A 115,343-nucleotide genomic window follows, 5' to 3' on the forward strand; every position below is an offset into this window, starting at 1 on the left:
AGCAGCATGAGTCTCTTTACCATACAAATAGCGAAGAACTGCTGATAATTTATCTTTTGCAGTAAACTTAGACAAAAAAACTGCACCTCCAACTGTTAGGTGTGTCTAACAATTGGGGTGCAATTCATGTCAGGCTGCTTGTATTATTGGATCGGCATCCAGCTTACTTTCCATATGCGCTTTTTGTTATGGATCATGCGGTATCCTAATTTTTTTCGGTTATCTTTGAACTTTATCCAGACGATACCTTCCGTTTTATCGGTCCACTGGTACTCCAGGGTATCCGTTTGCTCCCGAAGCATTTGCACATGTCTCATGGTGTTTTCTGCACCGATCGGATCATTTTTCACGTCGCTTAAAAATTGTTCCAGAGTCGGCTTCTCGTATTCCTCATCCTGGATGTGCAAGGCGTATTGCATCTCGAGGTCTCCGTCTTGCTGCGCTCTTATATACATTTTCAGGATTTGTTCTATCGTCATATCGCGTAAAATCTCGTCATTTTTCTTATCCATGTAGCTGAAATATATCTGTTCCTCTTCGGGAGTCAGGTCCAGTATCGATGGGGTCGGTTGCGATTCGAATATTCTGCTTTCCGAGACAGTTCCGTTGCTGTTCATTTTGTATAAAAAAAGATCTTTCCCCTGTGGATAAATCAAAGAATACCAAAGGAGCTTTTTGTCCACCCAGCCAATATTTACGGAAATGCCTGTGTCCCTATTTAGCAATCCTTCCTCGTCAATCATAATCATAGATTTCGGTGATGGCACATAGCCCATTTTGCTGAAAAGAGAGTACTCCCAATATTCATCTGCTCCATCATCCCCGCTCCCACCGTTTTCACTTGCTACATGGTCTGGTGTCGAGAGCAGCTCTGTTACTCGGTCCTGCGGCAGATCAATGTGCAGCACGCTTTTCAATTCCTGTACTTTTTGCATAATCGCTTGGTCAGATGGAATAGCAACAGGTGGGACGGAGGTTGCCTGACCACCACCACCGACTGCTTCGTTTTGTTTGAAAAAAGGAGCAGCCCCGACAAAGAGCATGACAATGGCAACAGCCGCGCATACCGTGTAAGCGAGATAGGGACGTTTCTTGTTGCGACTGGCATTCATTTTCTGGCGAATTCGCTGCTCCAGCTTCGTCGTATCTTGTATGTCACGCAGCAGCGTTTGGTCCGCTGTTTCTTTAAATTCCTCCAGCATTTTCTCCAGCTTCACCATGCTCCCTCCTTCTCCAGCCGTTCCTTCAGTTTTTGACGAGCGCGATGCAGCTTGGTGTATACCGCACCTGTCGAAATGCCCAGAATGTCTGCTACTTCTTCTGCGGACAGCTCTTCGTAGTAGTGAAGAATAATGAGCTGCCGATAACTGCTCGGCAATTCCATCACAATTCGCGCGAAACGAATACGATGATCTGACTGAATCACAGCCGACTCGGTGCCCTCTACGATTCCTGCATCCACTTCCGGTTTATAAAACAAATTGCGAAAAGACCACGAGCGCACATGCTTCTTCGCTTCATTCACAGCAATTCGGTAGATCCAGGTCTGCATCGAGCTCTCCTCACGAAAGCTGCCCAAGTTTTTGTATGCTTTCAGGAAAACTTCCTGCGTGATATCTTCAGCGCTGCTCCGGTCTTTGACGATCAGATAGACGAGCCGAAAAACCTTTTTCAGATAGGCCTGCATCACTTCTTCAAATAGCGCTTCCTTCGTTTTGTCCAACTGATTTTGTGCCAGTTCCAGCCCTCTCACTCCCCTCCAATCTTTTTGATCCAGCAGCGCAGCATTTCTTACACTTTTTAAGCAAAGAAAAGAAAAATCCCTACCTTTGCGAAAACGGTAGGGATCGAGCATACATACACAGTTAAATCGCGTCAGCCAAAATTTCCGCCACGTCGCGTGTTTTTACGTGATCTTCCTGCTCTTTGGTTTTGATTCCATCGTTCATCATCGTCAAGCAGTATGGGCACGCACTCGCGATCGCTGTCGGGTTGACCTCCAGAGCCTGCTCGGTGCGCGTCACGTTGACACGAGAGCCCTCATGCTCCTCCATCCACATAAGTCCGCCACCGGCACCACAGCACATGCTGTCACAGCCGCTGCGCTTCATTTCCACGACCTCTACCCCAGGAATGGCTTCCAGAATTACGCGTGGCTTGTCGTAGATTTCGTTGTAGCGTCCGAGATAGCAGGAGTCATGGTACGTAATGCGCTCCTTCACTTCCTTGTTCGGCTTCAGACGGCCTTCCTTTACCCACTGTGCCAGCAGCTCAGAGTGATGATATACCTCAGCTGTTAGCCCGAATTCCGGATACTCGTTTTTGAACGTATTGTACGCATGCGGGTCACACGTCACAATCTTCTTAACCTCGTAGCCTTCGAACAGAGCGATGTTCTCTTGCGCCAGCTGCTGGAACAAGAATTCGTTTCCGATGCGTCGTGCTGTATCGCCGGAGTTCTTTTCTTCGTTGCCGAGAATGGCAAATTTGACACCTGCTTCGTGCATCAATTTGACGAAGGCTTGGGAGATTTTTTGACTACGCAGGTCAAAAGAGCCCATGGAGCCGACCCAGAACAAATACTCGAATTCTTCTGCTTGCTTGACCGTCGGCACTTCATATTGTCCGTTCAAGCCTTCAATCCATTTCGTACGGTCTTTGCGGTTAATTCCCCATGGATTGCCTTGGCGCTCGATATTGTTCAAGGCACGCTGTGCTTCTTGCGGCATGCTGCCTTCTGTCATGACCAGATAACGGCGCATGTCGATAATTTTGTCTACGTGCTCATTCATAACCGGGCATTGGTCTTCACAGTTGCGACAGGTCGTACAAGCCCATAGCTCCTGCTCAGTGATGACATCCCCGATCAGGTTTTTATCATAAATCGTTGCAGTCGCACCCTCGGCAGTCGCAGCTACCTCAGAGGATTGGAAAGCGATCTGGTTTGCTGTTGTTTGTGCAAAAGCAAAGCTCGGCATCCACGGTGTACGCGAAGTAACTGCAGCGCCTTTTTCGGTCAGGTGATCGCGCATTTTCGTGATCAAATCCATCGGGGAAAGCATCTTTCCTGTTCCAGAAGCCGGGCACATATTCGTGCAACGACCGCACTCCACACAAGCGTACAGGTCAATCAGCTGTGTTTGCGTAAAGTCCTCGATCTTGCCAACGCCAAACACCTCTTGCGTCTCATCCTCAAAATTAATGCTGGAGAGCTTGCCTGGCGGGTCGAGCTTTTTAAACCAGACGTTGACCGGGGCAAACAGCAAGTGAGCGTGCTTGGACTGCGGAACGTAAACAGCGAAGCCCAACAAAATAATCAGATGCAGCCACCAAAAAACGTAAAAGAGAGCAGCAGCGGCTGTCGTGCCTACGCCGAGCACTGCGAACAACATCGCAAATAAAGACGAAATCGGTGCAAAGCCAGAAGCTTCATGACCGAGCCAGATTTGCTCAAAAGCGAGAGAGAGAAGAACAGTCGCCATCAGAGAGGAGATGAGTAAAAGGACAATTCCTGATTTGAATCCCCGCTTCAGACGCCCCAGCTTTTCAATATAGCGGCGGTAAAACGCATAGCCAACTGCGGCAAGAATTAAAAATGTCGTGATTTCCTGCATGACACTGAAGTATTTGTGAGCGCTCCCAAATGGAAGCTCAAAGCCTTTTGAGAGTCCTTTGATGATCAGCTCGATTGCACCAAACTGTAAAAGGATAAAGCCATAAAACATGACGACGTGCATGACGCCGCTCTTTTTGTCTTTTAACAGCTTTTTGTGGAAAATGACGTTGTCCAGCATCAAATTGATACGTGCGCCAAAGTCATCCTTCACATCCGGCTTTTTCCCCAGCTTGATGAACAAGTACCGGCTGTACACAACATGTCCTGCCAAATACAGCCCGTAAGCCAGAACCAGGAAAAAAGCAATGAGATTAATTAGTGCCAGCATCTTTCTTCTCCCCCTCATTGCGAGTTGTCTTTAGTAGTTATCTTATCAGAATCGAGGATGAAAATGAATGACTATTCAGTCTGTAAAACTTATTTATTTGAAAAATGAAACAAAACTGAACGATCGCTCACTTTTACCGTAACTTGATATTATCACACAAAACTCTGATCAACCATCCTCAATCAAGAGTTGGAAAAATTCAGACAAGAATACCCAGGTCGCAGCCAGGCTACGTCATGACTTTTCATGGTGCAAAAAAGCAGCCACCACATGCGTGGCAGCTGCTTCATCGTATTATTTTCCAGATGCTTCTTTTGAAGCGGCATCTGTCTCTTCCTTTTTCGTTTTTTGCTCCAGACGAACGTCTGCCAAGGATTTAACCTTGGTTGCCTTGATCCGTTTGTTGCGTGGCAGATCAGTAGGCTCCAGATTGTCTGCTTCGTCCTGCATGAGAGCTGCGATACCGACTGCTTTTCCTTTTGCTGCTTTGCAGTATTCGCAGTTTTCCTCATCATGCTCATGATATTGCTTCGGCTCTGGATACGAGGTGATAACACCCTCGAAGTTGCGCAGAACCACTTTATCCGACGCTTGGGAAATGATGTAGTTCGGGCTGACCGGAATTTTTCCGCCGCCGTGTGGAGCATCGACAACGAAAGTCGGTACTGCATAGCCAGAAGTATGGCCGCGCAGGTGTTCCATGATTTCGATCCCTTTGCTGACTGGAGCGCGGAAGTGACCGATACCCTCAGACAGGTCGCATTGGTAAATGTAGTATGGACGCACGCGGATTTTCACCAAATCCTGCACGAGCTTTTTCATCGTATTCGCGCAATCGTTGATACCAGCCAAAATAACAGCCTGGTTTCCGAGCGGCACGCCAGCGTTTGCCAGCATTTCGCAAGCTTGCTTCGCTTCTGGTGTAATTTCTTTTGGATGGTTGAAGTGTGTATTGAGCCACACTGGATGATACTTTTTCAAGATGTTGCACAGATTTTCTGTAATGCGCTGCGGGAATACAACCGGTGCACGCGTACCGATACGGATAATTTCTACGTGCGGGATGTCACGCAGGCTGCTGATGATGTATTCCAGGATGCGGTCGTTGATCAGCAGACCGTCGCCACCAGAGAGCAAAACGTCGCGCACTTCTGGTCTGCTGCGGATGTAATCGATACAGGCATCGAGCTGTTTCTTTGGCACACCCATGCCGATCTGACCGGAGAAGCGGCGGCGCGTGCAGTAGCGGCAATACATGGAGCATTGGTTTGTCACCAGGAACAGGACACGGTCTGGATAGCGATGAGTCAGTCCAGGTACCGGTGAATCGGTATCTTCATGCAGCGGATCTTCCATGTCGTATTTCGTACGAACCATTTCGGAGGACAAAGGTACAGACTGCATACGAACTGGATCAGTCGGATCGTCTGGGTCCATCAGGTTAGCGTAGTAAGGCGTAATATTCAAAGGAATGGTTTGCGTGGAAATGCGCACGCCCTCTTCCTCTTCCGGAGTCAGGTTAATTACCTGCTTCAGGTCATCAACCGTTTTGATGGTGTGGGTCAATTGCCACATCCAGTCATTCCATTGTTCATCCGTTACATCCTTCCAAAGCTCAACCGAGCGCCAATCACGTTTTGTTGCTACCGTCATCTGCGTCACATCTCCTCTCATCAGTAGTGAAGCTCATGCGTTTCACTCGCCAAGAAAGAGATGCAAGGGTCGTGCCAACCAAATCTAAAGATTTAGAAAATAAGGAATAGAGCGTTTTGTAAGCGTATCTTCCTCTTAGTCATCGATTTGTTCTGCCGAATTTTCGGCATTCAACAGGGTGGAATCATCCGCTGTGACAGCTTGTATTGCAGTGTCTGCCTCGGGATGCCGAGCAGCTTTGCGGCGCGGAGCACATTGCCATCAGTCGCTTTCATGGCGCTGTTGATCATTCGTTCCTCTAGTTCCCGCATGATATCGGGCAAGGTTCGTCCATCGCTAGCCTCAAGCAAGGCAGATAAGTCCGTCATTGGTTGATCTTCAGACTCGCCTGTCATATTGCGGTCTAATACATGTGGCGGTAGATGCTCAAGCTCGATGGTATCTGCCTCTACCATATTCATCGCGGCTTCCACGACATGCTCCAGCTCGCGGACATTACCCGGCCAGTCGTAGCTTGCGAACAAGCGCGCTACCTCCTTGCTGGTCCCACACACATTCATACCGAATTGCCCGTTAAACTTCTCCAAAAAATGCCTCACTAACAGGTCGATATCTTCTTTGCGCTCTCGCAAAGGCGGCAATTCAAAGGATACGACGTTAATCCGATAATACAGGTCAGTCCGCATCAAGCCTCGCTGAACAAGCATTTGCGGGGCTTCATTGACCGCAGCGATCACACGCACATCCACCCTCGTCGATTTACTGCCGCCGATCCGCCTGATTTGTCCATCCTGCAATACACGCAGCAGCTTTGCCTGCAAATCCAGCGGCATACTGTTTAGCTCATCTAAAAACAAGGTGCCGCCATCCGCCAATTCAAACAAACCCGGACGATCATCCGCTCCTGTAAAGCTCCCCTTGGTCGTACCGAACAGCAAGCTCTCCAAAAGTGAGGCAGGCAGCGCCGCACAGTTTTGTGCAATAAATGGCATCGTGCTGCGTGCAGAAGCATGGTGAATTGATTGAACGAATAGCTCTTTACCTGTTCCCGTTTCCCCGTAAATGAGGACAGGGGAGGTCGTACGTGCTGCGCGGCGTGCCCGTTCTTTCAAGTGCTTCATTTTTTCACTACTCGTTAAAATATCTTCAAAATGGAACGATACCTCATCCACCGTACGCTTCGTTCGCTTTGGTTTGCTGATTTTTGCCTGCAAATCCACCAATCGCTCCGACAGCGCTTTTAGCTTACCGATATCCTTGGCTACCTCGACCGCACCGACCAGTCTCTTTCCTACGCGCACCGGGAGTGTTGTATTGATCGTCTCTACACGCATGCCCTTCCAGTTTTTGTATACCTGTGTCTGGTTGTAAATGGATTCTCCGCTTTCAATCACTCGAAGTAAGGTGCTAGATTCACGATCCAAGGAAGGAAAAACCTCCAGAAGAGGCTTTCCCAACACTTCGTCTGACGTTAATCCGTCCAGCTTGGCTGCGACATGATTGTAAAAAATCGTTATCCCGTCAGCGTCGACCACATGAATTCCTTCGTCAATAGCCCCCAGTATCGCCTGTAACATTTCAACCGTATCTGACAACGGCATCCCGGCATTCTCTCCTCTCATCCATGCTGCCAAAAAACCATCACTATGCCGAATATTCGGCAAACTCCACATTTTTATCAAAACATCCGCTATCTATATCGCCCAACCTGGATCGCTAGCATAACGGTATACATTAGATGCCCCAATACCCATATCAAAAAGGCAAGCCATGTCATCGGCGTATTGCTCAGCAAACTGAACGGCAAGAAGGCAACGGCAAAGCCAAGCATCCAAAAGCCAAGATATTTGAATGAACCTGCCCCCCGATCCCGCGGATAAAAGTGCATCAGAAAAAAGGCAATGATGACACTAATCAGGAGATGAATCAACAGCTCTACAATAGATGGCAGGTTTTCCATGCCAGGTACATAGCTGACGTCGATTAGCACGGGAAACGTTTGTGTATCAAACAATCCGTCACCCAGCGCCAAGAACGCTGCCAATCCCAGACCCGCGATAAGTCCGTTTACGAGTATAAACATCCGACAAAATCCCCCTTCCACATCCAGCCGCGAGTACTCCTATTGTACGTGTAAAAAACCGCCCTTGCCAAGGGCGGCTTATTTTCCTAGCTCTATGCGCAGCTCATGCTCACCGGTGTATTGCTCGTTCATCCATAGCTGATACGCGATTTCTATCAACACAGGCAATTCATTTTCATACTGGACGCGCAGCTTGTTCGTATGCGTCTCCATGGTAAAAGGGCCATAGGGACTTTGATACAAGGACTGCGTACTTGCCCCTTTTTCAAACTGCTGTCTGGTAGAAACTCCGCCTTGGCGAATCAATGTTATTGTTTTATTCGACAACTTTATCGTAGTACTGACCTCGCCCGCACCTTCCATTTGCTCCTTGTATGTGATGTACCAGGACGCTGCCTTTTGTACACGTTTGCCCTCGTAATGATGGGTGAACTCGTCCCAGCTTCCGTCCACGAGGTGTTTGGCTGTCAGTTTGATTTGTACATCTTGCATTTCCGTCTCCACACTCCACTTTCTGTAATACCGTAAGCAGCAATATATCCGTTCATTGTACGATCATCGCTGTTCACTTGCAACCGCAGCCTGCGCTTCTGCATCCGAGAGCAAATATTTCATCGTTGCGGCTACGCCCAATGCAGCAAGTAGAAGCAAGCCGGCCAAAACTAGATATCCTGTACCTGCACCCGTGTAGTCGATCATAACAGTAAACAATCCGATTAAAATCAAGCGCATCATCATCCCGATCGAATTGAAAAAGCTCATAACCCGTCCCATAAACTGCTTGGGCACGACCGTCATATAAAGGGATTGGCGAATCAGTCTGACCGACGCATTACACCAGCCGTAGACCATGTAAGCCGCAATCAGTGCCCATCCATATGGCAAGGCAACCATCGCGATCATGATGATGGCAAACAGCAATGTATTGCCGATCATTGCTGACAATTGTCCCATTTTTCGCACGACGAGTGAGACCAAAATGCCCGCTCCTACAGCTCCCAGCGCATACGCCATTTCCCCAAGAGAAAAGGTTGATACATCCGCCTTGAGAGTCTGGCTGACGTATACCGGCTTAAGCAAATTGCTGGCCATAACCGCGATAAACGGCATCAAGGCTGAAATCCCAAAAATGAGGAAGCCTTTCTTTTCCTGAATGTACCGCCAGCTTTGTACGAGTTGTCCCACCCAGGATACGCCTTGATTCAGCTTAGCTTCCCGCTCCAGTGTAAATGTGTATTTCATCGTAGACAAAAGACAGAAGGCAAACAGGTACGTGAGCGCATTAAACAAGATGACCACATGAAGTCCGTAGGTGCTGAGCAAAATCCCGGAACCGGCCCCTGCCAGTACCGTAGCAGTCTGTCCCTCAATCTCTAACAGGCTGTTGATGTCGTTGTAATGCTTTGGCGCAAAGGTCTCCTGCACCAGAGCCGACTGGGCCGGGTAGTGAATTTGATACATAAAGGTCGTGACGAGATAAATCACGATCAGCATCCACTCCGCGTAATCTCCGAAAAATCCCCAGATGGCGAGTGAACACAGCACACTAAATCCGATCAGATTTTCGACTAGCAGCATTTTTTTACGGGAAAAACGATCAATTAGGGTGCCAATATAAGGTCCAATAAAAAACATTAAAACCGCTGAAGTAAACATGGTGGAGCCAAGAAGCTGTGCTGAACCTGTTGTTTCGACGAGATACCAGGCAATACCAATCATCGTCATACCTTGACCAAAACCTGAAAAGAGATTCGAGAAGAACAGCTTTCGAAATTGGACGTGAGCAAAAACCTCTCTCATAATCAAACAACTCCCCCGGATACCTGAAAAACATTTGGAAACATTTTCTTATATAAGATTCTACCCTCTTTTATATACTTTGTAAACAAAAATGTTTATTTAATTATTTAAAAAACCCCCGGTTTCTATACAAAAACCGGAGGATCTATTCACATCACAATTATTTTACAAAGCTGAGGAGCAGCTCGCGCACGATTTTGGATGCAACGATCTGTGTCATTTCACTGTGATCGTAAACCGGCGCAACCTCCACCAAATCACAGCCAATGACATTTGCACCATTGTTAGCCATGAAATGAATGGTATCGAGCAGCTCACGAGAGGTGATGCCGCCCGCTTCCGTTGTTCCTGTACCTGGTGCATGTGCAGGGTCCAATACATCGATGTCGATCGACAAGTAAATTGGGCGATTGCCGATTGTCGGCAGCACCTGCTTCACTGGCTCCAGCACATCGTATTTGTACAGGTGCATGTTTTCTTTAGCCCACTCGAATTCTTCTCTCATTCCGCTGCGAATCCCGAACGAGTAGACATTCTTTCCACCAATCAGGTTGCACACCTTTTTGATTGGCGTGGAGTGGGAATATTGGTATCCCTCGTAGTTGTCACGCAGGTCAGTATGCGCGTCAAAGTGGAATACAACCATATCCTTGTATTTTTCATAAACCGCTTGGAATACAGGCCAGGAAACGAGATGCTCCCCGCCAAGACCCAGTGGAAATTTACCGTCCTCAAGAACCTTTGCCACGAATGTACGGATCGCATCCAGGCTGCCTTCGACGTTTCCAAAAGGAAGTGGAATATCACCAGCATCAAAATACTTGATGTCTTCCAAGAGCCTGTCCAAATACGGGCTGTATTCTTCCAGTCCAATAGATACTTCACGGATACGAGTCGGGCCAAAACGGGACCCTGGACGAAAGCTTACTGTCCAGTCCATAGGCATGCCATAAATAACAGCCTGGCTTTCTTCGTAGTTCCCGTGACTACGGATGAAGACATTACCGGAATATGCTTCGTCAAAACGCATGTTCACTCGTCCTCCTCCAACTAGTCGCGAGTCAGCTCAGCCACAAAGTTTGGCAGCTTGAATGCTGCGTGGTGAACTTCCGCATTGTAGTATTTTGTGTTCAAATTTTTGATTTTGGTTGCATCTACTTCCAATGGATCGTACTGTTTGGAAGCAATTGTGAAGCTCCACAGTCCGGATGGATAAGTAGGGATGCTGCAAGTGTACAGACGAGTAACCGGGAAAATCGATTTCAAGTCTTTGAATACGCGCTTGATCAGCTCACGATTGAACCAAGGAGATTCTGTTTGTGCTACCATGATTCCGTCTGGTTTCAGGGCGTCATGGATGCCTTGATAGAATCCTTTTTCGAACAGACCTACTGCTGGTCCTACTGGCTCAGTAGAGTCAACCATGATTACATCATATTCACCTTTGTGATCATGGATATGTTTAATACCATCAATTACCTGTACATCGACACGCGGGTTGCCAGTCAATGCACTTGCAATCTCAGGGAAATATTTTTTGCAGGATTCAATTACGCCACCGTCGATTTCAGCCAAAACCGCTTTTTCCACGGATGCATGCTTCACGATTTCACGGATCGCACCGCCATCGCCGCCACCTACTACCAGAACCTTTTTCGGATTCGGGTGAGTATTGAGCGCAATGTGAGAAATCATCTCGTGGTAAACAAACTCGTCGACATCAGTGGTCATAACCATGCCATCGAGTACTAACATGCGACCAAACTGCTTGGTAGTAATGACATCGATTTGTTGAAACTCGGATTTTTCACTGTATAGGGTATCCGTAATTTTCGTTGTAATGCCGTGATTTTCCGTTTGTTTTTCGGTGTACCACAATTCCATATTCATGGTTATGTAACCTCCTTCAAGTAACCGCATGAAAATACCATATAACAAGAAAATTATAGATGCTGTCTAACAAAAAGCAAGGGTTTTTTTATTCACTCATCTTCTTTGCAGCGGCAAGTTTATCCAGCCAGCAAGTGACCCATACTAAAGTTAACCTGTGTCTTAGTATGTCCCGATTTGGAGATTCAATCGGTTGAAAGGAGGGGTAGGCACATATGGAAGTAATTCGGGAGGCTCCGTTGCTCCGTTATCTACGCTGGGCCAAGAAATTTGTAAAATTTTTCATACTCAGCCTATTATGCTTATCATTTGCTATTTTGCTGTTAATTTTGTACCTGCGTTCACAGCCGCTACCAGAAACATTTGTCAAACAGACGACGACCATCTACGCCTCCAACGGCGATGTTCTGGACACCATGCACCGTGGTGAAAATCGCATATTGGTCCCGATTCAAGAAATCTCACCTGCGCTCATTGACGCAACGATTGCCATCGAGGATCGTTCTTTTAGGGAGCATTACGGCTTTGACTGGAAGCGTTTAGCTATGGCTGCCTACGTCGATGTCATCAATATGGACATGCGCCAAGGCGCGAGTACCATTACGCAGCAGCTCGCCCGCAACCTCTATTTGAGCCTAGACAAAACATGGGAGCGAAAAATCAAAGAAGCGCTTCTGTCCATTCAGCTTGAGCTCAATTACAGCAAAGATGAAATTCTTGAGATGTATATGAACCAGATTTATTACGGGCATTCCGCTTATGGTGCTCAGGCAGCCGCACAAACGTATTTTGGCAAAAACGCCAAGGACTTGTCGATTGCTGAAAGCGCGATGTTAGCTGGCATCCCTAAGGGACCGACCTACTATTCACCCTTTAACGATTTTGAACGGGCAAAATCACGTCAAAAGCTTATTCTTGATGCTATGGAGAGAGACGGGATGATCTCTTCCAAGCAGGCTGATCAGGCTTTTGCTGAGCCCATCAAGCTCAAAACGAGAACGAATGAAAATATGGCAGAGCAAGCGCCTTATTTCCGTGATTACATAGCCAGCCTCGTGAAAAATAAATACGGCATCGACGAGGAGCTGTTTATTCACGGCGGGCTCAAAATCCGTACGACGCTAGACCCTGTCATGCAAAAGAAGGCAGAAGAAATCGTTACCTCCGTTTTGCCTAAGGATTCGCCGAATCTGCAAGCTGCCTTAATTGCGATGGACCCCGCTACGGGCTACATCAAAGCCATGGTCGGCGGACGAGATTATAAAACGAGTCAGTATAATCGCGTACTGGGCAAAAGACAGCCAGGCTCGTCATTTAAGCCCATCATGTATTTAGCTGCCTTGCAAAACGGCTATACACCTTTGACTTTGATGAAAAGTGAACCGACAGTGTTTACCTACGATAACAATAAGCAGTACATTCCGAGCAATTTTGGCGGTAGATATGCTCACGACATGATCAACATGCGTGAAGCCATCAAAACATCGGACAATATTTACGCTGTCAAAACGATCGATTTTTTGGGGCCGCAAAAGGTCGTGGATGAAGCAAAAAATCTGGGGATTACAAGCAATTTGCAAGCCGTCCCCTCGCTTGCTCTGGGAACGTCTCCGGTCTCTCCTTTGGAGCTGAATGCAGCTTATGCCGCTATCGTCAACAAGGGTGAAGCCGTCAAGCCCATTGCCATTACCTCCATCGAGGACAATCAAGGTAATATTTTGATTGAGGAAAAGCCGGAAAAAACCCAGGTAGCTGATCCTGTCGCCTCTGCCCTTTTGGTAAACATGATGCAAAGCGTATTTGAAAGAGGCGGCACCGGTTTTCGTGTTGCCAATGAAATCAATCGTCCGGTCGCAGGAAAAACAGGGTCTACAGATTATGACGCCTGGCTTAGTGGCTTCACCCCACAGCTCGTTTCCACGGTATGGGTTGGCTACGACAAAAACCAAAAAGTGGATGACGTAAAAGAAGGCTATCTATCCAAGAAAATCTGGGCACAGTTCATGGAGGGCGCTTTAAAGGGACAGCCACCCGCACTCTTTGACATGCCTGCTGGAGTCGTTTCTGTGTACATCGATGCTCATTCAGGAAAGCTGGCAACAGAGCATTGTCCGACACCTCAATTGTTCTATTTCGCAAGCGGTACTGAACCCCAGGAATACTGCACGGATCACTTGCCAGCGAATGAAGCCCCCACCCCTTTAAAGCCACCGGATTCTTCTACCTTCTGGCAAAGAATGGGCAGTTGGTGGAAACCATCAGATTAAAAAAGGAAAGGGACATGCGCAGCAGGCACGTCCCTTTTCCATGATGAAGTAAAGCTTATACGATTTTATTGTAACGACTGCGTCTCTCCACCGCCAATGACGCCATCGCCATCAGCAAAAACATGATCGTTGACGATACTGATCAGCCCTGCTTTGTCCAATTGCTCCAGCACTTCAAACAAGCTTTCCCTTTTTCCGGCAGGAAGCTTGCGAATAAAGTTGTTGATTTCGACAGGTGTTACGTGCGAGCGGAAATGGACGCCGCCGTACTTGGCAAAATGATCGTTATCGGCTTCCTGTGCACGGGGATCTTCGTTCAATGGGTACCGCCCCTTCCGTCAAACAGTTTGGTTATAGCCCCATTAGTTTTTACGGTGAGCACAGAAAGCATGACCTGAAAAAATAGCCTAAGTAACCGTTTACATTTAAAGGGTCCAATGAACGCAAACAGGGAAAGAGTGACGGCTCTTTCCCTGTTTGTTGACCCAGTGTACATGTACACAGATATGAAAACAAGTTTACCTGACTTCAATACTGGTAACAATTGATTTCACCATTTGTTCACATACCGTTCACTATTTCCAAGTTTAGGACAGAATTTGCTTTAATTCCTCACTTGAATTCTCATACATAGCAGCATTATTTTCGATCAAAAGCTTTTTAAGAGCAGCCTTTTCTTTTTCGCCGAGATCAGACAGCATGATGCGGCGTTTCATGGAATAATCCATACGATTCACATGGTCAGCCAAAATTTTGTAGCCTCGACGCGCTTCGCGATCAACCTCCATATAGCATGCTGTTGCCCCAGCGTAATAAGGACCTGCTTCATTACGGTCAACAGTAACCCAAACGAGCCAGTACGGCTTTCCATTTGGTACTTCTTCCTTGTTCATCGTCCATTTGATGCCTTTTTCTACTGTACTTTTGGCATGCAGAGCACCCATGTCAATATAAGCTTCATCACCGTCGATAATGACGGAAGAAACTGCATTCAGGTCCAAAACCCCTTGACCAAATCCGCCATGTACATCAGTCTTGCCGCTCATGATCGTAAAGCCGCCTTTTTTATTATCAAAAATATCCATGTTATACACCCTCCAGACAAAAATTCTCCTTTCTATATTCTACTCGCAATCCTACAGCGACGCAATTTTCCCATGTGCCCAGTTATTCTTCTGTGGGCTGCTGGTCGCCTTTTTTCCGGTAATGAACCCAGATTTTATCGAAAATCCATAAGAGAAACGTCAACAGCAAGGCCGAATGGATTGCCATCAGTGCTTTCACAAGTAATAAAGCCCCAAACATCGTATTGGACGGAACGACAATCATGTAATAGAGAAAGCTGATCGCAAAAGTGACTCCTAGCGTAATCCAAAATCGAAATCCTAAAACAGCCCGTAAATAACCGCCAACCAATAAACCGATAATCGGTCCTCCTAGCTCGATTGAATATACAAACGGCCCCAAAAACAGCCAAACAAACAGATTGTCCATGGTTCATTTTCCCCTCTTGATCACGTCGCTTCTTCAGGTACTACTTCTTCCAGGCCATGCTCGTCCAGCATATATTGTCTGCCTGTGTCTTGATAGGCTCTGGAATCTTCTGACGAAAAACGGTTGATGAGATAACGCGGCGCTGGCTTGTCCGCTTGTGGTACAGGTAATTCAAACTCCACCTCTTCCTCATCCAGAACGCGGATCACCACAATATGATTGTGATATTCGATTGACAGGTCCTCCCATATTTCTTTTTCCTTTGGATCAAGCGTCATCGTCCGCCCCGATTTCGAGAATGTTATTTGTGGGAATTCCCGATTCTCCCGAGAAATCACGTAATATAGATATTTTGCTCTCTTGGCAGCAGTATTTCTGAGACCTGGCTGCACCTTTTCCTCCCCTTTCAAAAGCTGTGTGACTTGCTCAATCACTTCAGGGATAGTCGGCAGCTTGGCATGCTCTCCTGCCACGTAATATCGTTTTTTGATATCCTTTTGCGCATAGTTGGCACTAATGTAAGGTACGGTCCCGTCTCCCAGTCCTGTATCGTAATAAGGAGCCCACTCGTTGTGATAGGCGTCGAACCAATAGCCTAAAAAAGTCGGTTGACCTGTTCCGATAATGGAGTACTGCGGAACATTGATTGTTTTGTTCTCCCATTTTTCATGCAGCGCACCTCCCTGCTTAACAAGAGGGGCATAGCTTAGCTGAACCTTTTTGTCCTGCAAAAATTCATCATACGTATAAAGGTCATTTCGATTCTTTTTCAAGAAGCTCACCGTCTCAAAATACCTTTTGGAGGGCAGTAGCTCATATACGGCTGGCGCATACTCGGAAATGATTTTTCCTGTTTCCTCATCCATCCACGGAATCGAAAAATTATACCCGAAGCGAATAGCTTGGTAAGCCCTCGGTGAGCCTAAAAATGGAGTTCCCATGTAGACGATTCGGTTTACCTTGGACTGATACGAGATATTGGACAACAAAGTCTCCCGAACCAATAATCCGCCCATGCTGTGTACGACCAAATGCACCTGGCGTGCTCCAGACCTTTGCAGAGCCAGATCGATTTTTTCCTTTAAATAAGTAGAATTTTTTGTGCTGCTATACCGCCAATCATATGGCATGGCAAATAGTGAACGATGCTTTTTATATCCTGTTTTTTCTAGCTTCTTTACCATGCTGTAGTATTGCTCGGTCATATTTCGTACAGGATCAAGCGGGGAATATGACAAATATTCGATAGCACTAAACCCTTCATCGGCACGCTCTGGATAAATGGTTACTCCCGGCTCTCTCGGTTTCACATCTACACTGTTTGGCCTGATTGGCTCAAGCGATAGTAAGCGGCGATGCTTTGGATCTTTGATTCCTACCAAGCTGTCTCCCAGTCCCAGCCAAATTTCTGTTGTTTTTCCCCCTTCTTCTGCTTCCAGACGTGAGCCTCCAATTCCCGGAATCAAGATGACTGGTATCGTCTTGGCTATTGCGGTGAGCTTGTACGAATTGGGTGTAAAACCGGAGCGTTTGCTCGCCATCACTTTTATAAAGTACGTACCCGGATTCGTATTGAAAATGATCTGCTCATTTGCGTTCTTTGGCTTTTCTGACTTGGCTACTTCTTTTCCAGACTCATCCAGCAGGTACAGATCAATATCCATCCCCTCTGGCATATCCTTGAGGTCGATAAAAACGGTCGATGCCAAGCTAAATGAAAAGCGATAAAAATCAACATCCGTCCGGTTATGAAGATTGCCTATCAGTGAAGCACTGTAATCTGCCGGCAATTCATAGGCTGTTTTGATGGTGTTGTTTGGTTCGTATTCGTCTACCTTTCCATCTTGCTGATCAGCTAGTACATCCGCACGTATGACATAGTAAAAGTCTTTGTGAAACGAATCACCGTTTCCACTTACCTTCACGTAGTACCATTTGTTTTTTTCTATCGCAATCGCTTCTACACTTTCATCACTGTTTCCGTTCTTTTCCGATCGGCCAAGTTCTTCCTGAACTTCGTTATATACATACAAATTGTAATCCTGGCCAAGCGGAATTTCCCGGAGTGATACATTCATCTGGCCGTCTTTTGTTGCTTTGATCTTCCACATGTCTACATCGGCGGGCTTTGCGATCTTGCCACGGCCGTCCTTTCCATCAAACAGCCAGTCTGCTTTTCCAAACGTATCGTTTGGCTCCAATTCAAAGATCACAGCCCTGCTCCGCAAAGCAGCTTCATTGGACTTATCCTCAACCGTAAAGTCATCGTAGAAGTCATCCGCCCATTCCTGTATGGAATCTTGTTGTTCGGTTTCCGCTGACTCCTCAACGTTTTCATCAGAATCGGGCTCTGTCTCTGCTTCTGCGTCCTCGTTTGCAAACAGTTCTATTTTTTTCGCTTTTTTCGCCGCTTTTTTATCCCACGATTCTTCCCTGATTTCCAAGCCCTCGTCGCTTAGATTCACGGTATCAGGTACGTGTAGCTGCCAATCATTAATTGGCTTCTTTTTGGAAGGAAGACGTAATTGAACGGTCATGGAACCTGAAGCAGATGGACTGACTGCGACAGACAGCTGTGACTCCTCTCGAAACGTCTGAGATTTTTCCTCACCGTTCTGAATCACCGTAAGCATGATTTTCGGCTCTGTGCTAGTAAGCGCAGCCTGTATTCGCAGCTCGCCATCCTCCAGCCATGCCCAAGCTTCTTCAATAATTGGATGATTATTTTTGGCCCAAGCAAATGGAGTCGTACTTCCCCAGCATAAAACGAGCATGAGTACAAGCAGCACCGCCCGCTTGATTGTGTATCCCACAAAAAAACCCCCTCTTCCTTTTACTCCCTTCACAGTAGGAAAAGACAGATAGGGGGTGCAAACATATTTACTGGGTCGTATGATTCCGTATTCCTTGGCGCTCCCAAGCGTTTGCAATGATGCGGAAAGGTATGCGGTAATCGCTTAGCTCGTGACCTTTTCCAGCACTTTTATTGGTATAGGGAAAGCCTTTATTCACGTCAAAACGAAAATGCACCTGGTAGTAGACTGCATAGCTTGCATCCTTTTTAAAACCGTGCTGCTTGTCACCCATCAGTGGAATATCTACTCCCTGTTCTCTTGTCCCCAGCTTTGATGCTGTGTAGGTTGGCCCCTTCCACAGCTGCGGTGACATCGCACGCAGAGACAGCAAGGATTGCAGCGAGGTTTGTCTCAAGCCCGACTCCGATATCCATGCCTGTGCAGATGTAATAACCGGATATTGGTTACTCACTGGATGACGATGACGTGACTGCAGTTCGATTTGCGCTAAAATTCTTTCCCCGGCGTAGAAATCATTGGGCTGACTATTTGGATAGCGATCCCTGGAGTGGTACTCCTTCCATTCTTCTGTATGAAGAATCGTGCCTGTCGCATTTGGCTCAAATACTTCGAATGGCCGCTCTCCCCCTTTTACCGTGATCGTGTAGCGACCTGCCATCGTCTTAGAGACTTGATTTGGCTCGCACGTCTTATTCTCTTCTTCATCTGTTGTACACATCTCATACGACAGATCGAAGCGAATGCTGTAGTTCATTGTGATAACAAATCCGTTGATCTCTGCTTTATATTTTTCAGATTGCAAGACTTGCCGCCAGGTCGTTTGCGTCGGCACAATCGTTCCTGTGTACAAGTAGTCACCGCCTGTAGATGTACTGCTGACCTGCCATTGCTGTGGGGTACCTGGTCCACTCACACGCAAATCAAGGGACGTCGGAGCATACACAGCCATGCTTTTTGCATCTGCAATCCAGCCAGGCGTTGCTGTGACTGAAACATTTTCGATATTCTCTCCGCTTGCGGACTGTTCCAATAGCGCCTTGTAGTCTGTGATGCTCTTGTTGATTTCCTGTTGCGCTCTTTGAAAGCCCTCGTTAATTTTCGTCTGGTCAATCGCCACACGAATTTTGGCTGGTTCTCTTTCCCATACTCCATCTACATTGACCTGCAGCTTTTGGAGCTGCCTGTTATCGGAATCGTAAATTTCTAATCCGATTTCTCCGCCATCCATATCACCGCCAGGGCCTTCAGGATTGGGAGTTATGGGTGGCTTTGGATCTGGCGGCTTGGGATCTCCCCCTCCAATAACCTTAACAGGCCAAAGCGCGCGGTTATCTGGCCAAATGGTTTCGTTGTCCGGCAAATTCTTGGAAGGATTAATATTCGCAATGAAGTGCTCAGATTTTTGCGGGTAACGGGTCGGAACGGTAATCTTTCGCACTTCTCCAGGCTTAAAATCATTTACATCCAGTACGGTTTCTTTGTCAGAGCTTTCCCAACGTACCGCCAGCTTCGTACTATGGCTGAGCTTGCCGTCATTTTTCACATCGAATGTGATCGTAGCCTCGGTTCCTGGCTCTTGTGGATCATTTGGAGTAATCGTAAAGCTCTGTTTTAGGATTAGTAGATTTTCTCCTTCAAGCGGGGACTTTCCGATTTTGACAAAGAAAAATCCAGAGCACTCCTCTTGATCAGATATCTCTACCATATACAAGCCTTCTAGCAAGCGGTCACTATCCTTATCCTTTGGAAAGGTAACCCAGTGGCTGTTCTGTCTATTTCTACTCGCAGCGAGATTTTCCCCATTTCGCTTCCACGACCACTTCTGCGTATCGGGATCGAACCAATTTACGATAAAATGTGAGTCCGCAGACGTGAACACTTTAAACCTGTACCCACCTTGGTAGTCAGCGTCTGAAAGCTCGATTGTTTCCCCTCGTTTGATCTCCTTGGACCACTTTTGGTCGGTCGTGGAGATTTCCATGCCAACGAGCAGATTGTAGCACTTGCGGTCTGACTTGACGGTAAAAGCGATTCGCTCGATACAGCCTTTATCAGACTCAAACTCTAGCAAGACCTCACCAAAGCCCTCTGCTATATCTGCTGGCAGGATTAAATCAAACTGTTCATTCGCTGCCAGTTTGCTAGTTAGCGCTGTTCTTTTGCTGCCATCGATCAAATACCACGTCCCAGGGGCATTGGCAGAAAAGCGCATGTTCGTATCATAGCTGTCCGCATTTAGCATCGAGAAAAATGAAAAGTAGACATCCCAGTACAAGGTTGACGGCTTGCCCCCAGGATGTTGAAAAACCTCGTCGCCTGTTGGCGAAAATGGATTCGGAGGGGTGCCGTAAACTTTGGCTTTTAGTTGGTTTTGATCAGAGATTTCGCAGACAGCATTTTTGACCTTTATCGTGATCTCCCAATTACATTCTGGTCGATCAGCCCAATCCGTCGCTGAAAGGTTCAGCTTGAGCTTGTAGGTTTTCCCCCGCTCAAAAATGACATCTTCTGAGCTTCTGCCGTCCCCCCAGGGCAGGGTAAGCTTTTCTGAGTTATAGGGTCGCCACCTATTTCTGTCATCGTACTCTCCGGGTAGCGTGACCACCTTGCCGTTTGGTTTGGTCACATCCCATCGCAGCAGCGCAGGCCCACTTTCACCGTATTTGTCTGTATATTTGGCGCGAAAATACAGCTGGTCCGTTGCAAAGATTTCTATCGTTTCTCCATTGCGGACGGATGAATTTGAGAGAGTAATGATTGGACATTTATCTTCACCACCCTTGTTACTAACGGTGAAGAATTTTTCCCAGCATTCTGTTCCATCGTCTGATGTATACACCACTTTGTATGTCCCAGAAGCACCGACACTGCTAGTCCCGATTTTTCTATCGCCTTTGCTGCTGGACATGACCACGCCATCCATTTTGAACGTTCCAGGCTTTTTGGCAAAAATCGTGATCGTTGCGTTTTTTTCGACGGAGATGCTGCTTCCGCTTGCGATGGCAGTGTAGTTTTTAACGTCTTTGTCACCGTCTACGTTGATGTCCATTTTTGTTTTGGAGCTGTCTATTGTGCATGATGGACCCGGTTCAGGCTCAGGATCGGGATCAGGTGGAGGCACATCGCCAACTTTAAAGGGTACCTTATAAGGTACCCCTGTTCCGCCCGGTGAAGGGGCGTTCTGGCTATTTCGATCGTGGAGATCTGTTATTAGGAGACGTGCTTCGTAGTTGCCGGGTTTGGTAGGTACATATTGTTGGCCAGACACTTCAATATGAAAAGGATTACCTGTACCACCTTTTGAGTAATCCCCTTTGGCAATTGCTGAATGTGATTTAATTTCTTCGGTAAATGCAAATTCTGATTTGCCAGTATCCACATTGTAAATGTAATAGTTAAGAATTTTCAGTCCTCTGTTGTAAATGCTGTAGTCTTCTGCCCAAAAGTTGATAGATACAGTATCGCCTACTTGATATTGAGTCTTGCTTCCAATGCCTATTCCCCCTTTGGGTTGGGGAGTTGTTTCGAAGTTGACTATAACTTTAAATTTCTCATTAGGTTCACTCGTTGAAATGGGGACCATAGAATGAGGCAGTCCACTACCTCCAGACATTTCAGCTACTTGAGCCAAGAGATAGCCCATATAGACAAAGCTGTCATTCCTATCCACTACTGAAAACCCATTTAAACCGTTTGTATAAGTGATAAATGCGGGGTTTCCGTTAAACGTCGATGCCCATGAACGAGCTTCATTAAGATCTACAACGGCATATCCATTGTTTGCAGATGTTGAATTTATAGAGTAATTTAGTACTTCACCGAATGCTTTTCCATTCACTTGTACATTAGCTACAGAAACATTCAACTCTTTTGACTCATCCACTTCTCCTAAGCCAACAAATTTATGTCTTGTACTATTTACGACCCTCTGATCCCTATCTAAATAACCTGGTTTAACATTATCAGGAATAGTTACAGCTTGAGCTGAGAAATTAGAAAGCAATCCTTCTAAAAAGAGGATTGCTACCAATATCAAGGGTATTATTTTTTTTACCAACTTCACTCTTCACCACCGTATACTTTTATATTTTAGGTCTTCTGGAAGATTGGCATACTGGTTATATACTAGTGGCACCGCTTCGCCTTTTCTAACAATCCTAATGATCATCTCACTGTAATTACTAATATTTAATGAGAATTTACCAACCTTCTCATAATCCTGTACCTTTTGGCCATAAAAGTTTATGTTCAAAGAATACTTTCCGTTATTTGGAATAAACCCAGTTAGTACACCTTTAGATAAAGTAAGGCTTTGATGGAATTGATTAAATATTATTTCAGCATCTTGAATTCCGATATAATCCTCATGCAGCTTTCTTAAACTTGATGCGGCATCACCACGGGTTACTAGAGTTTTACTATCAAATTTATTGGTAAGCACACCATTTGGAAAGTGGCCTGTCTTTGGTACAATCCACCCTGAACTCACCGTATATTGGATGTAAGAGTGATTTTTGAACAGCTCAGAGTCTTTCCTAGTCCGTGATTTCCGCACACTCTCCCATGCATTAATAACCAAAAACGCAGCTTCCTCCCGCGTCAAAACCTTATTCGGCTCTACCGCAACATCCTTTAATATCCCATCCTTCACCGCTCGCTCATAGTACGTCTTCGCCCAATGACCAGCAGGAAAATCCTTGATCGCTACGCCTTCTTTTAATCCCTTTACTTGCACTAACCCCACAACCAAATCAGCCTGCGTAATCGTTTGATCCGGTCGAAAATTCCCATCAGGGAACAACCACATCAATTGGTTTTTCACTGCATATTCAATATCCGCCTTGTGCACATGGTTTTGATAGTCCTTAACCGCTTGATTCGCCTGTGCTGCAAAAACGAAAGCTGATTCTCCCACACCGCCAATAGCTACTGTAGCCGTCGCCAATAATAGAGCCAGAAAAAACGATTTCCTTTTCACAATGAAACACCTTCCTACTCAGGTTCTATCATTTCGAAATGAACGGTGTCATCTGGTTCATCACTCGTCCAACGTTCCTTTTCAAATATTTTACCTATATTACCCATTTTTAGAAAGAGATTCATTTGTGTTTCTTTGTAAAAAATCCCGCAGCGTCTTTTCAGGCACATCGCCTTCCAGCTTGTCTTTGACTTGCCCTTTTTCCACGATAAAAATAGTGGGCGTAGCCTCCGCTCCCAAATTCATTGCCTCATCCAGCTCCTGCTTTTTGTTAATATCTAATCGATCAATCATTTCCTCTGGGTACTCCTGCATGACCTTCTCAAAAGTCGGTCCAAAGCTCGTGCAATATCCACAACTATCGCTATATACATAAACAATTTTTAATTCAGGTGTACTCGATGCACTCCAAGCCGTTACCGCTGTAAGCAGCAACACGCCGACAAGTGTCAGCCACAGCCATACTTGCTTGATTCCCACGACTTCTTCCTCCTGTCGCTTGTAGTTTCTCACCCATATAGTCCGCTTCAGTTTCTTCTATGTAATTGTCAAGGAGCAATGCTCGTATTATGCCTGCTCTACCTGAGACAAAAAAAGTCAGCCTATTCAAATGGCTGACATGTCTACATTATTGCTTTTTACGATCACTTGATTCTTCATCATTTGTTTTTTCTTTTTGGATCAAACCTTCTGCTGTAGCTTGAAAAAATTCATCTTCTTCCTCTTCTATCGCAATCGCATTGCTCTGATCAACGTCTTTGATGGCATAAAGCTTGATACCTTCCTCCAAATAATTGGAGACAATGACTGTTCCCGACGCTGTACCTTCTTCTCCTTCAAACTCATACTTCTTTTCTACTGCCCCTATTTGTTTTCCAATAAGATGCTTCGCTACTTTATCTTCATCACTATTTTGGATGATATAAACACGGTTCTCGATTTTGACATAACGATAGGGCCAGCTAGCCGTTTCATTTGTGTTCTCGTGCCTGCTAGTAGTAGCACTATTGACTGTAGTGCAGCCTGAGAGCAGAAGCAAAGCAGTGAAAAAAGTTCCTGTTCCTGCCAACCACGCCATTTTTCCTTTGCCCCAAATATGTCGCATCCCACATCACCCCCACTTTGTAAACAAAAAAAAGACGTACCCCAACTCTTACAAGTTCGTACGCCGTGCTGGTTATCCTATGCAGTTCAATGGATGGTTACATCAGGTTCGTGCCGTCTTCCTTCATCAATGCACGCAATTCCTCAACAAATGCCTGACCCTTCTGGATTTCTTCCTCGGTATAACGCTGTTTGCTTTTGAAGGTGAAGATCTTGCCCTTCATCTCTTCATACGGCAAATGGTTAAAATACAGGATGGTTGAGACAAGCTCCAGAAAACGGGAATTTTCCTCGTTCATTCGCAAAATGGCACGCTCGCCGAGGCCAAAGTCCACTTCATGGAAGCGGAGAAAATCACGTCCGGTTTCGTTCAGCTTGTAACGATACATATGAATCGCGCCCTTGCTCTCCATCTGCTCATCCAGAAGCCCCATGTTGCACAGCTCGTCCACGCGGAGTGTCAGTTCCTCCGAGTATGGTCCATACATATGAAACTCGTAGCGCTCATCGAAATCCATCTCCAGATGTTTCCCTATGTACACCATTTTCTGCAGTTTTTTCCGCCCGCTCACTTCGCCGACAATCTCAATCAGGCGAATAATTTTGGCGTGACGATTAAGCATCTTCCATCACTCCCAGACGTTCTCGAATCTTCCGGGAGAGTTCCCCCGGCAAAGCCATGACTTTATCCAATGGAAAGTACAATTTGTAGTCAAATCGCCGCTTTCCGCTAATGGCCTGTACAATCTCAGACTTCTGTGAAAGCTCAACAAGCTCGCCAGACGGCATTTGGAGCATAATCGGAATCCGCTCCTCTTCTTCGCCGGCACGGTAAAAATCATACGGAAGATCGGAGGTTGTGTCTACCTCCAAATAATACATAGGGTCAATTCCCGCAGCTTGGAATTCTTTTTTCAGCTCTGCCAGCAAGCGGAAATCCCTTGGATTATATTCGACGTATTTGAAGAGATTCCTGTCCAGAAAACGCGAGCACAAATCTTTCAATATCGGATCATTTTCTTTGCGCCACATCTGCATGTAAAAGAGAATAATCGATTCATCGAGCGCCAAATAGTCCGCCAGCTCTACCTTGTCCTGCAAAAAGGGCAGAAGCATGATCGGCTGCTGAATGAAAGGGTAGCCTTGCGAGAATAGCAGCTTTGCTCGTTGAAAAATTTTGCAAAGCACGACCTCTGCACTGCGCGTCACTGGATGGAAATAAACCTGCCAATACATTTGGTAGCGAGACATGATGTAGTCCTCAACCGCATGCATGCCGCTGAATTTAAAGACAATCCCGTCCTCTTGCGGGCGCATGACACGCAAGATCCGCTCAATCTCGAAATTTCCGTAGTTGACTCCGGTATAGTAGGCATCGCGCAGCAAGTAATCCATCCGATCTGCATCCAGCTGGCTAGATATTAAGCTGACGATCAGCTTGTTGTCGTAGGTTTTATTAATCACTTCGGCAAGCTTCTTCGGGAAGTCATCATCAAAACGGCGCAGAATCCGATTGATGTGAGTATCACCAAGCAAAATAGCTCGCGTCCAGTCCTCATGATGGTACTTGAACACCTTTTCAAATGAATGGGAAAACGGCCCATGCCCCACATCATGAAGCAAGGCTGCACATAAGCATAAGAGCTTTTCCTCATATGTCAATTGAATTCTACCTTCAAATGTATCCAAAATTCTGCGCATCAGCTCATATACGCCGAGTGAATGGTTAAAACGGCTATGCTCGCCACCGTGAAAGGTAAAAAAACTGGTGCCCAGTTGCTTGATTCGGCGCAGCCTTTGAAATTCTGCTGAATTGATCAAATCCCAAATAAACTTATCGCGTACATGAACATAACGGTGAACTGGGTCTTTGAATACTTTTTCTTCATGAAGCAGTTGTGGCTGTTGCATCCTGGACACTCCCTTCCTATGTTCCGTTCTCTCTCTATTTTTCAATCTGGTAATTTGCCTATATCATACCATACGTTCAGAAAATCTTCAGACTCTGAAATAAATCTGAAGAAACCGAAAACACCATAGACCATTATCTGGATTAATAGGAGTATATAGGAAAATACACATAAAACGCGAGGTCATTTTGCATGTGGAAACATATCCTTCGTTACGTGTCTGTGAATCCTATTCTGTTCACCGTGCTATCTGTACTTCTATTGCTGCCCCTCATCGCTACCTGGGGGCAATTTATCACCAGTGGTTTTTTGTCTGAATCCATCAAGGTCTCTCTTTTATTTTGGCCACAATCGACTTGGAGCTTTTTTGTGCAAACACCCGGTTGGCTGATATTTGGGGCATTCACTTTGCTGTTTTGGCAGGGATATACTCACTCATCCGTCGCAAAAAGCTAGGAGTGGCATTCCTCTTCGTTTTGGTTGGATTTTTGCTGGCAAAAACCTGTGGCTTCGTTTTCCAAACAATAACTGGATGGATTCCCACGAATCAAATGGACCCAAACGCATTAGTAGGCAAAGCCAATTTGCTCATTTTTGCTACGTGGCACAATCCAGTTTGGGAGGAGCTTGTCTTTCGCGGAATCCCTCTTGCTTTTCTGCTGCTTGTCTATCGCAAGACACCTTTTCCTACAGGAGCTATTTGGTTCTATTTGCTCATACCTTCGATTGTTTTTGCCATTTATCATGTTCCCGGGCATGGGATGGGAACACTACTTGAGTCGTTCCTCATTGGTATTCTATGGGCTTTGGCGGCATTGCGATGGGGATTGATAGCTCCGATCATTCTGCACATTTTTGCAGATGCCATGCAGGTTCCGACGTTAGCCAAAATGAAAAATATGCCCTTAGCCGAAATCCCCTGGCTTGTGAATCATAGCGGAGTGTTGAATACAGTCTGGTCGCTGTCTATTCTGCTCCTGCTGTTGCTGCTCCCGATCCTTTTTCTCTTGGGCTGGCGCAAATCCAAACGCCTCTAAAAAGAAAAAACAACCGTCCAAGGCGCATAATCCTCGGACGTTTGTCGCTATTTTTTTGCTGAATCTAGTGCATCTCCGCCTCCGGACCATACAAATCCGGCCGCTTTGCTGCCTTTTTCGCCAGCTTCTTGATTTTGCGCTGGGTCAATACCGTATAGAAAGCCGGTACAACAATCAAAGTCAACAGCGTGGAGAACAAGAGGCCAGAAATAATCGTGACAGCCAGCGGCTTGAACAGGACATCCCCTGAGATCGCAAGTGGCATCAAGCCAGCCACCGCCGTCATTGAGGTCAAAAGAATCGGCCGCAGCCGCGCCTCCCCTGCTTGTATCACCGCTTGCTTCAGTTCAACTCCTGCGTGACGCGCCTCTTCGATAAACTCGATAAAGACGATTCCGTTTCGCACGACAATTCCAGATAGCGAGATGACTCCCATCATCGTCATAAACCCGAGTGGTGTTTGGGTGACAAACAAGCCAATCAAGCTACCCGCTACAGCAAGATAAACGGTACTCATGACAAGCACAGGAATCGATAGAGAATAAAACTGCATTGCGATCAAAATCAATATCAGGAACACAACGAGAATCGACAGTTTCCCCATATCGATGAAAATATCGGTCTGCTCGGAGGTTTCCCCGCCGATTTCAAAGCGATATCCTTCTGGCAGAGACATGCCAGACAGCATCGGCGTTATTTCTGCCATCACTTCCGTAGCCGTCCGTCCTTTTACATCACTTGTGATCGTCACTGTACGAGACAGATTGCGATGCGGAATCGATTGCGTGCTAAAGGTCGGCTTTACTTCTGCCAGCTGAGAAAGCGGGATCAGCTCTCCCCGGGCATTGGCAATACTGAGTCTTTGGAACAAAAGTGACGGTTCTTCATCGCCTTTTTGCAAAAACAGCTTCATGTCTACCAAGTCACTGCCCGTGTCAAATTCACTGACGGTAAGTCCTTCGCTAACCAGACGAATTGTCTGGGACAAATCCGTATAGTTCAAGAGCTTTTGCTCCATCAGCCCTTTGTTTACAACAAACTCCAGTGTATGACGCTCTACACCAAAATCATCCTGGACGTCGGAGGTACCCGCTAAATTGGCGACCTTGTCTTTGACTTGTGCCGACAGGGAGCGTAGTGTCTCGATATCATCCCCATAGAGACGAATGACCACCGGCTTGCCGACAGGAGGACCCGCCTCCAATTGCTTTGGTATAATCGTTGCCTCTGGATACATTTTTTTAAATTCTTCTGCCCATGGCTCGATGATGTTTTCGATTGTCGTTTCCTTTTTGTTATAGCGGATGACAAGCTGCCCTGCAGTAATGCCGCTGCCAGCTGCCGTATCTCCGCCAAACATCTTTGGAGCACTACCGCCACTGTAGGCTGCTACAGTTTCAATAGCTGGCTGCTTCAAAATCCAATCCGAGACACCCGTCACGACTCGATCTGTTTCCTCCAGGCTGCTGCCAACCGGAACCCGTACATCGACGAGAAATTGCGGACGATCATCGACCGGGAACAGCTCGACGGGGGTAAGTGGAATCAAGCCGTATGCCGCGGTTCCGATCATAACACCAACCATCCCTGCCAGAAGCGGACGTTTTAAAATACGCGGCATCAAGCGTCCTGCATACCACGTCGTCAGCTGCGTCAATTGTTTCCCGAGCAAACCAGCTGGCTTGCGATACCCTTCTACTCCTGCCTTGCGCCTCTGCTCATACCATTGGCGGAAAATCGGAATAATCGTCAAGGACATGATCATGGACGCCAGCATTGTCAGGGAGATAATCGCAGGAACAGGGCGAATAAACTGACCTACGTTTCCATTCAGAAACATGAGCGGAGCGAACGAAGCAATCGTTGCCAAAGTCGCCGTAATAATTGAAATCGAAACTTCTTTGGCACCGTTCACAGCTGCTTTTAAAGGCTTCTCCCCGAGAACGGACAGGCGGCGCTCGATATTGTCATTGACTACTACCGCGTCATCTACCAAAATCCCTAGAACAATGATCAGCGAGACGATCGAAATCATATTCAAGGAAATGCCCAAGGATGGCAGGAACAAAAGACCAACCGCAAGCGAAATCGGAATCGCGAGTGCTACGACAAACGACGTGATCAGGTTCAACCCTAAAGTACAAACCAGTAAAACGGCAAAGACCGCTACAATCATTTCCCGGGTAAGATCGCTAAACAGATCATCGACCCGTTCATTTTGACTGTAAATCGAATGTCTTTCTGCCCAAACTGGCAATGATTTATCCAGTGTGAGCATCATTTCGTCCAGTCGTTTTTGCAGAGAGGGCACGTCACTTCCTGTCTCTGCATTCACACTGAGAGTAATGGCCGGTTTTCCGTTAAAGTAGGAATTGAATTTTACGGTTTCTGTCGTCATCTCAACCGATCCGATGTCCTTTAAATAAATCGGGAAGCCCTCTTTGGAACGAGAGATAATGACCTGATTCAATTCTTCTACGTTTTCGTTTTCTGCCAGCTTCAACTGATAGGTGCGCTTATCGGTAGTCAAATCTCCGAGTGGGATTTTTTCATTTTCTTTTTTGACAGCCATCATTACCTGGCCCCAAGTAATCCCATACTGACTCAGCTTTTGCGTGTCTACCTCGATCCGCACTTCTTGCTCTGGCAAGCCTTCAACCAGGACGTCCGCCACATTTGGCAAGGTACGCAGCTGGTCTTTCCACGATTTGATCATCGTCCGCATACTGTACAGCTCTTCCCTCGTGTCTGCTGTGACAGCAAAGCTTTGAACAAAGGTACGATTCAAATCGTCATTAATAATCGGCTGTTTGGCGTCTGCTGGCAGGTCCGCCTCTGCATCCTTTACCTTTTTACGCAGCTCATCCCATTTTTGCTTCGGGTCCACATCGCCTTTGGTCTCCACCATTATCGAGGACACCCCGAGAGATGAGGTGGACGCAATGTAATTCAAGCCTTGCAGCTCGTTTATTTTTTCTTCCAGCTTTTTCGTTACCGTCTGCTCTACCTTTTCCGGAGAAGCCCCAGGGTAGATGGTCGTCACGATCGCCATATTGACAATGATATCGGGTGACTCTTGCTTCGGCAGCTGGAAAAAGCTCATAAAACCGACAAGCACAACCATCGTAAAGAACAGCAAAGTAATTTTGCGCTTGCGGACGATGTACTCGATCACGGTTGTGTACCTCCTGCCGTCTCGATTGGGTCACCGTCAAACAGACGGTCAACACCTTTGACGATCAGTTGGTCTCCCTCTTTCAAGCCGTTTTTGATCTCCAGCATGTCATTTGTAATCTGACCGATCTCAACTTTCGTTTTGACTGCCTTGCCATCTAGATTGATAAAAACATGTGCATCATCCTTGCCTCTGCTGATAACAGCCTCAACCGGAACGTAAATGCCGACTTGCCCCTGAACCGTCTTGGTTGCTTTTACTACCTGACCTGCAAACCAATCGTGCTTGGGATTCGCAATCTGCACCTCAACACCGATTGTTCCCGTGCTTTGGTTTGTCGCCGGGAAGATTTTCATTACCTTTCCTTCGCGCTTTTGTCCATACAGATCTAGAGAGACGACCTCTCCTTCTTTCCACATGGAAATTTCGCGGTCAGGTACTGGCAGAACGACCTTTAACGTGTCAATATTGCCTACCTGGTAAACAGGCGTTCCCGAGCCGACGAGCGAGCCTGTAGAGGAAAGCTTGGAAATGATCGTACCGTTAATCGGAGAGCGCAGCTGTGTCTTGGCCAAGGAGCTGGCTGCCACTTCTTGTGCAATCACCGCCTGATTGTAAGTCGCACGGCTCAAATCCTTGTCTTCGGTACGTGCTCCCTGCGTCACAAGCGAGTACGCCTGCTGGGCATTTTCCAAGTCCTTTTGCGATAAGGTCAAGCCATTCTGAGCACTTTCGAAATCGCTTTTGGAAATCGCCTTTTCCTGATAAAGCTGTTCGATGCGCTTAAAATCATCCTGCATTTTCTGATACGCAATCGTCGCTTTTTCCACCAGTAATCGAGCCTGTGTAATTTCCTGCTCCCGCGCTCCGTTGTTTACCTTGCTAAGATTGGCTGCGCTCTGCTGTACAGCGGCACTGCTCGAGGCAACCTGAAGGGAATAATCCTGCGCATTGACTCTGGCGAGTACATCTCCTGCTTTAACCGTATCCCCTTCATTTCGGCTCAGCTCCACGATCCGCCCGCCAACTTCAAAAGAGACCATAGCCTCCTCTAAAGGTGCAAGCGTCCCGGACAGCTCTGAAATAGCCGTAGCTTGCTGCTTTTTCACGGAGTCCAACACCACGTGCTTAACTTCCTTGACCGGCTGCGCTGCTGGTTGTTGTCCACTACATGCTGTAGTCGTTACGATCCCAAGCATCATTACAGAAACAAGCCATTTCCTCTTCATGACTTCCCCCGCTCCTATGTATCACTGTTTTGTTATTTCTGGCAGTTAATGCCTTGCAATAAAATGTCTGAAGCGTTTTCGAACAGCTTTTCCTCTTCGATGTCCAAATCAACATTTACCCGGTATTTGGCCATAAAGGCGTAGAAGAAGGTGGAGATAAACATCAGGGCAGCTGTACAAGGATCACCCTTTGGCAAATGCCCTTGTTCCTCGAATTCCTTTAGCTTGTTGCACAAAACCTCGACTGCCGTTACTGGAAGACTGCTAAACAGCTTGATGACCTCTGGTTGATTATCCGCTTCAATCATGCAAATCATCAAAATTTCCTTTCGATCCACCAACAAATTGAAATAGGTTCTCGCATAATTTACTAGCAATTGCTTGATATCGGCATACTCGCCCTTAATTCCTTGCTCCAGCTGTTGCCGTACATCCAGGATATCTTTTAAGAGCTCTTCCAGAATCGCAACCTTGGTTTTAAAATGGCGAAAAATCGTAACTTCATTGACCCCTGCGAGCTCCGAAATTTTGCGTGTAGCCGCTCCTTTGTAGCCTTTTTGGGCCATTAATTGCCGTGCAGCTGACAATATTTTCTCTCGCGTCTCCTGTTCCTCTGCCTTTCCCCCCAGTGACGGATCGATCGGTGGGTGTTCCATGACGCACCTCCTATGCATGCAAGTAGTTACTGTCATTTCAATATTTTCCAACGCCATTATATATCGCTCATGCATGCATGTAAATACTTGCATGCGCTTCCAATCCAAATATTTTTTTAGGCTCATTTTACCCAAAAGAAAAAAGCCTGAACTTAAACTCTCAGGCTCTTTCAACTCAGCGTCACTATCTGCGCATTTGTTCTTTAATCTGGGAGGTCGGATCGTAACGGAGGTCTGTTGCGTATTCAACCAGATCAATCTCACAGCCAGGACCGATGACGACGTTGTTTCCGCGAACAACCTTTGCTCGTGTATATTCCAAATAGATTTCATCACCTTCGACCGTATCTACCGAGAGCGTATTGTTAAAAATGTGCTTCAGCAGTTTATTGAGCGTACTGCTCCCAGCCTTGCGTACCTCGATATGCTCCCCACCGATTTCTCTTGCCTCACACCCCCCGTGCAGATGCACTTCAATGCGTCCTGCATTCAAAAGCCCGCCGATAGAAAAAGCACCTTTACCGTGAAACACTTCTGCCTCACAATCTCCAGTCGTTTTTAAAAACCCGCGCACCTTGATTTCTTCACCAGTCAAGCTTCCGTTTACTTTGGCACTGCCATCCACTCGCAGCTTCGTAAAATCGACATCGCCATTGATATCTACCTGACCGTAGACTTCGAGCGTGTCCATCTCTACCTTGCCGCTAATCGAAGCATTGCCTTCCACTTTCCCAAATGAGGAGAGCACATCGCCAGAAATCGTGACATGTCCTGCGCAGCGCAACTCATTACATTCCACATTGCCCGTGATCTTGCCGAAGCCTTGCACATTGACCAGATTGTATACTCCTCCCGAAGTGTTTGTGGAGCCTTGTATGATCAGATCAGGTCGATTTTCCTGTTGCATAAATCATGCCTCCTATTATCTACGAAATTTTTGCTTTCAGCTCTTCTATGCATAAGGCGAGATTCAGTCGCTTCACTACTTTTACACCGCTGTCGAAATACAGGTCTGTTGAGCTGGATACGAGTACAAAAGTAGAGATCCCCATTTTTCTCACAAAAATGAGCTCGCATGGTTTTCCCTCTAGCTTGGGATAATGGCTGACCAAAGCTTGCAGCAATCCTGCGCCCTCGTCCAAGCTTATCTCCCCGGTCACCAGCAAACGCTCAAGAACATAAGCGTACAAGATTTGCTGAAAAGTGTATGTCTCTGACTCTCCTTGCTGACGAACGAAAAGCTCTAGCGAGGTCTTTGAAACAATGTTACGTTCTAATAATTCTACAGAAGTAAGCTTGGCGCCAGCCAGATTCGGAGAAAACATGTCTGCTAGCTCATCTAGGGATAAGCCATCTTTCATGTTGATGATCTTGTCGATCCGGTCGAGGATTTGCTCCCGGGGGAAAAAGGTTTCTTGACCAGTGAAGGTTGCCCGGCGAATAAACCAGTCCTCTGGAATCAGATTTTTCCTTTTCCAACGATACAATTGACCGTAAGAGATCCCGGTAAGCTCCAGCAGCTCCTTTTTCGAAATGACATTCGGGTCCATGTAAAGCACCTCCAAAAACAATGTAACATAACACTGTTACGTTATCAAGAGCACTCATGGAATGAAAAACAAAAAAGGACTCCCGCGGAAGTCCTTTCTTGATCTGACTTATTGAAATTCAGCCTGTATCAATCGTTTCATATCCACTGGCAAAGGGGCATGAACTGCAATCTCTTCTTTGAGGATAGGATGCTCGAAGCGAAGTGACGACGCATGCAATGCCTGCCTGCGCATGAGTCCCCGAGCCGCGCCATACATCGTATCACCAGCGAGTGGATGGCCCAAATCTGCAAAATGCACCCGGATTTGATGAGTACGTCCCGTCTCTAACCACACACGAACGAGGCTCATCTGCGAGGAACGTTTGGTTACCTCGTAATGCGTAACAGCGTGATCGCCCGTATCTGCGACCCTACGCTTTGTCGGGTGTCTTGGGTCTCTGCCAATCGGAGCATCGATTGTACCCGCTTCATCTTTCACAGCTCCATTGACGATAGCGAGATATTCCCGGTGAATACCGCCCTCGCGGAGCAAACGGTCTGCTAGTTGATGCCCATAGCTGCTCTTTGCTAGCAGGATCGCACCCGACGTTTCTTTGTCCAGGCGATGAACGGGGTGAGGATTCAGCTGCACTCCTTTTGCCAAGAAAAGGTCTGCCAGCACATGAACTAGCGTACCGCTTTGTTCTTGCTTGATCGGATGTACCATCATGCCTGCCGGTTTGTTTACGATCAGCAGATGGTCGTCTTCGTACAGAATTTCGATAGGGGGAATGTTCTCTGGTGTAGCGCTTCTTTCTGCTGCGACTGGCCCCTTCTCTTGCAGAGGCTGTCTATCCACTACCCGTACAGCTATTTGATCACCTGTTTTGACCTGTCGCTGCAGGAATGGCTGCTTTCGATTAAGCAGAATCCCTTTGCTTCTCGTCAGGCGCTGCATCATGCGGCCGGAAACATTCAGCTTTTGCCGGACGATTTGCTCGACCTTCATCCCTGCGTCTTCTTCTGTGACGGTATATTCCATCCAATTTTTGCTGCTCACGTATGATCCCTCTGTTCCATGCTTTTTTCCTATTGTAGCAAAAGCAGCCGGTCATGTCTTTTTTAGAGCTCGTGCTTAGAGTGTCGCTTCCCAACGTGCAATTTCCTCACGAACCCGTGGTGCTACCTCTGTTCCGAGGAGTCGAATCGCGTTCATGACGTCATCATGTGGCATCGTGCCTACTGGTACATGCAGCATAAAGCGTGTAATTCCTACCTGCTTGCGTAGGTGGATGATCTTCTGGGCAACCGTTTCCGGGTCACCTACGTACAGAGCGCCCTCAAAGCTGCGAGCCGCATCAAAGGTGGAGCGGTCATAATGACCCCAGCCGCGTTCTTTCCCAAGAACGTTCATGACCTGCTGCGTGGAAGGGAAAAATTTATCTGCTGCTGTCTGCGTATCCTCTGCCACAAAGCCGTGAGAGTGAGACGCTACAGTCAGCTTAGACACATCATGACCAGCCTGGGCTGCTGCCCGCTTATACAGCTCGACAAGCGGCGCAAACTGGACCGGACGCCCCCCGATAATGGCAAGAACGAGCGGCAGTCCCAAAAGCCCTGCACGAATGGCCGATTGTGTATTCCCTCCACTGCCGATCCATACTGGCAACGGATCTTGCACCGGACGCGGATAGACACCCAGATTTTGAATAGCAGGTCGATGTCCGCCTCTCCATGTCACTTTTTCGGAAGCGCGTATTTTGAGCAGCAGCTCCAGCTTCTCGTCGAACAGCTCATCGTAATCCTGCAAATCGTACCCAAACAGCGGGAACGATTCAATAAAAGAGCCTCTGCCCGCCATAATTTCAGCCCGACCATTTGAAATGGCATCAAGCGTTGCAAAGTCTTGGAATACACGCACAGGATCAGCTGAGGAAAGCACGGTAACTGCACTTGTCAGCCGTATCCGTTTTGTCTGTGATGCAGCTGCAGCCAGTACGATCGCTGGAGATGATGCCGCATAATCCTTGCGATGGTGTTCACCGACCCCAAATACATCCAGTCCGACCTGGTCAGCCAGTACAATCTCCTCTACCACCTCACGCAAGCGCTGTGCATGACTTATGACCTCGCCGGTATGAACGTCCGGTGTCGTTTCTACAAATGTGCTCAAACCAATTTCCACTGGCACTTCCTCCTCTTTGTTGTCTTATTCTCTTAACGAGAGCGGACAGTTATTCTAGATCGCAAAGTAATTATCTCTATTTTAAGACTCTCAATTTCAAATTTCAAGCTCTAGGCTGCTTTACCTGACAGTTGTTCTTGTGGAGGGTACAAAAAAGGGGCATTTCCTTCGTCTTCTACCGACGATAGGACTGCCCCGATTCGTTTTTCTTTTTTGACTCTTAGCCCTTCAGGTTTTCCGGGTTCAAGCCTTGCAGCTCTGGCAAAACGAACAGACCGTCTTTGCGGATCAGTACATCATCAAACCAGATTTCGCCGCCACCGTACTCTGGACGCTGAATGTTAACCATATCCCAGTGGATTTGGCTACGGTTTGTGTTATCCGCATTTTCATAAGCGCGGCCAGGTGTGAAGTGGAAGCTTCCTGCGATTTTTTCGTCAAATAAAATGTCATTCATCGGATGTAGGATGTATGGATGTACGCCAATGGCAAACTCCCCGATATAGCGCGCTCCCTCATCCGTATCAAAGATTTGATTCAGCTTTTCTGTATTATTGGACGTCGCTTCGATAATTTTACCGTTTTCAAATGTCAGGCTGACGTTTTCAAATTTGGTACCCATGTAGCTTGTCGCTGTATTATACGTAATTTTGCCGTTAACCGAGTCGCGTACAGGTGCCGTAAAAATTTCCCCGTCCGGAATGTTGCGCAGCCCAGAGCAGATGACATTGGGAATATCTTTGATCGAGAAGGTCAGGTCTGTGCCCGGTCCAACCAATCGAACCTTATCCGTACGGTCCATCAGCTCTTTCAATGGCAAAAAGGCTTCATGCATTTTTTTGTAATCAAGGGAGCAGACATCAAAGTAAAAATCTTCAAATGCTTCAGAGGACATGTTCGCGCTTTGTGCCATCGCTGCGGTTGGATAGTTGAGCAGTGTCCAGCGAACATTGGAAATCAAATAATCATTTAGCTCCTGCACCACGCTTTGATGGGCGCGGCGACGCTCTACTGGAACATCCGACATCTCACTGTCATTGGCAGGCCCGTTGATAACGATAAGCGTATCCAAGTCCTTGTACATCGGCTCTTCCCATTTCACCAGATGCTCTGCACGCGCCTCGCTTGCTCCAAGCATCAGCTCACGGTTGATTGCTGGGTCGATAATTCGGACGAACGGATAAGCTCCCAGTGCATATGCCTGCTTCACAAGTTCCTTTGCCAACGCGTGACCTTCTCCGCGAACCTCGATCAACAGCGTTTCTTTTTCCTTCAAGCGAACCGAGTGGCTGAGCAGGTTTTCTGCCAGCTTGATGATTCGTGTATCCAACATACAATCTCCCCCGTCCCCAAATTGTTCAATATGTAAGCAAAGCTCCATCATGGTCAGTTCATGCAGTTTATAAAAAATATTTTACCGAATAGACTGACCTTTTTCAATTAGCGATTGAATTTGCATTGCCGTATCATTCAAGTCGGTTGCATCCAATTGATATTGAATTTCTTTGACATAATCATTCTGTTTATTTCCATAACGAGGATCGTAGTAATAGACCAGAAGCGAGGCAATCGCAGAGCGATAATCCTTTGCCCGTAGTGCCTCTCGCAGTAAGGCTGCCTGTTCTGTAGGCATTCGTCTCGCAATCGATGCATACGCGAGCTCTACCTTTTCTGCAAAATCGGATCGCCAGGAATAAGGAGTGACGTACTCGTCATAAATTCGTTGTACGCGCACCTCGAGAGGGGCTGTCAGTTGGATATGCACGGCTTGCTCCTTTGCCTGCATTAAAAAAGACGGCAAAATGGCATTTCCGATTCGTTTGCTCTCCGCTTCCATAACAAAAAAAGGAGCATCCTTGTATTTGCGCAGCGTTTCAAACAAGCGGGCATCAAACATCTTCTGATTAGCCGGCTTGCCTTTGCCGATATGCCCAAACACCGAGCCGCGATGACCTGCCATCCGCTCCAGATCAATGACTGGCACACCTTTGTTCTCCAGCCTTGCGAGTAGTTCTGTTTTTCCTACCCCCGTCATCCCATGCAATAAATAGACGGGTACTTGCAGCTCGTATGGCTCAATCGTTTCCAGCACATGCTGACGATAAGCCCGATAACCTCCCTGAAGACGTCTTACCCGCAAGCCGGAAAACGTTGCAAAGGTCGCCATCGCTCTGCTCCGCATTCCCCCGCGCCAGCAAAAAATCGTTGGCGGCTCTCCCTGCTCTTCTCCTCGCTGACGGATGGCCTGCATCAACGCATCCATTTTCGGGGAAACGATTTGCATGCCTAACCATTGGGCTGCAGCTTGTCCCTCCTGTTTGTACATCGTACCTACCTGGGCACGCTCCGAATCGCTAAACAGAGGGATATTGACGGCTCCGGGAATCGACTCCCGAGCAAATTCGCCAGGCGACCGGACATCTATTACATTCCCGTATCCTTTTACCAGCAGCTCTTCCACTGTTATCTCTTGCAATGTTTTGTCACCCTAACTTCTGTTATGCTAGATTTATTAATTTTACCATTATTCCTCAAACGGTAGGAGGTCATAACATGTCAGAGTCGATCAAGCTTACATCACTTACCACCAAAGGAGGCTGCGGCTGCAAGATTAGCCCAGAGGCCTTGTCCGCTGTCTTGAAAAAGCTTCCCGCTCCATCGGTACGCGATCCGCGCCTGCTAGTAGGAGTAGAGACCTCTGATGACGCTGGCGTCTTTCAATTGACGGAGGATCTGGCGATTGTGCAGACACTCGACTTTTTTACCCCGATTGTGGATGACCCTTATTGGTTTGGCCAGATCGCAGCTGCAAATGCAATCAGTGATGTTTTTGCAATGGGCGGCAAGCCAGTCACCGTGCTCAATATCGTCGGCTTTCCTATCTCCAAGCTGGACCCCTCTATCCTGACAGAAATCTTGCGAGGAGCAGCTGATAAAGTTGCAGAGGCTGGCGCCGTACTAGTTGGCGGTCACTCGATTGACGATCCTGAGCCAAAATTCGGGCTCTCTGTCACGGGCACCATCCACCCTTCCCGCGTTCTTACTAATGCGACAGCTAAGCCAGGAGATGTGCTCATTTTAACCAAGCCCATTGGCGTAGGCATTCAAACGACCGCGATCAAGCGCGATGCTTTGTCTGCTGAGCAAACGGAGCGAGTCATGACTGTGATGGCAACATTAAACAAGTATGCAGCAGAATGCATGGAGGCTTACCCGGTCAATGCATGTACGGATGTGACCGGCTTTGGGCTAATGGGTCATTCTCTCGAAATGGCAGAAGGCAGCAAGGTAGGTATCCGGATTTATGCGGATCAGATTCCGATCTTGCCTGGTACACGTGAGCTGGCAGAGCAAGGCATCATTCCCGGAGGAAGCAAGTCCAATTATCGCTGGGTCGCCGATCGCGTACGTTTTCCTGAGGAAATGGAGGAGCTTGATCGCATGATTTTATGCGACGCCATTACTTCGGGGGGACTTTTGATCAGCTTGCCTGCTGAAGAAGGCTATCGTCTGCTTGAGGAGCTTCATACACGCGGCATTAGCTGGGCAAAAGTCATTGGGGAAGTGGTAGCAGAGCACCCAGGAACGATTTCCGTCGTTTCCAAAAAACGGTGAAAATTTTTCTTGCAATTATTCTGTCATCTAGAGTATCCTAGTCAACAAGAGTTTATCTGTGAAAAAATTTTGAAGGACGGGAGTGTTGGTTCATGGTAATTGCTGTAGTTCTCTGCGCTTAGGTAGGGCCTTTTGTGAGGGGCTCTGCCTCTTACAACCCTATCGAAAGCTAGAAGCTGCAGGTTGCCTGAACCGCTTCCGTCTTTTCCCGATATGATGTGGGCGCCAGTTTTACGGGGTGTTGTCGGTTTTTTGTACCAAGAATCGCTTGGACATAGACCGTTTCTTTCGTTCTCCCGTTTTCCCGGCTATTTTCCCACCCTTTTCTATCGTTAGGTAAAGCGCAAGCGGAAGAGCATCGTCTCTCTCCCGTTTGCGCTTTTTTTATAGAGCATGAGCACGGCACCTGTCGGCGAAGAACCAAAATACGAATGGAGGAATACTTGTCATGCATTGGCGTTCATGGGATCTCAATTTAAAAGTACGTCTTTTCGGCGAATTGATCACCCATACTTTCTTTTGGATGTACTTTCCCTTTATGGCGCTCTACTTCAGCGATACATTCGGCAAAGACGTTGCTGGTCTCCTCCTGATGGTGCCACCGCTGCTCGGAATGCTTTCCAACCTGTTTGGCGGCTATCTCTCGGATAAAGTCGGGCGCAGATTCACGATGCTCCTGTCCTTATCGATGTCGACTGTGATGTTTGCCATATTTGCATTTTCCACCTCACCTTTGATGGACTATTTTGCTTTCATTGGAATCGGTATCGCGGGTGCCTTATACTGGCCTGCCAGCTCTGCGATGGTGGCGGATTTGACGACAGAAGAAGACCGCCGCATGGTTTTTGCTACGTTTTACACGGCGATGAACATCGGGGTAGTAGCAGGGCCTGTCCTGGGATCGTTTTTCTTTGTTCATTATCGCTTTGAATTATTGCTCGTCTGTACCATCATTGAATTCCTGTATTTATTCGCCATCTTCTTTTTAATCAAGGAAACCTTGCCTGAAGAAGTACGCCGTGAAAAAGCCAAGGAACGTTTTTCCCTGACTCAGCAATTCAAAAGCTATTCTGTCATTTTCCGCGATAAGGTTTTTGCCCTCTACATTCTCGCGGGAATATTGGTCGCGATCGGCTTTATGCAGCTTGATATATACATGGCCTTATACGTAAAAGAGCACGTCATGTCTCAGCCGTTGTTTTCCTGGGGCGATTGGAGCTTCTCTATCGGGGGAACGAGTGCGTTTGGCTGGCTCATGGGACTGAATGGTCTCTTGGTTGTCCTGTTTACATTGCCTGTTACGCAGTGGTTCCAGCATTGGAGCGACCGCAATAGCCTGGTGGTTTCATCTGTTCTGTACGGCTTCGGGATGTTCCTGATGGCCTTTACGACAAACATCTGGTTTTTGTTCGGCTGTATGGCAATTTTAACGCTTGGCGAGCTGATTCGTACCCCGGTTGCTCAAAGCTTTATTAGCAAATACTCGCCTGAAGATGCGCGCGGGCAATACATGGGAGCCTCGTCCCTGCAATTTTCGATTGGACGGTTCATTGCTCCGATGACAATCGGCTTATCGCAATGGCTATCTCCTCTTGGTGTGTTCGGGATCATTCTGGGCATCTCCCTACTCAGTGCGTATTTGTACATCATTTTGTTCCGCATGATACCCGCTCAGCAAGAAGGTTAATCTCTGACCTAGCAGGCCGGCCCTATAATAGGGGTCGGCTTTTTGGTACTAGAAAACTAAACCTAGCATAAAGTGAATACTAGCAGGCTGAATGATTTGCTAGGAGGTTTTCTCATGAACCAGCTACAGGCGTTTGCTACTTTCAGTCAATCAGGAGAGCACGTATACCGTACATCCACCTATATCCAATGGGGCACCAGCCCGCGTTCACTAGGCAGCTGCCTCTTGTTAAACCCCGGCTCGGCAACCCTTTTCCGGGAAAGACCAGCGCCTAATCACTCTATCATGGGCCAGATTACGCTCGATCCTACTATGCAGCAGCTGGTCAAGCTGGTCACAGAAATCTATCAAACTCACTCGCTGGATGGCAGGTTCACGATCTACAATTTGTTTGCGCTGCAAAACCCTCGATCCTCTGAGGCGATACCCGCTTTTGAAAGGCTCGTTGCGAGCGGAGTGGTCACTATCGAAGAACAGCTGATACCGACCCAAGAGCTACAGCAGCATCCGTGGATTTTACTCGGGTGGGGCTGCCTCACAAAAGCATCGTGGAAATCCCTCCCCCTGCTCAAACAAGCGTGGCTGCAACAAATTGCTGCGTCCGGCATCCCCTTTTTCGGAAAAAAATGCTCCAATGGCACAGACTACTATCATCCTTGCCCACAGCTGTACGCTACCCGCGATGCAATTTTACGGTATTTGGTCAATGAACATGCACTTTCTGTATTAAAGCAAGACAATGCTTCTTTTCGTTGATAAAAGAACACGGCTTGCCCGAGGCTACTCGGGTTTTCTTTTATTTGGAAAAACAAACCTTGAACAGGAACGTATGTTCTGATAAGATGGAATCATTAGATAGAGATTCCTTCATTACGGATAGAGAGAAACCTCGAACGGATGTGAGCGAAATGTCTGAGCAAATAAAAGCACCTCTGGTCAAGATTCAACCCTGGTCAGAAACAGATCTTCCCTTGCTGCAGCTTTTGAATGCCCCGGAGATGACAGAGCACTTGGGAGGACCTGAGACGGAGGAACAGATTGTCGCCCGGCACAGACGATATGTCGACACCTCTGGAAAAGAGACCGGTTGTATGTTCAGTGTCATCCTGCTGCCAGAGGCAATCTCCGTTGGCAGTGTCGGTTATTGGGACCGCATCTGGCAAGGCGAAACCGTATACGAGATTGGCTGGAGCATCCTGCCCGCCTTTCAGGGAAAAGGTATTGCTTCGGTAGCTGTAACAGAAATCATCACCCGTTGCCGTGCTGAGCAAAAACACAAATCCATCCATGCCTTTCCATCTGTTAACAATCCTGCCTCGAACGCGATTTGCCTCAAGCTGAGCTTTACGCTTGTCAACGAATGCGACTTTGAATATCCACCAGGAAGCATCATGAGATGCAACGATTGGCGCCTGGAGCTTGCCCCAGAGAGGTAGCCATGCAATCGATCGGGTAGGCTCTGCACAAAAAAAAGAGCCTGCTTCCCAATTAGGGAAAACAAGCTCTGCTCCACGCTTTTCAAAACGAGCTAAGGCATCTCATTGGCTTCAAAATAGTCATCCCGGTCAAAACGACCGCGCATCCATTTATACGTATCGTCATAAATAGCGCGCATGACCGAGTCTTTGCTATTCGCTGCCTCAATCAACGTCTTGGAGCCGTAATAGTATGCATGCACATTATTTTTATCCATTCCCAGCTTACGGGCTGCCACCAGCTGGTTGTAGTAAATCTGATAAAACTTCGGATCTTTGTACATCCGCTCGTCCCCTTCAATCTCTACACCCATGCCGTACTTGCTGACAACCTCAAGCACACCCTCGATACGATCGAGGCCAACTGGCTTGTCATTATAATAATTCGGCTGCAGGAAGGCATAGTCGAAATACAGGGACTTCCACTCTTCAACACCTGGCGCACCGAAATACGGAATCCAGTAAAAACGGAGCGCGTTGTCATGCACCATGCTAGCGGTACTGCGGATCAGCTCGCGTTCCTTCGGTGCACTATCATCGATAAGCTCGTGGAACCAGTAAATGCCCTCCAGCTTGAGGTACGCATAGCCTTCTTTGTTCCAACGCTTTTGCAGCTCCTGGAAGTACCATTCCAGAGCCTGCTTGCGATTCAAGTATGCCTGCTCCTCGCCAATCGTCGCAGCGTTGAACGAGAGCGACGGTTTATCCGGCGCCATTTTACCAAAATTAGTTTGATTGGCATTCGGATATGGCAGAGCGAGAACGACATTTTCCTGTGTTGGCGTCGTATACAGGGTTCCACGCAAACGATTGTACTCGCGCATCGCCTTGTTCAAGGCATCCAGCTGCTTGCCTGATCCAAACAGATCGTTCATGTAGCTTTGCCAGCCGTCCTTGGTGACAGGCATGTTTTGATAAGGTAAAAAGAGGATCGTGTCGAACATCTGATCACGCATGTAGCCATCCGCTGTTCGGTAGCCTACCATCGGCAAAAAGTCTTCCTTGGACCAGGTGCCGCGATCTCCGTATGACCCCGAATAAGCCAGAAGCATATTTTCTACGCGATTGCCTGCCTTTTTATCTTCCATCATCTGTGTTGGGCTTGGCGGTGGCAGTAAAACCGGTCCGCCTTCCCAATGATTGCTTGATTTTGCCCATACCTCAAGTTGACGGGCGAAAGTAAATACTTTTACCGGGAACGATACGCGTACATAACGGGTTTCTACATCAGGTAGCATTACGGTTAGCGTACGTTCTACAATCTTGGTTTCTGACTGAGCTACATCATGCAGAGATCTCCCAGCATAAGACCACGCCTTACCATCACGTGATACTTCTACATCCATGTACTCAGGCATTGTAATCCCTGATGATTTCTGATGCTTGAACGTCAGCGTGACCTTCTCCAACGGTTTTGCCTCAGCCAAAGCAACTGTCACCTTGCGTCCAAACTGACGGTTATACCCGGTCCAATCCTGAGAAGGGGTAACCAAACCACCTACAGGGCCAGGATATTGCTTTTCAATTTCACGGAAATAGGAGTCCGGCTGTCCAAATGTGTCCACTGACGTAAAGCTGCCAGGCGCCACGTTGATTAGCTCTTCCTGCTCTGCTGGCTCTGACGGCTCTCCTGGTTCTGACGGTTCAACAGGCTCAGATGGGTCCTTTGTCTCTTTGTCAGCTGCTGGGGTACTCTTCGTCTCGCTGCCCTCAGCTGTAGGCTTGCCAGCCTCGGTTGCTGGAGTAGGCGTTGTTGTAGCGGAGTCAGCTTTGACCTCGCCAACACCCGCTACTGGAGCAAGTGGCTTGTCCGCGGTTTTGATTTCTACAGGAACCGTCACGGTTTTGTAGCCCATGGTGACGGTGATGTTTCCTTTTCCTGGTGTAGGGCCGGCAACGAACGTACCATCCGCCAAAATTGTTCCGAGCTCTGGACGATCAAAAGCAAAAATCGGTGTAAAAGGAAGCTTGTCTCCCTGAACGCCTGTGACCTTTACCTGCTCGCTCGTTCCGGCAAAGACGCTCAAAGCCTGCGTATTCAAAGCAAAATTTGCCTGCTCTGCCTGCTGGTATCGCGCGTCCAATATACGTTCCGCGATGACCGCTGCATCGGCGCGTGTCACGATACCATTCGGATTAAACTTTCCACCGTTTCCCTGCATCCAGCGTTGATTGCTGACATCGCTGATTGCCTCTTTGGCGTAAGACGCGATCTCGTCCTCATCACTGTAGGAAACGTCACTTGTTGCCGGTGCTTTTTTTACGGCCCCCGCTTTCATCAAGCGAGAAAGCATGACAGCCAGCTCTTGCCGGGTTAATGGATCGGTAGAACCGAGTGTTTGATCGCTTCGACCATTCATTACCTTCATCTCACTGAGACCATATACATAAGTCGCATAAGGGCTTTCCAAAGGCACGTCATCAAATCGGGCTTCCTGCACACTATGCGGCTGCAGACCCATTACCTTTGTTAACAATACCGCGATATCTTGACGAGAGATGCTATTCTGCGGGTTAAATCGGTCATTACCCTGACCACTGATCAGATGAAGCGAAACCAGTCTGTTCACTGCATTGCGGGCGTAGCTGTTCTCGATATCGGAAAAAGCTAATGCCTCATTCACTGGCTTCGCCGTTTCTTCCACCTGCTTTTCTTGCCCGTCTGTGGCAGATACAAGCGGTGCGGTCTGGACAAGCAAAGTAGATAATGCCAAACAAGCTGCCAGCACCCTACTTCCAAATCGTTTCTTACTCATTGCTAATTTCTCCTCCAAAATGCCCTGCTTTCTCTTACTCGTTTACTTCGTTTGGGGAAGCCAATGGCTGGCGCGGCGGTTTTGGTCCAAAAAACTGATAGTAATCTACTTTCATGTTCCCGTTGTAAAGCTTGCGTTTTTTGCTTGCCGTACGCCCAAAGTGCTCTTCAAACAGCTCGTCTGAGGTAATGATGTAAAACGACCACGTATCCATCGCAGCAAACGTCTTACCCATTTCACCATACATGCGGCTTACCTGCTTCCACTCACCCAGTCGCTCACCATATGGAGGGTTACAGATTAAGTAGCCGTACTTTCGCTTCGTCCTCACATCGCGAACGTCCATGCGCTGGAAGTGAATCAAATCCTCGACGCCTGCTTCAGTGGCATTCAGACGTGCGATTTTTAAGATTTCATCGTCCATATCCGTACCGATTATCTCCAGCTTTTGATCGTAGCGGGCAAGATCGTGTGTTTCCGCGCGCGCTTCACGCCATGCTGTTTTCGGGATGACCGGCCAGCTCTCAGACACAAACTCCCTGTTCATCCCCGGTGCAATGTTTTGTCCGATGAGTGCTGCCTCGATCGGGATTGTCCCGGAACCACAGAATGGGTCCATGAATACCCGATCCGGTTTCCAGCGAGACAGCATGATCAGCGCTGCTGCCATCGTTTCCTTTAGCGGAGCGGTACCAATCAGCTCGCGGTACCCCCGTTTGTGCAAGCCAGGTCCGGACGTATCAATCGTCAAGGTTGCTACATCCTTGAGAAGAGCCACCTCGATTTTGTACAAAGGTCCCTGCTCCTCGAACCAATCCGTTTTGTACGTCTTTTTCAAGCTTTCTACTACTGCTTTTTTCACGATGGCTTGGCAATCAGATATGCTGTACAACGTGGACTTTACCGATTTGCCTTCCACGGGAAATGCTGCGTCTTCGGTAATCCAATCCGCCCAAGGCAGAGCCTTTGTCTTTTCAAACAGCTCGTCAAAGGTGGTCGCTTTGAACTCCCCAATCTTTAGACGCACGCGATCGGCAGTTCGTAACCATAAATTTGTACGCGGTATAGCAGAAATATCTGCAGTGAATGTAACCTTTCCATTTTCCACCTGAACAGGTCCATAGCCAAGAGCTTTTACTTCTTCAGCTACAACCGATTCCAATCCAAAAGTCGCCGTAGCGATCAATTCCACTTTTTGCATTATACGATCTCCTGTCCGTACCAAAATGCTTTGGGTCATACCCTTATACTATATTACCCGATTTGGGCGTGGGGTTGGTAATCTTGTCTATTTTAGAAACCTAAGAGAGCGAATCGATAGGCGACATCGGAGCCTAGCTGCACAACCAGGTAAAATGGAAAGGCCCTGTCCCCCTAACATGGAGAGCAGAGCCGGATGGCGTTTAAACGAACTGGAAACCCTATGTAAAAACACTACTGGGGAGGAAAACCATGCCCGAATTACCTGAAATGGAGACATACCGCCGCTTGCTGCAGGAACGCGTCGTTGGACGCACGATAACAGCCACCCTCGTACAACGAGAAAAGACGATTAATCTTGACCCGGCACAATTTGACCAGATCTTAGTTGGGAATCGGATCACACTCGTAGATCGCTGTGCGAAGCACTTGTTGTTCCATTTGGAAAGCGGACATATATTGCTGCTCCATCTGATGCTAGGCGGGTTTCTTTATTATGGTACGGTAGACGACAAGCTGGGACGAACTGCGCAAGTGACGCTGTCGTTTGGCCAGCCCATCCTATATTTCCACGGACTGCGCCTCGGCTATCTTCACTTGCTCACAGCCGGGCAGCTGGATGAGCGTCTTGACTCACTTGGTCCTGAGCCGTTGGATGCGGCCTTTACGCTTTCACGCTTCACCGAGCTACTCGAAGACAAAAGAGGCATCCTCAAAACGACGCTCGTTGACCAGCATTGGCTCTCGGGCATTGGAAATTGCTATTCCGACGAAATTTGCTTTGACGCCCAAATCCTGCCGACCAGACGCATCCCAGAGCTTACCCAAGAGGAGATCAAGCGTCTCTATTTCTCCATGCAAAAGGTTCTAAAAGAAGCAATTCAATACGGCGGCTATATGGAGCCACCTCTTTATCGTGACGATCACTTGACTGGTGGCTTCAATGACCGCTGCCGAGTGTACGACCGCGGGGGTGAGCCTTGCCTGCGTTGTGGACAGCCTATCATCCAAAGCAAGCTATCCTCGCGAAAGGTTTTCGCCTGTATCAACTGCCAGCACTAGATGACTGCCTCTTTTTCCATCTGTTTGCTCATGTATACCTGCTCCGTGCCGGACGAGGCAAAGCCCGCTTCTGCCAATAGCTCGAACAGCATTTCGTCAGAGGCTCGCAAATTGAACGTAGTCCGGCGACACGCCACTTCATTTGGGGCGTACAAGTAAGCCAGTGCAGTACGCAATATGTCTTTGGCATCGGCATGCGCTGGCTGCGCTGCACATTGTCGCAGGACAATCGCATTCAGCTTGCCCTCTTCGCTTAGCACGATTTTATACATCGCGTAGCCAACCGCCTGCCCCTCTTGATCCTCTACAATCAGAGCCTGGGCATCCCGTAAGCTTTGCCACTGATTTTGCCACGGCACATCTGAACGATAAAACGGCAATCCCGCTACCTCCTGCACGAGTGCTGCTCTCACCTGATAACGTCCATCTGCCTCTGTACCAAAAGCATGCTCATGAAGTGCATCTAACCGTTCCCAAAAGAGCAGACGATCCTCGAGCTTATATCCGAGCTGATCATACAGTGCGATGGCTTTTTCATTTTGACTGAGCGCCTCCAGAGTCGCTACATCTACTCCTGCTTCCCGGTAACGGTCGAGCGTCGCCTGAATCAGCAATCGTCCAACTCCCTTTCGTCGGTATTCAGTCGCCACGCCTGTCCCGCCGTTCCACGCCACTTTTTGGTTCCCGATCGTTCTCAGGCCACTAGCCACTAAACCTACTGGCTCTGCCCCATCAAAAGCGACTACTGACAAAGAAAGAACATAGCCCTCTGCCCCCAGGCGTTGGACGAGGCTCTCCTCCGTCATGGTAACGGGTAGAAAATAGCCCTCAAACCCTCTGTTCCACGCCTTCGTTACTTCTGCAAAGGTACATTCGCTCATCGACTTGATGGTAATCATAGTATCACCTTCCAATCTTTTGATAAAAATATTTTAATCGTTAAAAACTAAAAATTCAATCTTCCAAGAAGATTCCTTCGTGAACTTCTCAGTTGTGAGCAACTTCCGCTCCCCAACTGTCCCTTGTACGCCCTACATGATAAGATAGAAAAAATGATTACCCGGGAGGTACTATGCGCAAACAGCTTACGGTCGGTTCGCTCCTGCCTACTCGTCCATCCGTTCAAACAGCGAGTCCTGTTCCCGCATCCAAGGAGCCGGTACCCCAAACCCAAACCGCTTTTACCCGGTCAACTCCTCCTGTACGCCCTGGTAAAACGGATCTTAATCAGGTACAGGTCAAACAAAAAGGGCAGTCGTTCTCTGTTCGGTACGCTCCCTGTCAAACCCTTCTAGCCGCAGCCCTCGCGCAAGGCCAGAATATCGCCTACAAATGTCAGCAAGGCTCTTGCGGTAAATGCAGCGTGCAGGTGCTCCACGGAGACTTTTTGCTTGATGCTCCAGGAGTTCAGGAAAAAACAACGCTTGATAAAAAACTGGCTTCTGGCTATCGTCTCGCGTGCCAGAGCACATTTCGATCTACGAGAAGAATGTAAAAGGTGGCAGCAGCAATGAAACCTACACGAATCCTCTTGTTCGCTGGAGGCAATCTGGGAAGCTGGGCGCTTCGTGATATACAAAAAGATGACTGGTTAGTTGGTGTAGACCGGGGCTCCCTGTTTCTCGTCCGCAACGGTTTGACCCCGCATCTCTCCATCGGTGATTTTGATTCTGTCTCCGCTGAAGAAATGTCGGAAATCGAACGCCACAGTGAAGCTGTATCCTCCTGTGATCCCGTAATGAAGGATTTAACTGATACGGAAATGGCACTCACTTGGGCGATCGAGCAGCATCCTGAAGAAATTGTTCTCATCGGAGTTCTTGGCACTCGATTTGACCACACGCTAGCAAACGTTCATCTATTACAAAAAGGACTACAAGCACAAATCGACTGCCGCATAGTCGATGAGAAGAACGAAATCCGGCTGATTGACCGTGAGTGCACTATCGTTTCCGATCATTTTGCCAATGTCTCACTTCTGCCGCTCACTCCAGAGGTGACAGGCATTACCTTGACCGGTTTTTTATACCCGTTGGATAACGCCACCCTGCGTATTGGCGATACACTCGGCATCAGCAATGTCCTCTCTGCGGAAAAGGGCACGATCCAGATCAAATCCGGCAAGCTGCTCGTTATGAAAAGCAAAGACTAAGAAAAGATGGCTAAAAAGGATCTCTACGAACGACGAGAGATCCTTTTCCTATGTGTAAGTCTATATCCGTGCTTGTCAGCTTACTCCTCGACCTGAAGCGGCAGCTGCCAGTCAATTTCTGTGATGCCTTTGGAGCGCAAAAACTCGTTCGTCCGCGAAAATGGACGACTGCCAAAAAAGCCGCGGTTTGCCGAAAATGGACTTGGATGTGGTGACGCAATAATAAAATGCTTTGTCGTATCAATGAACGAAGCCTTTTCCTGGGCGTGCTTGCCCCACAGGATAAAAACGAGTGGCGTCTCACGTTCGTTCAATAGTGTAATTACCCGATCGGTAAACGTCTCCCATCCTAGACCCTTATGCGAGTTAGGATTGCCGCTCCGTACCGTCAATACAGTGTTTAGCATCATGACACCTTGCTCTGCCCAATGCGTCAAATAGCCATGCTCAGGAATCGTGCAGTTCAAATCACTCTGCAGCTCCTTGTAAATGTTTTGCAAAGAAGGTGGTGGCTTGATTCCCGGTTTGACCGAAAAGCTGAGACCATGTGCTTGCCCTGGCCCGTGGTAAGGATCTTGTCCCAAAATAACAACCTTGGCCTGCTCATAGCCTGTCAAATGCAATGCGGTAAAAATGTGATACATATCTGGATAGATCGTATGGGTTTGATACTCCTCTTTTAACGCTTGGCGCAGCTCTAAATAATATGGTTTTTCAAATTCCTCTGCCAATACAGGCGCCCAATCATTTTCCAATATGGCCATATTCCCTCACCTTGTCCATTTTGTCTTATCTCCTACCTTATCACAAAGCCGCACATCCCTAAACCAGGATTGTGTCCTGCAAGAAGTAGGACTTTCTGCTGTTGGATCCTAGCTTTTCTCCAAAGAATAGTCATAGCTTCCTAGTACCCTTGGTTGATAGCCCCCTTTGTCGATTTTTGACATAATATTTTCTGGGAAGATATAGAATAAGAAACGGGAGAGAGGTTTTTCTTTCAACGTGAAATGGGACCTGAAATCATTTATGGGGGGCATCATAGTAGGTTCGGTGCTATTTTCTGGTATCGCTATCGCTGCTCCAGCTTATCCAGATGTAACCGAAGGAATCAAGACGCCATTTACCTACTACTTTGATGGTGTACCGAAATCGCCATCTACCGAAGTAAAAGGCATTATGTACAAAAATTCTGTCTATGTACCTATTCGTTTCGTGGCAGAAAATTTGAACAAGCCTGTGATTTACGATCAAAAAACGAAGTCGATTTATATTGGAAAGCTGCCAGTCGCGAAGATGTATTCCAAGATGGAAGCGGTTGAGCTGGTCAAAAAGAAATTGGCAGGCAGCCTCACACCTGCACATGTTGTTGAGTACGATCATGATGACGAAAAAGGTCACTATGTCATTCAGGTGTACCAAACGATCGTGAACAATTTTCAATCTGGTGACAGCTACACTAGTACGTATGGCTGGTTTGTTGTAAATCCGAATACAGGTGAGATTAAGTCTTTACTCTAATCACGCACTTATTCTTCTTTGATTCATGAGCAGCGGCTGCTAGGGGCCGCTGCTTTTTATATTCCAATATACAGGCGAATTCAGTTGACAATGATAATCCATCTCACTACTATGAATAGGATGGTATCCACTAGAAAAAGAGGTGTATCGTTCATGCTGATGGAAATGAAAACGATCGTTGTTCAGGAAGGGTTTGCCGACAACATCATTAAAAAATTCAGTGATCCAGGCGTAGTCGAGGAAGCTCCCGGATTTGTAGATTTGAGCATCATGGTACAAAAAGCACGTAAAGGCGAAGAAGAAGTCGTGGTTATGATTCGTTGGGAATCCAAAGAAATGTGGAAGCAGTGGGAGCTTAGCGATCCGCACCTGGAGGGACACAGACAGTCACGGGGAAAACCGCGTCCTGATTACATCATCAGCTCCAAAAGCGGTCATTACGAGCTGAAAGCTGTTAAAGAGCCTCGTCCCATTTAAGCCCTCTGCCGAGATCTCTTTCGTTCAAAGAAAATAGCTGCAGGATAGGATGCGTAAAAAGCTCCTAGACTGCAGCTGTTGTTTGTTCATGATTCTACATTCTTGTTCTTCACCCTGTTATGAACAGTAAAAGATACCTTCGTCCCCGAGCCTGGCGTACTTGTAATATGCAGCCCTGTTCCAAAGTGTCGTTTTAATCGTTGATCCGTATTCCTTAATCCTACTCCTGATCTGCTATCAGCATTTCTTTCCCCTGTTCGCTGCAGCTGGTCTTCGTCCATTCCTACCCCGTCGTCTTCCACTGATATCTCTGCATGTTTTTCATAGACTGAAACCCTGATATGAATCTTTCCCCCACTTGTACGCTTCATTATGCCGTGTCTGATCGCATTTTCAACCAAAGGCTGGATCGTAAGAAATGGGATTTTTAATTCCTTGTAGTCGTCATCTATCTCCCAAACTACCTGGAGTCTTTCTTCGAATCGGACCTTTTCAATATACAGATACGAACGCACCAAGCTTAGCTCGTCTTCAATCGGAACAAACGCATCCATATTTTGAAACTCGAATTTATTCCTCAAATAATTACTGAATTCATCAAGTAAATTACGCATCTTATCCAAATCGATTTCACTTAAAGCGACGACAGCTTGTAAGGCGTTGAATAAAAAATGAGGCTGAATTTGCGCTTGTAGCCAAGCGGCTTCTAATCGTAATTGCTTGCGAACAACTTGTTTGATCGTAGTGAGCACATCAATCCGCGACCTTATTTCGATTGCTTCCACTGGCTTGGTCACATAATCGTTTGCTCCAGCTAAAAAGCCGCTTTGAATATCCTTTGGTTGGCTTCTCGCGGTAAGGAGCAGAATCGGTAGCTCTGTAAGTGTAAACCGTGTACGAATGATACGTGTCAGCTCATAGCCAGACATCTGTGGCATCATAATATCAGAGATGACGAGATCCCATTCCTTCGTATCCAGTATAGCCAGTGCTTCTTTGCCGCTCGTGACCATTGTTAGGTCAAATTCGTCTGATGGCAGTATGGCTTCGAGCACTTGCAGGTTGACAGGATCATCATCTACTATTAAAATCCGCGGGCGATCGCGATTTTCTATTAACGTTTTTTGTTCCACTGCTGATGTGATTGCTACTTCTTTCAAACCGCTCTGCACTGGCATCGGTTGCAAGGCTATCCTTTCAAATTGGGTAGAAGCATCTTGTTCTTCTTCCTCTGCTTTCCTATCTGCTAGTGCTAACGAAAATTGAAATTCTGAGCCTTTCCCCAAAACCGAGGATACCTCTAAGCTACCTCCATGAAGCTCAACAAGTTGTTTGCTAATACTTAAACCTAGCCCAAATCCACCTTCTATCATGGTCTCACTAGAGCTGGCTTGCTCATAGGGACGGAACAGGCGCTTCAGCATGTCCTCGTCTATTCCAACTCCGGTGTCTGCAATCACAATAAAAGCTCTTCCATCTGTTGCAAAAGCTCGAATCGTAATTTTCCCTTCATTTGTGAATTTCACAGCATTATGAACGAGATTGAAAACGATCTGTATGACCCTATTCTCATCCGCAAGCACTGGAGGAAAATCCTCAGAAATCTCATTTACAATCTCAACAGGCTTCACATCCGTGTAAAATCGCAGCAAATCAAGTACTCCGGTCACGATCGGCTGAATCAAAGTGACTTTTTTCTGTAAACGCGGATTGCCTTCCTGTAAGCTCATTACATCGATCAAATCATTTAAAATCAATGTTAGCCGGCGTCCGACAGATAAAACCGTTTCCAGCTCCTTGATACTCCGATCCTGTAGCAAGTGCCGTTCCCTTTTTAAAACAGACTGTGACATGTTCAGAATGCCGTGGAGCGGATTTTTGAATTCATGGGAAGTATTCGCCAAAAATTGATCCTTATGGTCATTCATCCTTTGCAAGGTAGCAGCAAGTGTCTTTGTGTTCGCATGCATTTTAAAATAATCATGAAACCATACAGACGCAAAACTCCCCATCGCAATAATCAGATCAAAAGGATAGTGGACAAAACTCAAACCACTTTCTCTCCAGATGATGGACCAAAGTAAATGGTGACTTATCGCAACAATAGAAAAAAGCAGTAAAAGATGGCTCTTTAGATCCTTCATTACTTTTTTTAAGATGGTAATAATCGTAATCACTACGGAGATACTCACCAGCAGGAAATACACGGGAAAGAGCATAATCACCTGATAGGGAGCTAAAAACAGCGTAATGCCGGCCGTTCCTAAATTCATTGCAGCATAATAGGTATGTATCCTTCTCCAATAAGGTAGTTCACGATGCTCCGTACATTCCAGCAAAGCATAGGCTCCGATAATGAGAGCAGCATTTGCTAACCGAAAATCCCAATTATAGCCGATGTAAAATAGCTGATGGAACAGCTTCTCATCATTACTTAATACATTCGTAAGTGTTACGCAGAGTGTCAGCAAAGAAAAATAGAGCAGCTTCTTTTCCCTATTTCCTAGTAAATACAAAATAAGCGCATAGACAGAATGCATGAGAAAGATGACAGCTGCCAGAAGCTGCATAGAAACAGAGACCTTCATTTCCTTTGCAATCGCTTCCTCTGAGCCAAATTTAATCGAGCGAACGATGCCGCTGCCTCGACTATCTATATAATTGGCCGCCTGAATCACCAGCTCAATTACGCCGTTTTCGTCTGCTGTAAAGGTTGTCGAATAAGGCAGGTTCTTTGCCAAATATTCATCCTGCGTTGTTCCTACCCGCCCTGATTTAGCAAGCAAACGACCATTTACATATAATTCTGATGCTGTGCGCACGCTCGGTACACGAATACTATAATTGAGGTCATTTTCTGGATTTACATAGAGTCGCAAGCGATAGGAACCAAACCCGTATGGAGTTGGCTTTTCAAGAGACAACGCTTCATTCCATCCTCCGGGTACTTGGATCAGCTTTGGAGCATTCTCGCTTGATTCCTTTTGCCGCCTGCCACCATCCATCAGCCATTGCGAGGGATAAAACTCCCATTCTCCATCGAGCAGAAAGATGTCTCCCTCACCTGCATTCCAATCACGCAAATCGAGTTGCCCATTCTTAATAACCGCCTGTTTTTGATCACGAAATAATTCCATCCACAACATGCGCGAGCTAGATAAAATGACTACGAGTAACCCCAGCAATAATAGAATATGGCTCTTTTTCATTTGGAATTTTGGCGAATTATTGGCCAAAAAGTTCTCCTCTCAAATTCTAATTCCCTAAAATATACAACAGTTACAGTTGCAAGGGAACGTAAAAACGGACTACTAGGGATAATTTACTGCATGATTTTGGAAGATTACCCTGTCATATGGTCAAAAGCAAACAAGCCACACCTCGGCTTAGACCGAAGTATGGCTTGCGTTTTACACCAATCCGTATTTTTCCATCTTCCTGTAAAGCGTCGAAAGACTGATTTGCAGCTTCTCTGCAATCGCTGCCTTGTCCTGACCCAAGTATGGATCAGCAAAGCACTGCTCCAAAATCGATTTTTCGTACGCATACATCCGCTGCTCTAGCCCTTGGACCTGTGCCTCTTCGCACCCCTCATCTATTCCAGGCCGACAGTCCAGATGAAGATATTCTGGCAAATCCTCACTCGTAATCGTCGCTTCATCAGACATATTGACCATATATTCCACTGCATTTTCCAATTGGCGAATGTTTCCCGGCCATGCGTACGCACAAAGCCGCTTGGACAGTAGTGCATCCAGCTCCAGCCCGCCCTTTTGCAGCAAAGTGCGATACCGATATAGAAAATGATGCAAATATAGCGGGATATCCTCCCTGCGCTCACGCAACGGCTTCAACCGAAGCGGGATGACATTCAGGCGGTAATACAAATCCTCGCGAAATGTGCCTTCTCGTACCATGCTCTCCAAATCGCGATGAGTAGCAGCAATCACGCGTACATCAATATCCAGCGTTTTGATGCCCCCTACCCGGTCGACGGTCTTTTCCTGGAGAACACGCAGCAGCTTAGGCTGTAGGGACAGCGGAATATCCCCTACTTCATCCAAAAAAATCGTTCCTTTGTGTGCGAGCTCAAACTTTCCCGGCTTTCCTTCACGCCTGGAGCCCGTAAAAGCCCCGCCCTCATACCCAAACAATTCGCTTTCCAGCAGTGTTTCAGGGATCGCCGCACAGTTGATGGCAACAAACGGATACCGGCTGCGCTGACCTTCACTGTGAATCGCCTTTGCCAACAGCTCCTTGCCCGTTCCGCTTTCACCGCGAATGAGGACGGTCGATATGCTGTTGGTGATCTTTTTGGCCTTGGCAATCACATCGCGCAGTCCTGTCTCCGCTCCGATTAGCTGAGCAAAATAAACCGGATTCGCAGTTGCGGGAGGCATCTCTTCCTGTATATTACAGCCTTTTTCGAGCTCTGCATCCAGCTCCAGCAGCTTGTGCTCAATAAGTGAGCTCGTATGCTGCAAAAAAGGCATCCATTTTTCCGAGTTATGAAGCATGCTTTCTTTTTGCTCAGGAGAAAAAGCAATAATCCCGATCACTCCGACCGTTTTCTCGCGCTTGTGTACGGGAAAGCCGATCGTCGCCAGTTCCCGGCATTGCTGCAAAAACTTGCAGTTCATGCATTGAGACTCATCCTTTTTCATATCGAAAATCATACCCGGCTGCCCGGTTTGCAAAATCATGCGAAAGAACGAGCCCTCCGGAGCAGGCAAGCCAATCAAATCCTGATAGTAGCCGGTTCCACTGACGCGAATCCCCTGCTCATCGAGGATGGTGACGTCCAATCCCAGCACTTTGGAAATATTGTCTGCGTACGATTGAATGAATCCCTCAATCCGGGAAAATTGTGTCATGACATATCCTCCTGCGCCACGTTCCTTACTCCCTGTTCGCTGTTGCCATCATCGGGATAACAGCAAGCGCCTGCCCTAAATCCGCGATAATGTCTTGTGCATCCTCCAAGCCTGTTGAAAAACGAATCAAGCCATCCGTAATGTTAAACTTCAATCTCTCCTCTGTCGGGATCGAAGCATGTGTCATAGAGGCTGGATGCTGCACAAGCGTTTCGGGGTCTCCTAAACTAAACGATATCATAGCCAGACGTAGGGCGTTAATGAAAGATTTGGCTGCCTCATAACCACCCTTCACCTCAAAGGAGACAATTCCTCCCATTCCCCCCATTTGCCGCTTGGCCAGCTCGTGCTGCGGATGGGATGCAAGTCCAGGGTAGTACACATGAGAAATCGCTGGATGACTTTCTAAAAAGCGCGCCACTGCCTCGGCATTTTGACAATGCTGTCTGACACGGAGCCCCAGAGTCTTTAGTCCGCGCAGGATTAAAAAAGCATCCCAAGCGTTGAGATTCTGCCCTAAATCTCCCATGATGTGCTTGCGCATGAACTGGATGTGCTCGTTCTTTCCTACAATAAATCCCGCAATTACGTCACCATGCCCATTAATGTATTTGGTGGCGCTGTGTACCACTACGTCAGCTCCAAGCTCCAGTGGACGCTGCAAATATGGCGTCATAAAGGTATTGTCTACGATGACCCGGATGTCATGTTTATGTGCGAGCTTGGACAGAGCTGCAATATCAAGCACAGTCAAGCAAGGGTTGGAAGGCGTCTCGATATAGAGCACCTTGGTATTCGGCAGAAAAGCGCGTTCGACCGCTTGTAAGTCCGTACAATCCACGAAATCGGCAGAAATGCCGTAGCGCGGGGCAAGCGAGGTCAAAAACTTGTAGCTGCCTCCGTATACATCACGCGTGCATACGACATGATCGCCGTTCTGCAAAAAGGCAAGCATCGCTCCCGAAATAGCTGCCATACCGCTGCTCACGCCAAGCGCGGCCTCCCCGTTTTCCAAAGCTGCTATCTTTTCTTCCAATGTCGCGATGGTTGGATTCCCGTATCTTCCGTAGTACGTGCCTTCCCTCTCTCCCGCTACGCAAGCAGCTGCTGAATCGGCATCAGGAAAAGCATAGGCAACTGCTGGGACAACTGCTGATACGACTGCCCCCGTTTTTGGACATGGAGTCTGTGCAGTATGAATAATGGCGGTATCTATTCTCCAAGCTTCGTTTCTCATCGTCGTCTCTCCCTTGCTCTCGGCTCTTTGTTTATTGCTCTAGCAAGGAGCGTGCCAGCTCAAAAAGCCAGTCGCACCGCGAAAATGTCCCCTGCTTTTCAGAAGCTTTTCGCAAGGATGCGAATTTTTTACATGTAAACACCGAAAAAAGCCGTCGGATTGCCCTACGACTTTTTTCATTCTTGCGAGAGATTTTTGCAGCTTGGCGAAACGTTACACGAGCATTCCGCCACCGCTTTGTCTGTACTTCAAAATACCTTCTGCAGCGCGGTAAGAGAGCGCACCCATTGTTCCGGTTGGATTGTATCCGCTATTGTGCGGGAAAGCAGATGCCCCTACTACGAATACATTTTCCGCATCCCACATTTGCAAGTAGTTATTGACCGCAGAGGTATCCGGTGACGTGCCCATGATGACGCCGCCAGTATTATGTGTCGACTGGTACGGCGTAATATCATAGGGTCCGAGCTTGCGATTGATTTCAAGCTTTTCGGCTGCACCCATCTCCTTGACGATCTCCCCACACCTGTCTGCACAATAAGCAGCCAGCTGTCTGTCTTGCTCCTCAAAGTCAAATGTAATCCGCATCAATGGATCTCCAAACGCATCCTTGTAGGTTGGGTCGAGATCGAGGAAGTGATGGCGATAAGGCATGCAAGCGCCTTGTGCCCCTACGGACAAAATCCGGTTTGCGTACTTGATCGAGGCAGCTTTAAACTCTTTTCCCCAGCTTGGCGTACCCTCTGGAACCTTATTGTTGGCAATCGGGCGCTGGCCAGTTTGGGATAAGCTAATGTTTGCCCCGTGAATAAAATTCAAGTCCTTGTGATCAAAGTTGTCTCCGTTGAAATCATCCAGGCAAATTCCGAGTGCGCCTGCCCCTGCATAGTTATTAAACTCCTTGTTGTCAAAAAAACCGACTGCGCCGCCTCGGATGACCTGATAGGCGTAGTTTTTGCCGATAACACCTTTACCTGTAGCCGGATCATACGGCTTACCCAAGTTGGACATGAGCAAAAGACGTGTGTTGTTGAATACGTAGCTGGTCATTACGACGATATCAGCAGGCTGCTCGATTTCTTCACCCGTAGTGACATCTGTGTACAGCACACCTGTCGCCTTTTTCCCAGTATGTAAGATGCGCCGAACATGTGAATGCGTGCGAATTTCAAATTTCCCTGTCTTTTTGGCTACGGGTATGACGGTTACGACAGGATCTGCCTTTGCTCCGTATTCACAGCCAAACCGTTCACAATAGCCGCAATACTGGCAAGCCGCCCGCGCTACGCCATCTGGATTGGTATAGGCCTGCGACAGATTGGCAGATGGCATCATGTACGGATGCAGACTCTTCTTTTTGGTTGCTTCGGCAAACATTTTCATGCTCGGTGTGCTTTTCATCGGCGGAGTCGGGTATGGACTAGAGCGTTTGCCACCCAATGGGTTCTCCTCGCCAGCAATCCCTGCCATTTTTTCAAATTTGTCAAAGTACGGCTCCAGTTGATCGTACGTAATACCCCAGTCCTGAATTGTCATGCCGTCAGGAATTTTCTTTTCCCCGTAGCGCTCCACCGTTTTGCTGCGAATCTCGAAGTCGTAGGGCAAAAAACGGAAGGTCTGACCGTTCCAGTGCACGCCTGATCCGCCTAGCCCCGTTCCAAACAGGAAGGAACCATACGAGCGCATCGGGAGTGCGCGGACGCTTGTCTTACTGCGAAACGTAATGGTTTCCTTAGACAAATCCTGCATCATTTCATAGCGCAGTGCGTAGCGTAGCTCATCATGCACCATAAAGTAGTCCTCGGTTTTACGCTCCTTGCCACGCTCCAATCCAACGACCGTCAATCCCTGTTTTGTTAGCTCGGAGGCAATAATACCGCCTCCCCAGCCAACACCTACTATCACTACGTCCACTTTGGGCAATTTTTTCGCCATGACTATCGTATCCCCTTATTAATGTTGATGATCTCGCAAACTCAAAGGTGCCATTTTGACGAACTCGTCCTTTTCGATCACCTGTGTATAGGCCATCTGGTTGCCGGGGTAATTTTTCATTTTCCAACCATCCATATTCTTGTTTCCACCGTACAGCGGGTCGGAGTAAACTCCTTCCAGCGTGCTGGCACGAAGCATTTTAAAAAATGCACTCGCGGAGATCGTGGTCAGCTTCACTTCATCGGTTTCAAATGCTTTTAATACCGCATCTTGCTGTTCTGCCGCCAGCTCATGGAACCGTTTTTGCTGTGTACTGTTGCTGTAGTTGTTCAATTCCTGAATGCCAATATCAAAGATTTCTCTTCGTTTTAAGCGCCCCTGATACCCTTGTGTTGCCTCTCCGGGAAAAAAGGGTCCTTGCATGTAGTCACGAGCGTTGAAGCCCCAATCACCTGCTAGCTGGTGATCAATGAAATAGGCAGCCCCAAGTGTTTTTGCTCCCGGTCCGATTTCATCCTCAGGAAAAATTCGTTCGCAGGCAGCCTCAACCACCTTGAACTGTTCTGGAGAAAAGTACATCAGTGCCTGATTGTAATCAGCAGTTGGAGCCGGTGTCGCCCCTGGCTGTTGTGGTGCTGCCGGTTTACGAAGCAGACTACCAGCCACACCTCCCACGACCAGACCGCCCAACACCATTCCGGTGTTTTTCAAGAAGTTTCTCCGTGATACTGGTTGCTCATGTCTTTCGTTAGATTGTGCCAACACTACCACCTCCAGTTTTCATCTATCCTTTGTTTTGCGCTTTTTTTCGACAGACTAACCGCATTTTCTAGAAATTTTCCCAACAAGCTCCAAGCATACGGTTCTGACGTTCGACAAAGGATAGTTCTAGGTGGAAAGAAAATCTTGGAGGGATACCATGAAACTCGGAAAATGGATGGGTACTACAGGACTCGGTCTCGCTCTTCTCGTAACAGCCTGCACGAACCAGGCAGCGCCAGCGCCCCAGCACCCTGCACGTACACAGACAATGCACCCTGCTGCACATGGAGATACCGTCATTCCTAGTGTGGATCGCGACAAGAAGCTGACAACCAATTCACATGGCACCACTTACAGTGGCATGGGACACGGTTTATACAGCTCGATGGGCAGCTCGCATTTGCATACTGGTGGTCCATCGACCAAGCTCGAGGCTCAGTTGAACGCAGCAGGCGTACACGGTGTACAAGCTCTGATCGTCAATGATGTCATTTTCCTCACGCCATCGACAGCTAAAAGTCAATCCATCAACCAAATGGACCCGATGCAAGCCCATCTCATCAGTAACTTTGCAGGCAGCTCAAATCGAGGCCACGAGCCTTCGGATGGAACTCCTGGAGCCCCCGGGGCAGGTCATGGTACAGCTGGCACACTCGGAACAAGTGACCAGGGCGCTACCTTTACTCAAGCAAAGGCACAGGTAGAGCGTATGTATGGCACGGATGCCGAAGTACATGTGGTTACCTCCAAAAGAGGAATAGACGCTTTGGAAAAGGTTAAGAAGGACATGCGAGCAAAGAAGCATGACAAGACGACTGCTGCCGAATTGGACAAGCTATTCCGTGAAGCCAAGCGCTAATCGTTCCATGCCTTCTGTACAAAAAAAGGGACAAGCATCGAAGCTTGTCCCTCATTTGTTTAGAAATCGAATTATTTCTTCCAGCGTCTCGTGTGGATTTGTCATCATGAGCAAATGCTGCGAACCGGAGATGGTTTTTACTTTTGCCTGTGGAACTGCTGCTCGATACCTAGCAGCTGCATCTTGGTAAAACCTCCGCTCCTCCTCGTCTGGCAAAAGCATTTCGTCAGCAAGCAGCAATAACACAGGGCAAGTCAATTGCCTGAAAAGCTGCTCTGTGCTATGTGCCGTATATTCGTGAAAATAGGCCGCAAACGCCGCTTTCGGCAGTCGATACCGATAGCTGTCTTCCTCTGTTTGCACTAACTCTTCTTTCATCCAGCCAGCCGGCATCCAGTGTGCGCTGTATCGGTCAGCAAATTGATGCTCCGCATTCTCGACAGAAGCAAACCGGGTTGCATCCAATCTGGAAACCACACTGTCCAAATCAAACCCTGGTACCTCTCCCAAGGAATAATAGCCCCCGTCCAGCAAAATCAGACTGGAAACGCGGTGCGGCTCACGAACAGCCAGCATCTGTGCCGGAACCGCTGCAAACGAGGCAGCGACTACCGTAGCCTGTTCCAGCTTTTCTGCATCCAGTAAGCAAACGAGATCGTTTACGATTTGCTCGAACGTAAACGGCTCCACCGCAACAGAACCACCATGCCCGCGCAGATCCACAGCAATTACCCGGTATTTCGTTGAGAGCTCAGGAATGATCCCGGCAAAAAGCTGTTTCGTATTGCGAATCGCGTGTAGCAGTAAAAGGGCCGGAGCATCAGGCGCCCCGACCACTCCGTATTCGAGAATACCCGATCCTATTTGTAACCGTTTGATACGTTCAAACATGTTTTGATTCATCCTTCTCTCTCCTTTTAGATGCGTCCGGGGATCAATACTCCGAGATGATCAGGGTGAATGCGCGCAAAATAGAAGAGAGCCGCAAACAAGGCAAATCCTATAAGCAACGTCATGACTTCTGAGGCACGCCAGCGTTTGCTCCGATAGAAGCGATGCTGGGGATTCCGCATGCGAAAGCCTTTGGCATCCAGCGCATTGGCGATCAAAGGCACTCTTTTGAGCGAGCTGAAGATGAGTGGAACCATGAGAAAGCTATACTTCTTGATGCGTTCTGGAACACTCCCCTCATTCGGTGTCATTCCCCGCACCATTTGCGCTTCCCGAATGGTTGCCAGATCATTTTTTACGAGCGGAATAAAACGAAAAATGAGTGAGAGTAAAAAACTCACGGAAAAAGGAACGCCAATCCCCCGAAGCCCCATCGCAATATCTCGCGGAGAAGTTGTGAATAGGTAGTACATCGAGAGCAGCGCCACATTTGCAAGACGAAGCCCCATCCCCATCGCCCAAAGCACGCCGACATCCGTAATTTGCAGCGGATAGTGAATGACAGGGATTTCACTGCTCCAATAAGGCGTTCCTATATTGGTAAATGGCATCCAGGTAATCGTCGCAAAAAGAGCTCCAATCCCTCCAACAAGCATGTATGCCTTGACCAGAGATCGTTTCCAGCCTAGCTTGGCGATCAGCGCCAGGTTGAACACCCAAACCACGACGAGTGCCCGAGGGTCTTGGAACAAAAACGGGAGCAAGCCCAGTAACAGAAATACAAGCAAAGCAAAGCTGGGATGGGCATTTTTCATGTTAGTCTCCCGCCCCTGTCAGCATTCTTTTCATCGCGGCATATGTCAGCGGGATCGGATCAGCCAAGCCGGACGTTTTCCCAAACCGATAGATGGCAGGCGGTTCCACCTGTGCAGAAGCCAGTATTTGCGGCTCTGCAAATACCTGTGCCGGGCTGCCATCGCAGACGGCCTTTCCGTGCTGCATGACAATGACGCGCTGTGCGTACTCTGCAACAAGACGCATATCATGGGTAATGACGAGTATCGTATGACCCGATTCATGCAATCGTCGAACGAGCTCCATCATCTCCTGCATCCCCCGGTAATCAAGCCCGGTAGTCGGCTCATCCAATACGATGACATCAGGGCGCATGGCAAGAATCGACGCTACCGCAATTTTTTGACGAGTGCCCTTGCTGGTGAAATACGGCTCCGCATCTCCCATGTGAGCCAGACCGACAGCCGACAGCGCCTCATTTACTACCTGTTCGATTTCTGCAGCGGACAGTCCCATGTTTTTTGGCCCGAATGATACCTCGGCCTTTACCGTCTGGTGGAATATTTGATGGTCCGGGTTTTGATAGCAATAGGCGACCGTTTTTGATAATTGGGCGACTGATCGATCCTTTGTGTCTTCCCCATTAACCGTTACCACACCTTTTGTCGGCTTGTACAAGCCGTTGCAATGCTTGGCCAAGGTCGTTTTCCCCGAACCGTTCCCGCCAATGATCACGATAAATTCGCCTCGCCCAATCGTCAGTGAGACTCCTTTTAGGACTGGCGTTTCCTTTTCATATCCGTACCACACATCTTCAAAAGCAATGACGGTACTCACCAGCTTCCCTCCCTAACCAATTGCGCTTCCCGATAGAGTCGTGACAGCTCCTCTATATCCAGCGGCAAAACGTCGGGCACCTCTGGCAGAACGCCTGCCTCACGCAGCATGAAATAGAGACGAATAACCTCTGGCACAAAAATACCGTGGGTATCCAGTATGTCGACCTGTGAAAAGAACTCCCTTACAGGCAAATCCAGTACGATTCTACCTTCCGCCACCAAAATCATTCTGTCGCAAAAGGAAGCCAGCTCCTCTGTGGCATGCGAAGACACAACAATGGCCATCTCGTTTTCCTGCTTCAAGCGCTGGACGAGGGAAAATACTTCCCGTGCACCCAATGGGTCGAGCTCAGAGGTCGGCTCGTCCAGTAGCAAGACCTGTGGCGCATGAGACAATGCGGACGCGATGGCAACACGCTGCTTTTCCCCGCCAGACAGCTCAAATGGAGAGCGTTCAGCAAAGCCCTGCAAGCCTACCAGCTCCAGGACCTCACCAATGCGATGCTCGATTTGTGCATCTGTATATCCGACATTCTCTAGCGAAAAAGCCAGTTCTTCTTCTACAGTAAGACCGATAAACTGTGTTTCCGGGTCCTGAAAGACAATGCCGAGCTCCGCATGCGTCTTTCTTTCCCCGACAAAATGACCTGCGTAGTTGGCCGGGATCAAGCCGGATAAAGTCAACAAAAGTGTCGTTTTCCCCGCCGCAGCAGGTCCAACAACGCCCACTACCTCTCCTGGATACAGGTCGAGATTCACATTTGCCAAAGAAGGAGCTGCGGTGTCTTCATATTGCCAATGTACCTCCCTGGCTTGCAGCAGCGGTTCTTTTTTCACTAGAGCACCCTGCTTTCATTTCCCAGATAGCTATATTCCTGAAGTGGACGTCCACGGTATAGACCCGAACGCTTTACAAAAGGATAGAGCAGCTTCAACAGGATCGGACCGAGAATGGCAGTAGAAATCGCCTGGTTTAAAAATACCGTCGGAATGAACATCGCAGCAATAGCCATCGGTGTTAGACCAAGCGCAACGTTAATGAGAATCGCGCATGCAACAACCGCGGAGCTGATAATCACTACGAATAAATAGTATTGAATCAGACTGCGTTTCGTTTTCAAAGCAGGGTGACTGACTGCTAAAAAGCCGATAAATCCACCTATAAAGTTAGAGATAAATCCGACAATAACCGCATGTGGCGGGGCACTTCCCGTCAACAGATCGCTCACCATATTCCCAAAGGCGAGTCCAATGCATCCTGGCAGACCAAAGAGCATGCCAAACACCGGCTGCAGAGCGTTAGCCGGCCGGATCGGAACGGATGGAATCAGCTTGATATTCGCAAGCATAATGATCGCAACCGCATATAAAGCTGCTGTGACGACGATCAGTACATAATCAACCGTCGTCCATTTGCGACGGAAGAGTGAAGTAACCATGAGAAAAGTCCTCCTTTAATGGAATCTAGTAAAGTTTGGAATATTCCTGTAGCCAGTTTACCTTCTCTTCTGGGGGACGTCTAGCCGGGACTCGCTCGGGCGGGGCTTTTTGAGGAGAGGAAAAGGGAGAAAATGCTGTGGCTCGTAGAGACACCTGCATGGGGGCATCTCTGGACGGCTCCATTGCAAAAGCGAGACCCGCGCCCAAAGCAGTGCGTCGCTCTGGCGGGGCCTTTAGAGGAGAGGAAAAGGGAGAAAATGCCTGTGGCTCGTAGAGACACCTGCATGGGGGCATCTCTGGACGGCTCCATTGCAAAAGCGAGACCCGCGCCCAAAGCAGTATGTTCACGGAGGCTGGTTCAAGGTGGGCGCTAAAGGCAGGTCTCGCTTTTTCCATTGCGCCTTGGTAGGTGTCTCTAAGGCCTTCGCATTTTCTCCCTTTTCCTCTCACGAGCTGCTCCCGTTTTTCGCTCCTTTGTCAGGTGTGGGTAGCTCAGGATGTATACTACGTAAAAAAGAGACAAAACATTACCTAATATATTGGTAATCGTTCTGTCTCTTTGATTGCTATTTTTCAGGAGCTATTTATTAAATAACTTTACTCATCAAACCTCATCAGGTCTAATCTCGCACCTCTGATTTTCACCAAATAAAGTAAATAGATGAGTCCGACGAAGCTCCACAGGATTCCTAGAATCATAGATTTGATATCCAGACTGATCCACATAAAGCTGATGAAGGCTACACCAATGAGCGGAGACAATACGTAGCTCCACCACTCTGTCATCCGCAGTCGTTTTTGTTTGCGTATATAGTAGGCGATGACGCTGAGGTTTACGAAGCTAAAGGCGATCAGGGCTCCGAAGTTGATAAAGGAGGTCGCTGTCAGTAAATCCAGGAACAGAGCAGCAAACATCAAAGCACCGACGAGAAGAACGTTGAGCAGTGGTGTCTTTAGCTTTGGATGTACGTATCCGAACCATTTTCTTGGCAAAAAGCCGTCGCGCCCCATGGCGAAAAGCAGTCGTGTGACGCTCGTTACCGATACCAGCCCGGAAGCCAGGGTGGACGATAAAGCAGCAGCCAGAAACACTAATTGAAAAATGGAGCCGCCGATGTGAAGGGCAATTTCTGCAGAGGCAGCTTCTGGGTCAGATAGGACGGATACATCCGGGAACAACGCCTGCATGAAATACGAAGCCGTAATAAACAGCGCTCCCCCTGCCATCGCTACCAACAAAATTCCCCGGGGAATCGTCTTTTTGGCATCAACTGTCTCCTCTGTCAAAGTAGTAACAGCATCAAAGCCGAGGAACGAGAAGCACAGAATCGATGCACCGGAAAACAAGGCCGCAACAGTCAGTTCAGGTGAAAAGAACGGGCGGATGGCAAAGACTTGTCCGATTCCGTCTCCAGTGGCTAGCCCACGAATTGCCAATCCTGCAAAGAGTACGACAACTGCTATTTGAAAAAGCACGAGAAACGAGTTGATCGATGCTGTAACCGTTACACGAAAAACGTTAAGAGTAGTAATCAGAACAATAAATCCAATAATCCACCATGTTGTCGGTACCTCTGGAAAAACAGACGACAGGTAAACACCCGTCAATAACGCATTAATCATGGGTAAAAACAAATAATCGAGCAGCGAAGCCCACCCTACCATAAAGCCAGCGTAAGGATGAATCGTCTGCTGTGTGTACGTGTATGCGGTCCCAGCAGAAGGAAATATGCGGACCATTTTCCCGTAGCTAGACGCTGTAAACAAAATCGCCAGAAGCGTCACTGCGTAGGCAGCCGGAACAAATCCACCCGTTTCTTCGGATACAATACCAAACGTATCAAAAACGGCCATTGGCGCCATATAGCCCAAGCCGATTACAACAATATGCCACAGCTTCAAGCTGCGTGTAAGCTCTGCTCTCCCGTTCACTACCTGTCCTCCTTCTATTTATGACATGAATAATTATACACGCCCCCGAAAAAAGTTACATCACGAAAAAACGCTGCTGAGCACAGTCTCCTGTGCATGGGCAGCGTTCGTTGCTTCTCTCTTCATTTAAGCTTTTGGCAGTTCAAACGAGCTTTTCAGTGAAACGATCCGGTTAAAGACAAGCTTGTCTTTTGTTGTATCCTTAGGATCGACGTTGAAGTAGCCGTGACGGAAAAATTGATACTTGTCTTGCGGCTGGGTACTTTTCATGTTTTGTTCCACAAAGCCTTGCAGCACTTCCAAGGAATTCGGGTTGATATTGTCCAGGAATGTACCTTCTGTTTCCTCACCATCCATAATCAATGGCTCGTACAGACGGAATTCAGCCGGAACGGCATCGGACGCATTTACCCAGTGAATCGTACCTTTTACTTTACGACCAGTAAATCCGCTTCCGCTCTTTGTTTCAGGGTCGTACGTGCAGTGAATCTCGATAACGTTGCCGTCAGCGTCCTTCACTACATCATTGCATTTGATGAAGTACGCATTTTTCAGGCGCACTTCATTTCCCGGAAAGAGGCGGAAATATTTGTTTGGCGGATTCTCCATAAAGTCATCCTGCTCGATGTAAATTTCACGGGAAAACGGAATTTCGCGGTTACCCATTTCAGGATTTTCCGGGTTGATTTCCGCATCCAGCATCTCCACTTGTCCTTCTGGATAGTTGGTAATGACGACTTTTAGCGGGTTTAAGACGGCCATCGTACGCGGCGCCTTTAGCTTCAAGTCTTCACGAATAAAATGCTCCAGCATCTTTTCATCGACGATGCTGTTGCTGCGTGCTACCCCTACCTCACGGGCAAACGTACGAATTGCTTCCGGTGTGAAGCCACGACGGCGGAAGCCTGCAATGGTCGGCATACGTGGGTCATCCCAGCCATCTACTACATTCTCGTCTACAAGCAGCTTGAGCTTGCGTTTGCTCATTACTGTATTGGTCAGGTTCAGACGAGCGAATTCGTACTGACGCGGCACATGCTCCATCTCACACTCGCTCACTACCCAGTCATACAATGGACGGTGATCTTCAAACTCCAGTGAGCAAAGCGAGTGAGTGACTCCCTCGATCGCATCCTCCAGCGGATGAGCAAAATCGTACATCGGGTAGATACACCATTTGTCACCCGTATTATGATGATGCGCATGTGAAATTCGGTACAATACCGGATCACGCATGTTGAAGTTCGGAGAGGTCATGTCGATTTTCGCACGCAACACTTTTTCCCCGTCCTTGAATTCCCCTTGACGCATCCGAGCAAACAAATCCAGGTTTTCCTCTACTGAGCGGTTTCGGAATGGACTGTCAACGCCAGGCTCTGTCAACGTTCCGCGCAATTTGCGCATCTCTTCTGCAGGAAGATCGTCAACATACGCTTTTCCCTTTTTAATCAGCAGCACGGCACGGTTGTACATCTCTTCGAAGTAGTCCGATGCAAAAAATAGTCCGTCCCATTCAAACCCAAGCCATTGCACGTCGCGCTTGATCGCTTCTACGTACTCTGTGTCTTCTTTTACCGGGTTGGTATCGTCAAAACGCAGATTGGCTTTACCAGAAAACTCATGTGCGAGCTCAAAATTGAGAATGATCGCTTTGGCATGTCCAATATGAAGATACCCGTTCGGCTCTGGGGGAAAGCGGGTAATGATTTCCTTTACTTTTCCCTCTTGCAAGTCATCGACCACAATATTGCGGATAAAATTGGATGACGCTACCTTGTTTTCCAATGAAATCAACCTTTCACTTCACCTTTACATTCCATAATACTGATTCTACTCTCAGAGTTCAACAAAATCGGGCCGTCATCCGGCCCGTAGGTTCCTGCAATCCTGTTATTTTCGCCAATGCGGATCGCAATAAAGATGGACAAGAGAATCGAGAGAGCGTCCCTTCTCGGTAATTTCCCGAATGGCTGCCTGATGCTCAGGGAGAATCAAATGCTTTAACGGCTGTTCAACCTGGTTAAATCGCTGGAAGGCTGCTGCCGCAATTTCATCCCACTGCGGATAATAACGGAGCAAATCATCCGGCATGACACGCGAACGACTCGTGCCCTCTTCTGGCAAGCAGTCGAATGGTTCATCGAGATTCAGCGTTCCATAATCATCCGTCAGCTCTTCCCCTGGATAAATATCACGTGCTGCCAGCTCCAGATCGTACATGGTCGCCACACATGTGGCATAAAAGCTGTGGTTCACGTACCGAGATTTATCCCAGCACAGAATGTACTTCCCGTACTGGTTTCTGAACGAATATTTTTGCACATCCTGCTTTCGTAATGGGTCCAGTTTTTCCACAAAGGAAGGGTCTAATACCTGATCCAAATCATCCATGGCCCATACGATCGTTCCTTTGGGAATAAATTTTGTCGCGAACACACCGTACCCGATCTCGTCGTTGATATAGCGCAGTTCTGTATCGGGATGCATCATGGTTTTGTTTCACTCCTTGGCACTGTCGCCTTTTTATTATCATAAGCAGTTCGGCCAAAAGTGGTGTGCGTTTGTAACCGTTATCCGTCTTCCTTTTTAGACTGGTGTCATCAATTTAGGCTGTTGTAAAATATATCCATATCACTCATTCAGCAAAGGAGGTCCCATTGCCATGATGTCTCCTACCACTCCTATTCAAAGCCCGTATTTCACCCTGGAACAGGTGGCTGACGGTGTCTATGCTGCCATTGCTAAAAATGGTGCTGGGGCGATGAGCAACGCCGGAATCATTGATCTTGGCGAACAGACACTCGTTTTCGATACCATGTACACACTTCAGGCGGGACAAGCCTTGCTCGATGCAGCCCATCAGCTATTTGGCCGCCCCGTTTCGATGGTTGCTAACTCTCACTTTCATATGGATCATGTTGGCGCCAACCAATTGTTCAAAGACGCTGCGATCCTCTCTACCAAAACAACTCGCACCCTCATGATTGAGCGTAGCAAGCAGTTCCTCGAATTCGCCCGCTCCAATCCCGGATATCCTGAATCAGTGAAGCAAAGACTCGAGCAGGAAACGGACGAACAGAAGCAGCAAGAGCTATCCGATCAACTAGGCGATCTCCTCACCATGGATGCTTCTCTATCTTCTGTCGTTCCTACTCCTCCTACGATTACGTTTGACGGCTCTCTCACTCTGCATGGCAGTAAACGAACCGCTATATTCATAGCAATGGGAAATGGGCACAGTGCCTGTGATTCTGTCCTCTATTTGCCAGACGATGAAGTGATGTTTGCAGCCGACCTTTTATTTGTAAAAAGCCACCCCAGTGTCCAGAGCGGCAATGTAGTGGAATGGATTGAGATTTTGGAGAACTTGTGTGAGCAGTCCTTTCATACCGTAGTGCCTGGACATGGCCCTGTAGGAGAAAAGAAGGATATTGCTCTCTTCCGGCAATACTTACTAGACTTATCAGAACGTACAAAAACATTTGCATCGCTGGAGCAAATTCTAGGAGCTTCGATTCCCGAGCTGTACCGGAAGTGGACTGTTCCAAGCCTTTACGAACGCAACCTTCAGCACTTGTTCCATCAGCTATCCACTACATTATGACCTAGGTAATTAACTAAACATTCCATTTTTTCCACATTAAAAATTTTTTTCTTATTTACCCCAACGGATAAATGGTCTATATTTATTGCTAATAGGAGTTGTAGGAACTTTTTCCCACAACAAACGAATCAGAATTTTGATAATCAACCATTGATATCGAATCGGCAAACCCGGGGAAATCCGGTGACGCAAAGCTACAGGGGCTACCCTCGCAACAGCGAGCATGCTTGCCAGCTACCGAAATATTGATGTAGGACAAGACCAATGATCCTATATCATTGGTCTTTTTTTGCGCCCAAATTGTCTAAAATTGTCCATATTTGTCTTTTTATTACATCACAATCAAAGGAGGTGAGGCTAGACAAACGCAGACGAGTTTTTTGGGAATTACCATTTTACGAATCAGAAGGGGGTTTCATCGGAATGTCTCTCTGGAAAAAACTATCAGCCATAGCCTTGACTGGTGTAATTGGACTCTCGACACTCTCGCCAGTACAAGCAGCTAACCGCCCAACATCCATGTCACCAAATGCAATGGTAACTACACCACACTATCTTGCTACTGCTGCCGCACTCAAAACATTAGAAGATGGCGGAAACGCAGTGGATGCAGCGATTACTGCCGCTTCTACGCTGGCTGTTGTCTATCCTCATTACACCACTATCGGTGGAGATAACTTCTGGCTCATTTACAATGCCAAAACAAAAGAACTGAAAGCATTGAACGGTAGCGGTCGCGCGGGTGAAAAGGCGACGATCGAATATTACACGGGCAAAGGCTATGAAAAAATTCCTTCTCGTGGCTACGAATCAGCAAACACCGTGCCTGGCGTAGTTTCAGGCTGGTGGGAAGCTTACAACTACGCTCATAAAAACATGGGCAACAACAAGCTCTCTTGGAGCAGGCTGCTTGAGCCAGCCATTGGCTACGCAGAAAACGGATACCCTGTTTCTCCAAACCAGGTGTACTGGACCAAGCAAGCTACTGATCCAACAGACAATGATCTGAAAAATCTTCAACGCTTTGATGAATTCCGCAAAATCTTCCTGAAGCCAAACGGTGATTCGTACCAGCCAGGCGAACTTCTCAAGCAAAAGGATCTAGCCAAAACCTTGCAAATCATCGCGAAAAAAGGGGCTGACGGATTCTATAAAGGAGAGGTCGCTCAAAAGATCGTGGCAGATATGCAGAAAAATGGTGGCCTGCTCACGTTGAAAGATTTTGAAAAGCACACCTCCACTTGGGCAGATCCGATTACTGTCGACTACCGTGGTTACAAAGCGTACAATGTGCCGCCTAACTCCCAAGGTATGGCATCGCTCTCTATCTTGAACGTATTGAACAATTTTGACCTGAAGAGCATGGGTGAAGGAACACCTGATTACTACCACACCATTGTTGAAGCGACCAAGCAAGCCTTTGCTGACCGTGACAAATGGTTGACAGACCCTGCATTTGTAGATATTCCTGTAAACGATCTGTTGTCCAAGCAACACGGAAAAGACATGGCTGCACTTATCGATATGAAGCAAGCTGCCAAAGCTGTTGAGCCACTCGATCCAAAAGGTGACACAACATGGTTTGGTATCGTAGACAAGGATGGCAATGCAGTATCTATCATTCAAAGCCATTATTTTGACTGGGGCTCTGGTATCGTAGCAAAAGATACAGGCGTTCTTCTGCAAAACCGCGGCAGCTATTTCTCTTTGGACAAAAATCACATCAACCATCTGGAACCAGGCAAGCGCACGTTCCACACAATCAACCCTGCCATGCTGTTTAAAGGGGACAAGCCGTATCTTCTCTATGGAACACAAGGTGGCGAAGGTCAGCCGCAAACACAAGCAGCCCTTGTAACGCGGATCATTGACTTCGGCTTTAGTGTACAAGACGCGATTGAAGCACCTAGATGGCTTCATGGACGCAACTGGGGATCATCCTCCAACAATTTGAAAGTAGAAAGCCGTATTCCTCAAGAAGTTCTCGACGAGCTGGTAAAGCGCGGTCATCCAGTCGAAAAATTGGAGGCAGCGTACACCGATGCGATGGGACAATCCGGCGCTATTCTCATCGACCCACAAACCAACGTGAAGTTTGGCGGTGCCGACCCACGCGGTGAAGGCGCAGCGATGGGCTATTAATTGCTAGTCAGACTGCTGAGCTGTCCTCAGCAGTCTACCTTTGTATCTTTCATACTGTTAGCAACACATACCAACTGGGGATAGAAGAGAGGAAAACCGATGTTTTTGTTCAACAAACTCAAACGAAAAATGATCTTTTGGTTTCTCCTGGTATCCATCATTCCACTCGTCGGCACGACATTTTTTATCAGCAGCAGCTTTTCGACGATCCTAATTGAAAAACAAAAAAATTCCTTTGTAGATCTGACCAATAGTACAGCCATCGCCATGAATCAATACCTGGACCGCCGCATGACGGAGATGCAAATTCTTGCACGCACTTCAGACATTGGCTCCGATGATGCAGAAGCGAAAAACAGTTTCATTCGCAAATTCACCGAGGATATGAAGCTATACGACGGAAATACGTTTATATCCAAGGATGGAAAAGTAACAGCCGACACCTTTCCCAACAGCATCGGAATCGATCTTAGTGAGCGCCAGTTTTTCAAAGACGGCATGCAGGACAAGTCCAGCTTCTCTGATGTTTTAATCGCCAAAACAACTGGAAACCGCTCGATCATCGTCGCTTCACCCGTTACAGGGCCAAATAAAGAAAAGCTTGGTGTATTGACCGGCCTCGTCAACGTCGATGAGTTTACCTCTACCTTTTTGCAAAGCCTGAGTGTGGGCGATGGTGGATACCCCATTCTTGTCGACAACAAAAATCAAATCCAGTACCACCCCAATCAGGAGCTGATCGGAAAGCCGCTTGCAGAATCCGCACTTCCCCAAGGCTTAACCGATATTTTGGCAGCAGAAAAAACAGAAAAGGCTTCCTACCATTACACGGATGCAGGGATGGAATACGTAGTAACCTACTCCCCGATTCCAGCTACAAACTTTGGCTTGTATTTGCACATCCCGATCGCCTCCATCACAGAAGCGGTTTCAGGAGTCGAAACGCTGGCAATGGTCATCGTACTCGCGGTCGTTGTCGCCGTGAGCGCTATCGCTTACATCATCGCACAGCAAATCACACGTCCGATTGTAGAAGTGGCCAATGTCGCTAACCGTATTTCAGAGGGAGAATTGACTGTTCAGCCGCTGCAAATCCGGACCAAGGATGAAGTCGGCGCCCTTTCTCAGTCGGTCAATACGATGGTCGAAAACCTCCGAACGATTATTCAACAAGTAAATGCTACAGCTTCGGATCTCGCCTCCTCTGCTGAACAACTGTCTGTAAATGCAGAGCATACGAGCAAGGCTACGGAGCAAATCGCCACAACCATTCAGGAAGTGGCTTATGGTGCCGAAAAACAAGTGCAAAGCGTGGAAAATAGCGTAGCTGCCATGCAGGAAGTGTCCGGTGGTGCCAAGCAGGTATCAACGAATGCCCAGTACGCTGCTGATTCTGCCGTTGAGGCATCACAAATTGCCATCGAAGGCAACCAGGCACTTCAGGTCGTTGTCAGGCAAATGCATTCCATCGATGATACGGTTACCAATATTGCGGAAATCGTCAAGCGCTTGGGTAACAGCTCGCAAGAAATCGGACAAATTGTCCAAGTCATTACAGCGATCGCCGAACAAACGAATCTGTTAGCATTAAACGCTGCGATCGAGGCGGCAAGAGCTGGAGAACAAGGGCGCGGGTTTGCCGTTGTCGCAGATGAAGTGCGTAAATTGGCTGAGCAATCAGCACAATCCGCTCAGCAAATTGAAAAGCTCATCAGTGCCATTCAGCTCGAATCGAATCAAGCTGTCCTGTCCATGGAAAAAGGCACAAAAGAAGTGGCTTTGGGCTTGGAGGTTGTAAACAACGCTGGCAAATCGTTCGAGCAAATTCAGGATGCCGTTTCACAGGTAGCCAGCCAGATTCAAGAAGTAAAAACGTACTCCGTCCAAATGTCCGCTGGTACGGAGCAGGTCGTAGAATTAGTCAGCCTTATCGAGGAAGTAGCGGAAAACTCGGCTGATGGCACACAAAACGTGTCAGCCGCCACTGAAGAGCAGCTCGCCGCAATGGAAGAGGTCACTTCCTCGGCAGGCAACTTGGCGAGAATCGCCGAAGAACTACAGTCTCATGTAAGCAGGTTTAAGCTGTAAACCAAGCATTGGAAAATGGGAAAGCCGCCGGGTTGCTCTTCCCGACGGCTTTCTTCGTGTCTTCCTACGTCTACATCAATCCCAGCATCCGATCAGGATGGTTGGTGCAAATCTGCATGTCTGCATGCCATGACATCACTGTACGTATATCGTGTGGGTCATCCAGCGTCCAAGCAATAACCTTGTATCCTTTTTCCATAGCAGCAAGAGCAAGCTCACGAGTCAAATACGGATAACCCATGGAGAGAATCGTAGCTCCTGCCTCTTCCATCTGTTCCAGCATCAGGACCGGACGGCCAAGTACAATCAATCCGGTTACGACCTCTTGATCCAGCTGTCTCACCTGACGAATCAAATCATGGTCAAACGAGGTAATGTACACCTCTTGCTTCATGTCGTGTTTTTCTAAAAGCTCCAGCACCTTTTCGGCAATTCCGGGATACATATCGCTCGTAGCCTTCAATTCAATGTTTAAAGTGAGGCGACCTTTTACCGCAAGCAGTGCTTCTTCCAGAGTAGGAATCCGCTCGTTTGAAAACTCCTCCCCAAACCAGCTTCCTGCATCCAGCGCACGCAGCTCCTCCAACGTATGGTCCATAACCAGTCCACTGCCAGTCGTTGTGCGCTCCAGCGTGAAATCATGAATCAGCACAGGAACACCGTCACGTGAAAGCTGTACATCAATCTCCATTGCTGTAATACCTGGCTCAGACAATGCAAGTCGAATTGCTGCGAGTGTGTTCTCCGGGGCCTTGCCTGACCAACCGCGGTGTGCCATGCAAATGTTCATGTCTTATGCTCCTCTCTTGCTCACGATTACCTTATTTTTTCAGCAGCTTGCTGCCTTTGTCCGTTGCTGTTTGCAACGCTTCATCTACGCTAGCTTGACCGAGCATCGCACGTTGCAGTTCTTTTTGGATGACATCCTGAAGTTCCTTGTAGCCAGGTGCCATTGGACGAGGGTAGCCGTATTGCAGCTGGTCAACTGCTACCTTGAAGTTTGGTTCTTTTTCATAGAATGCTTTCATTTCAGCCGAGTCTACTGCTGCTGTCGTCACAGGCATATAACCGGAAGCAATGGACCAAGGAACCGTTTGCTCTGTATCGGTCATCCATTTCATGAATTCCCACGCTGCCTTTTTCTCGGCATCAGAGGACTTGGAAAGCATCACGAGATTCGCTCCTCCTGTTGGTGTACCAAAGTTTTTGTTTGCTGGCAGGAAGGCCGCGCCCATGTCAAATTTGGCATTTTTCTTCAATTCCGTCAAGGAACCGGTTGAGGTGAAAATCATGCCTACTTTTTGGTTCAGGAAGTCTTGCTCTGCTACATCCCATGCATTGTAGTTTTCGCCTGGAGGGTTTTTCATAATGCCTTCCTTCACCATTTTGGACCACAATTCCAGCGGCGCCTTGCCCGCTTCGTTGTTGATCGTCAGCTCTTTGCCATCCTCGCTCAGGATGCTGCCGCCGCCCTGAAATACAAGAGCTTCGTAGAACCAAATATCAACAGGCGTGGAGAATCCGTACCGGGTAATTTTATCCCCCTCCTTCTTGCTCAGCTTTTGCGAGAAGCTGACCAGCTCATCCCACGATTTCGGTCCGTTCGGATCAAGGCCAGCTTCCTTAAGCATGTCGCGGTTTATGTACAGAAGCGGTGTGGATCGGTTAAAAGGCACTGCGTACAACTTGTCTTTCCAGTAGGAGTTTTTCATCAGACCAGGAATGTATTTCTTTTCATCGCCTTGCGAATAAGGAGTCAGGTCTTCCAATACCTTCGCATCAGCGAATGCAGCGATAGAGGCGATCTCCACCATTGTTACATCCGGATTGTTTCCTGCTGCGACAGATGCCAAGACTTTAGAGTGGTTTTCCTGATAAGCCCCCTGATAAGCTGGCTTTACGATAATATCCTTATGAGTGTCATTGAACTTTTTGACCATGTCCTCAATTGTTTTGCCGCGAACGCCACCGAGTGCATACCAGAAGTCAATCTCAACGGGTCCGCTGCTGGCAGTTGCTGCCGCTGGCTGAGAAGTGCTACCTGTACCAGTCGATTGTTCTTTTCCTGTTGATCCGCAGCCTGCAAGCACTCCTGACAAGCTGAGAGCCAATGCACATAGAATGGTTCCGGTCTTTTTCATAGATTTCATGATTTGGTTTCCTCCCAAAAAGGTATGGTTTATTTGGATTGGTAGACAAACGCTTTGATAATATGGCGCTGGGCCACAAAGAAAATCACAAGAATCGGCAGAATGAGGATCATATTCCCAGCCATCATGACGTTCCACAAGGTTCCCCCATCTGACATATGCAAGCTGGAGATCCCGATGGGCAGCGTGCGGACTTCGTCGCTGTTGGTCATGATCAGTGGCCAGAAGTAATCATTCCAGTGATAAATGAAGCTGAACAATCCGAATGTAACGAGCACCGGCTTTGCCATCGGCACCATGATGGTCCACATGATTTTCCACTCTGAGGCATTGTCCAGACGCGCCGCTTCGATGACTTCGTCAGGTACCTGCATGAACGCCTGACGGAGCAGGAAAATCCCGAAAGCGCTAGCTGCATAAGGCAGGATAAGCGACCATAGCGTATTCACCAGCCCCCAGCCGCTCAATTGAACATAGATCGGCAAAAAGATCACCTGTCCAGGAATCATGAGCACAATCAGAACCAGTCCGAATAACAGGTTACGTCCGGGAAACTTGTAGCGGGCAAAGGCGTAGGCAGCAGGCACTGCGGTCAAAAATTGCAACACCAAGATTCCAACGGCAACTAGTATGCTGTTCCACGTATAGGTAAGAAACGGACCTGACTGCCACGCATGGGCAAAATTGCCCCACTCCCACGTCTCAGGCAAGAGAGTCGGGGGAAACTGCCTGACCTCTGGCATTGTTTTGAAGGCAGTCGTCGCCATCCACAAAAACGGAAATACAAACAGGATGGCCACTACCAAAAGCCCGATCCATTCCACTGTTTTGAGTGAAGCTGTACTCACTCGTTTCATGCTGCTCCTCCTTTCTTTTTTCCTGTCATCAACGGTAGTGAACACGTTTGGACATCACCAGGAAATGCACTGCCGTCAAAATGCCTACCAGAATCAAAAGAATGACAGAGGCAGCAGAAGCGAGCCCGCCGTTATAGAAATCCATCCCTTGCTGGTAAATGTAGTAGACAAGCATATTCGTACTGTTGATCGGTCCGCCCTGTGTCATGATGGCAATGGTGTCAAATGCCTGAAACGATGAGATCGTATTGATAATGAGCAAAAAGAATATGGTCGGAGACAGCATCGGCACAGTGATGCGGGTGAGTGTCCGCCACCACGGCGAGCGATCGAGTGCTGCTGCTTCGTAAATGTCACCGGGAATGCTTTGCAGCCCTGCTATGAAAATCAGTGTGTTGTAGCCTACACCTTTCCAAATGCTGACAATGATAAGTGACAAGAGTGAGCTTTTCGGGTCAGTCAACCAGGTATAAGCGGGAAGTCCTACAGCTTCCAGCGCTGCGTTCAGGAGACCGAACTGCGGGTCCATGAGCCACATCCACAGCATCGAGACCGAAACCAGCGAAATGATATGCGGGCTGAATACTGTCGCCTGAATGATGCCGTACACTTTGGCTTTGCGATTGAGCCACAACGCGAGCAAAAAGGAAATCGTCAGGCCCAGTCCTACAGTCGCGACGGTAAATATCGCGGTGTTCCCCAGCACCTGGCGGAAATCTGCGTCCACCACCAGATCACTGTAATTTTGAAACCCTACCCACTCCATTTCTTCCAGGTTAATCAGCGACCAGTCCTGAAAGCTCAAATAGATAATGGACCCAATCGGGTAAAAAAAGAACAGAATGAAACATATCATGGCAGGTGCAAGGTAAAGATACGGGCGGAGACGCGATGCGAGATCCTGCCAAGCCAGGGGCGCCCTACGCACTTCTGCTTTCACTTGGCTGGTACCCGGCAGCTCATGGGCGGTTGCCGCTTTTCGCATCAGCTCACCCCTCCTGCACGAGTCGAAACGTACTCTCTTCCATTCAGACGCCCTAGGCGCTTGCCGCTTACCCGGTCAAAGACATACATGTGCGGCCAAGCGACAGTTACGGTTACAGACGCGCCAAGCTGTCCAGAAACCTCGGTATCCGCTTTAACAATGATCCTTCCTTTTTCCGTCTCCACATGGAACAGCGTGTCCGAACCAAGTATTTCCCGGGAGACGATTTGGCCTCGCGCTACCCACATATCGTCTTCTGAAACAGGAGAGACTGTCTCTGGCAGTAACACTGCTTTTTCCGGGCGGAACCCCCACAAATGCTCGCTTTTGGCTTCTGCCGATACAATATTCATCGCTGGCGAACCGATAAATTGAGCAACAAAGAGATTATCCGGCTCCTGATACAAATCCATGGGAGCATCCACCTGCATGATGTTGCCGTCACTCATAACGACGATCTGATCGCCCATTGTCATGGCTTCCACCTGATCGTGCGTCACGTAGATAAAGGTACTTCCCAGCTGTTTATGTAGACTGGTCAGCTCTACCCGCATCTGGTTTCTCAGCTTGGCGTCCAGATTGGACAATGGCTCATCCATCAGAAACACCTTTGGCTTTTTCACCATAGCCCGGGCGAGTGCGACGCGCTGTCTTTGACCGCCTGAGAGCTGCGACGGCTTTCTTTTCAAATAAGAAGACAAGCCCACGATTTCTGCTATTTCTTCTACCAATACCTGACACTCTTTTTTGGATACTCCACGATTCCTGAGCCCGTAGGCGATATTGTCGTAAACGTTCATCGTCGGGTAGAGTGCGTAATTTTGAAAAACCATGGCTATGTCCCGCTTACCTGGCGGCAGTTGATTTACGGTTTGGTCACCGATCTGGATTTGCCCGCTAGATACGGTCTCCAGACCTGCGATCATGCGAAGTGTAGTTGATTTTCCACAACCTGAAGGCCCAACCAGAACGGTAAAGGAGCCGTCAGGAATGACCAGATCCAGACCTTTGACCACGCTTTGATTCTGAAACGTTTTTGTTACTTGCGTAAGCACCACTCGTGCCATCGATTCATCTCCCTCCCTCTGTTTTTACCGCGAGCATTTCAGTGACGAACGCCTGAAAGTTGGGGTACGTAAAATCCGGTACCGCGTACGACCATTCTTCTTTTCCGTACCATTCCAAAACAACCGCTTGAACCCCGGCACCTACAGCAGCCAGCACATCATATCGGCTGTCACCGATCATCATGGCTTCCGTCGGCTGTTTGCCTAGCTCTGCCAATGCCTTTTGTACCGGCTCAGCAGATGGTTTTCCTCTCGATACGTCATCCACAGACACAATCACATCAAACAAATGGTCAATCTCCGCCATTTCCAATCCGTCGACAGCAAATTCGCGTTGCTTGTTGGTTACAATCGCCAGTGCATATCCCGCGTCTCTCAGCTTTTCCAGGCCCTCCCGAACGTATGGGAAAAGACGTACATGCTGGGCATGATTTTGGCGAACAAAAGCGAAGTATTTTTGCAGCACTTTACTTTTGTCAGGAAGACCAGCCGCCGCGGCTACCGCTGCGAGGAAATCGTCAAAAGACTCGCCAAAACGCGCTACGAGCTCTTCTCTGCTGAAAAGTCCCGGTGCATATTCGTTCGCCGTAAACGCTACTGCATCAATGACAGCATCCCGGCTGTCCAGCAAGGTACCATCCAGATCAAATAACAACACTGTAATCATTAATGAAACTCTCCTTCCACAATGAGGGACTTCCGACCGATACTGCGGTCGCTCCATGCTGTAGCACTACCTCCATCTGTTCCCGCTTACGAAGTAAGCCTCCGGCGATAATGGGAGTATCAATCATGCTTCTGAATTCTTCGATATACTCTGGCAACAAAGCAGGCATCAGCTCTACTGCATCTGGCTGCGTATCCTGTATGGATTGAAGCCCCGACTTCAGTGAATCGCTATCTACCAAAAACAAGCGCTGAATGGTTAATAGGCCCTGCTTTTTCGCCAGCTTCACCAGTGTGTTGCGCGTGGTCACGATGCCATCTGGCTTCACATAATGTGCGAGAAAAGCAATCCCTTCCCGGTCATAGCTGATACCGCCAATTCTATCGAGATGTAGAAAAACAGGAATCTCTCTGCTTTTGAAAAAGTCCACGTAGCCTTTGATGACGCCAATGTTTCCGATCGAAAGCACAGCTGCGCTCAAATTGGCTTCAGCTGCTTTTTCCAGATGCTTCGCCTCCTTCACGGAAGCGATGAGCTTTGTCTGTGCTAGTCTGGCTCTGAATTCTGCCTGATTCATTCGGATTCGCCTCCTTATGTCCAAAACAAAAAACCCAGCGACATGACAATGCCAAAGAACTTTCGAGGAAAGTGTTTGGAAAGGCTGTCGGGGGTTTCTCCATGGCTCCAACCGAAGGATTTTTTCACTTGTTAGTTAGAATGGTACTGCAGAAGCGTTAAGGGAACATAAAGCGATTGTTAAAAAAGGGCAAAGATCGTGTAAGCGTTAATTGACGGAAATTGAGGAATGGATGTATCATTCAATCTATATTCAAATAATCAAATATTCGAAGATAAGAAGGGTTGCAGAGATGAAGTGGGCCGGGAGATTTGAGGGCTACAATCAGGAAGCATTCAAAAAGGATTGTATTTCAGGTTTCATTGTAGGGATCATCGCGATTCCATTGGGCATGGCCTTTGCCATTGCTTCAGGAGTAAAACCGGAATACGGCATTTACACTACGATTATTGCAGGCATCTTGATTTCCTTGCTTGGCGGCTCCCGCTATCAGATTGGCGGACCTACTGGTGCCTTTATTCCGATTTTGTTTGCCATCGTCATGCAGTACGGTTACGAAAACCTGCTCATCGCAGGATTCATGGCAGGTATTATGCTTGTCCTCATGGGAGTATTACGACTTGGCGGTCTGATCAAATTTATTCCCCGTCCCGTTACCATTGGATTTACAGCGGGGATTGCCGTTATTATTTTTACAGGACAGATCTCCAACTTTCTCGGTCTTCAGCAGGTCCAAAGACACGAGGATTTCCTCTCCAACATGAAAGAAATCGCCATCCATCTGGCTTCCTTCAATCTATACAGCATAGGGACCGCTTGTTTGTGCCTTGCCATTATATTGATTACCCCCCGATTTCTACGAAGCATCCCGGGTTCTCTCGTTGGACTCATCATTTCCAGTGTCGTTGCTGTCCTCTTTTTTGAAGGGAAGGTAGCTACCATTGGGTCGACTTTTGGCGATATTCCCAGTACGCTACCCAGCTTCCATTTTCCTGAAATAACTCTTGAGCGACTTCAAAAGTTACTGAGCCCAGCCCTAATCATTGCTATACTAGGAGCGATAGAGTCTTTATTGTCTGCTGTAGTGGCCGATGGTATGGCACGAGGCCGCCACAATAGCAACCGGGAACTGATTGGTCAAGGAATTGCCAACATGGTGACTCCCCTATTCGGTGGAATTCCTGCTACTGGCGCCATTGCCAGAACTGCAACCAATATTAAAAGCGGTGCCGTTTCACCTATGTCCGGAATCATTCATGGTCTGGTTGTGATGCTTGTTCTCGTCATGCTAGCACCATATGCGTCTCACATTCCTTTGGCAAGCATGGCTCCAATCCTCATGCTGGTTGCCTGGAATATGAGTGAGCGCAAGGAATTTAAGCATATTCTCCAAGCAAAAACGAGTGATTCCCTTGTCCTTTTGATCACCTTTCTTCTAACGGTTTTTACGACGCTGACCACTGCCGTAGAGGTTGGTCTGGTTCTAGCCGTCCTGTTGTTTGTCAAACGGATGCGAGATAGCCTGCAAGTAGCCAAGGTATTGCCTGATCCTAGCTCCAAGCATGAAAAAGTCATGCCTCACATGGTTACTGAGAGCCACGATTGTCCACAAATCAGTATTTATACGATTGAAGGACCGCTCTTTTTTGGCGATGCGGATCTGTTTGAAAGCTCCCTGATGAATACCATTGCGGTTCGCCCCAACACTTTGCTGCTCCGAATGGGGCATGTCCCCTTTATGGATATGACAGGTGAGGCAAATTTGGCCAAGATCGTAAGACAATGCGCTAGTCAGGACACAACGGTATTGATCTCTGGAATCCAGCCCCAGCCAAAGGACGTTTTGCAACGCACTAGGCTATATTCCCTCGTGGGTGAACAACACTTTTTTGCTCATACCGGAGAAGCCATTGAATTCGCACTGAGCCGTTTGGACGTTAACAAATGCTTAGGATGCAAGCATTTCGCATTTCGAGAATGCATGACCTTGTCCGCGCCTCAGTTGCAGGACACTCACGTTCAGAAAATGACGTAACGTCACTACTACCACTAGATCGGAGGAACCTTTCGTTGAATTTGGAGCTACAGCAATTTAAGGCAAACTTTTTCAAAGCATTAGGGCATCCTCTGCGGATTCGGATTTTAGAATTATTAGCAGAGGGCGACAAAAACGTGAATGAGCTGCAAACTCTGATCGGGAGCGAAGGCTCTGCTGTTTCCCAACAGCTTGCAGTCTTGCGCAGCAACAACATCGTTTACGGTACAAAGGATGGCAATAAAGTCACCTACTCTTTGCGCGATCCCATGATTATTGAGCTTTTAAGCGTTGCTCGGCATATTTTTAACAATCACCTGATCGATACCATCTCCATGCTCGATCGGTTCAACGAGGAATAAGCACTCAATAGAAAAGCCCAGGACTTTTTCGTCCTGGGCATACTTATTTACTCGGAAACAGCTATTACTGCATCCAGTGCTATCAATGCTTCGGCTTCGATCGCTTTTGCCATCGCATCTGTGTGAGGGTTGTACGACTCCAACAGATCCGCGTCGGCATAGCCGTCGATTGCGAGAATCGAGCCTGCCTTCATTCCGCGCAAGGCAGCGATGACAAACAGGGCGGAGTTTTCCATTTCTACTGCCAGCACGCCTGCTTTTTGGTACAGCTTGTGCGGGAATTCCACTACGCCGCTGTAGAAGACATCCAGCGTCAGGGTAATACCCTCTGCTACGTTCAAACCAGAAGCATCAGCTTTGGCTGCCTCGACAAGTGCATCAGAGACGCGGCGGTTGGCAACTGCCGGGAAGCCTGCTGGTACGAGCTGACTAGTCAGCCCATCCTGACGTACAGCCGCAGAGCTGATCACGAGGCTGCCTGGCTCGATTTCGCGTTGATACGAGCCTGCTGTTCCTACACGAATGATGTATTCTACGCCACCTTTTGCCAGCTCTTCGAAGCACACAGCTGCACCCGGCGAACCGACACCATGGCTAACAACTGCTACCTCTACGCCCTTCCATGTTCCTGCATAGCTGTGGTACTCACGATTTTCCCCGATTTGCCGCTGATTTTCGAGCTTGTAGGAAATCAGTGCCGCACGCTTAGGATCGCCGCATACGATTACTCGCTTTGGCAACTCTGCTGGATCAACCTTTAGATTCGTCAACATGTTAATCAAACTCCTTTTTCTCCCATTCATCTTCAGGGATAGGCAATGCTTCGCCTGAGAACCGCTCTTCCCGGAACGGATCTGCAATCAGATGAAAGCCGTTTTGCTCCCAGAAGCCGGGCTTATTTTCCGTTATAAACTCGATTCCCCGCAGCCACTTTACGCTTTTCCAAAAGTAAAGATGAGGCACGACCAGTCTGAGCGGCCAGCCATGCTTGTCTGTCAAAGGCTCCCCGTCAAAGGAATGCGCCAGAAGCACATCATCTCGCTCCAGATCAGCCAGCGCTACATTCGCTGTGTAGTCATTGTCACCATGCAGCATGACATAGGACGCTTGCGGGGTTACCCCGATCGCTTGCAGGAAATCGCTGAATCGCACTCCTGTAAATGCATTGTCAAAACGGGACCAGCGTGTGACGCAGTGAATGTCTCTCGTCACGGTCACCTGTGGCATGTCCATGATCTGCTCATAGGTAAGTGTGACTTCCTTGTCCACTTCCCCGAACACCCGCAATGTCCACGTCTTCATATCGTAAACCGGTACGTCTCCCTCGTGCAAAATGGGAAAACGCTCGGTCAAAATCTGTCCTGGCGGCAGTCTTTTGGCAAGTGCCGGTTCGATAGCCGGAATCTTCATTTTCTTAATTCGATCTGCCTTGTTCATATCGCATTTCCCCCTGTCCCTGCTGTCCGTTATCGCTTGCAAATCAGCGGGTGCTTTGCTGATTGTTGCCGCTGCCCTGACCTTTGTCCTTTAAGAAGAACATCGCCAAAATCGTCAGCACATATGGCAGCATCGAAGTAATTTGAGTCGGCAACGAAAAACCTTGGAGCCTTATACTTAGTGCATCCATCAAACCGAACAGGAAGCTGGACGCAAGTATTCCCAGTGGATGGGACTGCCCCATCATCATCGCCACGAGTGCAATAAAGCCGCGACCTGCAGTCATGCCTTCTGTAAACATGGTCACCTGTCCGAGAGAAAGCTGGGCACCCGCTACCCCACACAAAGCTCCACACATGACGATAGCCAGTACCTGCAAGCTCGTTACTTTCAAGCCCAGGCTACGTGCTGCTACCGGGTTAAGCCCCACAGCAAGTACACGAAAGCCTGTCACAGTACGATAGAAGAAAATATAAAGCAATATCGCTGCGATAAACGCCAAATACACTAGCGGCGAATGTCCTGACAAAATGTCGCCCAGGACAGGAATATCCTTGATCACTGGAATGTCCAGGCGTGGCAATCCAGCCATGTCCTTGTCATAAAACGCTCCTTTTACACCAAAGATCGCACGCAAGGCAAATGTTGTCAGACCAAGCGCCAGAAAGTTAATCGCCACACCGACCACAATTTCGTTTGCTTTCATGCGAATGGTCATATACGCAAATAACAGCGAGAAGAGGACACTGGCAAGAGCGGCAATCAAGATTGCGAGGAAGAGATTCCCGGTAAAATGGTTCCCGACAATTGCCGAAAATGCACCGACGAGCACCAGCCCTTCCAAGCCTACATTAAAAACACCTACGCGCGCGCATAGCGCCCCGCCCAATGCAGCAAGCAGTATCGGTGTTACCATCCGAATGGTAGAACTGACGAGGGTCCAATCAAGCAGCTCCATGCGATTCTCCCCCTTTTGTCTTCCGCTTTTTCCACCAATCGTAGCTGAATTTTGCCGAGATGAACAGAATGAGCACGGCTTGAATCACACTAGCCAGCTCCAATGGCACATCCGTATTTCGTTCTACACCCATTGCTCCTGTTTGGAAAGCAGCAAGCAAAATCGAGGTAATAATGATCCCGATCGGATTGGAGTTTGCAAGCAAGGTAGCCATCAAACCTGTCCAGGCGAAGTTAGGAACCGTTAAGGCACCATCGACAAAGCGGTAATGAGCACCCAAAACTTCAACAGTTCCTGCCAGACCTGCCAAACCGCCACTCGCAAACATGCCTGTCAGCATAACCTTGATCCGATTGATTCCGCCGTATTGCGCAAACAGCGGATTTTGACCGAGCATTTTCACTTCATAGCCAAACGGCGTATAACGAATGACCCAAAACAGTACGAGTGCAGCGATGATGGCAAAAATGAAGCCAGCGTGTACACTCATGCCCGCAAACAGCTTGGGCAGCCAAACACTTTTATCCAGCATCACTGTCTGTGACAAAGCAGCAGAGCCAGTCCGGTCACGAAATGGTTCGGTCACGAGATAGCTCGCAAACAATACTGCGATATAGTTGAACAAAAGCGTGGAAATGAGCAGCGGAATGCGAAATCTAGCTTCCATAAAGCCCGGGATCAGTGCCCAAAAGCCGCCTACCGCCATACCTGTAAGGATAGCTGCAACCAGCTTGATCATTCCCGGTGCCGGTAAATAAACGGCAACCAGCGTGGCACTGATCGCTCCAAGCACCATCTGACCTTCTGCCCCCAGGTTGAACACCCCTGCGCGAAAGGCAAGTGAAAGACCAAGCGCAATTAACATGATTGGTGTGGCCCTTGCCAAGGTAGATGTGAAAAAGTAAAAGCTCCCAAAAGCTCCTTTCCACACCTCCTGGTAGGTACCGACAATCGATTCACCCACTGCAGCGATAACGAGCGCCCCGGTCAACAGGCCGATTACTACCGCCAAAATAGGCTGAACGAGCGACTTACCTAGCTCTTTGACTGCTGCCATGAACGCTTCCTCCTGCCATCAACACGCTGATTTTTTCTTCTGTTGCTTCCGAACGCGCCAGCTCACCAGCAATCTTTCCTTTATACATCACTAGAATTCGATCAGATAAAGCGAGAATCTCTGACAGTTCGGAGGACACGAGCAAAATCCCGTCTCCTTGATTCCGTTTTTCGATTAGCGCTTGATGGATATACTCCATTGCTCCAATATCAACGCCCCGAGTAGGCTCTGCTGCAATCAAAAATGGCGTTTCCTGTCCCAGCTCCCGAGCCACGATCAATTTTTGCAGATTCCCCCCGGAAAGATTCCCCGCAAGCTCCTGCAATTGTCTGGAGCCTGTTTTAATGGCAAAACGCTCGACCCAGCCACGGACGACCTGACGAAAGTCATCGCGCTTCACGATTCCTCGGCGGTAGTATTCCGGCTTTCGCTGATAGCCCATCAATGCATTTTCTTCTACGCTTTCGAGCTTTGCTGTACCCCACATGTAACGGTCTTCGGGAATATGAGCCAAGCCTGCGCTGCGTATCGTCGCAACCGATTGATTGGTAACATCCTTGCCACCGAGCTTGATACTTCCTTCCCCTGCCGTCCGAAGACCGCTCAGCGCTTGCAGCAGCTCCGACTGGCCATTCCCGGAAACACCAGCAATTCCGACAATTTCCCCGTGATGAACGGTAAAGCTGACCTGATCGAGCAAGGTTTGCTTTTCCCGAACAGTCAGATTCTCTACCTGTAGTAAAGGGCCACGCTCCAGAGCAATACGCTCACTCAGCTCCTGTAATTCCCGTCCAACCATGAGCCTTGCCAGATCATCTACATTCGTTTCCTCTCGAGAAACTGTTCCTGTCACTTTTCCGCCTCTGAGAACAGTGATGCGATCAGCTACCTCCATCACTTCCTGGAGCTTGTGCGTGATCAAAATGACACTTTTCCCACTCTGTGCCAGATTGCGAATCGTTTGCAGCAGCTCGCGAACCTCTAGCGGTGTCAATACTGCAGTAGGCTCATCCAAGACGATGATGTCCGCTCCCTGATACAAGACCTTGAGAATTTCTACCCGTTGCTGCTCACCGATGGAACAGCTCGACACCTGTGCCTGTGCATCGATCGGAATCCTGTACTGCTCGCTCAGTGCATGTACTTTTTCCACTGCCTCTTTTCTTTTGAAAAAGCCCGCCTGCTTCGGCTCGTATCCGATCACAATGTTTTCAGTGACAGTGAACTCTCCAAACAGCATGAAGTGCTGATGAACCATTCCGATTCCGCTCTGGATAGCATCTTCTGGGCCGCGGAAAGCAACCTTTTTGTCGCCTAGTACGATATCGCCTGAGGTTGGCTGCTCCATGCCGTACAGCATCCGCATCAGCGTCGTTTTGCCCGCTCCATTTTCACCAACGATTGCATGTACTTCGCCAGCAGCCAGTGAGAAAGACACCTTGTCGTTGGCAATAAAATCTCCGTATTTCTTGGTCATGTCCCTCATTTCCAGACGATAGGCCATTCCCACTCCTCCTTTATCCTGTGCTGCCGTCTTTAACTTTCCGCTAACACAATCGTGACCGACTACACAGCTGTAGTCGGTCACATCAATGCACTGTGTGTATTCTCTTAGAACGTGTCTGGAACTTTGCGCGTTCCAGCTACAATCTCATCGTTGATCGCTTTTACTTTGTCGATTACTTCCTGACCGATAAACGCGTTCAGTGGAGTTTTGCTCTCATGTGTTACGTACGTCACGCCCACACCTTTTTCTTTTAAGCCATACGTTACTACACCTGGCTTCAGGGAGCCTTCAACAAACGCCTTCACTGTTTCATACGCTGCTGCGTCTGTACCTTTTAGCTGAGACAACACGATGTGCTCAGGGTCGATTGTCGTGCGGTCAACGTCTTGTCCTGCTGTATAGAAGCCTTTTTCCTTCGCTGCTTCGAAAACGCCCAGGTCGCCTACTGCTGCTGCTCCGTTGATAAAGTCAGCGCCTTTAGAAGCTTGCAGGAGCGCCATTTCTTTTGCTTTTGCCGGGTCAGAGAAGCTGCCTACATAGTTCACGAGGAATTCTGCGTTAGGATTTGTCGCTTTCATCCCTTCTTGGAAGCCGCCTGTCCATTTTTTCAAAAGCGGAATATCCATTGCTACTACCATACCGACTTTATTTGTTTTCGTAGCCAGGCCTGCAGCTGCCCCCATCAGGTATGCTGCTTCCTGCTCGCGGAACGTTACACTGCGAACATTTGGCAAATCTACTACTGTATCGATAATCGCAAAGTTCCGATCAGGGTTTTCTGCCGCTACCTTCTTCAGTGCATCCTCTGCTTCAAAAGAAGAAGTGATGATCAAATCATAATTTTCTGCTACAGCTACACGCAGGTTTTCTTCAATCGCGCCATGGTCAGTGGACTCGATGCTTTTCACCTCTGCACCGAACTCTTGTCCAGCTTTTTTCGCGCCCTCATCCATTTGTTGGAAGAAAGGGTTTACCCCGATTTTTTCTGGCAGGATCAGTGCAATTCGCTTTTTCGCTGCACCCTCTTGTCCTGTTGCCTGTCCTTCTGGTTTATCTGCAGGTGCATTTCCGCCTGCCGAGCAGCCTGCTGCCAATACCGCAAATGTGGTCAAAGCCAATAACAACTTTTTCATGGTGTCTTCTCCCTCTCCTATCTATACACTTCGATCGTTTTTCTCTATTCCAATACGTAATGTACGTCTTTTGGACTAAAATTTCAATAGCAATTACGAATATTTCACTTCGCATTCACTTTATTGTTCGCAAATTCCCCCTCGTTCGCATAAAATAAAAAACTCTTCCCTGAGGAAGAGTTTGCGTCCGAGGCCGTCCTCTTCCTCATCTGTCAAAACCATGGTCAGGTTTTGCAGGAATTGGCACCTTACTGTAACACGTACAGTGGTTGCCGGGCTTCATCGGGCCAGTCCCTCCGCCTCTCTAGATAAGGTAGGTGAATCTATCGAGTTATAATGATGATTATTCTAGCAGAACGGTTCAAAAATGCAATTGTTTTTTACTTACAAACTGTCTTTTTTACTCTTTGTGAAACGTCTGCTGCAAACGATGGGACAGCGTATTTAATTCGCCCAGTTCCTCGGTAATTTCTCGCACCTTTTGATGCTGGTTTTCTGCGGTAGCAAAAAGCTCTTCCAGATTCGCCACCGACTCCTCCGTTACCGCGGTTATGGTCGACATCTCTACTGCCACTTCACCGGAACGCATTTTTACCCGGTCCATACTGGAGCGCACTTGATCAGCCGCCTCCAGGAATGCAACCATTCCCGTCCGCACCGCTTCAATAGAAGCAACTGTTTTTACTGCCAGCTCCTGTCCTTTGGCAACTGAAGCTTCTCCGCTACCAATTTGCTGCACTGCATTTTCACTTTCCTGGTGCAGCACCTTCAGAATCTCACTAATTTCCTGGGTAGCTGTGGCGCTTTGTTCAGCCAGCTTGCGAACCTCATCAGCAACGACTGCGAAGCCGCGTCCATGCTCACCCGCACGTGCCGATTCGATGGCAGCATTCAACGCCAGCAGGTTGGTCTGTGTTGCAATTTGATTGATAGCACCTACAATTTCCTCTACGCGGTTGGCTTGACGATTAAGCTGATGGATGGTCGAAGCTGCTACATTTACCGACTGTACGATTTGGTCCATTTGCAGAGACAGCTCATTCATCATCATCACACTGTCAGTCAGACGACGGTTATTGTGATCGGATTCGCTCTTCATTGCATTCGCCTGGTTGGTCACTGCTACGATCTCAGCATCAATCGACTGCACCTCTTCTTCGATCTTCACCGTAGAGTTTGCCTGTGATTCCATGCCTGTCGCTACTTCTTTAAAGGCGATCATCATTTCGTCTGTATTGCGCTTCGTGCCTTCTGCATGCTCATGGACGTGTTCGGTCGTGCGATCTAATTGGTCGGTCATCAACTGGATTTGGCCCAGCATCTCTTCCAGACGCTTTTCTTTTTCCTCGGCTTCCTGACGAGCAGAATTCGCTTTTTTCAGAGAGGCTTGTCCAGCCAGACACAGATAGGTCATCGCCCCCATCATCATGAGGATCGCGGCAATGCGCAGAACCATGTTCACTTCATCAAAATTGCCACTAAAAATCTCATATGTACCGGTATAAAAGCCAACTACCGACAAAATTATTTGGACAACCCCAGTAAAAACGACCAGCTTCCAGTCCAAATACGCTGCTAAAAAACCTATTACTATAAATGCAAGAAAAGGTACTTCCTCATAGGTCGTAAAATGATCAAAGGTTATCGCATAGTACATGAATCCAACAGCCACTAAATATCGAATGATATGGCTGTTTTTTCGAATGAAGTAAAGCGGTGACACGATCAAGGTAATCAGCAGCCCAACCGATGTCAGCTTCCAAAATTCTACGCCAGTCGAATAAGCAATAAGTCCTGCCATCCACAGATGATTCCATAAGATAAAAATCATAAAGCCTTCTTTATTAGTCAGCGTATTGCGTACCAATTGAACCATAATCGCCCTCCTTTTTTTCCGTTTTTATTTATATCGGCATCTTTCTCCATTATAAGTCGAACTTTATAACCAAATATGTGAAAAAAGTAAGAACAGCAAAAATAATTTGGAATAGGCTGATGTAACCAAACATTTTTTCCAATCAAGAACGAAAGGAACAACCAAAGTGGAACTCAACCAACTGCCAGCCACCGTGCTGACACGTACCATCTCCCGCCCAAACACGACCATTTACTATCCACAGCTCGCTGGACTCGCGAATCAGCAGGCAGAAAAGGATATAAACAGGGCAATCCTCCAAACCGTTCAGGGGCTGATCCATGAGCAGCAGCGTGTTCAGGTACCCGGCAACACACAGATGCAAGGTAGCTTCGAGATCAAAAGCAATGAGAGAGGCATCTTCAGCGTGACATTGAATAACTATGCCTATACTCCGCAAATGGCACATGGCATGACATTTATGGGTTCGGTTACGGCAGATATTCAGACAGGCAAGCTATACACGCTGCGTGACCTGTTCAAGCCCGGAAGCGACTATGTCAAGGTTCTTTCGGATAACATCAAGCTGCAAATCAAAGAGCGCAATATCCCTACCTTGAACGGATTTACTTCGATTAAGCCCGACCAGGATTTCTATCTCGCTGACAAAGCGCTTGTCATCTATTTTCAGTTGTACGAAATAACGCCTTACTATGTTGGTTTCCCCATGTTCCCCATCTCCGTCTACGATCTCGAGCCAATCATGAACGAAACCGGACCACTCAGTATTATGGCTGCTGACTGATTTCAAGGTCGTTTTTCATTACCATTCAGGCTGGTGCGATGATACAACGGGCATCAGCGTTTTTTTGCGCCCAGTGCTGACAAGTCTTCCGTCCGTGCGTTTTCCATTTGTAAGAAAATACAATCTTGCTCCAATCGAATAAACATTTACTTATATCCTCCGAGCTGTTAGTATGATATTTGTACATATTTACTTAAGCAATCAAGTCTATCATATATATCTGACCAGCTCCCCGGAGGTATGATATCTATGCATCATTACGGACATAAGATTAGTCAAACAGCTAGAGTTTTTAGTAAAACATTAAATGGAATTATGTCCCCGATGGGTCTTTACAGCTCACAATGGGGTATTATTTTGTGTCTGCACTATCGCAGCGCACTCACACAGGTGCAGCTCAGCAACTATTTAAATGTCGAAGCTCCGACAATTACACGGACATTGACTCGTTTGGAAGAGATGGGCTGGATTATTCGTTCGGAAGGCGATGATAAGCGCGAGCGCTACGTTTCGTTGTCTCCGCAAGCGATTGAGCGCTTCCCGGAATGGCTCCAGGCTGCCAGTGAGCTGGAGACAGTCGCGCTTCGTGATTTGGATGAAGAGGAACTGGCGACTTTCAATCGTGTCCTGAAAAAGATGAATGATAATTTGAGCTCAGTTTAAAAGCATAGGAAAAAGGCTTTTTCCCGGAACAATTATGCCCCGAGAAAAAGCCTTCTTCTCTATCATGAATGCTTCCGTTTCATCTAACCCAAACGTTTGACTACATTTCTTGCCATCCAGACGCCTGCTGCCCCTGCTTGAGCCAATCCTCTGGTGATTCCTGCTCCGTCTCCACCACAGAACAAGCCTTTGATTTCTGTCTCGAATTCTTCTGTCAGCTTCGGACGAGCTGAGTAGAATTTGGCTTCTACGCCGTAGAACAAGGTGTGCTCGGAGGCGATTCCTGGTGTGACTTTATCCAGCGCTTCGACCATTTCGATCAAGCTTTTCATCGTATTATATGGAAGCACAAGTCCCAGGTCTCCAGGTACCGCTTCTTTCAGGGTCGGCTCCAGGAAGCCTTCCTTGATCCGGGATACGGTAGAACGGCGTCCGCGGAGAATATCGCCGTATTTTTGCACAATGACGCCTCCGTTGGACAAATCATTTGCCCGCTTGCAAATTTCTCTTGCATACTCGTTTGGCTTGTCGAATGGCTCCGTAAACGTATGGGATACGAGCAGCGCGAAGTTGGTGTTCGGGGAACCGAGCGCCGGGTCCTTATAGGAGTGACCATTTGCCGCCATGACACCACTATGGTTCTCTACCACAACGTGACCAGATGGATTACTGCAGAATGTGCGTACCCGTGTCCCTACCGAAGTATTGAAAATAAATTTTCCTTCGTACAAGTGCTCGTTGATCTCGCGCATGACCACATCGGACGTCTCTACCCGCACACCAACATCGACCTGATTGTTGTACATCTTCAAGCGACGTTTTTTCAAAATATTCGTCAGCCACGCGGAACCGTCACGTCCAGGACCAATCACTACATGATCACTGTGGAACTCTTCCCCGTTCTTCAACACAACTCCCGTCACTTTATGGCCAGTCTCTTCTTTTACCGTCATAATGTCCTCTACTTCAGTCTTGAACATCATGTCGATCCGCTCTTTTAAATGCTCAAAAATGGACTGTAAAATCTCCAGGTTTTGCTCCGTTCCCAAGTGACGCACCTGCGCACGCAGTAATTTTAGCCCTGCTGCATATCCGCGCTGCTCAATACTTTTGATCGTCTCGGTCGTCGGGTCGGTAATCGACTCAGTAGCACCGTGCGCCAAATTGATTTCATCTACATATTGAATCAGATTGAGGACAGTAGACGGGCTCAAATAATCGGTCATCCACCCGCCGAACTCAGTCGTAATGTTGAATTTTCCGTCACTATATGCGCCTGCGCCCCCAAATCCACTGGTGATCGAACAGGCCGGCAGACAGCCAGCAAAATCCTTTTTCCCTGCGGCAGGAGGACAGAGCTTGATTTTCTCTTCCAAAATCGGGCAGCGACGGCTGTAAATATCGTGTCCTTTGTCAATGAGCAGCACCTTTGCCTCCGGTGCTTTTCGCGTTACCTCATAGCATGTAAAAATCCCTGCTGGGCCTGCTCCTACAACGATCACATCATACTTTTTCACGGTACATTTCCCCCTTGTAAGCATGCAAAAATTCCCGGCTGACGAATAGGGTATGTCAATAAACAAACCCCATTCGTAGCCGGGAATTTACGGTTCCCTGTAGAGACCCTCAAACCATATTTCTGAGGATATACGAATCGTATCATTCATCTAGCCAGTTACGTACTGCACAACAAAAATTATTGTAGCGCACAAGCTGAATCAGGTCAATATGAATTATCAAATTCGTTCGTGTTATGAGCGATAATGGGTATAAATCGATCTTAAACGAGATATATTTACCGCAAAAGACGAACATTATTTCCGAACGTTCGGGTTTGCAGCATCTTTCATTCCATTCTTTTGGCAGGAAACAAAAACAAAAGATTGAATAAATACAATTTTACAAAAATATTTTTACTGGCGATGACATACACAAAGGATGAGGCGTGTACATGCGGGACTATCGTTATTATCAGTCTGTTTTTGCTGGTATTCCAAAGCCGTTTGCCTTCGTTGATCTCGATTTGCTTGAAGAAAATGCTGAGCAAATCGTACTGCAAAGCAATGAAAAAAAGATTCGCATTGCGAGCAAATCACTGCGCAGCGTATCCATTCTCAAGCGACTTTTGCAATTGGACGAAAGCTATTCCGGGATTATGTGCTACTCAGCCCCGGAGGCACTGCATCTGTGCGCTGCTGGCCTCGATGACCTGCTGATGGGCTATCCGATCTGGGAAGAGAGCTGGATTGTTGCGCTTTCCTCGGAAATAGCGAGCGGCCGCAACATCACACTGATGATCGATTCCCCTGCACATGTACAGCATCTGGAACGAATTGCACGCAGGGAGCAGGTCAGAATTCCCGTTTGCCTGGACATGGATATGTCCTCGGATTGGCTCGGCTTTCATTTTGGCGTGTGGCGATCATCGATTCGATCCTTGGATGCGGCGCTTACTGTCGCTCGCCAGGTCGCCTCCTCAGATTATTTGTATCTGGACGGAATCATGGGGTACGAGGCGCAAATCGCCGGGGTGGGCGACCGCTATCCCTGCCAGTTTTTGAAAAACACTGTGATCCGGATGCTCAAGCAGCAATCCATCCGGCAAATTGCTAAGCGACGTGCTGCTATCGTGCAGGCCATTCACGAGATGGGTGTACGTCCCCGCTTTGTGAATGGTGGAGGTACGGGCAGCCTGCATCTGACAGGCAAGGAGGACGCAGTTACCGAGTTGACGGCAGGGTCCGGGTTTTACTCGCCAGGTCTATTCGACTATTACCAGGATTTTCGCTTTCAGCCTGCTGCCGGATTCGCACTGGAAATCGTCCGCACACCTACCCCTCACATTTACACCTGCGCTGGTGGCGGTTATATCGCTTCAGGCTCTGCCGGGAAAGATCGTCTACCAAAGCCTTATCTCCCTAAGGAAGCCCGTCTTCTCACCAATGAAGGAGCGGGTGAAGTCCAAACACCACTTTTTTACCGCGGCACCGAAACGCTAGAGCTGGGCGATCCTATCTTTTTCCGCCACGCAAAAGCAGGAGAGCTTTGCGAGCGATTTACACGTCTGTATTGTGTTTCAGGAGGAAAAATTGTCGAGGAAGCAACCACATATCGGGGGGATGGCCTATGCTCACTATGAAAAAAGGAACACAACGCTGGACGAATTGGACAGGAAATGTATCCAGCTACCCACAGCAGTTTGTCATGCCAAATAGCCTGGAAGACCTCATCTCCGTCGTCAAGCAGTGTCACCAGAACAATACTCGTATACGTGTCGTTGGCTCAGGCCACTCCTTTTCCCCATTAGTCCAGACAGATGACTGCCTGCTTTCTTTGGATCTTCTTCAAGGTCTTCACCATGTCGATACCGAGCAGCATACGATCGAGGTATGGGCGGGTACCAAGCTGAAAGCACTCGGAGAGCTATTGCACCAACAAGGCTATTCTCAGGAAAACCTGGGTGATATCAACTCCCAATCCATCGCAGGAGCCATCAGCACAGGGACTCACGGAACAGGAATCAAGCTCGGAAGCATCTCTACGCAGGTGATCGCGTTGACGGTCGTTACCGCAGCTGGTGAAGTCGTAGAATGCTCCGCAGATACCCAGCCTGAGCTTTTCAAAGCGATGCGCGTCTCACTGGGACTGCTCGGGATTATCGTGCAGGTCAAGCTGCGAGTCCTCCCTGCGTACCGATTGCGTTATCAAAGCTACCGTATGCCGCTAGACGATTGTCTTTCTTCTCTCGATACGTTCAAAACCGAGCACCGTCATTTTGAATTTTTCACCTTCCCCTACTCTCCTACTGTTCAAGTAAAATTCATGGACGAGACGAATGACCCTCCAAGTGGCAATCACCGATGGACCTATTGGAAGACCATGGTGATTGAAAACGGTCTATTCTGGTGCTTGTCAGAGAGCTGTCGCCTGATGCCCTCCCTCTCCAAGCGTATTAGCCGATTATCTGCCCAAAGCGTCCCTTCTGTTACAGAAAGCGGCTTTAGTCATCAGCTTTTTGCTACCCCGCGCTTGGTCCGCTTTTATGAAATGGAGTACTCCGTCCCTGCTGCCCATATGAAGGATATCATTGCAGAGCTGCACCAGGCGATTGAGCAAGAGCAATTTGCCGTTCATTTTCCATTGGAATGTCGTTACGTAAACAAAGACGATATTTGGCTCAGTCCCGCCTATGAACGAGAAAGCGCCTTTATCGCGGTTCATATGTACAAAGGAATGCCCTATCAAGCCTATTTCGCTCGTATGGAGGAGATTTTCGCCCGCTATGAAGGACGTCCGCACTGGGGAAAAATGCACAACATGACGGCGGAAAGACTGCACCAGCTTTATCCGCGATTACAGGATTTCTTGGATTTGCGTGCCAAGCTCGATCCACAAGGATTGTTCGTAAATGACTATTTAGCCCGTCTGTTTGGGATTTCCCGTTAAAAACCAAAATTCCTCCACCAGCTTTGACAGTTGGTAGGAGGCTTTTTGGTTTCGTCTTCCTTTATCCTTGGGTCGGTATATTCGGGTGTTTTGACTTCTTGCGACCGTAGCGCAAGTAATAGTAGAGATAAAAAACGCCCAGAGCGGCAATTCCATAGTACAGTCCAAATCGCTGTGTCGCATCAAAAATTGGGAAAAGCAAGATAAACGTACACAATGCGAGACATAAGATTGGCATCACGGGGTAAAACGGGGCAACAAACTGCAAGTCTTCTATTTTACCACCTTCTCGCAAATATTGGCGGCGGAAGTTGAATTGAGAGAGAGCAATCCCCATCCACGTAAAGGTAACAGCAATACCCGAGACAGACATGAGCAATACGTATACGGTATCTGCCGCAAGCACGCTAGTCAGAAGCGATAACAGCGAGAAGGCAAGCGTAGCAAGCAAGGCGTTAAGTGGTACTCTGCGTTTGGTCAACTTGCCGAAAACCGGATGCGCCATTCCGCTGTGAGAGAGTGCCCACAACAAGCGCGTAGCGGCATATAGGCAAGAGTTCCCTACAGAAAGAAGCGCTGTCAATATGACGAAGTTCATGATATCTGCAGCAAACGGAATTCCTACAGCATCAAAAACCGTAACAAACGGGCTTTCCAGAAGTCCCAGCTCACTAGAAGGAAAGAGAGCGGACAAAATCATGACGGAAGCAACATAAAACATGAGAATACGGAAAACGACGTTGCGAATGGCACGAGGAATGTTTTTCTGTGGGTTTTCTGTTTCACCCGCAGCAATCCCGATCAATTCAGAGCCCTGATAAGAGAACACGACGTTCATCATCGTGACAAAAACAATCGTGATTCCAAACGGAAAGAGTCCCCCGTCCGCTGTGAAGTTGGACAAGAATGGCGCTGGTCTGCCCTCCATGCTGACAAATCCAAAAATAGCCCCTATTCCGACAACGATGAAGATAAGCACGGCCAATACCTTGATTCCCGCAAACCAGTATTCGGTTTCCGCAAAGCCTTTGGTTGTCAGTGCATTAAAGACAAAGAGCAAAATAATAAACACGGCGCACCAGATCCATACCGGTGTATCCGGGAACCATCTTTGCATGACCATCCCTGCAGCGGTAAACTCTACACCCGCAGTCGTCGCTGATCCGAGCCAATACATCCAACCGAGCGTAAATCCGCTTGCCGGGCCAATGTATTTGGTAGCGTACGTTTGAAAGGAGCCTGTTACAGGCATTTTTACAGAAAGCTCTCCCAGACATGTCATCACGAGGTACAAGAGAATACCCCCGACGATATAAGCGACAACAGCCCCTCCTGGTCCAGCTTGATTGATGGTAAAGCCGGCATTCAAAAACAGTCCCGTTCCGATCACACCACCCAGCGACAACATAAATAAGTGGCGGCTTTTCATTGAACGTTGCAGCTCTTTATCTTTTTCATTTCCCGTATTCATAGGAACCCTCTCTTTCCATGGCAGGTTGACGGAAAAATGTAAGCGCAATCTTTTTTTACGTATAAGAATTCATAAACGATCATGCGCTTATGAATTCTTATACGCAGGGAAACTCACCACGAAAACGCGGCCGCTCCTCCTTAAGGTAGCCTCGATAGAGGTTTGTTTATAAAGCGGGGGAACTGCCCGGCACTAGAAGCGCAGGGACAGGCAGCTCAACCCACCATCTTGTTTACGGAACTCGGACATTTCCAGCTCAATTACGTTGTAGCCTGCTTCCGTGATTTGTTTTTTGGTGCTCTCGAAGCCTTTTGGAATAATCACATAGTCATTGATGTGGATGCAGTTAGCAGAATACTCCACTTCTTTTTCAACAACGATGTGCTTGTAGTCTTTGAAGGTGTCGGAATTTACAAATTCGCCAGCGAGAACGACTGTGTTATTGCCCAAATAAGCAATACCCGTTTTCAAATGGAAGAATTCTTCCAGTTGGACGATGGTAACCTCATAGCCGTACTTGGCTAAAATTTCACGGAACTGAATCGCACCCGCTTCGTTCGTACGCGTAGAAAGACCTACGTAAAAATGGTTTTCTACTTGCATAACATCGCCACCATCAAGGAAACCAGGCGATTGGATGTATTCGATTGTGTCGTAGAAACGCGGGATAACCGTTTTCATATCCTCGATCTCACCGTTGCGGCTGTCTGCACCAGGGTTAGTAATCACTGCGCATTTTTCAGTCAAAACTGCAGTATCCTCAACGAATGTGGAATCAGGGAAGCGCTCATCTGCTTCCAAAACAGTTACTTCCAAGCCTGCCTGCTTCAATGCCTCTACATAAGCGGCATGCTGCTCAAGCGCAAGTGCAAAATCTGGCGTGCCCAAATCTGATGTAGTAAGACCGTTAACGTAGCTGGCTGCTGGTTTCTTTACGATCGCGCGTGAAAATTTCATGATAGGTAGCTCCCTTCTTCTTGGCACAAGTTTGTAGTTTAAAGCGTATACATTTTTCTATTTTTCCACAATACGAAATTTATTCTGTTATTCAAAATCACACTCCTAATGTAAAATAGTTTTAAATTTTTTGTCAACGGAATTTTATCCGCATGAAATTATGTTGATTCTGTGAAAGTATTCTGATAGATTGTTACTTGAAAAGGCCAGCGAGGCATCTCCAAGCCGTACTCTTGCAAAAGAAAGCCAGGGGGGAAATACGTTGGTACAATCTATTGACCGAGCGATGAGCATCATACAAGTGCTGGTTTCTGACGAAAGTAAGCCGCATTGGTCAATCTCAGAAATTGCTGAGGAAACGACACTGCCTCTAAGCACGGTGCATCGATTAATCAGCAGCTTGATGAAATATGGACTGATTATGCAAAACCCGGAAACCAAGCATTACAAAGTAGGCTATACGTGGATGGAAATCGGGTTGCGTCTTTTGGATAAAATTGACACCCGCGCCGTTGCACGCTCCGTCATGGAACGATTGGCGGCAGATGTGAATGAAACCGTCTACCTGAACATTCCGAACGGCGCTGACTCGATCATCGTCGAGCGCGTGGAAAGCTCCATGACCGTTCGGATCATCGATAACCTGGGCGAGCGAATTCCTCTGCACATCGGAGCTGCAAACAAAACCATCCTTGCCAATATGGCACCAAAGGAAGCGGAGAAAATCGTTTCGGCACTGGTATCAGATCCAGACAAGCGTCGAGAACTATTGGACCGCCTGCCTGAGATCAAGCGCAATGGATACGCCACCAGCTATGGTGAAAAAACAGAAGGAACCGCTTCTGTCGCCGCACCAATTCTCGGCTATAACCAGAAGGTGGTTGGCGCATTGAGTATCGGAGTACCTAGCTATCGAATTACCGATGAGGTTTTGGCTACGCTGATTGAGAAAGCTCAGCAAAGCGCCATGGAAATCTCGCACAAAATCGGAGCGTTATCCTAAATTTTTTTACCCACCAAGCGGAAAGAGTTTTCACTATACGGAAAACGGAGGCTAACATCATGCAAAAATGGCAGACAAAAGAACAGTTAGTTGATCTTCTGTGCAATCTGGTTAACATTCCAAGCGTTACCGGGTCAGCCGCAGAGAAGGAATTACCTGGCTATGTAGTGGAGCAGCTGCGTACCCTGCCCTACTATCAAGCAAACCCGGATCATGTTCGCGCAAATCCAACCGGAGATGATCGTCATTTTGTTACTGCCTTGGTTAAAAAAGAAGGCGTTCGCGACACAATCATTCTCGTCAGCCATTTTGATGTTGTGGATGTAGAAGACTACGGTGCTTGGCAAAAGCACTCGTTTGATCCTAAAACCTTGACTCCTCTTTTCCACCAAAACCAGGCAGATATGCCTGCGGAAGTACAACAAGACATGCGTAGCGGCAACTGGATGTTTGGCCGCGGTACGATGGATATGAAATGCGGTCTGACTCTGCATATGTCGATGATCGAGCGAGCGATTGCTGGAGAATTTGATGGAAACATTCTGTTATTGACCGTTCCTGATGAGGAGGTCAACTCCGTTGGAATGCGTGCAGCTGTACCAGAGCTGTTGAAAATCGCTGAGGAATTTGACCTGGAGTATAAGACTGTCCTCAACTCTGAGCCAATGTTTACACGCTACCCAGGCGACCAAAATAAATACTTGTACACAGGCTCTATCGGAAAAGTATTGCCTGGGTTCCTTTGCTACGGAAAAGAAACGCACGTAGGTGAGCCGTTTGCTGGCTTGAACGGAAACTATATGGCCTCCCAAATTACTTGTGAGCTGGAGCTGAATACCTCTTTTTGCGAGGTTGTAGAGGGAGAAGCTTCTCCACCGCCAACGAACCTCATCCAGAAGGATTTGAAAAAAGAGTATTCCGTGCAAATTCCTCATCGCGCAGTGACTCTGTTCAATCTGTTCCTGTTGGAAAAACGCATGGAAGAAGTCGTAGAGCCCCTTCTTGACGCAGCCAGAAATGTAGCAGATCGGATCAAGGAAAACTACATCAAGCATGCGAGCCAATTCGCGAATTTTGCACCGTTCAACCCGCGTGATCTGTCTATCTCCGTGATGACCTATGAGCAGCTGTACGCCTATGCACTCAAAACTCACGGGGAAGAAAAGCTGAAGCAGCTAGAAGCCGATGTCATCGCCAACCGCAATGACAAGGATGATCGTGATACGACTATCGAGCTGGTCGATCAATTGGCGATTCTCTGTAAAGAGCTGTCTCCGATGATGATCCTGTTCTTTGCTCCACCGTTCTACCCGGCTGTCAGCTCTCGCAACCATCCATTGATCAAGCGGATTTCTACGGAAATGGAAAGCTATGCACGCGACCAGCACCAAGTCACACTGGTTAAACAAAACTACTTTGGCGGGATCTCTGACCTCAGCTACGTCGGCCTTCAATACCCGGCAGCATCCATGCAGCCACTCGTTGCGAATATGCCGCTTTGGGACAATGGTTACTCCATTCCCCTGCAGGAGCTTGAAGCATTCGACGTGCCTGTATTGAATCTGGGACCTGTCGGACGTGACGCCCACCAGTGGACAGAGCGCCTCGACGTCGATTATGCGTTTGATACATTGATGGACATGCTGCCACGTTGCATTCAATCTCTTTTAAAGAGCGAGCATGTAACGAAATAACAGATCGCTTTCCTTCTATTAGAAGGTAGAAAAGCTCTTACGAAGCAGTATCCCATCGTAAGAGCTTTTTTCTTCTTTGAACCCGTTATACATGCTCGTCCCGTTTTTCTATATAATGAAGAAAAGATTCAGTGAGGGATTTGTTCATGTCTATGCAGTTTGAAGCAAAGGAAAAAGGCTTTGTCACTCATCTATCCTATGGTGATCTGCATGTTTCCGGGGATGAAGAGTACGGCTTTCGCCCATTCCAGCTACTCGTTTCTTCCATCGCTGTTTGCAGTGGAGGCGTTCTGCGCAAGGTTCTGGATAAAATGAGAATGCCCTGCACCGATATGAAAGTCACCGCAGAAGTGGAACGCAATGAAGCAGAAGCGAACCGCGTCGAAAAAATTCATCTTCACTTCATTATTACAGGTGAAAATCTAAAAGAAGAAAAAGTACAAAAAGCGATCGAAGCAGCTAGCAAAAACTGCCCGATGGTTCAATCCGTTAAAGGAAGCATTGTCGTAACGGAATCCTTTGAGCTCGTTTCTTGAGAATTTTCCCGTACACGTGATCAAATTTGCAATGAGAGGTAACCATGTCCGATCATCATTCTGACCATATGCACCCGGAGCTTACGCCTTCTTCTTTGTTTGTCCTAAAAAGCATTCAACAAGTGAGCCTGTCTTCTGGGGAAACGATCGCGCTCAATGACCCCTCTGCCCATATGATTGTCATCGTGACGGAAGGAACGGGCTTTTTTCATGAAGAGTCCGTTCCTTGTCCGATTACAACTGGCAGTGTCCTGTTTGCATTATTGGAAACGGGAAAAAAGACAGTCTCCGCTACCAAAGAGGGCCTTTGCTTTCTTCGATTCGATTTCGAGGTCTTGCAGCAGGAAGCAGCTTCACCAAACAGCTATGTCCCGAGCCGTTCCTGGAAGCCAGAACATCATGAATTTTTTCTTCAGCCGAGCAGCAGCTGCACCGAGCTGGCTCAATCGATGTATGCGAATCGACAATCAAATGATCCACTCGAACGCTTCCAGTATCAGATACGGTTTCAACAGCTATTGCATCTCATCTGGAGCAATCCCCCTACCCCCATGGCTGATAAACCTTCAAGCGCCATAGATCGTACAGTGACATACATTCACACTCATTTTGCCGAGCCGATCTCATTGGTGGACCTGGCGGAGGAAGCTGGGCTCACGCCTCGATACTACACAGAATTATTTAAGAAAAGTGTAGGGAAAAGTCCCATCGAGTATTTGACGAGCTACCGCATGGAGCAAGCGAAAAAGCTGCTGCGAGAATCGGATAAACGGTTTCGGGAAGTAGCCAGACTTGTCGGATACGAGGATGAATTTTACTTTAGCAGACGCTTCAAGCAGCAGGTTGGCGTGTCTCCTACTGTATTTATCCGCATGAATCAGCAGCATGTTACACCAGTCACTTTTCAATACGCAGAATATTTAATGGCGCTTGGCATCATGCCTGTTGGTGCTCCAGAAGAGCAGGTGCTTTATTTGCGAGAGCAGCTACAGCTTAAAGAAGCTGATCAAATCGTCACACTGTCCAGAGATTATCCCGAACAGATCAAGCCGTTGCAGCCGACCTTTATTTTGACAGATTACACGGAAGACTGTGCTGCCTTTTCCAAAATTGCCCCTACGCTTGCATTGCCGTGGCTCGCCCACGATGTCTTCGGTCATTTCAAAAGAATAGCCGACGTACTCGGAATGAAAGAAAAAGCAGCTTCATGGCTGGGGCAGCATGAACAAAAGGTGCAAAAAGCAAGACGCTTCGTAGATTCTTCAATAGACAAAAACGAAACGGTCTCTATTCTCAATGTGCGGGCGACAAATTTACTCGCTTACGGTGTACGCAATATCGGTCACGTCTTGTATCGCTCACTCAAGCTGACACCGCCTCAAATCCTGCAAGACCGGCTCAATCGTGATCCTAACCTTTGGGCGATACCTATTTCAGAGGATCAATTGACCGCGTATTCCGGCGACTGGATGTTTGTACATGTCTTTGACGATGACCTCTCTCGGGCACATCTTCATCATTTAATGAATAAAGAAGCGTGGAAGCAAATACCTGCCGTACAAAAAGGACAGGTGGTCTTGCTGAATCCTACGTGGTTTGCCTATGATCCATTGTCACTTGAGGTTCAACTGGAAGAAGCTGTTCAGTTTTTAACGAAACAAAAGCACTCCTGGCCGCCATATTATCCAAATAAAAACGGAATATCCTCCATGGATGAGAAGCTGAATTCGCGGTAACATTTAGCTTGTTATTGAGAATGATTTTCATTACGGAGGGTAATCATGAAAAAATCACGAATACAAGCATGGCTATCCGGATTCATGCTCCTGACCTTGGTTTTCCTCACTGCTTGTGGTCAAACAGCCAGTCCGAGTCAACCGAGTCAGCAAAATCCACCCCCATCCTCTCAAGAAGCCGCACCGGCCGGGGATAGCAAGCAAGGTGAGACACGTGTCTATAAGCATGCAAAGGGTGAGTCCACGATTCCGGTAAAACCCGAGCGTGTAGTGGCTCTGCAATATTTAAGTCATATGCTTGCGCTGGGCGTGAAGCCGATCGGAGCGCTCAAAGGACATATGGAAGGCGAGGACATGGCTCCTTTGATCGATGGTATCGAGGTCGTTGGAGATTATGATGCCTTCAATCTCGAAAAAATCCTTGAGCTGCAACCAGACTTGATCCTGATCGATACGGAAGTAGAAGAACAAGTATATGAAAATCTAGTGAAGATCGCTCCTGTAGTGGCGATTGACTTTAATGAATACGATGTCTTTGGTCATGTCAAAAAGGTTGCTGAAGTGCTTGGGCGAGAAAAAGAAGGCGAAGAGTGGCTGGCGAAGCATAATGCAAAGGTAGAGGAAGCCCGTAAACTGGTACAAGCCAAGCTAGGAACAGACGCTACCGTTGCTGCCTTGAATATCCGTGCGAAAACAACCAAATTTTACGGTGCACGCAATATGGGGCATGTCCTGTTCAACTCTCTCCAATTGAAGCCACCGGCACTGATCAAAGCGGAAATCGACAAAGACCCTTTTTTCTGGTCAAAGGATGTTTCGATGGAGCTGTTGCCTGAGTATGCAGCAGATCATATCTTCCTCATGCTTCACCCAGGTGATGATGCCGTCAAATATTTGAAGGAAATCGAGGAAAGCAGCCTGTGGAAGAACCTGCCTGCCGTCAAAAATAATCATGTATACGTCGTTGATTTGGAAAGATGGCTGGGATACGATCCGATTTTGATTGAAAAACAGCTGGACGAAGCTGTGCAATACTTAACCGGAGAGAAGGCTCCGACCAAGCCATGAGGAACATTCCTCTCTAAACGAGTTCTCTTACAAAAAACCACAGCCTGGCAAAATACCGGACTGTGGTTTTTCATGTTTTATTGGATTATGGATTAGTTACTAACCGGCTGATGAGAAGCGATCTGCCCCTTCTTCTTTTTGCTCTCCGGAATCAACACATTCAGAAGAACAGTAGCCAGCGCGCCAACAGTAATACCAGACGAAAGAATGTAGTTTACGAAATCAGGTACATTTGCCAATGCATCCTTTGGCAAAACAGTAACAGCCATCGTCATCAGAATCGGCAGGCCAATGACCATCATCGTGCGATCATCAATGGAAATGTTTTGGATGACTTTAATTCCGTTTGCTACAATCGCCACACAAACAATCCCGAAAATACCGTTGATGACTGGCTCGGGAATACAGGTAATTGCTGCAGACAGCTTTGGAACCAAGCCCAGTGCAATCAGAATAATGCCTCCTGCCATGATCGCCATCCGGCTGCCAACACCAGTTACTGCAATCAGACCCGCATTGGAGGAGTAACCCGTAGTTGGTGTACCTCCGAACAAAGCCCCTACGAAGCATCCCAAGCCCTCGCCCATCGCACCTCGATTCAGACGCTTCTCTGTCAATTCACTATCTGTCACCGTAGAAACGACAAACCATGTTCCTGTTGTTTCAATCATGATGATCATGTACACAAACAACATCGTCAAAACAGCGCTAAGATCAAATACTGGAGCGCCATATGGAAAGAGCTTTGGCAAAGAAAGCCATGATGCTTGCGCTACCGCACTGAAATCTACCGTTCCGAAATAGGCAGCGGTGAGCGTACCTACCAAAATCGCGATCAGAACAGACACCAGTCTAAAAAATGCTCCTGCGACTTTGGCTCTAGTACCAAGAAGCATGCAGATCACGAGAACACCCGCCGAAACCGCCGCGATAAATATATTCGTCCAAATATCGCCTGGCGCACGATAAATGTTGCCCATTCCTGTAGGCATCAACGAAATTCCTACAATAATAATGACTGTTCCCCCTACCAGCGGAGGAATAAACTTGCGAACGCCTTTTGCAAACCATTTGAGCGGATATCCCAAAAGCGCCATGATCAGAGCACCTGGAATCAAGCTGCCCATCATCGCAGCCATACCGAGCTTGCTGCCGATAGCCGCAAGAGCACCGATTGGTACGTAAGAAGGACCTTGTACAACAGGCAGGCGCAAGCCGAATCCGGTCTGGATCAACGTACCGATACCAGTCGCGAGAAAACACATTTGAATGAAAAAGGAAGTACTAGATGAGTCCATGGTAAGTAATCCAGCAATAATAATCGGAGCAATATACAAGTCCATAGCCAGCACATGCTGCAATCCAAGCAAAAACGCCTTACCCACGCTAATTTTGTCATCGACGCCTACAACAAGCCCCGTGCTTTCGCGATGTTGTTCCACTTTCTGATGGCCTCCCAGGATTCATAATTACGAATAACGAACATTATATCGCAGATTATAAGTCATAATTCCTAAATAACGCAACTATTATCAAACGAAAACCGGAAAACAATTTGTGAATGTTCGTGTTTTAGGTTGACTTGTCTTCCTTCAACCCGCTACAATGAGGGTAGAATCGAATGTAGAGAAACCAACATCCTCTTAAAGGAGTGTCCGATAGATGATCGTGCAAGATGCCGTACTGCGTAATGAGTGGATTGTCGCCTGTCGTTCGACGGATGTCCTAGACCGTCCGACCCAGGTCACCATTATGGGGGAGCGGATCGTGTTATTCCGCAACGAAGAAGGAATTCATGCGTTTAAAGACCTCTGTATTCATAGAGGCGCCGCCCTGTCACTGGGCTGTGTCCGAGATGGCAAGCTGGTTTGCCCTTATCATGGTTGGGAATACGAATCCTCTGGCGCCTGTGTGAAAATCCCGCAGCTGCCTGAAGATCAAGCGATTCCCGGGAAAGCCCGCGCGATTCCGTATGCATGTGTAGAGCGTTACGGCTTCATCTGGGTCAATCTCAGCAACCAATCGCCAGAGTTTTTTGCCTTGCCTGAGTTTGATGACGATGGCTACCGCAACGTCATCTGGGGTCCGCAAACGGTGAACGCCAAGCCGCCGCGTGTCGTGGAAAACTTCCTGGATGTCGGGCATCTGGCCGTAGTTCACGAGGGTTACCTCGGTGTTTCTACTCACACAGAGATTGGTGATTATCGTGTACATCGCGATGCGGACGGTGTGATTCGTACAGATGAAATCGCGGTCTTCCAGCCTGATCCGGATGGTACAGGACAAGCCAAGCATGTGTATTACACCTATGAAATCATCCGGCCACTGACGGTTAAATTCACCAAGCGCGACCAGGAAAATGGCAACAAAATGTCGATCCTGTTGACCGTAATGCCGCTAAACGAGCATGAAACGGTCGCTTACGGTGTCCTTTCTTTCAACTATGAAACCAATCTGGCAGACGAGGAAATTACCAAATTCCAGGACCTGATTTTCGCCCAAGACAAACCGATCGTAGAAAATCAAAAGCCGGAAGATCTCCCTCTCGATCTGCAAATCGAGCTTTCACTCAAATGCGACCGTGCCAGTATCGCATATCGCCAATACTTGACTGAGATGGGCGTCAAGCTGGGCACAGCCTAAGCACTCCTCTTCGCCCTTATAGAATAAAGGTAAGCAAAAGGACCCACGAGCCATTTTCAGGCCAGTGGGTCCCTCTTTGTATTCATAAAAGCTATAAAATTGGCGACAGCAATCTTGTCAATGACTCCTGCATACGCGAGCGCATCGGTCTGTTCAAATATTCATCGGTCGTGATTTCCCGGCAATCGGCCAAATCCGCGATGAACAATTCCTCCAGCTCCTGCGCCATTTTCGTATCATACAGAAACGCATTCGTTTCAAAATTGAGCTTGAAGCTGCGAATATCCACATTAGCAGTACCTACAGATGATAGCTGCGTATCCACAACCAATGTCTTGGCATGCATAAAGCCTTTTTCATACAAAAAGCAGCGCACCCCGCTCTTCAACAGCTCTCCCAGGTAAGAATGAGTGGCCCAGAACACCATCAAATGATCCGGACGTCCAGGAACCATCACACGTACATCGACGCCAGACATTGCTGCCATTTTGAGCGCGGTCAGCATACTGTCATCAGGGATGAAATACGGCGTTTGCATGTAAATTTTCTTGCGTGCCTTGTAGATCATCTTTAAATAGGCATGCTTGATTTGCTGTTTTTCCGAGTTGGGACCACTCGATACGATTTGCACACCAATTTTCCCTTCCAGTTCATTCATTTCCGGGAAATAAGCGAACGACTCGTGTATTCTTTTCGGCGCGGAGAGGTTCCAATCCAAAAAGAAACGAGCCTGGAGCATGTACACTGCTTTTCCTTCGAGCTGCAGGTGAGTGTCTCTCCAATAACCGAGCTTTTTGTCTTTGCCCAAGTATTCATCCCCGATGTTAAAGCCGCCGATGAAGCCTACTTTTCCATCCACGATCGTCAGCTTCCGGTGGTTGCGAAAGTTGACCCGGAAATTCAGAAACGGAATCGATGACGGGAAAAAGGAGACAACTTCTCCCCCTGCCTCTACTAATGGTCGGAAAAAACGGGAAGGGATGCCTGCGGAGCCAACTGCATCATAGAGCAGCCTGACTTCCACGCCTTGCTCCGCCTTTTTCACCAACAAGTCGATCAGCTTCTTGCCCAGCTCGTCATTTCGAATAATGTAATACAGCAGATGTATGTGCTCGCGTGCGCCTTCAATCTGCTTGAACATAGCATCGAAAAATCCGTGTCCCTCATAAAATACTTGTAGCGTATTATCCTGGGTATAGTAAGCACCGTCGCTCACCACATTCATGTAAATCATGTCCCGATGCCTCTCCATCGCAGGATCATTCACGCTGAAATCGCCTTGCTCCAGTTCATGCTTTTGTTTATCAACAGCTGCCCGGAAATGGGAGAACTCCCCTTTATTCAACCGATACAGCTTCTTTTTCGTTAAGCGCTGGCCAAATACCAGGTACAAAATAAATCCAACCCCCGGTAAAAATAGCAAAACCATTAGCCAAGCCCAGGTAGCCGCAATGTTGCGTCGCTCCATAAAAATGAGGACAGCGGCCAAAATCAGATTCCCTATGGATATGACCGCAAATATTTTCTCCAGCAACAACATCACACCACATCCGCCCTTAGGATATCCCCCATTTTACACCATTTGTTTACAGGATTCATCCTTGGCTGCCGAAGGGATGAATTACTTGTTCAAAAGCTGTCCGCTTTTCATAATCAGCTGGTCATCGAGATAAATGTCCGGTTCCTTCACGACGAGGTCAATATGAACCCCTGCCACGATCGTGCCACCGAATGTATTATTGCTACCAAACGCCACGTGAATCGTTCCGTACACCTTTTCGTCTTCAAGCACGACTCCTGTAATGCGAGCCTTGTCATTGGTACCGATCCCGAACTCACCGAGCATGCGTCCATCCTGGTCACCTAAAATTTGCAGCAAGCGCTCACCAGAGGCTCCCTCTGCATTTGTAATACGTCCGTCTTGCAGCGTTAACAATAGAGGCGTATCAATTTTGCCGATGCCAGAGATCGATCCATCTACGAGAATTTGGCCTTCAGCTGATCCCTCTACAGGTGCAATATACGCTTCTCCTGACGGCAGATTGCCCGACTCTCCCGGATTGACGTACATCCCAGTGCTTGGTACGCCATTGCGGCTCGCAATGGAAAAGCTGAGTGCTTTCCCTGCTTTTTCAATTCGCACCGTGCTAGCCTTTGTCAGCATTTTCGTTACTTGCTCAGTCAAGACTTTGACCTGCGCGTAATCAGCCGAAATCGCACCCTCCAGGAACATATCCGCAGTAATTCCTGGCATCGTAGCCAGTCTTGTTCCGTTTGCTGCTGCTTCCTTACGTGCTTTTGTATGGGTCAAGGAGTGCTCCGTCGCACAGATAACTACATCAGATTGCTTCATAGCCTCTGCAACAGCCACAGGCGGCTCCTGTCCCGACTTTTCCCGCTCCTGCATGATCATGAGCACTGCCTCTGCACCAAGCTGCTTGCCAGCCTCCCAGAGCGCTTCTCCGAGCTCACGCTTTGGCTCGTCAGCTACAACCAGAAAAGTCTCTCCCGCTTTCAGAGCCATACAATTGGTCAATATTCCTTTGCTTGTTTCTATCAATTTCACGATTCATCATCCTTTTTTCTTTCTGTAGAACACTAGCTCTCTATCTTTGATTATGTCCACCTTTGCTTACTCACATTTCTCTTTCTTTCGTTATTTTGCGCAACTACTCCTGCAAAAGAACTATTTAACGAAATTTTCTTGATTTTCGCTACAAAACAAGTATGATGGATATAACAAATACATACGAAGAAGACGATGGGGTCTTTTTCTGCGCAGGGGTGATTTTTTGCGTGGAATGAGCCCTTTTTTGTATTGCCGGGCTTTTTTCCAAACAAAATGAGAGCGTTTACAAAAGAGAAAATCTGACAACTGATTTAAGTAGAGACAAGGGGATGACACGAATGTTACACGTTCAAGCAAAACGTCACTTTTGGTGGGTAAGCCTGCTGCTTATCGTAGCCTTGTTCGCCACACAGGCAACGATGCCAGCAAATGCGGCTACCACTACTGCACAGGTGCTCGACAAGGGGAAATGGGCACCGGCAACCTATAAAGCTGTACAAGAGCTCATCGATAAAAACGGGGTAAACAGCCCTTCCTACAATGCTGCAAAAAAACCGTATGCCGTTTTTGACTGGGACAACACAAGCATCATGCATGACACCCAGGAAGCACTATTTGTTTATCAAATGCATCATCTCGCCTACAAGCTGACCCCAGAGGAATTCGGCAAGGCAATCCGTACGAATGTACCAGAGGGGCCTTTTTCTGAAGGCTATAAAAACGTGGACGGCAAGCCTGTCACCCTCGATGCGATTGCAACTGATCTGGTAGCAGATTACACCTACCTTTATCAAAACTATAAGGGCCTCAAAGGGACAAAATCGCTGGAAGAAGTAACTGCAACGGAGCAGTTTGCCGATTTCCGCGCGAAGCTGTATTTCCTCTATGAAGCCATTAACGATACTCACAGCAACTCAGTTGGCTATCCATGGGTACTCTACCTGTTCACGAACATGACGATTGATGAAGTGCACAAGCTCGCAGAAGTGTCCAATGATGCAAGTCTTGGCATGGCAATCCAAAAGGTAACCTGGACAAGCCCGAAAGCTTTGGCAGGAAAAGCAGGTGTCATTACGGCTTCCCATACAACCGGGCTGCGCCTGACCTCTGAGGTAGCCAACCTGATGAATACCCTTCGCTCAAATGGAATTGACGTGTATGTCGTATCTGCGTCCCTAGAGGATGTCGTACGTGTCTTTGCTACGTTGCCGAAATACGGCTACAACCTGCCTACGGAAAACATCATTGGCATGCACTTGGAAACGAAGGATGGCGTGATCCAAAACAAGTACCAAACGAACTACCCAATCACTGTCGGTCATGGCAAAACAGAAGTAATCCAGTCTGTTCTGGAGAAAAAATATGGACATGGCCCGATCCTCATCGCTGGCGATAGCAACGGCGACTTCGAAATGATGACGGAGCTGAAAAGTGTTAAGCTCGCCCTGGTTATCAACCGTGTCAAAGGCGGCAAAATTGGACAGCAGGCGATGAAAGCTGCTGAGCAATTAGGAAAAACCAATCCTTCTGTCGTACTCCAAGGTCGCGATGAAAATACAGGAATGTGGATTCCAAACGAAACGACGATCAAGCTCGGCAAAACGGAGCCTGAGCTGTTGGCAAAATAACCAGCATGACCGTAACGAAAGAACCGTCCAACTGCAATTGGGCGGTTTTCTTTGTTTTCTTCCATCCAAGCGCTGTGATACCATCAATAAAAAGTATCCGATGCTTCAACCACTCCGTAAAAATTGAGAGGTGTTTGGTATGGGAAAATTATTTTCATCCATACTTCCCGAGCATGAAGGCTTTATTAAGCAGCAACACATTTTTTTCGTCGGCTCCTCCCCTTTGCAGGAGGACGGACATGTGAACATCTCGCCAAAAGGCTATGATGTTCTGCGTATTTTTTCTCCCACACAAGTTGCTTATCTGGATCTAACAGGCAGCGGCAATGAGACAAGTGCGCATCTGGAAGAGAATGGACGCATCACCCTTATGTTTATGGCTTTCGAAGGACCTCCGATGATTATGCGGCTCTATGGAACAGGGCGCGTGATCCTTCCGAGCATGCCTGAATGGGAAGAGCTGTTTCAACATTTTGAACCTTTTCCTGGCGCCAGACAGATCATCACCGTCGATGTACATGCTGTGAAAACGTCCTGTGGATACAGCGTACCTTTCTACTTGTATTCAGGAGAACGGACGACCCTGCAAAAATGGGCCACTCAAAAAGATGAGCAGCAGCTTGCCGCCTACCATCGGGAGAAGAACACCACCACCATGGACGGACTGGTAACCCCTTTGGGTAAACAGCTACTCGGCTCAGACAACGAATAAAAGCCTCGCCATCTATCCTGGCGAGGCTTTACCCATGCTATTGTATTACTGCATAGCCACTTTCATAACCGCGCGTACAGAATCAGCAGATTTGTCCAAAGCCGCTTTTTCCGCTGCCGTCAGATCGAGCTCAATGACCTTCTCGATGCCGTTTGCACCAAGCAGTGTCGGTACGCCCAGGTAGAGGTCGTTGTAGCCGTATTCGCCTTGGAGATAAGCGATGGACGGCAGGATGCGCTTCTTGTCCTTCAGAATCGCTTCCGCCATCTGGACCAGAGCAGCTGCCGGAGCGTAATAGGCGGAGCCGTTTCCAAGCAGGCTGACGATCTCTCCCCCGCCCTTGCGCGTTCTCTCTACGATTGCATCCAGACGGTCTTGAGGGATCAGCTTATCCAGAGGAATTCCGCCAGCGTAGGAATAACGCAGAAGCGGTACCATGTCGTCACCGTGTCCGCCAAGTACAAATCCAGTTACGTCCTCAACGGAAACGTTCAGCTCCATCGCTACGAAGGTACGGAAACGAGCAGTATCGAGCACACCGGATTGACCGATTACGCGGTTTTTTGGGAAGCCAGATGTTTTGTAGAACGTGTACGTCATCGCATCAACCGGGTTGGAGAGAATCAGTACTGTAGACTGTGGTGCATATGTTTTTACCTGCTCTGCTACCGAGCGCATGATGGCCGCGTTGGTCGCTACCAGGTCGTCGCGGGACATGCCAGGCTTGCGTGCAATACCAGCCGTGATGATGACAATATCAGAGCCTTCGATATCTTTGTAATCGGAAGTTCCCGTGATAGTAGAATCAAAGCCGAGTACAGGGGCAGACTCCATCATGTCGAGAGCCTTCCCTTTGGTTGGGTTCTCCAGCTGTGGAATGTCTACGAGTACGATGTCAGCCAGTTCTTTTTCTGCCAGGATAAAAGCAGTTGTAGCTCCAGTAAAACCACTACCAATAACCGCTACTTTTTTTCTACGAAAGGTCATGATGATTCCTCCTCACGATTTTCCTATCTTACAAGACCAGCTTCACTCCGCTTGCCTTTTGCTCCAGCATTTTGGAGAGAATCGTACCGATATGTGCTCCTGCCTCAATAGGAGACGTCCCTTGGCGGTGGATATTGGAGATTACCGTACGCTCTGACTCCACCATCCCTTTACGTGGACGATAGCACATATACGCACTCATGGAATGCGCCGTAACCAAGCCTGGACGTTCCCCAATCAAAAGCACCAGTACCTCAGGCTGCAGCAGCTCTCCGATGTGGTCCATACTCGCTACGCGGCCGCCTTTGACAAAGAACGGAGTACCACAGCTCAATCCGTAGCTTTTGAGAGAGTCAGTCAAGGATGGAAGCACGTCACGCAGGTTTGCGTCCACTGCACTGGCACTGAGTCCGTCTGAGACGACGATTTGTACCTGTGGCTTCTTTTGGCAGCGCTCCTGGAGTAGACGCACGCCTTCTTCGTTAAGAATGCGTCCCATGTCCGGGCGCTTCAAATAATTTTCGGTATTGTCATATTGCGTTTCTACCGTGAACATAGAGAATTCGTCGAGCAGCGCCTGACTAACCTCACCGTATACGGCGTCAACTGCAGCCGCATGGTCACGACGCAGCTGAAGCATCGTTTTGGTTAGCGGTCTAACGCCAGTACGCCATACACCGATACGG

At 47.9% G+C, this 115,343-nt stretch carries 98 protein-coding genes and 3 riboswitches (1 of these 101 running past the window's edge); of the genes, 30 read left to right on the forward strand and 68 right to left on the reverse strand.

What is annotated here, in order from left to right; genetic code table 11:
* Positions 1-143 precede the first annotated feature (143 nt).
* The 10 genes from C3B52_RS03190 to speE all read right to left on the reverse strand — a co-directional run bounded on the left by C3B52_RS03190 (position 144) and on the right by speE (position 11,364).
* Positions 144-1,217, reverse strand: a complete 1,074-nt coding sequence (locus C3B52_RS03190) for a hypothetical protein (protein ID WP_103104661.1) — start codon at positions 1,215-1,217, stop codon at positions 144-146.
* Positions 1,214-1,753 (reverse strand): sigma-70 family RNA polymerase sigma factor, encoded by a 540-nt coding sequence (locus C3B52_RS03195; RefSeq protein ID WP_103105054.1) that lies wholly within the window; start codon positions 1,751-1,753, stop codon positions 1,214-1,216. Before C3B52_RS03195 ends, C3B52_RS03190 begins: the two co-directional genes overlap by 4 nt.
* Positions 1,754-1,865: 112 nt before the next feature.
* A complete protein-coding gene (locus tag C3B52_RS03200; protein ID WP_103104662.1) occupies positions 1,866-3,944 on the reverse strand; it encodes a (Fe-S)-binding protein in 2,079 nt (692 codons plus the stop codon).
* Between the two features lie 294 nt (positions 3,945-4,238).
* Positions 4,239-5,597, reverse strand: coding sequence for a lysine 2,3-aminomutase (ablA, locus tag C3B52_RS03205; RefSeq protein WP_103104663.1), 1,359 nt, complete (start codon positions 5,595-5,597; stop codon positions 4,239-4,241).
* A gap of 170 nt (positions 5,598-5,767) precedes the next feature.
* Complete coding sequence (locus C3B52_RS03210; protein WP_103104664.1) at positions 5,768-7,198, reverse strand: sigma-54 interaction domain-containing protein; 1,431 nt, start codon at positions 7,196-7,198, stop codon at positions 5,768-5,770.
* 89 nt (positions 7,199-7,287) lie between these two features.
* On the reverse strand, positions 7,288-7,680 hold the full coding sequence (locus C3B52_RS03215) for a hypothetical protein (protein WP_103104665.1): 393 nt from the start codon (positions 7,678-7,680) through the stop codon (positions 7,288-7,290).
* Positions 7,681-7,758: 78 nt separating this feature from the next.
* Positions 7,759-8,172, reverse strand: a complete 414-nt coding sequence (locus tag C3B52_RS03220) for a DUF1934 domain-containing protein (RefSeq protein WP_103104666.1) — start codon at positions 8,170-8,172, stop codon at positions 7,759-7,761.
* 63 nt (positions 8,173-8,235) lie between these two features.
* Entirely contained in the window at positions 8,236-9,480 is a 1,245-nt protein-coding gene (locus tag C3B52_RS03225) for an MFS transporter (RefSeq protein WP_103104667.1), read from the reverse strand.
* Between the two features lie 160 nt (positions 9,481-9,640).
* Entirely contained in the window at positions 9,641-10,510 is an 870-nt protein-coding gene (speB, locus tag C3B52_RS03230; protein ID WP_103104668.1) for an agmatinase, read from the reverse strand.
* Positions 10,511-10,530: 20 nt separating this feature from the next.
* Positions 10,531-11,364, reverse strand: coding sequence for a polyamine aminopropyltransferase (gene speE, locus C3B52_RS03235; RefSeq protein ID WP_123058844.1), 834 nt, complete (start codon positions 11,362-11,364; stop codon positions 10,531-10,533).
* Positions 11,365-11,585: 221 nt separating this feature from the next.
* Between speE and C3B52_RS03240 the strand changes: the two genes are divergently transcribed.
* Complete coding sequence (locus C3B52_RS03240) at positions 11,586-13,637, forward strand: transglycosylase domain-containing protein (RefSeq protein ID WP_103104670.1); 2,052 nt, start codon at positions 11,586-11,588, stop codon at positions 13,635-13,637.
* A 65-nt stretch (positions 13,638-13,702) separates the two neighbouring features.
* Here the strand turns inward: C3B52_RS03240 and C3B52_RS03245 are convergent, their stop codons facing one another.
* From C3B52_RS03245 to C3B52_RS03290, 10 genes are all read right to left on the reverse strand, one after another.
* Complete coding sequence (locus tag C3B52_RS03245; protein WP_103104671.1) at positions 13,703-13,957, reverse strand: hypothetical protein; 255 nt, start codon at positions 13,955-13,957, stop codon at positions 13,703-13,705.
* Positions 13,958-14,224: 267 nt separating this feature from the next.
* Positions 14,225-14,722, reverse strand: coding sequence for a YwhD family protein (locus tag C3B52_RS03250; protein WP_103104672.1), 498 nt, complete (start codon positions 14,720-14,722; stop codon positions 14,225-14,227).
* A gap of 82 nt (positions 14,723-14,804) precedes the next feature.
* Positions 14,805-15,131, reverse strand: coding sequence for a hypothetical protein (locus C3B52_RS03255; RefSeq protein WP_103104673.1), 327 nt, complete (start codon positions 15,129-15,131; stop codon positions 14,805-14,807).
* 20 nt (positions 15,132-15,151) lie between these two features.
* The gene (locus C3B52_RS03260; protein WP_235615588.1) at positions 15,152-17,944 is read right to left on the reverse strand and encodes an alpha/beta fold hydrolase; all 2,793 of its coding nucleotides are present in this window, start codon (positions 17,942-17,944) and stop codon (positions 15,152-15,154) included.
* Positions 17,945-18,011: 67 nt separating this feature from the next.
* A complete protein-coding gene (locus C3B52_RS03265) occupies positions 18,012-21,830 on the reverse strand; it encodes an ABC transporter permease (RefSeq protein WP_235615589.1) in 3,819 nt (1,272 codons plus the stop codon).
* 183 nt (positions 21,831-22,013) lie between these two features.
* A complete protein-coding gene (locus tag C3B52_RS03270) occupies positions 22,014-22,892 on the reverse strand; it encodes an S-layer homology domain-containing protein (protein ID WP_164684688.1) in 879 nt (292 codons plus the stop codon).
* Between the two features lie 132 nt (positions 22,893-23,024).
* Positions 23,025-23,438: a thioredoxin family protein gene (locus C3B52_RS03275; RefSeq protein WP_103104676.1), complete on the reverse strand. Its 414-nt coding sequence runs from the start codon at positions 23,436-23,438 to the stop codon at positions 23,025-23,027.
* A gap of 115 nt (positions 23,439-23,553) precedes the next feature.
* Positions 23,554-24,030, reverse strand: coding sequence for a hypothetical protein (locus tag C3B52_RS03280; RefSeq protein ID WP_103104677.1), 477 nt, complete (start codon positions 24,028-24,030; stop codon positions 23,554-23,556).
* A 97-nt stretch (positions 24,031-24,127) separates the two neighbouring features.
* Positions 24,128-24,652: a YwgA family protein gene (locus tag C3B52_RS03285; protein WP_103104678.1), complete on the reverse strand. Its 525-nt coding sequence runs from the start codon at positions 24,650-24,652 to the stop codon at positions 24,128-24,130.
* Complete coding sequence (locus tag C3B52_RS03290) at positions 24,645-25,940, reverse strand: HD domain-containing protein (RefSeq protein WP_103104679.1); 1,296 nt, start codon at positions 25,938-25,940, stop codon at positions 24,645-24,647. Before C3B52_RS03290 ends, C3B52_RS03285 begins: the two co-directional genes overlap by 8 nt.
* A 382-nt stretch (positions 25,941-26,322) precedes the next feature.
* Here C3B52_RS03290 and C3B52_RS03295 point away from each other — a divergent pair, with 382 nt between their 5' ends.
* Positions 26,323-26,976, forward strand: coding sequence for a CPBP family intramembrane glutamic endopeptidase (locus tag C3B52_RS03295; RefSeq protein WP_235615590.1), 654 nt, complete (start codon positions 26,323-26,325; stop codon positions 26,974-26,976).
* 64 nt (positions 26,977-27,040) lie between these two features.
* Here the strand turns inward: C3B52_RS03295 and C3B52_RS03300 are convergent, their stop codons facing one another.
* The 9 genes from C3B52_RS03300 to mnmH form a co-directional block, all read right to left on the reverse strand.
* Positions 27,041-30,151 carry an efflux RND transporter permease subunit gene (locus C3B52_RS03300; RefSeq protein ID WP_103104680.1) on the reverse strand — a complete coding sequence of 1,037 codons (3,111 nt, stop codon included), beginning with the start codon at positions 30,149-30,151 and terminating at the stop codon, positions 27,041-27,043.
* Complete coding sequence (locus C3B52_RS03305; protein ID WP_103104681.1) at positions 30,148-31,380, reverse strand: efflux RND transporter periplasmic adaptor subunit; 1,233 nt, start codon at positions 31,378-31,380, stop codon at positions 30,148-30,150. Before C3B52_RS03305 ends, C3B52_RS03300 begins: the two co-directional genes overlap by 4 nt.
* Positions 31,381-31,412: 32 nt before the next feature.
* Positions 31,413-32,036, reverse strand: a complete 624-nt coding sequence (locus C3B52_RS03310) for a TetR/AcrR family transcriptional regulator (RefSeq protein WP_103104682.1) — start codon at positions 32,034-32,036, stop codon at positions 31,413-31,415.
* A 184-nt stretch (positions 32,037-32,220) separates the two neighbouring features.
* Positions 32,221-32,943: a polymer-forming cytoskeletal protein gene (locus tag C3B52_RS03315; RefSeq protein WP_103104683.1), complete on the reverse strand. Its 723-nt coding sequence runs from the start codon at positions 32,941-32,943 to the stop codon at positions 32,221-32,223.
* A 19-nt stretch (positions 32,944-32,962) separates the two neighbouring features.
* The gene (locus C3B52_RS03320; protein ID WP_103104684.1) at positions 32,963-33,586 is read right to left on the reverse strand and encodes a YhbD family protein; all 624 of its coding nucleotides are present in this window, start codon (positions 33,584-33,586) and stop codon (positions 32,963-32,965) included.
* A gap of 108 nt (positions 33,587-33,694) precedes the next feature.
* Positions 33,695-34,627 carry an RluA family pseudouridine synthase gene (locus C3B52_RS03325; RefSeq protein ID WP_103104685.1) on the reverse strand — a complete coding sequence of 311 codons (933 nt, stop codon included), beginning with the start codon at positions 34,625-34,627 and terminating at the stop codon, positions 33,695-33,697.
* A 75-nt stretch (positions 34,628-34,702) separates the two neighbouring features.
* Entirely contained in the window at positions 34,703-35,752 is a 1,050-nt protein-coding gene (locus C3B52_RS03330; RefSeq protein ID WP_103104686.1) for an LLM class flavin-dependent oxidoreductase, read from the reverse strand.
* A gap of 220 nt (positions 35,753-35,972) precedes the next feature.
* Positions 35,973-37,085 carry an aminopeptidase gene (locus C3B52_RS03335; protein WP_103104687.1) on the reverse strand — a complete coding sequence of 371 codons (1,113 nt, stop codon included), beginning with the start codon at positions 37,083-37,085 and terminating at the stop codon, positions 35,973-35,975.
* Positions 37,086-37,166: 81 nt separating this feature from the next.
* Positions 37,167-38,228: a tRNA 2-selenouridine(34) synthase MnmH gene (gene mnmH, locus C3B52_RS03340; RefSeq protein WP_103104688.1), complete on the reverse strand. Its 1,062-nt coding sequence runs from the start codon at positions 38,226-38,228 to the stop codon at positions 37,167-37,169.
* A gap of 77 nt (positions 38,229-38,305) precedes the next feature.
* On the opposite strand from mnmH, the gene selD reads away from it, so the two are divergent.
* From selD to C3B52_RS03360, 4 genes are all read left to right on the forward strand, one after another.
* The gene (selD, locus tag C3B52_RS03345) at positions 38,306-39,367 is read left to right on the forward strand and encodes a selenide, water dikinase SelD (protein ID WP_103104689.1); all 1,062 of its coding nucleotides are present in this window, start codon (positions 38,306-38,308) and stop codon (positions 39,365-39,367) included.
* Positions 39,368-39,815: 448 nt separating this feature from the next.
* Positions 39,816-41,054, forward strand: coding sequence for an MDR family MFS transporter (locus tag C3B52_RS03350; protein WP_103104690.1), 1,239 nt, complete (start codon positions 39,816-39,818; stop codon positions 41,052-41,054).
* Positions 41,055-41,168: 114 nt separating this feature from the next.
* Positions 41,169-41,810 carry a hypothetical protein gene (locus C3B52_RS03355; protein ID WP_103104691.1) on the forward strand — a complete coding sequence of 214 codons (642 nt, stop codon included), beginning with the start codon at positions 41,169-41,171 and terminating at the stop codon, positions 41,808-41,810.
* Between the two features lie 152 nt (positions 41,811-41,962).
* Positions 41,963-42,490 (forward strand): GNAT family N-acetyltransferase, encoded by a 528-nt coding sequence (locus C3B52_RS03360; protein ID WP_103104692.1) that lies wholly within the window; start codon positions 41,963-41,965, stop codon positions 42,488-42,490.
* A 92-nt stretch (positions 42,491-42,582) separates the two neighbouring features.
* Here the strand turns inward: C3B52_RS03360 and C3B52_RS03365 are convergent, their stop codons facing one another.
* Both C3B52_RS03365 and C3B52_RS03370 read right to left on the reverse strand, forming a co-directional pair.
* Complete coding sequence (locus C3B52_RS03365; protein ID WP_103104693.1) at positions 42,583-45,285, reverse strand: DUF4855 domain-containing protein; 2,703 nt, start codon at positions 45,283-45,285, stop codon at positions 42,583-42,585.
* 34 nt (positions 45,286-45,319) lie between these two features.
* The gene (locus tag C3B52_RS03370; protein WP_103104694.1) at positions 45,320-46,486 is read right to left on the reverse strand and encodes a THUMP domain-containing class I SAM-dependent RNA methyltransferase; all 1,167 of its coding nucleotides are present in this window, start codon (positions 46,484-46,486) and stop codon (positions 45,320-45,322) included.
* Between the two features lie 251 nt (positions 46,487-46,737).
* Between C3B52_RS03370 and C3B52_RS03375 the strand changes: the two genes are divergently transcribed.
* The gene (locus tag C3B52_RS03375; protein ID WP_103104695.1) at positions 46,738-47,547 is read left to right on the forward strand and encodes an Fpg/Nei family DNA glycosylase; all 810 of its coding nucleotides are present in this window, start codon (positions 46,738-46,740) and stop codon (positions 47,545-47,547) included.
* Here C3B52_RS03375 and C3B52_RS03380 read toward each other — a convergent pair.
* Complete coding sequence (locus C3B52_RS03380) at positions 47,544-48,446, reverse strand: GNAT family N-acetyltransferase (protein ID WP_103104696.1); 903 nt, start codon at positions 48,444-48,446, stop codon at positions 47,544-47,546. The genes C3B52_RS03375 and C3B52_RS03380 overlap by 4 nt on opposite strands.
* A 173-nt stretch (positions 48,447-48,619) precedes the next feature.
* Here C3B52_RS03380 and C3B52_RS03385 point away from each other — a divergent pair, with 173 nt between their 5' ends.
* Together C3B52_RS03385 and C3B52_RS03390 are read left to right on the forward strand one after the other, a co-directional pair.
* Positions 48,620-49,042, forward strand: coding sequence for a 2Fe-2S iron-sulfur cluster-binding protein (locus C3B52_RS03385; RefSeq protein ID WP_103104697.1), 423 nt, complete (start codon positions 48,620-48,622; stop codon positions 49,040-49,042).
* A gap of 15 nt (positions 49,043-49,057) precedes the next feature.
* On the forward strand, positions 49,058-49,699 hold the full coding sequence (locus C3B52_RS03390; RefSeq protein ID WP_103104698.1) for a thiamine diphosphokinase: 642 nt from the start codon (positions 49,058-49,060) through the stop codon (positions 49,697-49,699).
* An 80-nt stretch (positions 49,700-49,779) separates the two neighbouring features.
* On the opposite strand, the gene C3B52_RS03395 is transcribed toward C3B52_RS03390, so the two are convergent.
* The gene (locus tag C3B52_RS03395; RefSeq protein WP_103104699.1) at positions 49,780-50,463 is read right to left on the reverse strand and encodes a uracil-DNA glycosylase; all 684 of its coding nucleotides are present in this window, start codon (positions 50,461-50,463) and stop codon (positions 49,780-49,782) included.
* Positions 50,464-50,701: 238 nt separating this feature from the next.
* On the opposite strand from C3B52_RS03395, the gene C3B52_RS03400 reads away from it, so the two are divergent.
* Together C3B52_RS03400 and C3B52_RS03405 are read left to right on the forward strand one after the other, a co-directional pair.
* Entirely contained in the window at positions 50,702-51,217 is a 516-nt protein-coding gene (locus C3B52_RS03400) for a stalk domain-containing protein (RefSeq protein ID WP_103104700.1), read from the forward strand.
* 153 nt (positions 51,218-51,370) lie between these two features.
* Complete coding sequence (locus C3B52_RS03405) at positions 51,371-51,694, forward strand: antibiotic biosynthesis monooxygenase (protein WP_103104701.1); 324 nt, start codon at positions 51,371-51,373, stop codon at positions 51,692-51,694.
* An 86-nt stretch (positions 51,695-51,780) separates the two neighbouring features.
* Here the strand turns inward: C3B52_RS03405 and C3B52_RS03410 are convergent, their stop codons facing one another.
* The 5 genes from C3B52_RS03410 to C3B52_RS03430 form a co-directional block, all read right to left on the reverse strand.
* Positions 51,781-54,903, reverse strand: coding sequence for an ATP-binding response regulator (locus C3B52_RS03410; RefSeq protein WP_235615591.1), 3,123 nt, complete (start codon positions 54,901-54,903; stop codon positions 51,781-51,783).
* Positions 54,904-55,104: 201 nt separating this feature from the next.
* A complete protein-coding gene (locus C3B52_RS03415) occupies positions 55,105-56,568 on the reverse strand; it encodes a sigma-54 interaction domain-containing protein (protein WP_103104703.1) in 1,464 nt (487 codons plus the stop codon).
* 25 nt (positions 56,569-56,593) lie between these two features.
* Positions 56,594-57,805: a trans-sulfuration enzyme family protein gene (locus C3B52_RS03420; protein ID WP_103104704.1), complete on the reverse strand. Its 1,212-nt coding sequence runs from the start codon at positions 57,803-57,805 to the stop codon at positions 56,594-56,596.
* Positions 57,806-58,018: 213 nt separating this feature from the next.
* Positions 58,019-59,740 (reverse strand): GMC family oxidoreductase, encoded by a 1,722-nt coding sequence (locus tag C3B52_RS03425; RefSeq protein ID WP_103104705.1) that lies wholly within the window; start codon positions 59,738-59,740, stop codon positions 58,019-58,021.
* Between the two features lie 18 nt (positions 59,741-59,758).
* Positions 59,759-60,502 (reverse strand): gluconate 2-dehydrogenase subunit 3 family protein, encoded by a 744-nt coding sequence (locus C3B52_RS03430; protein ID WP_123058843.1) that lies wholly within the window; start codon positions 60,500-60,502, stop codon positions 59,759-59,761.
* Between the two features lie 157 nt (positions 60,503-60,659).
* Between C3B52_RS03430 and C3B52_RS03435 the strand changes: the two genes are divergently transcribed.
* Positions 60,660-61,361: a hypothetical protein gene (locus C3B52_RS03435; RefSeq protein WP_103104706.1), complete on the forward strand. Its 702-nt coding sequence runs from the start codon at positions 60,660-60,662 to the stop codon at positions 61,359-61,361.
* A gap of 51 nt (positions 61,362-61,412) precedes the next feature.
* Here C3B52_RS03435 and C3B52_RS03440 read toward each other — a convergent pair whose 3' ends face one another.
* From C3B52_RS03440 to C3B52_RS03460, 5 genes are read right to left on the reverse strand one after another with little or no spacing between them, the layout of a single operon-like run.
* Entirely contained in the window at positions 61,413-62,264 is an 852-nt protein-coding gene (locus C3B52_RS03440) for an alpha/beta fold hydrolase (RefSeq protein WP_103104707.1), read from the reverse strand.
* 14 nt (positions 62,265-62,278) lie between these two features.
* A complete protein-coding gene (locus C3B52_RS03445) occupies positions 62,279-63,067 on the reverse strand; it encodes an energy-coupling factor transporter transmembrane component T (RefSeq protein ID WP_103104708.1) in 789 nt (262 codons plus the stop codon).
* A gap of 1 nt (position 63,068) precedes the next feature.
* A complete protein-coding gene (locus tag C3B52_RS03450; protein ID WP_103104709.1) occupies positions 63,069-63,884 on the reverse strand; it encodes an energy-coupling factor ABC transporter ATP-binding protein in 816 nt (271 codons plus the stop codon).
* Entirely contained in the window at positions 63,881-64,723 is an 843-nt protein-coding gene (locus tag C3B52_RS03455; protein WP_103104710.1) for an energy-coupling factor ABC transporter ATP-binding protein, read from the reverse strand. Before C3B52_RS03455 ends, C3B52_RS03450 begins: the two co-directional genes overlap by 4 nt.
* Positions 64,723-65,325 carry a QueT transporter family protein gene (locus tag C3B52_RS03460; RefSeq protein WP_103104711.1) on the reverse strand — a complete coding sequence of 201 codons (603 nt, stop codon included), beginning with the start codon at positions 65,323-65,325 and terminating at the stop codon, positions 64,723-64,725. Before C3B52_RS03460 ends, C3B52_RS03455 begins: the two co-directional genes overlap by 1 nt.
* 137 nt (positions 65,326-65,462) lie before the next feature.
* Here C3B52_RS03460 and C3B52_RS36315 point away from each other — a divergent pair, with 137 nt between their 5' ends.
* Positions 65,463-65,600: a hypothetical protein gene (locus C3B52_RS36315; RefSeq protein WP_164684689.1), complete on the forward strand. Its 138-nt coding sequence runs from the start codon at positions 65,463-65,465 to the stop codon at positions 65,598-65,600.
* Positions 65,601-65,923: 323 nt separating this feature from the next.
* Here C3B52_RS36315 and C3B52_RS03470 read toward each other — a convergent pair whose 3' ends face one another.
* The 3 genes from C3B52_RS03470 to C3B52_RS03480 form a co-directional block, all read right to left on the reverse strand.
* Positions 65,924-67,258 carry an APC family permease gene (locus C3B52_RS03470; protein WP_103104713.1) on the reverse strand — a complete coding sequence of 445 codons (1,335 nt, stop codon included), beginning with the start codon at positions 67,256-67,258 and terminating at the stop codon, positions 65,924-65,926.
* 126 nt (positions 67,259-67,384) lie between these two features.
* A complete protein-coding gene (locus tag C3B52_RS03475) occupies positions 67,385-69,052 on the reverse strand; it encodes a glutamine--tRNA ligase/YqeY domain fusion protein (protein WP_103104714.1) in 1,668 nt (555 codons plus the stop codon).
* A gap of 96 nt (positions 69,053-69,148) precedes the next feature.
* Positions 69,149-69,748: an SET domain-containing protein gene (locus C3B52_RS03480; protein WP_103104715.1), complete on the reverse strand. Its 600-nt coding sequence runs from the start codon at positions 69,746-69,748 to the stop codon at positions 69,149-69,151.
* Positions 69,749-69,920: 172 nt separating this feature from the next.
* Here C3B52_RS03480 and C3B52_RS03485 point away from each other — a divergent pair, with 172 nt between their 5' ends.
* The 3 genes from C3B52_RS03485 to C3B52_RS03495 all read left to right on the forward strand — a co-directional run bounded on the left by C3B52_RS03485 (position 69,921) and on the right by C3B52_RS03495 (position 75,092).
* Positions 69,921-70,862: an MBL fold metallo-hydrolase gene (locus C3B52_RS03485; RefSeq protein ID WP_103104716.1), complete on the forward strand. Its 942-nt coding sequence runs from the start codon at positions 69,921-69,923 to the stop codon at positions 70,860-70,862.
* Between the two features lie 153 nt (positions 70,863-71,015).
* Positions 71,016-71,104: riboswitch (cyclic di-GMP riboswitch) on the forward strand.
* Positions 71,105-71,285: 181 nt separating this feature from the next.
* On the forward strand, positions 71,286-73,004 hold the full coding sequence (ggt, locus tag C3B52_RS03490) for a gamma-glutamyltransferase (protein WP_103104717.1): 1,719 nt from the start codon (positions 71,286-71,288) through the stop codon (positions 73,002-73,004).
* 99 nt (positions 73,005-73,103) lie between these two features.
* Positions 73,104-75,092 carry a methyl-accepting chemotaxis protein gene (locus C3B52_RS03495; RefSeq protein WP_103104718.1) on the forward strand — a complete coding sequence of 663 codons (1,989 nt, stop codon included), beginning with the start codon at positions 73,104-73,106 and terminating at the stop codon, positions 75,090-75,092.
* 70 nt (positions 75,093-75,162) lie between these two features.
* On the opposite strand, the gene C3B52_RS03500 is transcribed toward C3B52_RS03495, so the two are convergent.
* Genes C3B52_RS03500 through C3B52_RS03530 form a run of 7 tightly spaced genes read right to left on the reverse strand, consistent with a single transcriptional unit; the run spans position 75,163 to position 81,395 of the window.
* A complete protein-coding gene (locus C3B52_RS03500) occupies positions 75,163-75,882 on the reverse strand; it encodes a glycerophosphodiester phosphodiesterase (protein ID WP_103104719.1) in 720 nt (239 codons plus the stop codon).
* Between the two features lie 31 nt (positions 75,883-75,913).
* Entirely contained in the window at positions 75,914-77,242 is a 1,329-nt protein-coding gene (locus C3B52_RS03505; protein WP_103104720.1) for an ABC transporter substrate-binding protein, read from the reverse strand.
* Positions 77,243-77,271: 29 nt separating this feature from the next.
* The gene (locus tag C3B52_RS03510; protein WP_103104721.1) at positions 77,272-78,099 is read right to left on the reverse strand and encodes a carbohydrate ABC transporter permease; all 828 of its coding nucleotides are present in this window, start codon (positions 78,097-78,099) and stop codon (positions 77,272-77,274) included.
* 28 nt (positions 78,100-78,127) lie between these two features.
* The gene (locus C3B52_RS03515) at positions 78,128-79,084 is read right to left on the reverse strand and encodes a carbohydrate ABC transporter permease (protein ID WP_103104722.1); all 957 of its coding nucleotides are present in this window, start codon (positions 79,082-79,084) and stop codon (positions 78,128-78,130) included.
* A complete protein-coding gene (locus C3B52_RS03520; RefSeq protein WP_103104723.1) occupies positions 79,084-80,151 on the reverse strand; it encodes an ABC transporter ATP-binding protein in 1,068 nt (355 codons plus the stop codon). The genes C3B52_RS03515 and C3B52_RS03520 overlap by 1 nt, the downstream gene beginning before the upstream one ends.
* A gap of 4 nt (positions 80,152-80,155) precedes the next feature.
* On the reverse strand, positions 80,156-80,818 hold the full coding sequence (locus C3B52_RS03525) for an HAD family hydrolase (RefSeq protein ID WP_103104724.1): 663 nt from the start codon (positions 80,816-80,818) through the stop codon (positions 80,156-80,158).
* Positions 80,796-81,395 (reverse strand): glycerol-3-phosphate responsive antiterminator, encoded by a 600-nt coding sequence (locus C3B52_RS03530; RefSeq protein ID WP_103104725.1) that lies wholly within the window; start codon positions 81,393-81,395, stop codon positions 80,796-80,798. Before C3B52_RS03530 ends, C3B52_RS03525 begins: the two co-directional genes overlap by 23 nt.
* Before the next feature lie 292 nt (positions 81,396-81,687).
* On the opposite strand from C3B52_RS03530, the gene C3B52_RS03535 reads away from it, so the two are divergent.
* Positions 81,688-83,430: a SulP family inorganic anion transporter gene (locus C3B52_RS03535; RefSeq protein WP_103104726.1), complete on the forward strand. Its 1,743-nt coding sequence runs from the start codon at positions 81,688-81,690 to the stop codon at positions 83,428-83,430.
* Between the two features lie 35 nt (positions 83,431-83,465).
* Entirely contained in the window at positions 83,466-83,792 is a 327-nt protein-coding gene (locus C3B52_RS03540) for an ArsR/SmtB family transcription factor (protein WP_103104727.1), read from the forward strand.
* A 47-nt stretch (positions 83,793-83,839) separates the two neighbouring features.
* On the opposite strand, the gene C3B52_RS03545 is transcribed toward C3B52_RS03540, so the two are convergent.
* From C3B52_RS03545 to C3B52_RS03575, 7 genes are all read right to left on the reverse strand, one after another.
* Positions 83,840-84,565 carry a nucleoside phosphorylase gene (locus tag C3B52_RS03545; protein WP_103104728.1) on the reverse strand — a complete coding sequence of 242 codons (726 nt, stop codon included), beginning with the start codon at positions 84,563-84,565 and terminating at the stop codon, positions 83,840-83,842.
* 1 nt (position 84,566) lies between these two features.
* Entirely contained in the window at positions 84,567-85,229 is a 663-nt protein-coding gene (locus C3B52_RS03550) for a sulfite oxidase-like oxidoreductase (protein ID WP_103104729.1), read from the reverse strand.
* 43 nt (positions 85,230-85,272) lie between these two features.
* Positions 85,273-86,187, reverse strand: coding sequence for an ABC transporter permease (locus C3B52_RS03555; RefSeq protein ID WP_103104730.1), 915 nt, complete (start codon positions 86,185-86,187; stop codon positions 85,273-85,275).
* Complete coding sequence (locus C3B52_RS03560) at positions 86,174-87,244, reverse strand: ABC transporter permease (protein ID WP_103104731.1); 1,071 nt, start codon at positions 87,242-87,244, stop codon at positions 86,174-86,176. Before C3B52_RS03560 ends, C3B52_RS03555 begins: the two co-directional genes overlap by 14 nt.
* Positions 87,219-88,748: an ABC transporter ATP-binding protein gene (locus C3B52_RS03565; RefSeq protein WP_103104732.1), complete on the reverse strand. Its 1,530-nt coding sequence runs from the start codon at positions 88,746-88,748 to the stop codon at positions 87,219-87,221. The genes C3B52_RS03560 and C3B52_RS03565 overlap by 26 nt, the downstream gene beginning before the upstream one ends.
* Positions 88,749-88,855: 107 nt before the next feature.
* Positions 88,856-89,884: a BMP family lipoprotein gene (locus C3B52_RS03570; RefSeq protein ID WP_103104733.1), complete on the reverse strand. Its 1,029-nt coding sequence runs from the start codon at positions 89,882-89,884 to the stop codon at positions 88,856-88,858.
* A 202-nt stretch (positions 89,885-90,086) separates the two neighbouring features.
* A riboswitch (SAM riboswitch) is annotated at positions 90,087-90,199 on the reverse strand.
* Between the two features lie 85 nt (positions 90,200-90,284).
* Positions 90,285-91,760: a methyl-accepting chemotaxis protein gene (locus C3B52_RS03575; protein ID WP_103104734.1), complete on the reverse strand. Its 1,476-nt coding sequence runs from the start codon at positions 91,758-91,760 to the stop codon at positions 90,285-90,287.
* A 166-nt stretch (positions 91,761-91,926) separates the two neighbouring features.
* Between C3B52_RS03575 and C3B52_RS03580 the strand changes: the two genes are divergently transcribed.
* Positions 91,927-92,544 (forward strand): DUF3298 and DUF4163 domain-containing protein, encoded by a 618-nt coding sequence (locus C3B52_RS03580; protein WP_103104735.1) that lies wholly within the window; start codon positions 91,927-91,929, stop codon positions 92,542-92,544.
* 249 nt (positions 92,545-92,793) lie between these two features.
* On the forward strand, positions 92,794-93,207 hold the full coding sequence (locus C3B52_RS03585) for a MarR family winged helix-turn-helix transcriptional regulator (RefSeq protein WP_103104736.1): 414 nt from the start codon (positions 92,794-92,796) through the stop codon (positions 93,205-93,207).
* 83 nt (positions 93,208-93,290) lie between these two features.
* Here the strand turns inward: C3B52_RS03585 and C3B52_RS03590 are convergent, their stop codons facing one another.
* Positions 93,291-94,724 (reverse strand): NAD(P)/FAD-dependent oxidoreductase, encoded by a 1,434-nt coding sequence (locus C3B52_RS03590; RefSeq protein ID WP_103104737.1) that lies wholly within the window; start codon positions 94,722-94,724, stop codon positions 93,291-93,293.
* A gap of 56 nt (positions 94,725-94,780) precedes the next feature.
* Positions 94,781-94,880, reverse strand: a riboswitch (purine riboswitch).
* A gap of 278 nt (positions 94,881-95,158) precedes the next feature.
* On the opposite strand from C3B52_RS03590, the gene C3B52_RS03595 reads away from it, so the two are divergent.
* Positions 95,159-96,346 carry an amino acid deaminase/aldolase gene (locus C3B52_RS03595; protein WP_103104738.1) on the forward strand — a complete coding sequence of 396 codons (1,188 nt, stop codon included), beginning with the start codon at positions 95,159-95,161 and terminating at the stop codon, positions 96,344-96,346.
* Positions 96,334-97,653, forward strand: a complete 1,320-nt coding sequence (locus C3B52_RS03600; RefSeq protein WP_103104739.1) for a D-arabinono-1,4-lactone oxidase — start codon at positions 96,334-96,336, stop codon at positions 97,651-97,653. Before C3B52_RS03595 ends, C3B52_RS03600 begins: the two co-directional genes overlap by 13 nt.
* A 61-nt stretch (positions 97,654-97,714) precedes the next feature.
* Here C3B52_RS03600 and C3B52_RS03605 read toward each other — a convergent pair whose 3' ends face one another.
* Positions 97,715-99,124, reverse strand: a complete 1,410-nt coding sequence (locus C3B52_RS03605; RefSeq protein ID WP_103104740.1) for an amino acid permease — start codon at positions 99,122-99,124, stop codon at positions 97,715-97,717.
* Between the two features lie 192 nt (positions 99,125-99,316).
* Positions 99,317-100,081 (reverse strand): dimethylarginine dimethylaminohydrolase family protein, encoded by a 765-nt coding sequence (locus tag C3B52_RS03610; protein WP_103104741.1) that lies wholly within the window; start codon positions 100,079-100,081, stop codon positions 99,317-99,319.
* A gap of 262 nt (positions 100,082-100,343) precedes the next feature.
* Between C3B52_RS03610 and C3B52_RS03615 the strand changes: the two genes are divergently transcribed.
* The 5 genes from C3B52_RS03615 to C3B52_RS03635 all read left to right on the forward strand — a co-directional run bounded on the left by C3B52_RS03615 (position 100,344) and on the right by C3B52_RS03635 (position 106,118).
* Positions 100,344-101,084 (forward strand): IclR family transcriptional regulator, encoded by a 741-nt coding sequence (locus tag C3B52_RS03615; RefSeq protein ID WP_103104742.1) that lies wholly within the window; start codon positions 100,344-100,346, stop codon positions 101,082-101,084.
* 59 nt (positions 101,085-101,143) lie between these two features.
* The gene (locus C3B52_RS03620; RefSeq protein WP_103104743.1) at positions 101,144-102,778 is read left to right on the forward strand and encodes a M20/M25/M40 family metallo-hydrolase; all 1,635 of its coding nucleotides are present in this window, start codon (positions 101,144-101,146) and stop codon (positions 102,776-102,778) included.
* A 152-nt stretch (positions 102,779-102,930) separates the two neighbouring features.
* Complete coding sequence (locus tag C3B52_RS03625) at positions 102,931-103,314, forward strand: OsmC family protein (RefSeq protein WP_103105057.1); 384 nt, start codon at positions 102,931-102,933, stop codon at positions 103,312-103,314.
* A gap of 44 nt (positions 103,315-103,358) precedes the next feature.
* Positions 103,359-105,050, forward strand: a complete 1,692-nt coding sequence (locus C3B52_RS03630) for a helix-turn-helix domain-containing protein (RefSeq protein WP_235615593.1) — start codon at positions 103,359-103,361, stop codon at positions 105,048-105,050.
* A gap of 45 nt (positions 105,051-105,095) precedes the next feature.
* Positions 105,096-106,118 carry an ABC transporter substrate-binding protein gene (locus C3B52_RS03635; RefSeq protein ID WP_103104744.1) on the forward strand — a complete coding sequence of 341 codons (1,023 nt, stop codon included), beginning with the start codon at positions 105,096-105,098 and terminating at the stop codon, positions 106,116-106,118.
* 92 nt (positions 106,119-106,210) lie between these two features.
* Here the strand turns inward: C3B52_RS03635 and C3B52_RS03640 are convergent, their stop codons facing one another.
* On the reverse strand, positions 106,211-107,560 hold the full coding sequence (locus C3B52_RS03640; RefSeq protein ID WP_103104745.1) for a uracil-xanthine permease family protein: 1,350 nt from the start codon (positions 107,558-107,560) through the stop codon (positions 106,211-106,213).
* 220 nt (positions 107,561-107,780) lie between these two features.
* Between C3B52_RS03640 and C3B52_RS03645 the strand changes: the two genes are divergently transcribed.
* On the forward strand, positions 107,781-108,761 hold the full coding sequence (locus C3B52_RS03645) for an aromatic ring-hydroxylating dioxygenase subunit alpha (protein WP_103104746.1): 981 nt from the start codon (positions 107,781-107,783) through the stop codon (positions 108,759-108,761).
* Positions 108,762-108,852: 91 nt separating this feature from the next.
* Here C3B52_RS03645 and cls read toward each other — a convergent pair whose 3' ends face one another.
* Positions 108,853-110,301, reverse strand: a complete 1,449-nt coding sequence (gene cls / locus C3B52_RS03650; RefSeq protein WP_103104747.1) for a cardiolipin synthase — start codon at positions 110,299-110,301, stop codon at positions 108,853-108,855.
* An 81-nt stretch (positions 110,302-110,382) separates the two neighbouring features.
* Complete coding sequence (locus C3B52_RS03655; protein ID WP_103104748.1) at positions 110,383-111,327, reverse strand: aminopeptidase; 945 nt, start codon at positions 111,325-111,327, stop codon at positions 110,383-110,385.
* Positions 111,328-111,668: 341 nt separating this feature from the next.
* Between C3B52_RS03655 and C3B52_RS03660 the strand changes: the two genes are divergently transcribed.
* On the forward strand, positions 111,669-112,958 hold the full coding sequence (locus C3B52_RS03660) for a haloacid dehalogenase-like hydrolase (protein WP_103104749.1): 1,290 nt from the start codon (positions 111,669-111,671) through the stop codon (positions 112,956-112,958).
* 139 nt (positions 112,959-113,097) lie between these two features.
* Positions 113,098-113,670 (forward strand): pyridoxamine 5'-phosphate oxidase family protein, encoded by a 573-nt coding sequence (locus C3B52_RS03665; RefSeq protein ID WP_103104750.1) that lies wholly within the window; start codon positions 113,098-113,100, stop codon positions 113,668-113,670.
* A gap of 45 nt (positions 113,671-113,715) precedes the next feature.
* Here the strand turns inward: C3B52_RS03665 and mdh are convergent, their stop codons facing one another.
* Both mdh and eutC read right to left on the reverse strand, forming a co-directional pair.
* On the reverse strand, positions 113,716-114,657 hold the full coding sequence (gene mdh / locus C3B52_RS03670; RefSeq protein WP_103104751.1) for a malate dehydrogenase: 942 nt from the start codon (positions 114,655-114,657) through the stop codon (positions 113,716-113,718).
* A 28-nt stretch (positions 114,658-114,685) separates the two neighbouring features.
* A protein-coding gene (gene eutC, locus C3B52_RS03675; RefSeq protein ID WP_103104752.1) for an ethanolamine ammonia-lyase subunit EutC crosses the window boundary here: on the reverse strand, positions 114,686-115,343 show its 3' portion. The gene runs 260 nt beyond the window's last position; only the last 658 of its 918 coding nucleotides appear in the window; its start codon lies off the right edge, out of view; the stop codon is at positions 114,686-114,688.

It is taken from the genome of Brevibacillus reuszeri (genome assembly GCF_002897295.1).
GTDB lineage: Bacteria > Bacillota > Bacilli > Brevibacillales > Brevibacillaceae > Brevibacillus > Brevibacillus reuszeri_A.

Bases quoted from the DNA above. Each gene is read 5' to 3' on its own strand.
- C3B52_RS03200 (WP_103104662.1), bottom strand. From the start codon at position 3,944: ATGCTGGCACTAATTAATCTCATTGCTTTTTTCCTGGTTCTGGCTTAC.
- ablA (WP_103104663.1), bottom strand. From the start codon at position 5,597: ATGACGGTAGCAACAAAACGTGATTGGCGCTCGGTTGAGCTTTGGAAG.
- C3B52_RS03210 (WP_103104664.1), bottom strand. From the start codon at position 7,198: ATGCCGTTGTCAGATACGGTTGAAATGTTACAGGCGATACTGGGGGCT.
- C3B52_RS03215 (WP_103104665.1), bottom strand. From the start codon at position 7,680: ATGTTTATACTCGTAAACGGACTTATCGCGGGTCTGGGATTGGCAGCG.
- C3B52_RS03220 (WP_103104666.1), bottom strand. From the start codon at position 8,172: ATGCAAGATGTACAAATCAAACTGACAGCCAAACACCTCGTGGACGGA.
- C3B52_RS03225 (WP_103104667.1), bottom strand. From the start codon at position 9,480: ATGAGAGAGGTTTTTGCTCACGTCCAATTTCGAAAGCTGTTCTTCTCG.
- speB (WP_103104668.1), bottom strand. From the start codon at position 10,510: ATGCGTTTTGACGAAGCATATTCCGGTAATGTCTTCATCCGTAGTCAC.
- speE (WP_123058844.1), bottom strand. From the start codon at position 11,364: ATGGAATTGTGGTACACCGAAAAACAAACGGAAAATCACGGCATTACA.
- C3B52_RS03240 (WP_103104670.1), top strand. From the start codon at position 11,586: ATGGAAGTAATTCGGGAGGCTCCGTTGCTCCGTTATCTACGCTGGGCC.
- C3B52_RS03250 (WP_103104672.1), bottom strand. From the start codon at position 14,722: ATGGATATTTTTGATAATAAAAAAGGCGGCTTTACGATCATGAGCGGC.
- C3B52_RS03255 (WP_103104673.1), bottom strand. From the start codon at position 15,131: ATGGACAATCTGTTTGTTTGGCTGTTTTTGGGGCCGTTTGTATATTCA.
- C3B52_RS03280 (WP_103104677.1), bottom strand. From the start codon at position 24,030: ATGCGACATATTTGGGGCAAAGGAAAAATGGCGTGGTTGGCAGGAACA.
- C3B52_RS03285 (WP_103104678.1), bottom strand. From the start codon at position 24,652: ATGCTTAATCGTCACGCCAAAATTATTCGCCTGATTGAGATTGTCGGC.
- C3B52_RS03290 (WP_103104679.1), bottom strand. From the start codon at position 25,940: ATGCAACAGCCACAACTGCTTCATGAAGAAAAAGTATTCAAAGACCCA.
- C3B52_RS03305 (WP_103104681.1), bottom strand. From the start codon at position 31,380: ATGAAGAGGAAATGGCTTGTTTCTGTAATGATGCTTGGGATCGTAACG.
- C3B52_RS03310 (WP_103104682.1), bottom strand. From the start codon at position 32,036: ATGGAACACCCACCGATCGATCCGTCACTGGGGGGAAAGGCAGAGGAA.
- C3B52_RS03315 (WP_103104683.1), bottom strand. From the start codon at position 32,943: ATGCAACAGGAAAATCGACCTGATCTGATCATACAAGGCTCCACAAAC.
- C3B52_RS03320 (WP_103104684.1), bottom strand. From the start codon at position 33,586: ATGGACCCGAATGTCATTTCGAAAAAGGAGCTGCTGGAGCTTACCGGG.
- C3B52_RS03335 (WP_103104687.1), bottom strand. From the start codon at position 37,085: ATGTTGGATACACGAATCATCAAGCTGGCAGAAAACCTGCTCAGCCAC.
- selD (WP_103104689.1), top strand. From the start codon at position 38,306: ATGTCAGAGTCGATCAAGCTTACATCACTTACCACCAAAGGAGGCTGC.
- C3B52_RS03350 (WP_103104690.1), top strand. From the start codon at position 39,816: ATGCATTGGCGTTCATGGGATCTCAATTTAAAAGTACGTCTTTTCGGC.
- C3B52_RS03355 (WP_103104691.1), top strand. From the start codon at position 41,169: ATGAACCAGCTACAGGCGTTTGCTACTTTCAGTCAATCAGGAGAGCAC.
- C3B52_RS03360 (WP_103104692.1), top strand. From the start codon at position 41,963: ATGTCTGAGCAAATAAAAGCACCTCTGGTCAAGATTCAACCCTGGTCA.
- C3B52_RS03365 (WP_103104693.1), bottom strand. From the start codon at position 45,285: ATGAGTAAGAAACGATTTGGAAGTAGGGTGCTGGCAGCTTGTTTGGCA.
- C3B52_RS03370 (WP_103104694.1), bottom strand. From the start codon at position 46,486: ATGCAAAAAGTGGAATTGATCGCTACGGCGACTTTTGGATTGGAATCG.
- C3B52_RS03375 (WP_103104695.1), top strand. From the start codon at position 46,738: ATGCCCGAATTACCTGAAATGGAGACATACCGCCGCTTGCTGCAGGAA.
- C3B52_RS03380 (WP_103104696.1), bottom strand. From the start codon at position 48,446: ATGATTACCATCAAGTCGATGAGCGAATGTACCTTTGCAGAAGTAACG.
- C3B52_RS03385 (WP_103104697.1), top strand. From the start codon at position 48,620: ATGCGCAAACAGCTTACGGTCGGTTCGCTCCTGCCTACTCGTCCATCC.
- C3B52_RS03390 (WP_103104698.1), top strand. From the start codon at position 49,058: ATGAAACCTACACGAATCCTCTTGTTCGCTGGAGGCAATCTGGGAAGC.
- C3B52_RS03395 (WP_103104699.1), bottom strand. From the start codon at position 50,463: ATGGCCATATTGGAAAATGATTGGGCGCCTGTATTGGCAGAGGAATTT.
- C3B52_RS03405 (WP_103104701.1), top strand. From the start codon at position 51,371: ATGCTGATGGAAATGAAAACGATCGTTGTTCAGGAAGGGTTTGCCGAC.
- C3B52_RS03410 (WP_235615591.1), bottom strand. From the start codon at position 54,903: ATGAAAAAGAGCCATATTCTATTATTGCTGGGGTTACTCGTAGTCATT.
- C3B52_RS03415 (WP_103104703.1), bottom strand. From the start codon at position 56,568: ATGACACAATTTTCCCGGATTGAGGGATTCATTCAATCGTACGCAGAC.
- C3B52_RS03420 (WP_103104704.1), bottom strand. From the start codon at position 57,805: ATGAGAAACGAAGCTTGGAGAATAGATACCGCCATTATTCATACTGCA.
- C3B52_RS03425 (WP_103104705.1), bottom strand. From the start codon at position 59,740: ATGGCGAAAAAATTGCCCAAAGTGGACGTAGTGATAGTAGGTGTTGGC.
- C3B52_RS03435 (WP_103104706.1), top strand. From the start codon at position 60,660: ATGAAACTCGGAAAATGGATGGGTACTACAGGACTCGGTCTCGCTCTT.
- C3B52_RS03440 (WP_103104707.1), bottom strand. From the start codon at position 62,264: ATGAATCAAAACATGTTTGAACGTATCAAACGGTTACAAATAGGATCG.
- C3B52_RS03445 (WP_103104708.1), bottom strand. From the start codon at position 63,067: ATGAAAAATGCCCATCCCAGCTTTGCTTTGCTTGTATTTCTGTTACTG.
- C3B52_RS03460 (WP_103104711.1), bottom strand. From the start codon at position 65,325: ATGGTTACTTCACTCTTCCGTCGCAAATGGACGACGGTTGATTATGTA.
- C3B52_RS03480 (WP_103104715.1), bottom strand. From the start codon at position 69,748: ATGATGCATCCCGATACAGAACTGCGCTATATCAACGACGAGATCGGG.
- C3B52_RS03485 (WP_103104716.1), top strand. From the start codon at position 69,921: ATGATGTCTCCTACCACTCCTATTCAAAGCCCGTATTTCACCCTGGAA.
- ggt (WP_103104717.1), top strand. From the start codon at position 71,286: ATGTCTCTCTGGAAAAAACTATCAGCCATAGCCTTGACTGGTGTAATT.
- C3B52_RS03495 (WP_103104718.1), top strand. From the start codon at position 73,104: ATGTTTTTGTTCAACAAACTCAAACGAAAAATGATCTTTTGGTTTCTC.
- C3B52_RS03500 (WP_103104719.1), bottom strand. From the start codon at position 75,882: ATGAACATTTGCATGGCACACCGCGGTTGGTCAGGCAAGGCCCCGGAG.
- C3B52_RS03505 (WP_103104720.1), bottom strand. From the start codon at position 77,242: ATGAAATCTATGAAAAAGACCGGAACCATTCTATGTGCATTGGCTCTC.
- C3B52_RS03510 (WP_103104721.1), bottom strand. From the start codon at position 78,099: ATGAAACGAGTGAGTACAGCTTCACTCAAAACAGTGGAATGGATCGGG.
- C3B52_RS03515 (WP_103104722.1), bottom strand. From the start codon at position 79,084: ATGCGAAAAGCGGCAACCGCCCATGAGCTGCCGGGTACCAGCCAAGTG.
- C3B52_RS03520 (WP_103104723.1), bottom strand. From the start codon at position 80,151: ATGGCACGAGTGGTGCTTACGCAAGTAACAAAAACGTTTCAGAATCAA.
- C3B52_RS03525 (WP_103104724.1), bottom strand. From the start codon at position 80,818: ATGATTACAGTGTTGTTATTTGATCTGGATGGTACCTTGCTGGACAGC.
- C3B52_RS03530 (WP_103104725.1), bottom strand. From the start codon at position 81,395: ATGAATCAGGCAGAATTCAGAGCCAGACTAGCACAGACAAAGCTCATC.
- C3B52_RS03535 (WP_103104726.1), top strand. From the start codon at position 81,688: ATGAAGTGGGCCGGGAGATTTGAGGGCTACAATCAGGAAGCATTCAAA.
- C3B52_RS03545 (WP_103104728.1), bottom strand. From the start codon at position 84,565: ATGTTGACGAATCTAAAGGTTGATCCAGCAGAGTTGCCAAAGCGAGTA.
- C3B52_RS03550 (WP_103104729.1), bottom strand. From the start codon at position 85,229: ATGAACAAGGCAGATCGAATTAAGAAAATGAAGATTCCGGCTATCGAA.
- C3B52_RS03555 (WP_103104730.1), bottom strand. From the start codon at position 86,187: ATGGAGCTGCTTGATTGGACCCTCGTCAGTTCTACCATTCGGATGGTA.
- C3B52_RS03560 (WP_103104731.1), bottom strand. From the start codon at position 87,244: ATGGCAGCAGTCAAAGAGCTAGGTAAGTCGCTCGTTCAGCCTATTTTG.
- C3B52_RS03565 (WP_103104732.1), bottom strand. From the start codon at position 88,748: ATGGCCTATCGTCTGGAAATGAGGGACATGACCAAGAAATACGGAGAT.
- C3B52_RS03570 (WP_103104733.1), bottom strand. From the start codon at position 89,884: ATGAAAAAGTTGTTATTGGCTTTGACCACATTTGCGGTATTGGCAGCA.
- C3B52_RS03575 (WP_103104734.1), bottom strand. From the start codon at position 91,760: ATGGTTCAATTGGTACGCAATACGCTGACTAATAAAGAAGGCTTTATG.
- C3B52_RS03585 (WP_103104736.1), top strand. From the start codon at position 92,794: ATGCATCATTACGGACATAAGATTAGTCAAACAGCTAGAGTTTTTAGT.
- C3B52_RS03595 (WP_103104738.1), top strand. From the start codon at position 95,159: ATGCGGGACTATCGTTATTATCAGTCTGTTTTTGCTGGTATTCCAAAG.
- C3B52_RS03600 (WP_103104739.1), top strand. From the start codon at position 96,334: ATGCTCACTATGAAAAAAGGAACACAACGCTGGACGAATTGGACAGGA.
- C3B52_RS03605 (WP_103104740.1), bottom strand. From the start codon at position 99,124: ATGAATACGGGAAATGAAAAAGATAAAGAGCTGCAACGTTCAATGAAA.
- C3B52_RS03610 (WP_103104741.1), bottom strand. From the start codon at position 100,081: ATGAAATTTTCACGCGCGATCGTAAAGAAACCAGCAGCCAGCTACGTT.
- C3B52_RS03620 (WP_103104743.1), top strand. From the start codon at position 101,144: ATGCAAAAATGGCAGACAAAAGAACAGTTAGTTGATCTTCTGTGCAAT.
- C3B52_RS03625 (WP_103105057.1), top strand. From the start codon at position 102,931: ATGCAGTTTGAAGCAAAGGAAAAAGGCTTTGTCACTCATCTATCCTAT.
- C3B52_RS03630 (WP_235615593.1), top strand. From the start codon at position 103,359: ATGTCCGATCATCATTCTGACCATATGCACCCGGAGCTTACGCCTTCT.
- C3B52_RS03635 (WP_103104744.1), top strand. From the start codon at position 105,096: ATGAAAAAATCACGAATACAAGCATGGCTATCCGGATTCATGCTCCTG.
- C3B52_RS03645 (WP_103104746.1), top strand. From the start codon at position 107,781: ATGATCGTGCAAGATGCCGTACTGCGTAATGAGTGGATTGTCGCCTGT.
- cls (WP_103104747.1), bottom strand. From the start codon at position 110,301: ATGTTGTTGCTGGAGAAAATATTTGCGGTCATATCCATAGGGAATCTG.
- C3B52_RS03660 (WP_103104749.1), top strand. From the start codon at position 111,669: ATGTTACACGTTCAAGCAAAACGTCACTTTTGGTGGGTAAGCCTGCTG.
- C3B52_RS03665 (WP_103104750.1), top strand. From the start codon at position 113,098: ATGGGAAAATTATTTTCATCCATACTTCCCGAGCATGAAGGCTTTATT.
- mdh (WP_103104751.1), bottom strand. From the start codon at position 114,657: ATGACCTTTCGTAGAAAAAAAGTAGCGGTTATTGGTAGTGGTTTTACT.